This is a genomic window from Rhizobium sp. PAMB 3182 (genome assembly GCF_052908355.1).
Genome location: NZ_CM128607.1, coordinates 3,085,001 through 3,200,343, shown reverse-complemented (window position 1 = coordinate 3,200,343; position 115,343 = coordinate 3,085,001). Strand labels below are relative to the sequence as shown.

At 60.9% G+C, this 115,343-nt stretch carries 93 protein-coding genes, 1 tRNA gene, 2 rRNA genes, 1 pseudogene and 1 riboswitch (1 of these 98 cut by a window edge); of the genes and pseudogenes, 44 read left to right on the top strand and 53 right to left on the bottom strand.

Translation table 11 applies throughout. The annotated features are described in order from the left end of the window. From ACU5AZ_RS15430 to ACU5AZ_RS15395, 8 genes are all read left to right on the top strand, one after another. Positions 1-106, top strand: the end of a protein-coding gene (locus ACU5AZ_RS15430) for a carotenoid oxygenase family protein (protein WP_446823226.1). 1,361 nt of this gene lie to the left of the window's left edge; only the last 106 of its 1,467 coding nucleotides appear in the window; its start codon lies off the left edge, out of view; its stop codon occupies positions 104-106. A 306-nt stretch (positions 107-412) separates the two neighbouring features. After that, on the top strand, positions 413-1,888 hold the full coding sequence (locus ACU5AZ_RS15425) for an aldehyde dehydrogenase family protein (RefSeq protein ID WP_446823225.1): 1,476 nt from the start codon (positions 413-415) through the stop codon (positions 1,886-1,888). A gap of 150 nt (positions 1,889-2,038) precedes the next feature. Beyond that, positions 2,039-3,262, top strand: a complete 1,224-nt coding sequence (locus ACU5AZ_RS15420) for an MFS transporter (protein ID WP_446823224.1) — start codon at positions 2,039-2,041, stop codon at positions 3,260-3,262. A 27-nt stretch (positions 3,263-3,289) separates the two neighbouring features. Next, positions 3,290-4,312: a SphA family protein gene (locus ACU5AZ_RS15415; protein WP_446823223.1), complete on the top strand. Its 1,023-nt coding sequence runs from the start codon at positions 3,290-3,292 to the stop codon at positions 4,310-4,312. Between the two features lie 644 nt (positions 4,313-4,956). After that, complete coding sequence (locus ACU5AZ_RS15410) at positions 4,957-6,390, top strand: TolC family outer membrane protein (protein WP_446823222.1); 1,434 nt, start codon at positions 4,957-4,959, stop codon at positions 6,388-6,390. A 14-nt stretch (positions 6,391-6,404) separates the two neighbouring features. Then, positions 6,405-8,594 (top strand): type I secretion system permease/ATPase, encoded by a 2,190-nt coding sequence (locus ACU5AZ_RS15405; RefSeq protein WP_446823221.1) that lies wholly within the window; start codon positions 6,405-6,407, stop codon positions 8,592-8,594. A 6-nt stretch (positions 8,595-8,600) separates the two neighbouring features. Further along, positions 8,601-9,929 carry an HlyD family type I secretion periplasmic adaptor subunit gene (locus tag ACU5AZ_RS15400; protein WP_446823220.1) on the top strand — a complete coding sequence of 443 codons (1,329 nt, stop codon included), beginning with the start codon at positions 8,601-8,603 and terminating at the stop codon, positions 9,927-9,929. A 44-nt stretch (positions 9,930-9,973) separates the two neighbouring features. Then, a complete protein-coding gene (locus ACU5AZ_RS15395; RefSeq protein WP_446823219.1) occupies positions 9,974-10,519 on the top strand; it encodes a ribbon-helix-helix domain-containing protein in 546 nt (181 codons plus the stop codon). Positions 10,520-10,545: 26 nt separating this feature from the next. On the opposite strand, the gene ACU5AZ_RS15390 is transcribed toward ACU5AZ_RS15395, so the two are convergent. Next, positions 10,546-11,427 carry a transglutaminase-like cysteine peptidase gene (locus ACU5AZ_RS15390; RefSeq protein ID WP_446823218.1) on the bottom strand — a complete coding sequence of 294 codons (882 nt, stop codon included), beginning with the start codon at positions 11,425-11,427 and terminating at the stop codon, positions 10,546-10,548. 442 nt (positions 11,428-11,869) lie between these two features. On the opposite strand from ACU5AZ_RS15390, the gene ACU5AZ_RS15385 reads away from it, so the two are divergent. The 12 genes from ACU5AZ_RS15385 (at position 11,870) to ACU5AZ_RS15330 (ending at position 33,019) form a co-directional block, all read left to right on the top strand. Next, the gene (locus ACU5AZ_RS15385) at positions 11,870-20,734 is read left to right on the top strand and encodes a beta strand repeat-containing protein (protein WP_446823217.1); all 8,865 of its coding nucleotides are present in this window, start codon (positions 11,870-11,872) and stop codon (positions 20,732-20,734) included. 196 nt (positions 20,735-20,930) lie between these two features. Further along, the gene (locus ACU5AZ_RS15380) at positions 20,931-22,061 is read left to right on the top strand and encodes a hypothetical protein (protein WP_446823216.1); all 1,131 of its coding nucleotides are present in this window, start codon (positions 20,931-20,933) and stop codon (positions 22,059-22,061) included. 239 nt (positions 22,062-22,300) lie between these two features. Beyond that, on the top strand, positions 22,301-23,017 hold the full coding sequence (locus ACU5AZ_RS15375) for a GntR family transcriptional regulator (RefSeq protein ID WP_446823215.1): 717 nt from the start codon (positions 22,301-22,303) through the stop codon (positions 23,015-23,017). Positions 23,018-23,019: 2 nt separating this feature from the next. Beyond that, positions 23,020-24,054, top strand: a complete 1,035-nt coding sequence (locus tag ACU5AZ_RS15370) for an ADP-ribosylglycohydrolase family protein (RefSeq protein WP_446823214.1) — start codon at positions 23,020-23,022, stop codon at positions 24,052-24,054. Continuing rightward, on the top strand, positions 24,047-24,988 hold the full coding sequence (locus ACU5AZ_RS15365; protein WP_446823213.1) for a PfkB family carbohydrate kinase: 942 nt from the start codon (positions 24,047-24,049) through the stop codon (positions 24,986-24,988). Before ACU5AZ_RS15370 ends, ACU5AZ_RS15365 begins: the two co-directional genes overlap by 8 nt. Positions 24,989-25,039: 51 nt before the next feature. Further along, entirely contained in the window at positions 25,040-26,092 is a 1,053-nt protein-coding gene (locus tag ACU5AZ_RS15360) for an ABC transporter substrate-binding protein (RefSeq protein WP_446823212.1), read from the top strand. Between the two features lie 24 nt (positions 26,093-26,116). Next, entirely contained in the window at positions 26,117-26,989 is an 873-nt protein-coding gene (locus ACU5AZ_RS15355) for an ABC transporter permease (protein WP_446823211.1), read from the top strand. Continuing rightward, positions 26,986-27,777: an ABC transporter permease gene (locus ACU5AZ_RS15350; RefSeq protein WP_446823210.1), complete on the top strand. Its 792-nt coding sequence runs from the start codon at positions 26,986-26,988 to the stop codon at positions 27,775-27,777. Before ACU5AZ_RS15355 ends, ACU5AZ_RS15350 begins: the two co-directional genes overlap by 4 nt. Beyond that, entirely contained in the window at positions 27,777-28,832 is a 1,056-nt protein-coding gene (locus ACU5AZ_RS15345; RefSeq protein WP_446823209.1) for an ABC transporter ATP-binding protein, read from the top strand. Before ACU5AZ_RS15350 ends, ACU5AZ_RS15345 begins: the two co-directional genes overlap by 1 nt. A gap of 359 nt (positions 28,833-29,191) precedes the next feature. After that, the gene (locus ACU5AZ_RS15340; RefSeq protein ID WP_446823208.1) at positions 29,192-29,899 is read left to right on the top strand and encodes a gluconate 2-dehydrogenase subunit 3 family protein; all 708 of its coding nucleotides are present in this window, start codon (positions 29,192-29,194) and stop codon (positions 29,897-29,899) included. A gap of 3 nt (positions 29,900-29,902) precedes the next feature. After that, positions 29,903-31,675 carry a GMC family oxidoreductase gene (locus tag ACU5AZ_RS15335; RefSeq protein WP_446823207.1) on the top strand — a complete coding sequence of 591 codons (1,773 nt, stop codon included), beginning with the start codon at positions 29,903-29,905 and terminating at the stop codon, positions 31,673-31,675. A gap of 12 nt (positions 31,676-31,687) precedes the next feature. Next, positions 31,688-33,019: a c-type cytochrome gene (locus ACU5AZ_RS15330; protein ID WP_446823206.1), complete on the top strand. Its 1,332-nt coding sequence runs from the start codon at positions 31,688-31,690 to the stop codon at positions 33,017-33,019. A gap of 112 nt (positions 33,020-33,131) precedes the next feature. On the opposite strand, the gene ACU5AZ_RS15325 is transcribed toward ACU5AZ_RS15330, so the two are convergent. From ACU5AZ_RS15325 to ACU5AZ_RS15285, 9 genes are read right to left on the bottom strand one after another with little or no spacing between them, the layout of a single operon-like run. Continuing rightward, the gene (locus ACU5AZ_RS15325; protein ID WP_446823205.1) at positions 33,132-34,025 is read right to left on the bottom strand and encodes an intradiol ring-cleavage dioxygenase; all 894 of its coding nucleotides are present in this window, start codon (positions 34,023-34,025) and stop codon (positions 33,132-33,134) included. A 12-nt stretch (positions 34,026-34,037) separates the two neighbouring features. Then, positions 34,038-35,792 carry an FAD-dependent oxidoreductase gene (locus ACU5AZ_RS15320; protein ID WP_446823204.1) on the bottom strand — a complete coding sequence of 585 codons (1,755 nt, stop codon included), beginning with the start codon at positions 35,790-35,792 and terminating at the stop codon, positions 34,038-34,040. A gap of 10 nt (positions 35,793-35,802) precedes the next feature. Further along, positions 35,803-36,882: a branched-chain amino acid ABC transporter permease gene (locus ACU5AZ_RS15315; RefSeq protein ID WP_446823203.1), complete on the bottom strand. Its 1,080-nt coding sequence runs from the start codon at positions 36,880-36,882 to the stop codon at positions 35,803-35,805. A gap of 9 nt (positions 36,883-36,891) precedes the next feature. Next, a complete protein-coding gene (locus ACU5AZ_RS15310) occupies positions 36,892-37,755 on the bottom strand; it encodes a branched-chain amino acid ABC transporter permease (RefSeq protein ID WP_446823202.1) in 864 nt (287 codons plus the stop codon). Further along, entirely contained in the window at positions 37,742-38,461 is a 720-nt protein-coding gene (locus ACU5AZ_RS15305) for an ABC transporter ATP-binding protein (protein WP_446823201.1), read from the bottom strand. Before ACU5AZ_RS15305 ends, ACU5AZ_RS15310 begins: the two co-directional genes overlap by 14 nt. Next, positions 38,461-39,180, bottom strand: a complete 720-nt coding sequence (locus ACU5AZ_RS15300; protein ID WP_446823200.1) for an ABC transporter ATP-binding protein — start codon at positions 39,178-39,180, stop codon at positions 38,461-38,463. Before ACU5AZ_RS15300 ends, ACU5AZ_RS15305 begins: the two co-directional genes overlap by 1 nt. Before the next feature lie 58 nt (positions 39,181-39,238). Further along, positions 39,239-40,510 carry an ABC transporter substrate-binding protein gene (locus ACU5AZ_RS15295; protein WP_446823199.1) on the bottom strand — a complete coding sequence of 424 codons (1,272 nt, stop codon included), beginning with the start codon at positions 40,508-40,510 and terminating at the stop codon, positions 39,239-39,241. 44 nt (positions 40,511-40,554) lie between these two features. Beyond that, complete coding sequence (locus ACU5AZ_RS15290; protein WP_446823198.1) at positions 40,555-41,616, bottom strand: maleylacetate reductase; 1,062 nt, start codon at positions 41,614-41,616, stop codon at positions 40,555-40,557. Beyond that, positions 41,613-42,476: a dioxygenase family protein gene (locus ACU5AZ_RS15285; protein WP_446823197.1), complete on the bottom strand. Its 864-nt coding sequence runs from the start codon at positions 42,474-42,476 to the stop codon at positions 41,613-41,615. Before ACU5AZ_RS15285 ends, ACU5AZ_RS15290 begins: the two co-directional genes overlap by 4 nt. Before the next feature lie 93 nt (positions 42,477-42,569). On the opposite strand from ACU5AZ_RS15285, the gene ACU5AZ_RS15280 reads away from it, so the two are divergent. Then, positions 42,570-43,520 carry a LysR family transcriptional regulator gene (locus tag ACU5AZ_RS15280; protein WP_446823196.1) on the top strand — a complete coding sequence of 317 codons (951 nt, stop codon included), beginning with the start codon at positions 42,570-42,572 and terminating at the stop codon, positions 43,518-43,520. A gap of 389 nt (positions 43,521-43,909) precedes the next feature. Next, entirely contained in the window at positions 43,910-45,094 is a 1,185-nt protein-coding gene (locus ACU5AZ_RS15275) for a GGDEF domain-containing protein (protein ID WP_446823195.1), read from the top strand. Between the two features lie 35 nt (positions 45,095-45,129). On the opposite strand, the gene atzF is transcribed toward ACU5AZ_RS15275, so the two are convergent. From atzF to ACU5AZ_RS15200, 15 genes are all read right to left on the bottom strand, one after another. Continuing rightward, positions 45,130-46,935: an allophanate hydrolase gene (gene atzF, locus ACU5AZ_RS15270; RefSeq protein ID WP_446823194.1), complete on the bottom strand. Its 1,806-nt coding sequence runs from the start codon at positions 46,933-46,935 to the stop codon at positions 45,130-45,132. Next, on the bottom strand, positions 46,935-50,471 hold the full coding sequence (gene uca, locus ACU5AZ_RS15265; RefSeq protein ID WP_446823193.1) for an urea carboxylase: 3,537 nt from the start codon (positions 50,469-50,471) through the stop codon (positions 46,935-46,937). The genes atzF and uca overlap by 1 nt, the downstream gene beginning before the upstream one ends. 3 nt (positions 50,472-50,474) lie before the next feature. Next, entirely contained in the window at positions 50,475-51,125 is a 651-nt protein-coding gene (locus ACU5AZ_RS15260; RefSeq protein WP_446823192.1) for an urea amidolyase associated protein UAAP2, read from the bottom strand. Positions 51,126-51,137: 12 nt separating this feature from the next. Further along, entirely contained in the window at positions 51,138-51,965 is an 828-nt protein-coding gene (locus ACU5AZ_RS15255) for an urea amidolyase associated protein UAAP1 (RefSeq protein WP_446823191.1), read from the bottom strand. A gap of 41 nt (positions 51,966-52,006) precedes the next feature. Then, positions 52,007-52,792, bottom strand: coding sequence for an ABC transporter ATP-binding protein (locus ACU5AZ_RS15250; protein ID WP_446823190.1), 786 nt, complete (start codon positions 52,790-52,792; stop codon positions 52,007-52,009). After that, entirely contained in the window at positions 52,789-53,607 is an 819-nt protein-coding gene (locus tag ACU5AZ_RS15245; protein WP_446823189.1) for an ABC transporter permease, read from the bottom strand. Before ACU5AZ_RS15245 ends, ACU5AZ_RS15250 begins: the two co-directional genes overlap by 4 nt. 73 nt (positions 53,608-53,680) lie before the next feature. Next, positions 53,681-54,754: a putative urea ABC transporter substrate-binding protein gene (locus ACU5AZ_RS15240; protein ID WP_446823188.1), complete on the bottom strand. Its 1,074-nt coding sequence runs from the start codon at positions 54,752-54,754 to the stop codon at positions 53,681-53,683. Positions 54,755-54,827: 73 nt separating this feature from the next. Beyond that, positions 54,828-54,940: riboswitch (guanidine-I (ykkC/yxkD leader) on the bottom strand. 138 nt (positions 54,941-55,078) lie between these two features. Next, positions 55,079-55,837 (bottom strand): alpha/beta fold hydrolase, encoded by a 759-nt coding sequence (locus ACU5AZ_RS15235; protein WP_446823187.1) that lies wholly within the window; start codon positions 55,835-55,837, stop codon positions 55,079-55,081. Between the two features lie 5 nt (positions 55,838-55,842). Further along, positions 55,843-57,147 (bottom strand): histidinol dehydrogenase, encoded by a 1,305-nt coding sequence (hisD, locus tag ACU5AZ_RS15230; RefSeq protein WP_446823186.1) that lies wholly within the window; start codon positions 57,145-57,147, stop codon positions 55,843-55,845. Positions 57,148-57,204: 57 nt separating this feature from the next. Then, positions 57,205-58,104, bottom strand: coding sequence for an ABC transporter permease subunit (locus tag ACU5AZ_RS15225; RefSeq protein WP_446823185.1), 900 nt, complete (start codon positions 58,102-58,104; stop codon positions 57,205-57,207). Beyond that, entirely contained in the window at positions 58,101-58,889 is a 789-nt protein-coding gene (locus ACU5AZ_RS15220) for a taurine ABC transporter ATP-binding protein (protein WP_446823184.1), read from the bottom strand. Before ACU5AZ_RS15220 ends, ACU5AZ_RS15225 begins: the two co-directional genes overlap by 4 nt. Before the next feature lie 70 nt (positions 58,890-58,959). Next, entirely contained in the window at positions 58,960-59,946 is a 987-nt protein-coding gene (gene tauA / locus ACU5AZ_RS15215; protein WP_446823183.1) for a taurine ABC transporter substrate-binding protein, read from the bottom strand. A 93-nt stretch (positions 59,947-60,039) separates the two neighbouring features. Beyond that, positions 60,040-60,753 carry an aspartate/glutamate racemase family protein gene (locus ACU5AZ_RS15210; protein WP_446823182.1) on the bottom strand — a complete coding sequence of 238 codons (714 nt, stop codon included), beginning with the start codon at positions 60,751-60,753 and terminating at the stop codon, positions 60,040-60,042. Continuing rightward, positions 60,753-61,961 carry a DegT/DnrJ/EryC1/StrS family aminotransferase gene (locus ACU5AZ_RS15205; RefSeq protein WP_446823181.1) on the bottom strand — a complete coding sequence of 403 codons (1,209 nt, stop codon included), beginning with the start codon at positions 61,959-61,961 and terminating at the stop codon, positions 60,753-60,755. The genes ACU5AZ_RS15210 and ACU5AZ_RS15205 overlap by 1 nt, the downstream gene beginning before the upstream one ends. A 12-nt stretch (positions 61,962-61,973) precedes the next feature. Beyond that, a complete protein-coding gene (locus ACU5AZ_RS15200) occupies positions 61,974-62,999 on the bottom strand; it encodes a D-cysteine desulfhydrase (protein ID WP_446823180.1) in 1,026 nt (341 codons plus the stop codon). Positions 63,000-63,111: 112 nt separating this feature from the next. Between ACU5AZ_RS15200 and ACU5AZ_RS15195 the strand changes: the two genes are divergently transcribed. The 3 genes from ACU5AZ_RS15195 to tpa all read left to right on the top strand — a co-directional run bounded on the left by ACU5AZ_RS15195 (position 63,112) and on the right by tpa (position 67,067). Then, positions 63,112-64,011 (top strand): LysR family transcriptional regulator, encoded by a 900-nt coding sequence (locus ACU5AZ_RS15195; protein WP_446823179.1) that lies wholly within the window; start codon positions 63,112-63,114, stop codon positions 64,009-64,011. A 59-nt stretch (positions 64,012-64,070) separates the two neighbouring features. Then, a complete protein-coding gene (locus ACU5AZ_RS15190; protein WP_446823178.1) occupies positions 64,071-65,576 on the top strand; it encodes an aminotransferase-like domain-containing protein in 1,506 nt (501 codons plus the stop codon). 75 nt (positions 65,577-65,651) lie between these two features. After that, a complete protein-coding gene (tpa, locus tag ACU5AZ_RS15185) occupies positions 65,652-67,067 on the top strand; it encodes a hypotaurine--pyruvate aminotransferase Tpa (RefSeq protein ID WP_446823177.1) in 1,416 nt (471 codons plus the stop codon). Between the two features lie 51 nt (positions 67,068-67,118). Here tpa and ACU5AZ_RS15180 read toward each other — a convergent pair whose 3' ends face one another. Further along, the gene (locus ACU5AZ_RS15180; RefSeq protein ID WP_446823176.1) at positions 67,119-67,871 is read right to left on the bottom strand and encodes an SDR family NAD(P)-dependent oxidoreductase; all 753 of its coding nucleotides are present in this window, start codon (positions 67,869-67,871) and stop codon (positions 67,119-67,121) included. Between the two features lie 65 nt (positions 67,872-67,936). Then, entirely contained in the window at positions 67,937-68,692 is a 756-nt protein-coding gene (locus ACU5AZ_RS15175; RefSeq protein ID WP_446823175.1) for a TSUP family transporter, read from the bottom strand. 60 nt (positions 68,693-68,752) lie between these two features. Between ACU5AZ_RS15175 and ACU5AZ_RS15170 the strand changes: the two genes are divergently transcribed. After that, on the top strand, positions 68,753-69,085 hold the full coding sequence (locus ACU5AZ_RS15170; RefSeq protein WP_446823174.1) for a tripartite tricarboxylate transporter permease: 333 nt from the start codon (positions 68,753-68,755) through the stop codon (positions 69,083-69,085). Positions 69,086-69,364: 279 nt separating this feature from the next. Here ACU5AZ_RS15170 and ACU5AZ_RS15165 read toward each other — a convergent pair whose 3' ends face one another. The 10 genes from ACU5AZ_RS15165 to ACU5AZ_RS15120 form a co-directional block, all read right to left on the bottom strand. Further along, complete coding sequence (locus tag ACU5AZ_RS15165; protein WP_446823173.1) at positions 69,365-70,213, bottom strand: fumarylacetoacetate hydrolase family protein; 849 nt, start codon at positions 70,211-70,213, stop codon at positions 69,365-69,367. Positions 70,214-70,226: 13 nt separating this feature from the next. Then, positions 70,227-71,117, bottom strand: coding sequence for an acetoacetate decarboxylase family protein (locus tag ACU5AZ_RS15160; protein ID WP_446823172.1), 891 nt, complete (start codon positions 71,115-71,117; stop codon positions 70,227-70,229). Positions 71,118-71,163: 46 nt separating this feature from the next. Next, the gene (locus ACU5AZ_RS15155) at positions 71,164-71,322 is read right to left on the bottom strand and encodes a hypothetical protein (RefSeq protein WP_446823171.1); all 159 of its coding nucleotides are present in this window, start codon (positions 71,320-71,322) and stop codon (positions 71,164-71,166) included. A 16-nt stretch (positions 71,323-71,338) separates the two neighbouring features. Next, a complete protein-coding gene (locus ACU5AZ_RS15150) occupies positions 71,339-72,154 on the bottom strand; it encodes a VOC family protein (protein WP_446823170.1) in 816 nt (271 codons plus the stop codon). A gap of 299 nt (positions 72,155-72,453) precedes the next feature. Continuing rightward, entirely contained in the window at positions 72,454-73,062 is a 609-nt protein-coding gene (gene gstA / locus ACU5AZ_RS15145) for a glutathione transferase GstA (RefSeq protein WP_446823169.1), read from the bottom strand. Between the two features lie 36 nt (positions 73,063-73,098). Beyond that, positions 73,099-73,506: a nuclear transport factor 2 family protein gene (locus ACU5AZ_RS15140; RefSeq protein ID WP_446823168.1), complete on the bottom strand. Its 408-nt coding sequence runs from the start codon at positions 73,504-73,506 to the stop codon at positions 73,099-73,101. A 30-nt stretch (positions 73,507-73,536) separates the two neighbouring features. After that, entirely contained in the window at positions 73,537-74,931 is a 1,395-nt protein-coding gene (locus tag ACU5AZ_RS15135; RefSeq protein ID WP_446823167.1) for a carbohydrate porin, read from the bottom strand. Positions 74,932-74,960: 29 nt separating this feature from the next. Continuing rightward, on the bottom strand, positions 74,961-76,268 hold the full coding sequence (locus ACU5AZ_RS15130) for an MFS transporter (protein WP_446823166.1): 1,308 nt from the start codon (positions 76,266-76,268) through the stop codon (positions 74,961-74,963). A gap of 72 nt (positions 76,269-76,340) precedes the next feature. Continuing rightward, a complete protein-coding gene (locus ACU5AZ_RS15125) occupies positions 76,341-77,630 on the bottom strand; it encodes an acyl-CoA dehydrogenase family protein (protein ID WP_446823165.1) in 1,290 nt (429 codons plus the stop codon). 59 nt (positions 77,631-77,689) lie between these two features. Then, positions 77,690-78,241 carry a flavin reductase family protein gene (locus ACU5AZ_RS15120; RefSeq protein WP_446823164.1) on the bottom strand — a complete coding sequence of 184 codons (552 nt, stop codon included), beginning with the start codon at positions 78,239-78,241 and terminating at the stop codon, positions 77,690-77,692. A gap of 163 nt (positions 78,242-78,404) precedes the next feature. Between ACU5AZ_RS15120 and ACU5AZ_RS15115 the strand changes: the two genes are divergently transcribed. Further along, a complete protein-coding gene (locus ACU5AZ_RS15115; protein ID WP_446823163.1) occupies positions 78,405-78,932 on the top strand; it encodes a MarR family winged helix-turn-helix transcriptional regulator in 528 nt (175 codons plus the stop codon). A 306-nt stretch (positions 78,933-79,238) separates the two neighbouring features. Here the strand turns inward: ACU5AZ_RS15115 and ACU5AZ_RS15110 are convergent. The 4 genes and pseudogenes from ACU5AZ_RS15110 to ACU5AZ_RS15095 form a co-directional block, all read right to left on the bottom strand. Further along, a pseudogene (locus tag ACU5AZ_RS15110) lies at positions 79,239-79,665 on the bottom strand (IS630 family transposase); the annotation flags it as partial. Between the two features lie 167 nt (positions 79,666-79,832). Next, the gene (locus ACU5AZ_RS15105) at positions 79,833-81,131 is read right to left on the bottom strand and encodes a TRAP transporter large permease (RefSeq protein ID WP_446823162.1); all 1,299 of its coding nucleotides are present in this window, start codon (positions 81,129-81,131) and stop codon (positions 79,833-79,835) included. Positions 81,132-81,133: 2 nt separating this feature from the next. Next, a complete protein-coding gene (locus ACU5AZ_RS15100) occupies positions 81,134-81,694 on the bottom strand; it encodes a TRAP transporter small permease (RefSeq protein WP_446823161.1) in 561 nt (186 codons plus the stop codon). 126 nt (positions 81,695-81,820) lie between these two features. Further along, on the bottom strand, positions 81,821-82,816 hold the full coding sequence (locus ACU5AZ_RS15095) for a TRAP transporter substrate-binding protein (protein ID WP_446823160.1): 996 nt from the start codon (positions 82,814-82,816) through the stop codon (positions 81,821-81,823). Between the two features lie 470 nt (positions 82,817-83,286). Here ACU5AZ_RS15095 and ACU5AZ_RS15090 point away from each other — a divergent pair, with 470 nt between their 5' ends. Then, complete coding sequence (locus tag ACU5AZ_RS15090) at positions 83,287-84,072, top strand: GntR family transcriptional regulator (RefSeq protein ID WP_446823159.1); 786 nt, start codon at positions 83,287-83,289, stop codon at positions 84,070-84,072. A gap of 161 nt (positions 84,073-84,233) precedes the next feature. After that, a complete protein-coding gene (locus tag ACU5AZ_RS15085) occupies positions 84,234-84,899 on the top strand; it encodes a glutathione S-transferase family protein (protein ID WP_446823158.1) in 666 nt (221 codons plus the stop codon). Positions 84,900-84,991: 92 nt separating this feature from the next. Here the strand turns inward: ACU5AZ_RS15085 and ACU5AZ_RS15080 are convergent, their stop codons facing one another. From ACU5AZ_RS15080 to rraA, 3 genes are all read right to left on the bottom strand, one after another. After that, positions 84,992-85,786, bottom strand: coding sequence for a helix-turn-helix domain-containing protein (locus ACU5AZ_RS15080; RefSeq protein ID WP_446823157.1), 795 nt, complete (start codon positions 85,784-85,786; stop codon positions 84,992-84,994). 243 nt (positions 85,787-86,029) lie between these two features. After that, positions 86,030-87,655, bottom strand: coding sequence for an FAD-dependent monooxygenase (locus ACU5AZ_RS15075; protein WP_446823156.1), 1,626 nt, complete (start codon positions 87,653-87,655; stop codon positions 86,030-86,032). A gap of 92 nt (positions 87,656-87,747) precedes the next feature. Beyond that, complete coding sequence (gene rraA / locus ACU5AZ_RS15070) at positions 87,748-88,350, bottom strand: ribonuclease E activity regulator RraA (RefSeq protein WP_446823155.1); 603 nt, start codon at positions 88,348-88,350, stop codon at positions 87,748-87,750. Positions 88,351-88,655: 305 nt separating this feature from the next. On the opposite strand from rraA, the gene ACU5AZ_RS15065 reads away from it, so the two are divergent. Next, positions 88,656-89,522 carry a VOC family protein gene (locus ACU5AZ_RS15065; protein ID WP_446823154.1) on the top strand — a complete coding sequence of 289 codons (867 nt, stop codon included), beginning with the start codon at positions 88,656-88,658 and terminating at the stop codon, positions 89,520-89,522. A 56-nt stretch (positions 89,523-89,578) separates the two neighbouring features. Here ACU5AZ_RS15065 and ACU5AZ_RS15060 read toward each other — a convergent pair whose 3' ends face one another. The 5 genes from ACU5AZ_RS15060 to ACU5AZ_RS15040 all read right to left on the bottom strand — a co-directional run bounded on the left by ACU5AZ_RS15060 (position 89,579) and on the right by ACU5AZ_RS15040 (position 95,195). After that, a complete protein-coding gene (locus ACU5AZ_RS15060) occupies positions 89,579-90,343 on the bottom strand; it encodes an IclR family transcriptional regulator (protein WP_446823153.1) in 765 nt (254 codons plus the stop codon). A 230-nt stretch (positions 90,344-90,573) separates the two neighbouring features. After that, positions 90,574-91,569, bottom strand: coding sequence for a zinc-binding dehydrogenase (locus tag ACU5AZ_RS15055; RefSeq protein WP_446823152.1), 996 nt, complete (start codon positions 91,567-91,569; stop codon positions 90,574-90,576). Then, a complete protein-coding gene (locus ACU5AZ_RS15050) occupies positions 91,556-93,295 on the bottom strand; it encodes an FAD-dependent monooxygenase (protein ID WP_446823151.1) in 1,740 nt (579 codons plus the stop codon). Before ACU5AZ_RS15050 ends, ACU5AZ_RS15055 begins: the two co-directional genes overlap by 14 nt. Positions 93,296-93,329: 34 nt before the next feature. Beyond that, positions 93,330-94,172, bottom strand: coding sequence for a fumarylacetoacetate hydrolase family protein (locus ACU5AZ_RS15045; protein WP_446823150.1), 843 nt, complete (start codon positions 94,170-94,172; stop codon positions 93,330-93,332). A gap of 42 nt (positions 94,173-94,214) precedes the next feature. After that, positions 94,215-95,195, bottom strand: a complete 981-nt coding sequence (locus ACU5AZ_RS15040; RefSeq protein ID WP_446823149.1) for a VOC family protein — start codon at positions 95,193-95,195, stop codon at positions 94,215-94,217. 322 nt (positions 95,196-95,517) lie between these two features. Between ACU5AZ_RS15040 and ACU5AZ_RS15035 the strand changes: the two genes are divergently transcribed. From ACU5AZ_RS15035 to ACU5AZ_RS14995, 9 genes are all read left to right on the top strand, one after another. After that, the gene (locus tag ACU5AZ_RS15035; protein ID WP_446823148.1) at positions 95,518-96,450 is read left to right on the top strand and encodes a DMT family transporter; all 933 of its coding nucleotides are present in this window, start codon (positions 95,518-95,520) and stop codon (positions 96,448-96,450) included. Positions 96,451-96,619: 169 nt separating this feature from the next. After that, positions 96,620-97,669 carry a sensor histidine kinase gene (locus ACU5AZ_RS15030; protein ID WP_446823147.1) on the top strand — a complete coding sequence of 350 codons (1,050 nt, stop codon included), beginning with the start codon at positions 96,620-96,622 and terminating at the stop codon, positions 97,667-97,669. Beyond that, entirely contained in the window at positions 97,663-98,409 is a 747-nt protein-coding gene (locus tag ACU5AZ_RS15025; RefSeq protein WP_446823146.1) for a LytR/AlgR family response regulator transcription factor, read from the top strand. The genes ACU5AZ_RS15030 and ACU5AZ_RS15025 overlap by 7 nt, the downstream gene beginning before the upstream one ends. A 753-nt stretch (positions 98,410-99,162) precedes the next feature. Then, the gene (locus tag ACU5AZ_RS15020) at positions 99,163-100,080 is read left to right on the top strand and encodes a helix-turn-helix domain-containing protein (protein ID WP_446823145.1); all 918 of its coding nucleotides are present in this window, start codon (positions 99,163-99,165) and stop codon (positions 100,078-100,080) included. A gap of 138 nt (positions 100,081-100,218) precedes the next feature. After that, positions 100,219-102,264: a TonB-dependent receptor gene (locus ACU5AZ_RS15015; protein WP_446823144.1), complete on the top strand. Its 2,046-nt coding sequence runs from the start codon at positions 100,219-100,221 to the stop codon at positions 102,262-102,264. Next, positions 102,258-103,262 carry a class I SAM-dependent methyltransferase gene (locus ACU5AZ_RS15010; RefSeq protein ID WP_446823143.1) on the top strand — a complete coding sequence of 335 codons (1,005 nt, stop codon included), beginning with the start codon at positions 102,258-102,260 and terminating at the stop codon, positions 103,260-103,262. Before ACU5AZ_RS15015 ends, ACU5AZ_RS15010 begins: the two co-directional genes overlap by 7 nt. Position 103,263: 1 nt before the next feature. Continuing rightward, a complete protein-coding gene (locus ACU5AZ_RS15005; RefSeq protein ID WP_446823142.1) occupies positions 103,264-104,169 on the top strand; it encodes an ABC transporter substrate-binding protein in 906 nt (301 codons plus the stop codon). Beyond that, positions 104,166-104,900: an ABC transporter permease gene (locus ACU5AZ_RS15000; protein ID WP_446823141.1), complete on the top strand. Its 735-nt coding sequence runs from the start codon at positions 104,166-104,168 to the stop codon at positions 104,898-104,900. Before ACU5AZ_RS15005 ends, ACU5AZ_RS15000 begins: the two co-directional genes overlap by 4 nt. Beyond that, positions 104,897-105,478 (top strand): ATP-binding cassette domain-containing protein, encoded by a 582-nt coding sequence (locus ACU5AZ_RS14995; RefSeq protein ID WP_446823140.1) that lies wholly within the window; start codon positions 104,897-104,899, stop codon positions 105,476-105,478. The genes ACU5AZ_RS15000 and ACU5AZ_RS14995 overlap by 4 nt, the downstream gene beginning before the upstream one ends. A gap of 126 nt (positions 105,479-105,604) precedes the next feature. Here ACU5AZ_RS14995 and ACU5AZ_RS14990 read toward each other — a convergent pair whose 3' ends face one another. Beyond that, positions 105,605-106,453 (bottom strand): MurR/RpiR family transcriptional regulator, encoded by an 849-nt coding sequence (locus tag ACU5AZ_RS14990; RefSeq protein ID WP_446823139.1) that lies wholly within the window; start codon positions 106,451-106,453, stop codon positions 105,605-105,607. A gap of 104 nt (positions 106,454-106,557) precedes the next feature. Here ACU5AZ_RS14990 and ACU5AZ_RS14985 point away from each other — a divergent pair, with 104 nt between their 5' ends. The 5 genes from ACU5AZ_RS14985 to ACU5AZ_RS14965 are packed head-to-tail and all read left to right on the top strand — an operon-like array spanning position 106,558 to position 111,427. After that, positions 106,558-107,295, top strand: coding sequence for a 5-formyltetrahydrofolate cyclo-ligase (locus ACU5AZ_RS14985; RefSeq protein ID WP_446823138.1), 738 nt, complete (start codon positions 106,558-106,560; stop codon positions 107,293-107,295). Between the two features lie 44 nt (positions 107,296-107,339). Next, positions 107,340-108,311: an ABC transporter substrate-binding protein gene (locus ACU5AZ_RS14980; protein ID WP_446823137.1), complete on the top strand. Its 972-nt coding sequence runs from the start codon at positions 107,340-107,342 to the stop codon at positions 108,309-108,311. After that, positions 108,311-109,081, top strand: coding sequence for an ABC transporter ATP-binding protein (locus ACU5AZ_RS14975; RefSeq protein ID WP_446823136.1), 771 nt, complete (start codon positions 108,311-108,313; stop codon positions 109,079-109,081). The genes ACU5AZ_RS14980 and ACU5AZ_RS14975 overlap by 1 nt, the downstream gene beginning before the upstream one ends. After that, a complete protein-coding gene (locus ACU5AZ_RS14970) occupies positions 109,071-110,651 on the top strand; it encodes an ABC transporter permease (protein ID WP_446823135.1) in 1,581 nt (526 codons plus the stop codon). The genes ACU5AZ_RS14975 and ACU5AZ_RS14970 overlap by 11 nt, the downstream gene beginning before the upstream one ends. Before the next feature lie 20 nt (positions 110,652-110,671). Beyond that, complete coding sequence (locus ACU5AZ_RS14965; protein ID WP_446823134.1) at positions 110,672-111,427, top strand: 5-formyltetrahydrofolate cyclo-ligase; 756 nt, start codon at positions 110,672-110,674, stop codon at positions 111,425-111,427. Positions 111,428-111,685: 258 nt separating this feature from the next. Here ACU5AZ_RS14965 and ACU5AZ_RS14960 read toward each other — a convergent pair. The 3 genes from ACU5AZ_RS14960 to ACU5AZ_RS14950 form a co-directional block, all read right to left on the bottom strand. After that, positions 111,686-111,762: transfer RNA gene (locus ACU5AZ_RS14960), tRNA-Met, on the bottom strand. A gap of 152 nt (positions 111,763-111,914) precedes the next feature. Continuing rightward, positions 111,915-112,029: ribosomal RNA gene (gene rrf, locus ACU5AZ_RS14955) — 5S ribosomal RNA — on the bottom strand. Positions 112,030-112,230: 201 nt separating this feature from the next. After that, a 23S ribosomal RNA gene (locus tag ACU5AZ_RS14950) occupies positions 112,231-115,031 on the bottom strand. Positions 115,032-115,343 lie beyond the last annotated feature (312 nt).

The following is a 115,343-nucleotide window of genomic DNA, read 5'->3' as shown; positions in this document are numbered from 1 at the left end:
CCAGCACTTGGACGAAGGGCCGATTGCAACGATCAAGCTGCCGATGCGGCTGCGCATGTCCCTGCACGGCAACTGGGTGCCGGGAAGCGTGCTGCAAGCGAACTGACGCTGGGACGACCGTCCAGCCCTCTGGCTCGGCGGCGAACAGACCCGCGTCGGCCGACACTGAAGCCAAGCAAAAACTCCGAGTATTGCCAATACTCGGAGATAAACTCATTTTCACTTAAGTAAACTATAGCATAAATACGGTTATACATATTTCTTATGCAAGAAAATCACAATTAATATTGATAAATTTCATTTTTGTGGGAGTGTATCTCTAGGGGGCGAATTCTTTACATAACGAGACTCAACACGGCAGCGCTCAGCGCCGTCTGCGACGTCTTGTTGATCGCCAAGAGGAGGATACACTTTGCAGCAGCGCATCGATCAATCCGCGTTATTCCCGTCGTCCTACGATGGATTTTCCGGACAATATATCGCCGGCCGGTGGGTCGCCGGCACCCAGGGCACCACGGCTCTCGACCGCAACCCTTACAATGACGCCGTTCTCGCCGAGATCTCTCAGGCGAGCCTAGTCGATCTGGACCTTGCCTTCCAGGCCGCGAAAGCGGCGCAGCGGCAGTGGGCGCAGACCTTGCCGGCCGAGCGTGCCGCCGTCTTTTTCAAGGCGGTTTCCATTCTCGACATGCGCAAGGAAGAGATCATAGGCTGGCTCGTTCGGGAATCGGGCAGCACGCGCATCAAGGCCGGCATCGAATGGGGCGCCGTGCGCGCCGGCATGCTGGAAGCCGCGACCATGCCCGCCATGGCCCAGGGCCACATCATCCCCGTCGACAAGCCCGGCAAGGAAGCACGCGTCTACAAGAAGCCCGTTGGCGTCGTCGGCGTGATCAGCCCGTGGAACTTTCCGCTCCACCTGTCAAACCGGTCGGTGGCGCCGGCGCTTGCCCTCGGCAACGCGGTCGTGCTGAAGCCATCCAACGACACTCCGGTCACGGGCGGCCTGCTCCTCGCCAAGATTTACGAGGAGGCCGGCTTGCCGGCTGGCGTGCTCAACGTTATCGTCGGCAGCTCGAGCGTGATCGGCGACGCCTTTTCACGCCATCCCGTGCCGCGCGTCCTCACCTTCACCGGCTCCACGCCAGTCGGACGGCATATTGCCCAGGTGGCAGGGGAATCGTCGCTGCTCAAGCGCATCGGCCTCGAACTCGGAGGCAACGCGCCGCTGGTGGTCCTCGATGACGCCGATCTGGAAAAGGCAGTCGGCGCCGCACTGATCGGCCGGTTCATGCATCAGGGACAGATCTGCATGAGCACCAACCGGATCATCATTGACACCGCGATCTACGATCGCTTCGTCGAAGCATTCACCGCCGCCGCCAAGACCGTGAAATACGGCGATCCGAACGAACCGGACACTTTGGTCGGACCGCTGTGCAACGACAGCCAGTTGAAGAGCGTTGCCGCAAGCATTGCCCGCGCCCGAGAGAGCGGCTTCCGGGAATGTGTTTCCGGTACGATCGATGGCCGCGTGGTGTCTCCGCACGTCTTTGCGGACGTGGCAAACGACTCTGACTTCGCGCGCAATGAAATCTTCGGACCCGTTGCGCCGCTGATCCGCGCCGCCAACGAGGCCGAGGCGCTGGCCTTTGCCAACGACACCGAGTTCGGCCTGTCCAGTGCGGTTTTCACCCGGGACGAAGCGCGAGGTCTTGCCTTTGCCCAGCAGATCGAAGCCGGCATGACCCATATCAACGACATAACCATCCACGACTATCCGCACGTGATGTTTGGAGGCGAAAAGAACTCCGGCCTCGGCCGCTTCAACGGCAAGTGGATCGTCGAGGAACTGACCACGGATCACTTTATCTCGATCCAACGATAAGGAGCCGGCATCGCTGGAGGAGAGCGATGCCGCCCCCCAACCGGGGGCATCGGGTCACGCAGCCCGAGACGAATTTCTGAATACGCAATCTGGGAGATGGGCGGCGCGCCTTGCAGTCGTGCGAGGGCGTGTGCCGTAGAGGAGGACGAAATGCAAAATCGTATAGCGGGCGCCCCTCAGGGGCTGTTGCTTGTGGCCGTCGCGTGGCTTGCGCCCATAGGGTCGACCTTGTTCGCCCCGGTATTGCCGCACATGATCCAGTATTTCTCGGCGGTGCCGCATGCCTCGGTGCTGGCGCCAGTCGCACTGGTCACCCCTGCGCTGTTCGTCGCATTGCTTGCGCCGCTGGCGGGGCTTCTCGCCGACCGGCTCGGGCGCAAGCGCCTGCTGATGGCCGCCCTGGCGCTCTACGCATTGGCCGGCATAGCGCCATTCTGGCTGGACAGCCTGCACGCCATCATCCTGACGAGGGCGGTGGTCGGCATCGCCGAGGCGGGCGTCATGACGGCCAGTACGGCGCTGATCTGCGACTACTTCACCGGAGAACGCAGGGCACACTGGCTGTCGGTGCAGTTCGGCTCGGCCTCACTCGTCGCAACCGTCTGTTTCGTCATCGCCGGCTTCCTCGGCGGATATGACTGGCGCGTGCCCTTCCTCATCTATGGCGGGACGGCGCTGTTCATTCCTCTGGTCCTCAAGCTGATTTTCGAGGCCGAGCACGTTGCGCCGCAAAGGACCGCCGAACGGCCGGCGCAGGAGGCTTCGCAGCACCTGTTCACCGTCCGCTTCGCAAGCTGCCTTGCGCTCACCCTGGTCTGCGGCCTGCTCTTCTACGTCACGCCGGTTCACATTTCCCTCGTGTTCAGCGAGCGCGGCTTCTCCGCGGCCGGTGTGCTGGGTCTGGCGAGCGCAATCGGATCGCTCGGCGTGGTCGCCGGCGCCATGCTCTTCCGCTTTCAGTCGAGGGCTCCGATCGGCGTGTTGTTGACGGGCGCCCTGGCGGCACAGGCGATCGGCTACGCCACGCTCTACACCCAGCCTTCGCTTGCCGGCGGCATCATCGGCATGTTCATCAACAATATCGGCTGCGGGGTCTCCCTGCCGCTGGTGCTGGCACTCACCATGAGCAGGTTGCCGGACAGTCATCGTGGCCGCGCCTCGGGCATCTGGACCTCGATGTTCTTCATCGGTCAGTTCGTTTGCCCGCTCACTGTCGGCGCCATCGCCAGCCTGGCCGGTGGCATGGTTGCGACCATGGCCGTGTTCGCGGTCCTGACCGCACTTGCCGCTCTCGCCTTTCTTTTGGGTTCCGCATTCGGACGCTCTTTGCGTGAACCGGTGACCCGCGGAGCGGCCATTACACCTACGCACTGATCAACATCCAAAAAGGGGGGATTTTGAATGGAAAGCCAGCGATCAATCGGCAGACTGACGTCTCTGTCTGCACTCACGCTTCTGCTGCTGGGCGGCGTCTCGAATGCCGCGGAATTTTACCAGACCGTAACGCCTGGCGCGACGACCGACATCAGGGCGGCCGAACTGCCGCCCGAACCCGGCCTCTATGCCATCGGCGGCCTTTGGGGAAGCTGGCGCGACCGGCTGAACAACGGGGATGGCGATGCCATGTACCCCGACACAGAGGAGCGGACGTTCATGGGGCAGCTCGGAGGTCTCTACGTCTATCCGGAAGAGGTGCTCGGCGGCCGGATGGCGTCCTCGCTGATCTTCGCTTATGGCAGGCACGACCTGACGGTGACGAACACGCTGCCGGTCGACCTCAGCGCCAAGCATACCGGCTTCTATGACGCCTACTCGGACGTGTTTTTCTGGTCGAAGAGCTGGTATGAAGGGCCGCCTCCGGGAGCACCCGGACAGCCCGCGCCCACCGAGGATTTCGTGCCGCCCATGCCGGTCGGCTTCACTCTCGGCGTCGGCCTCGGCGTCACGATCCCGATTGGCAGCTTCGAAAACACGTCTGTCGGCTATCCGGGTTTCAACAACTGGGTGCTTTCACCGAATATTGCATTCACCTACCGGACGAAGCCGATCTTCCTCGATGCCACGGAGTTCTCCGCACGCCTGTTCTACAATCACAACTTTGAGCGTGACGATTCAACCGGCGGCTTCACCTACCGGGACGGCGACTATCTGTCGGCGGATTTCGCGGTGACGGAGCGCTACGGCCGCTTCCAGTTCGGCCTCGCCGGCAATATCAAGTGGCAGATCCAGGATGACGAAGGCACACCGGCCACGCCCGCCTCCGACGGGCAGCGGCACAAGTCCATCCGGATCGGTCCGATTCTGTCGGTCGACTTGCCCGAATACCGCTCGACGCTGACGCTCAAATACCTGACGGATGTCTACAGCCGAAACGCGTTCGAGGGCGACTACCTTCAGCTGAGCTTCATCCGCAAGATCTGGTAGTCCGCCCACCCGGCCGACACAGATGAGAGCACCCCGCCGGCATGGAGGAAAGCCTCCATGCCGGCGGTGACACAAGTATCATGGCGTTGAGACGCTACCAGTGGCCCTGACAATCAGGCTTCACCTTTCGATGAACGGCAACCACGCGCGGGTTGACGACGAAGTCGCCGCGTCTCCGGATCATCTCTATCCGCTCAGGGCTCCCAGCCTGCCGATCACAGGCGCATCTGCGCCGACGACGAAGCCGCCGGATCTGCGTGCGCATCGACGCGTTGCCGCTGTCGCCGGCCCTGGCAAAAGCCTCAGTTGGCAAGCTGATCAGGGCTGAATTAATATATACCTATATATACAATCTTGAATATATTAAGGGCAACTTTGCACACTAATAAGTAAATATAAATCTGATTTAAAAAGTCATAATATAACTAAATATAATGAGGCAATGATGCTACACTTGCCACTTAACAATTTAAATACCAAAAATGATCTCCTTGGATAGGTTGCGATATCGTGATACTTCACGTTCAAGAGTTGATTGTGCGAAGATGCAATGCATTACGACCTATGCACGGATTTTATTAGGAATGACTGTAAAATCTACACCGGGTCCAAGTCTAAAGTATTCGCGCTGATTGGGGTGGGATATGAATTCTAAGTTGAAGGCCGTTCTGGGGGCAGTCTTGCTCGTAGGAACGATTCTGTCTGCAAATGGCGCAGGCGCAATGACGCTTCATGAAGCGTTGGCCCTCGCGGTGACGACCAATCCGGAAGTGGGGCAGGCACTCGAAAACCGCGAAGCGGTGGAGTTCGAGCTGCGCCAGGCGCGCGGCCTCTACCTTCCTAGCGTGGATCTGGAGGCCTCCGTGGGCGTCCGTGGTTTTGACAGCCCTAGCCGTCGCAGCATCGGACTCGACGACAATGCCCTCTATCCGTCCGGCGTCGACCTCGTGGTCACGCAGAAGCTGTTTGACGGCGGCAAGCGCCGCGCCGGGCTCGACCTTCAAGCCGCACGCGTCGACAGCGCATCCTTCCGCGTTCTAGAACGCAGCGAGACGATCGGCCTGCAGGTCGTGCGTGAATATCTGGAATACATGCTGCAGACGCAGATCATCGCCGAATCCAAGAAGAACATCGCCTTCCATCAAGGTATCCTGAAGGATATCGGCTCGCTGATCTCAAGCGGTACGCTGACGGTCGCCGATCGCCAGCAGGCCAACGAGCGTCTTCTCGGCGCCCAGGCGCGACTGCAGGAGGCAACCGAGACGCTTGAAACGGTCAAGGCCAGCCTCAACCGCCTGCTCGGCCAGCAGCTCACCAATCCGAGCATGCCGAAGCCGGTCGCGGGCGCGTTACCGAAGAGCCTCGACGCCGCCATCGATCTGGCGCGTCGCGGCAATCCCCGCATCAGCGTGGCCAATGCCGACATCGACGCGGCCGATGCCAACGTGCGCAGCGCACGCAGCAACTACCTGCCGGAGATTTCCGCAGAAGGCCGCCTGCGGACCGGCAACGACATCGACGGCAGCGACGGCCATACCGGCGACGCGCAGGTCCGTCTTGTCGCCCGCTGGAACCTCTATCGCGGCGGCATCGACATCGCCAACGAACAGGAGCAGATCCGTCGGGCAAGCGAGCAGCGCCTCGCACTCACCCAGACGCACCGGGAAGTGGAGGAAGCGGTCCGCGTGTCCTGGGACAGCCGGATGAAGCAGAGGGAGCTGGCCGGCATCCTCAGCCAGCAGGCCTCGTCAAATGCCCAGCTGGTCTCCAGCTACCGCGAACAGATGAGCATCGGGCAGCGTTCGCTCCTGGATGTGCTCGGAGCGCAGAACACCCGCTACAACGTCGACATTCTTTCCAAGACCGCCCAGTACGCGGCGATCTTCGCCGACTATCGTCTGCTCGCCGCCACCGGCAGCCTGCTGCGCACCATGCAGATCACGCCGCCGAACCAGGCCGAGGCCTATGCCCGCGGATCGTTCAAGGTGAGGAGCGTCGACAATCCGCAGTACAACCGGCGTCCGTCCCGCCAGGATCCAGGCATTCCGATGGATCTTCTGCTGCCTTCCGGCAATTGAGTGTGTAAGGGCGAGTGCCATTGACCGTTGCCGGGGAAGTACCTGATCTGCAAGCTTTAAATGGGGCAACGACGTTCAGGGATTCATTTCGCAGTGTCGCCGGCTTTTACAGCAAGCCGACGTCCGATGCTGTGCTTTTCTCCGGCGTTCCCTTTGACGCCGTCCAGCCGACATTCGAAGAGGTAGAGCGGCTGGCGAGCAGGCTCGGGCTCGAGGTCAGGGAAATCAAGCCGGAAGCCTTTGCCCGCCACGCCTTCGATCTGCCCCTGCTCATAATATATCGGGATGGAACTTCCGCCGCCCTTCTGGAAGAACGCCCCAACGGAACAGTTGCTTTCGAATACAGGCCGGTTCCCGGCCCCGATATGCTGTCCGATGCCACAAAGATGCTGAAGCGCGCCCCATTGACAGCTTTTTCCTTCCAGCCGGTCTACAGCAATGCCTCGGAAGACGGCATTTCCGGCGTTGCCGCCGAAGTGGAAAAGCAGCATTGGCTGCGCTCCACGCTGAAACCTTTCATGCGCTCCTATGTGGAAGTCGCGCTGGCAACGCTGTTCATCAATCTCCTGGCGCTCGCCACTCCGCTTTTCGCGATGAACATTTACGACCGCGTACTGCCGAACAAGGCGGCGACGACGCTCTGGGTTCTGGCCATCGGTGTGGCCGGCGCGTCGCTGTTCGATTTCACGCTGCGCACGCTCCGGGCATCGATCATCGACTTTGCCGGACGCAAGGCGGACCTCCGCCTGTCCTACATGCTCTACGAGAAGATCCTGAACACCAGTCTAAAGTCGACGGCGATGTCCACCGGCGAATATGCCAACCGGGTGTCGCAGTATGAATTCGCACGCGAGTTCTTCACGTCCAACACCATCAGCGTCGCCATCGACTGCGTCTTCGTCTTCCTCTTCATTGGCATCATCTATGTCATCACCGGCTGGGTCGCCGTCATTCCGCTGATCGCGTTCGTGCTCGTCGTCATGATCGGCTATTACGCGCAACTGCGGATGAACCGGGTGATCGCCACCTCACTGAACGAGGGCTCCCTCAAGCAGTCCCTGCTGGTCGAGACGATCGCAAGCCTGGAAACGGTCAAGCTGCTGACGGCCGAAGTGCCGCTGCTGCGCCGCTGGAGCCAGTTGTCCAGCAACGCATCGCGCACCGGGGAAAACATCAAGCGGTTGTCCGCCTGGACCGCCAACGTCACCCAGTTCATCCAGCAGGTCGCCTATGTGGCGATCATTGTCGGCGGCTTCTACGAGTTTTCGGCAGGCAACATCACCTCCGGCGCGATCGTGGCCGCCTCCATGCTATCGTCGCGCGCAGTGGCACCCCTGAGCCAGCTGGCTCTGACGATCGCCCGCTTCCGCCAGGCGATGCTCTCATTGCGGATCGTCGACGGCATCATGTCCCAGGAGGAGGACCGGCCGGCCTCCGCGAGCTTTGTGAACCGCGACGTCACCTCGGGCGCCGTCGCCTTCCGCCAGGTCGACTTCACCTACCCCGGCACCGACAACCAGGTTCTCGCCGGCGTCAACATCGAGGTGCGGCCGGGCGAGAAGGTCGGCATCATCGGCCGCATCGGATCCGGCAAGACGACGATGGGCCGCATGGTTTCCGGACTTTATTCGGCAAGCAACGGCCGGGTGCTGATCGACGGCGTCGACATCCGCCAGTATCATCCCGCCGCCGTCCGCACCGCCATCGCCTTCGTTTCCCAGAACTCCGACCTGTTTGCCGGCACGGTGAAGGAAAACCTCTTGATGTCCGCGCCGCAGGCGACCGACGAGGAGATCATCGAGGCCGCCCGCAATGCCGGCGTCGAACGCTTCGTCTCGCGCCACCCCGCCGGTTATGACATGCCGGTCGGTGAGCGCGGCAGCCTGCTGTCCGGCGGCCAGCGGCAGTCGATCGCCATTGCCCGCATTCTCTTACGCAAGCCGAAAATCATATTCCTCGACGAGCCTTCCGGCGCCATGGACCTGGCAAGCGAGAAGGAGCTCATCGATCGTCTGTCGACCTGCTTTCCGCGCGAGACGACCATTCTCATCTCCACCCATCGCTACAGCATGCTGAACCTCGTCGACAGGCTGATCGTCCTCGATCAGGGCCGCGTCATGGCCGACGGCCCGAAGGCCAAGGTCATCGAGTTCCTCAAGGGGGCCACCGCAAACGGCGGCGCGCCCGTTCCGGTTCAGGAGTGACGTGCCATGGCGGGGGCTAAGCGATTTGCGCGACGCAAGAGCAGACCGATCATCGCCAAGGAAAGGCAGGCGCCGGAAATCCGGGCGACGCTTTACCTCATCTGCGGCCTGATTGCCGCCTTCCTGGTATGGGCATCCAGCGCGCAACTGGAAGAGATCGCCCGCGGAACCGGCCGTGTCATTCCCGTTTCCAAGACGCAAATCATCCAGTCCAGCGAACCGGGCATCGTGCAGGACATTCTGGTGCAGGTCGGCCAGACCGTGAAGAAGGGCGATATGCTGCTGCGGCTGGACGACACCATGACGGCCTCCTCGCTGGGTGAGGCCGAAGCCAAGGCCCGCTCGCTCAGCGCCCAGATCGCCAGGCTCGACATAGAGCAGAGCGGCAATTTCGACACCACCTACGCCTGCCCTCAGGACGTTGCCAGCATTGCCCCCGAGGTTTGCCTGAATGAAGCAAGCCTGCTGAAGGCACGGGCTGACAATTTCTACAACCAGATGGACGTGCTGAAGGAGCGCCTGCAACAGCGCGTGAAGGAACTCTCGGAAGCCCGGGAGAACATCTCCCGACTGCAGGAAAGCCTCAAGATCTCTCAGCAGGAGGAAACCCTTCTCGGGCCCCTCGTGCAGCGCAAGCTCGCCGCCCAGACCGACCTCCTGAAGATCCGCAAGGAAATTGCCGACACGCAAGGTCAGATCAAGCAGCTCAAGGAAACGGTCGATCGCGTGCAGGCGGCCGGCAATGAGGCGAAGCTTCAGCTGAACGAACTGAAACTGCAGGCGCAGCAGGAAGCGCTGGCCACGAAGACGGAGGCGCTGTCCCAGCTTTCCGTGCTCAAGCAGACGATCAAGGGCGCCGAAAGCCGGGTGACGAACACCGACATCCGCTCGCCCGTCGACGGCATCATCAACACGTTGGACGTCAACACGGTCGGCGCCTATGTCAACGCCGGCGCGGTCGTCGCGGGCATCGTGCCGACCTCCGACAAGCTCCTGGTGGAAGCCCGCCTCTCGCCTTCGGACGTGGCCTTCGTGCGCCCCGGGCAGTCGGCGACGATCAAGATATCCGCCTATGACTTCACCATCTATGGCGGCCTGCAGGGAACGGTCCAGACCGTTTCGGCCGATAGCATCGTCGATCAGCAGAAGGGCGAAAGCTATTACCTTGTGCGCATCGGCACCGACACCGCCGCCCTGACGAAAGACGGAAAATCCTACCCCATTTCACCTGGCATGATTGCGACCGCTGACATCGTCACCGGCAAGAAAACCGTATTAGCCTATCTGTTGAAGCCCCTTATCAAGGCTCAAAGGGAAGCGATGAGGGAGCGTTGAGACCTTTGACTGTGGAAGACAATACCGACAACCTGAGATTTCGAGTGATATCCCTCGGCGGAACAAGACGCGGCGTGCGCCTTGAGGACGGCTTCTGGAATGCTCTTGCCGAGATCGCCGCGCACGAAGGCAAGCGGGCGAATGCAATCATCGGCGAATACGCAGAGCGCTACGTCAATCTCGGCAACCTGACAGCCGCCATTCGCCTCGGCATCCTCGAGGATATTCGCAAGCACCACAAGCTTAGGCCGGGCGCATCCGACCTGATCATCGGCCTGGTGGCCGCGAGCCCGACAGCATCTTTCGCCATCTCGGGCAACAAGCGGATCATAACCTATAACGCCGCGTTCCTGACATTGCTGCAGGCACGCTTGTCGCACGTCGCATCGGAATCCCTCTCGGCAAGCATGAAGTTGCAGCTCGAAACACCGCTCGAAACGCTGATGACGCAGTTGAAGGCGTCACCGCGAAGCCCGGTATCCACCACCTATGCCATCGCCATGCAGGATCGTGTGGTCAAGGGACGCGTCAACACGGTACTTGCCGACCCTTCGGGTCAGGGCGCCATCATCGGCTTTATTCTGAACTGACGGACGCCAGGGGACTCCCGCCGGGATCAGCCCGGCAGGCTGCCTTCCAGAGCCATGCCCTGTGCGGCCACATTGGCGCTCCCCTTGGCAAAGCCATGGATCCACGACCGGTCGGCGCTCATCGAATAGAGCGGCACATAGTTGGAATAGCTGGTGTCCATGGCGACGTTGGTGCGCAGGTTGTCGAGAATATAGTGACCCTGGCTGGTCGAAACCGCCAGCACGGCATGGAAAATGTTCCGGTTGGTGATCTTCAGGACGACGATGGACATGCTCTTCTCCGGAACGCCCATGGCCTTCAGCGCCGTCATCTTCAACAGGGCGAAATCCTCGCAATCGCCCTTGCCGAGCTGCAGTGTTTCGGACGGCTTCGCCCAATAGTCGCGCTTGCCGTAGAGCGCCTTGTCCGACGTGTATGCGATCATGCCGTTGACCGCGCGGTTGACGGCCGAAAGCCGGTCGGCAAAAGGCATGCTCTTGGCGGTCGAAACGATCCGCTCCAGCTGCTGTTCGCGGCTGGCGCAACCGGACTTCTGCCCGCAGGCGGCAGACGCATGCAGATCAAGATACGGTCTTACCTTCTTCCAGCTGTCGGAAGCCGGCAGACGATTGAAGCTGATCGGAACCGACGCGAACACCGCCGTCGCCTCGGACGTCTGCGGCACTTGCCTCTGGGGCATGGATTTGCCCAGAATATCCGTCGACAACCGACCGGCCATGTTGCTGATCACCGATGCCATGATCGGCAAAGAGCTGATCTGGAACACAAGACTGTTGGCAGCCATGACAAGGCTGGAAGAGGCGTTGAGAACCGGCAGCTCGATTGCCTTGGCGGGACCGGCAAGCGCCATCACCCCGGCCAGAGCGGCTGCTTGAAGAAGGATTGGTTTCTTCTTGTTCTTGATCATCGAATATTTCCCCGTTCTTGCAAATAAGAATAGCAACGGGGGAGAAATACTCGGTGAATATACTTGACTTATATTTGCATAATTTATCAGCTAAAATTTTATGAGAAACCGCAACCTGAGGCGCCCGTCGTTTGAAGGGGCAAACGGCCGCCAAGCTGCCCGTCCCGCCGCGAAACGGGAAACAGCAGCTCGAACCCTATAGGCGCTGGAAATTCGATCGAGCCATGGGGCGACCGAAGCCAAAAGTGAAGAACACGCCCGACGATCGTTAACGTCGGAAATTCCGGGCGTATATATTTAGATATATACAGCAATTAACCATCGGTAAAAATAACATTAAATAGCATAACTGGATATATATACTTAATATGAATAAGTAAAATTCGAATTGATAAGTAAAAACTGGCGTGGTTTACAAATCCCTAACGAACGGGAGAAGACCATGCTGGATCGCGTCAATACGGAAACGTCGGCTCAAAACAACACGGGCAGCGCGGACAGCGCCGCCGAGCATTCGAACCGCACCGTGCGAGTGGCGCAGAATGCCGAGCCGACCTTTGTCGACCCCGCGACCGGAAATGCCGCGCAGCAGCCCCAGCCAGAACAGCCGTTGCTTCCCACGCCCGGCCAGCCGACCACTGTCACCGCCAATGCCGAGAACCAGGTCCAGCTGCCGGCCGGCGTTTCGATCGACAACATCGTGGTCAAGGGCGACAACCTCGTCCTCGTTCAGCCCGACGGTTCCGAGATCATCATCGAGAAGGGTTCGCAAAACATCCCGACCTTCCTCATCGGCAATGTCGAAATCACCCCCCAAACGCTGGTCGCAGCCCTGCAGGCCAACGGCATCAACGTCGCCGCCGGCCCCGACGGCACCGTGGCCGTCGCCAACAACACACAGAGCTCGGGTGGCGACAGCTCGGATGTTTCCGCCGACATCGGCTCCGCCGGCCCCGTCATCGATCTGCTGGGCGCGACCGAACTGCAGTTCGGTGCCCCAACCGAAGACATCATCACCCCGCCGGCGGAACAGCAGTCCACTCCGAACTCGCTGCCGACCATCGACAGCATCCCCCAGGGGAAGGACGACGGCGCCATTGTCTTCGAAGCCGGCCTGCCTGCCCGCAACAGCGAGCCGCAGGGATCCGACGAGCCCTCCAATTCCGAGAAGACGACCGGCGCGATCCAGTTCACCTCCGCCGACGGCGTTTCTGTCGTCTCGCTGGGCGGTCATATTCTGACCACGGCCGACCAAACCTTCTCCGATGCGACCGGCGACCTCGTTGCCCGCTACACCTACGATCCAGCGACTGGCATCGGAACGATCGTCTACACTTTCACGCTGACGGACAACACCTCCGGCGATGACACAACCGTCTCCCTCGACATATCGGTGCTGGATCCCCAGGGCGATACGGCGACCGGCAACCTCGTCATCAACATCGTCGACGATGTGTCCACGGCCAATGCCGATACCGACACCATCGCCTCCGGAACCTTCGGCCCGGCCACCGGCAATGTCCTGACCGGCGTCGACATCGCCTCCGGCAACGACAGCAATACGAGCGACGGCACCGCAGACGTCCAGGGCGCCGACGGCGCAACCGTCGTCGGCGTCGCCAGCACCGACACCGGCAGCAATCGCGACGATGCCACATCCGGGCAGGCCGCAACCGTCGGCGCCGCAATCCAGGGCGACTACGGCAAGCTCACCATCAACGCCGACGGCTCCTACAGCTATGTCCGCGATGCAGGCTCCAAGGGCGGCGTCAGCGACGTCTTCACCTACACCATCAAGGACGGCGACGGCGACTACTCGCACACCACGCTGACCGTCTCCATCGACGACGCCACACCCACAATCAACACCGTCCCGGCCCCGGGCGCAGCTGGCGCCATCGTCTATGAAGCCGCCCTGCCGGCTCGCAGCGGCGAACCCCAGGGCTCAAACGCATCCGCCACCTCCGAGACCACCTCCGGCTCCATCGCCTTCACCTCCAAGGACGGCATCACCGCCGTATCCCTCGGCGGCCACGCCCTGACCACCTCCGACCAGGTCTTCGCCGACGGCTCAACCGGAACCCTCACCGCCCGCTACACCTATGACGCCAACACCGGCGCCGGCTCCATCATCTATTCCTACACCCTTATCGACAACACATCCGGCGACAGCACCAACGCCACATTCGCCATCGACATCGAGGATGCAGACGGTGACCACACCGCAGCAGGCAACCTCGTCATCAACATCGTCGACGATGCGTCCACGGCCAATGCCGATACCGACACCATCGCCTCCGGAACCTTCGGCCCGGCCACCGGCAATGTCCTGACCGGCGTCGACATCGCCTCCGGCAACGACAGCAACACGAGCGACGGCACCGCAGACGTCCAGGGCGCCGATGGCGCAACCGTCGTCGGCGTCGCCAGCACCGACACCGGCAGCAATCTCGACGATGCCACATCCGGGCAGGCCGCAACCGTCGGCGCCGCAATCCAGGGCCTCTACGGCAAGCTCACAATCAACGCCGACGGCTCCTACAGCTATGTCCGCGATGCAGGCTCCAAGGGCGGCGTCAGCGACGTCTTCACCTACACCATCAAGGACGGCGACGGCGACTACTCGCACACCACGCTGACCGTCTCCATCGACGACGCCACACCCACAATCAACACCGTCCCGGCCCCGGGCGCAGCTGGCGCCATCGTCTATGAAGCCGCCCTGCCGGCTCGCAGCGGCGAACCCCAGGGCTCAAACGCATCCGCCACCTCCGAGACCACCTCCGGCTCCATCGCCTTCACCTCCAAGGACGGCATCACCGCCGTATCCCTCGGCGGCCACGCCCTGACCACCTCCGACCAGGTCTTCGCCGACGGCTCAACCGGAACCCTCACCGCCCGCTACACCTATGACGCCAACACCGGCGCCGGCTCCATCATCTATTCCTACACCCTTATCGACAACACATCCGGCGACAGCACCAACGCCACATTCGCCATCGACATCGAGGATGCAGACGGTGACCACACCGCAGCAGGCAACCTCGTCATCAACATCGTCGACGATGTGTCCACGGCCAATGCCGATACCGACACCATCGCCTCCGGAACCTTCGGCCCGGCCACCGGCAATGTCCTGACCGGCGTCGACATCGCCTCCGGCAACGACAGCAACACGAGCGACGGCACCGCAGACGTCCAGGGCGCCGATGGCGCAACCGTCGTCGGCGTCGCCAGCACCGACACCGGCAGCAATCTCGACGATGCCACATCCGGGCAGGCCGCAACCGTCGGCGCCGCAATCCAGGGCGACTACGGCAAGCTCACCATCAACGCCGACGGCTCCTACAGCTATGTCCGCGATGCAGGCTCCAAGGGCGGCGTCAGCGACGTCTTCACCTACACCATCAAGGACGGCGACGGCGACTACTCGCACACCACGCTGACCGTCTCCATCGACGACGCCACACCCACAATCAACACCGTCCCGGCCCCGGGCGCAGCTGGCGCCATCGTCTATGAAGCCGCCCTGCCGGCTCGCAGCGGCGAACCCCAGGGCTCAAACGCATCCGCCACCTCCGAGACCACCTCCGGCTCCATCGCCTTCACCTCCAAGGACGGCATCACCGCCGTATCCCTCGGCGGCCACGCCCTGACCACCTCCGACCAGGTCTTCGCCGACGGCTCAACCGGAACCCTCACCGCCCGCTACACCTATGACGCCAACACCGGCGCCGGCTCCATCATCTATTCCTACACCCTTATCGACAACACATCCGGCGACAGCACCAACGCCACATTCGCCATCGACATCGAGGATGCAGACGGTGACCACACCGCAGCAGGCAACCTCGTCATCAACATCGTCGACGATGCGTCCACGGCCAATGCCGATACCGACACCATCGCCTCCGGAACCTTCGGCCCGGCCACCGGCAATGTCCTGACCGGCGTCGACATCGCCTCCGGCAACGACAGCAACACGAGCGACGGCACCGCAGACGTCCAGGGCGCCGATGGCGCAACCGTCGTCGGCGTCGCCAGCACCGACACCGGCAGCAATCTCGACGATGCCACATCCGGGCAGGCCGCAACCGTCGGCGCCGCAATCCAGGGCCTCTACGGCAAGCTCACAATCAACGCCGACGGCTCCTACAGCTATGTCCGCGATGCAGGCTCCAAGGGCGGCGTCAGCGACGTCTTCACCTACACCATCAAGGACGGCGACGGCGACTACTCGCACACCACGCTGACCGTCTCCATCGACGACGCCACACCCACAATCAACACCGTCCCGGCCCCGGGCGCAGCTGGCGCCATCGTCTATGAAGCCGCCCTGCCGGCTCGCAGCGGCGAACCCCAGGGCTCAAACGCATCCGCCACCTCCGAGACCACCTCCGGCTCCATCGCCTTCACCTCCAAGGACGGCATCACCGCCGTATCCCTCGGCGGCCACGCCCTGACCACCTCCGACCAGGTCTTCGCCGACGGCTCAACCGGAACCCTCACCGCCCGCTACACCTATGACGCCAACACCGGCGCCGGCTCCATCATCTATTCCTACACCCTTATCGACAACACATCCGGCGACAGCACCAACGCCACATTCGCCATCGACATCGAGGATGCAGACGGTGACCACACCGCAGCAGGCAACCTCGTCATCAACATCGTCGACGATGTGTCCACGGCCAATGCCGATACCGACACCATCGCCTCCGGAACCTTCGGCCCGGCCACCGGCAATGTCCTGACCGGCGTCGACATCGCCTCCGGCAACGACAGCAATACGAGCGACGGCACCGCAGACGTCCAGGGCGCCGATGGCGCAACCGTCGTCGGCGTCGCCAGCACCGACACCGGCAGCAATCTCGACGATGCCACATCCGGGCAGGCCGCAACCGTCGGCGCCGCAATCCAGGGCCTCTACGGCAAGCTCACAATCAACGCCGACGGCTCCTACAGCTATGTCCGCGATGCAGGCTCCAAGGGCGGCGTCAGCGACGTCTTCACCTACACCATCAAGGACGGCGACGGCGACTACTCGCACACCACGCTGACCGTCTCCATCGACGACGCCACACCCACAATCAACACCGTCCCGGCCCCGGGCGCAGCTGGCGCCATCGTCTATGAAGCCGCCCTGCCGGCTCGCAGCGGCGAACCCCAGGGCTCAAACGCATCCGCCACCTCCGAGACCACCTCCGGCTCCATCGCCTTCACCTCCAAGGACGGCATCACCGCCGTATCCCTCGGCGGCCACGCCCTGACCACCTCCGACCAGGTCTTCGCCGACGGCTCAACCGGAACCCTCACCGCCCGCTACACCTATGACGCCAACACCGGCGCCGGCTCCATCATCTATTCCTACACCCTTATCGACAACACATCCGGCGACAGCACCAACGCCACATTCGCCATCGACATCGAGGATGCAGACGGTGACCACACCGCAGCAGGCAACCTCGTCATCAACATCGTCGACGATGTGTCCACGGCCAATGCCGATACCGACACCATCGCCTCCGGAACCTTCGGCCCGGCCACCGGCAATGTCCTGACCGGCGTCGACATCGCCTCCGGCAACGACAGCAACACGAGCGACGGCACCGCAGACGTCCAGGGCGCCGATGGCGCAACCGTCGTCGGCGTCGCCAGCACCGACACCGGCAGCAATCTCGACGATGCCACATCCGGGCAGGCCGCAACCGTCGGCGCCGCAATCCAGGGCGACTACGGCAAGCTCACCATCAACGCCGACGGCTCCTACAGCTATGTCCGCGATGCAGGCTCCAAGGGCGGCGTCAGCGACGTCTTCACCTACACCATCAAGGACGGCGACGGCGACTACTCGCACACCACGCTGACCGTCTCCATCGACGACGCCACACCCACAATCAACACCGTCCCGGCCCCGGGCGCGGAGGGCGCCATCGTCTATGAAGCCGCCCTGCCGGCTCGCAGCGGCGAACCCCAGGGCTCAAACGCATCCGCCACCTCCGAGACCACCTCAGGCTCCGTCGCCTTCACCTCCAAGGACGGCATCACCGCCGTATCCCTCGGCGGCCACGCCCTGACCACCTCCGACCAGGTCTTCGCCGACGGCTCAACCGGAACCCTCACCGCCCGCTACACCTATGACGCCAACACCGGCGCCGGTTCCATCATCTATTCCTACACCCTTATCGACAACACATCCGGCGACAGCACCAACGCCACATTCGCCATCGACATCGAGGATGCAGACGGTGACCACACCGCAGCAGGCAACCTCGTCATCAACATCGTCGACGATGCGTCCACGGCCAATGCCGATACCGACACCATCGCCTCCGGAACCTTCGGCCCGGCCACCGGCAATGTCCTGACCGGCGTCGACATCGCCTCCGGCAACGACAGCAATACGAGCGACGGCACCGCAGACGTCCAGGGCGCCGACGGCGCAACCGTCGTCGGCGTCGCCAGCACCGACACCGGCAGCAATCGCGACGATGCCACATCCGGGCAGGCCGCAACCGTCGGCGCCGCAATCCAGGGCGACTACGGCAAGCTCACCATCAACGCCGACGGCTCCTACAGCTATGTCCGCGATGCAGGCTCCAAGGGCGGCGTCAGCGACGTCTTCACCTACACCATCAAGGACGGCGACGGCGACTACTCGCACACCACGCTGACCGTCTCCATCGACGACGCCACACCCACAATCAACACCGTCCCGGCCCCGGGCGCAGCTGGCGCCATCGTCTATGAAGCCGCCCTGCCGGCTCGCAGCGGCGAACCCCAGGGCTCAAACGCATCCGCCACCTCCGAGACCACCTCCGGCTCCATCGCCTTCACCTCCAAGGACGGCATCACCGCCGTATCCCTCGGCGGCCACGCCCTGACCACCTCCGACCAGGTCTTCGCCGACGGCTCAACCGGAACCCTCACCGCCCGCTACACCTATGACGCCAACACCGGCGCCGGCTCCATCATCTATTCCTACACCCTTATCGACAACACATCCGGCGACAGCACCAACGCCACATTCGCCATCGACATCGAGGATGCAGACGGTGACCACACCGCAGCAGGCAACCTCGTCATCAACATCGTCGACGATGTGCCGACGGCCGTTATCGACAGCGGCTCCGTCAATGAAGGTGCGAGCCTCACCGTCAATGCGGCTTCCGGCGTCCTAGCCAATGACATCGCCGGCGCAGACGGTGCGGTCGTGGCCGGCGTGCGCGCAGCCGGCGCCGACACCACATCGGCCGTCACCTCCGGCATCAACACCGTCATCAATGGCCTCTATGGCACGCTGACCCTTCAGGCCGACGGCTCCTATGTCTACCATTCGACCGCAAACGCCATCTCCGGTGCCCAGCAGGATGTCTTCGTCTACACCGTCGTCGACGGTGACGGAGACCTGTCGACCACGACGCTCACCATAAACCTCGCAGACGCAAACCTGGCCGCTCCGGCAGACAGCGACGTCACGGTCTATGAAGCGGCACTCGACACCAGTAAGGACGGCGCGGACCTCGCAGCCGGCACCGTCACAGGCTCCATTCCGGCCGGCACCGGCGAGACCGACGCCTCCAACCAGCTCAATGCCACCGGCGGCTTCGGCACGCTGACCTATGCTCTCGTCGGATCGCCAACCGGTTCGTACGGAACCATCCAGATCAACAGCGACGGCTCATACGTCTACACCCTCACCAAGCCATTCGACACCACGCCGGACGCCAACAACGCCAACAACACGGAAACCGCCGAGAGCTTCACCTATTCCGTCACCGATGCAAACGGCAACACGACGACAGGCACCATAACAGTCAACATCGTCGATGACGTACCGACGCTCGGCGCATTCATGTCAGCTGTGATCCCCAACCAGACGGGAACAGCCAACGGCTTTTTCGATGTCAACTTCGGTGCCGACGGCTACAATCATGGCAATACATTCGACATCCATTATACGGGGCCAACTCTGAATGGAGTAACGTTCACGGAAACGGATCTCGGAGGAGGCGTAACGGAGTTTCTGGCTGAAACATCAACGGGCACCGACATCTTCAAACTCACAGTAAGTGCAGACGGCACCTACACCTTCAATCTGATCACCCCAGAAGCATCGCAGGACCGCACTGTAACTGTTTCTGACCTGGCACCAGGCAATACGCACTTCAGGGAAACCAGTGATGGCCGCATTGAGTTGACTGCGGGACCAAGTGCTGGCGCGACGGTGAATGCGTCCGGACCAGGCTTTGGTGTCAACAACCAGTTTCTTGGTGATGGCGAAACTTTGAACATGGAGTTTCACCATACAGGGAACTTTGGGACCAATGACAGTCCCACATCGGATCCCGAGTATCTCAGCAGTCTGACGTTGACCGTCGGGCAGCTAAATGGCAGCGCAGTTACAATCAACTGGACGGCAACCAACTCGCTTACCGGACAAACCGAATCCGGGTCATTCTCCGTTGGCGCCGCCGGCACCTATACAATTGATCCAAGCATCCTGTCTTCTTTCAACGTCATCCAGCTAAGTGCTTCTGGAGGCAGCGGCAACGGGATACGTATTGATACGATTACAGAACACATCACCATTCTTCCTCAGGATCAGAATTTGACTTTCGATATCGTCGCGAGAGACGGTGACGGCGATTTGAGCTCGACTTCATCTATTGCGGTCCACCAGGTTGCGGCCACATCGACAAGTTACATGCTTAACGGTGGTGCGGATGAAGATGTAATTGCCACGAGCAATTTGGCCGATACGATAACCGGAGGAAGCGGCTATGACATCGTGGACTACCGCGATGACACGACTGGAGTTACCGTGAATCTTCTCACTGGGCACGGTTCCGGAGGAACAGCCGCCGGTGACATCTACTCTGGGATAGAAGGCATACTTGGAGGCCTTGGGGACGATACACTTGTTGGAGATTCTGGGGATAATCTTCTCGACGGTGGCTCAGGTTCTGACCACATGACGGGCGACACCGGCGACGACACGTTCGTCATCAGTGCGGACACGCTCGCCATCGGCATCGACGACATCATCACGGACTATCATGCAAACGAGGATACGGTGGACCTCACGTCGCTCCTGAATGGATTGGCGGGCGTCACGGACCCGCATGCCTCCGGCTATGTGCAGGTGGTGCAGTCCGGTAGCGACGCACTTGTTCAGGTGGATACCAACGGGAACGGCGACAACTATCAGACCGTCGCCATTCTCAACGGTTTCAATTCCGCACTAAACACCGTTCATATCCTCTATGATGACGCAACCAGCACGCCACATCAGGCCAATGTCTGATGTGGCTGCGCTGTCGGTGATAAAGTCTCATTACCGCGCAACGTGCCATTGGCTGGGCAATGCGTAGTTGTGTATGTCGCGATGGAGGAAACCGTCCACATGGCACTGAGGAGCGCCTTCAATCGCGGTCTTGTCGAGTGCGTATGAGGTTAGGATCAACATGGTGATGCCCGTGGAACTCAGGAAGCCATTTTACATGGCCCTGCTCCTTTCCGTTCTCGCCGGCTGCCAGACCGGCGAGCTGGCCGAGGGCATCGATACACCGGCGGGGAAGACGTCGGCGCACGCCGGTGGCCCGCAGCCGAAGAGCGAGACCATCGGCACCGGCGATCCTCTCATCGGATATCTGGGCTTTCAGCCGGCGGACCAACCCGCCAGCCAGGCGGAGCGTGACAGGCGGGCCGGAGCGTCGATGGCCGTCCGCGATCTGGGTGGCGGCGATTTCTCCATGCGGGTGGAGCAAAGCGGCGACAAGCCCGATGAGGTGGAGGCGGCAACCCGCAAGCTCGGCACAGCCGGCATCAAGGTGCTGCTGACGTCCGCGCCACCGTCCTACCTGCCGGACATACGCCGGGCGCTCGCGGGACGCGATGCAGAGATCATCCTGCTTTCAGACAACGGAGCCCTGCCGCCAAAATCCGGTGCGTATCTCTTCAAATCCAACGCCGTCGACGGCATCATCGAGGCCGTTTCCTTCGCCACGGCCGAAGGCGCCCAAAAGGGTGTGCTGCTCGCCCCGGCGGGCTACAGCAAGGCAGAGATCGAGCGCGCGAAGCAGGAGGTTGCCGCATTTGGCGGCTCCATCGCTGCAACCATCCCCGTGGGCGAAGCCCCGCCGAGCGGCAAGCAGGCGGAGGCGATGAAAGCATACGACCTCATCGTCCTGTTTCCCGGCATCAAGAATGCGCCACAGATCGTCAGGAGCATCCAGGAAGGGCGCGCGACCTCCGCCCGTGCGAAGCTCGTCATCGCGGAGACGACCCCAGTCGACGCGCTTCGCGCGCCGGACCTTTCCGGCGCGCTCGTCTGCCGCTTCGGCTACAACATCCAGAATCGTATCGGCGATCGCTATCTCCGCGAGACCGGCTTTCCCGTCAGCCTCGATGCGGCCTATGCATATGACGCCGCCGCCATGTCCCTTGGCATAGCCCGCCGATATGGCCGCCAGGGCCTCGACGAAGCGCATCTGACGACGCCGTCCGGCTTCCGCGGCGCGGCCGGCGTATTCAGGTTGCACGCCGACGGGACGGTTCGCAGGAACTGCGACATGTTCCGAGTTTCCAATGGCCAGTTCGTCTTCTTTCAGCCCGCCCCGACGACCTTTTGACGCGCATTCACGCGATGCATTAAGCCCGCGACACTGGCTCTCGACAGCTCTGCGGCAGGTTCTCAAGATCCAGCTCGCTCCCCCCAGCCATTGGGTTGCCGCCTGCACGGCTTGCCGCGAAGCATAACGCATCGCGGTGCGAGATATTTTCCCAATTGACTAACACGTCGGGCCATGGAACGTATGTAAACAGGTTTGAACAGGTTCAGTGAACAAGTTGACTGGAGAATACAGCCGCAATGAAGGTTAAGCTCGAACCAGGAGTGGCCAAGCCGCAGCAGATCGCCAGCGTGCTGGAGGAGGAAATCCGCTCCGGCAGGCTGGCCTTCGGCGATCGGCTGCAAAGCGAGAACGAGCTTGTCCGGCGGTTTTCGGTGAGCCGCAATACGCTGCGCAAGGGATTGGAAGAACTGAACAGCCGTGGCCTGATCACCACCAAGGTCGGGATCGGCTCTTTTGTGACCTTCAACGGAAAGACCATCGATGATGCGGCCGGCTGGTCGAGAGCCCTTGCCGATGCCGGAGCGCAGACCGAAACGCGCGTCTTGCGAATTGAGATGCTGCGGGATGCCGATCTTGCGGAACAGCTTTCAATCGAAGACGACACCTTCATCGCCGTCGATCGCCTGCGCCGCCTGTCCGAAGGACAGGTCCCAGTGTCGCTGGAACGCAGCCGCCTGCCGATGTCGCCGGAACTGGAGAGCGTACCGCTAAGCGGCCTCAAGTCCGGCTCGCTGCGGGAGACGTTGCGGGTTGCGGGGCTCATTCCGACGAACGGCGAAGAGTGGGCCGATATCGCTCTGTTGTCGGCGGAGGACGCCGCCCTCCTGGAATGCGCCGAAGGTGCCGCATTTCTGCGGACAAGGCGCCTGTCGCGTAGCGCGGACGGTCGCCCGATCGAATATGTCACCAGCCTTTTGAACCCCACATATTTTGCACTTCATCTGGAATTTTGAGCATGACGGTTTCCCGCGAGAAGATGGTCGATAGAGCAGTAGCGGCACTGACAGGCGGCGCAATCGGCGACGCCATGGGAATGCCGACGCAACTTCTCTCGCCGCAGCGGATTGCCGAACTCTACGGGCACGTCGAGAGCTTTGTTGCTCCGACCGAGGATCACCCTGTCTCCCGGGGCCTTGCGGCCGGTACGATCACCGACGACACGGAGCAGACCCTGCTTCTTGGCGACGTCCTTCTGCAATCGCGGGACGGCTTCGATCACAGGCTGTGGATCGACGCGCTGCTGGCCTGGGAAGAGAGCATCCGCGCCCGTGGCGGCTATGATCTCCTCGGCCCTTCGACCAAGCGCGCCATCGACGCGATCAATGCCGGCGTCCCGCCGGAACAGGCCGGTCGATACGGCGACACGAATGGCGCGGCCATGCGCATAGCACCTGCCGGCATCATGCTGCCTGCGTCGCGCCAACTGGTGCAGACCGTCGCCGAGACGTGCCGCTCGACACACAACACATCGATCGCCATTGCCGCCGCGGCGGCCGTTGCCACCGTCGTCAGTTGCGGGCTGGACGGCGCTGTGTGGCGTGAAGCCATACCGGCCGCACTGGAAGCCGCAAAGGTTGCGGAGAGCGAAGGAGCCTGGGTTGCCGGCGGACGCATTTCTGCGCGGATCGCCTGGGCTGTGTCTTTGGCCGAACAGGCCCGAACAACAGCGGATATCCAAGCAATGTTCGATCTCATCGGCACCAGCGTCGCCTCGCAGGAATCTGTTCCGGCCGCCTTTGCGGTCCTGGCCCTGGCTGATGGCAATTGCTGGAGGGCGGCCGTCATTGCCGCCAATCTCGGCGGCGACACCGACACGATCGGCGCCATCGCCTGCTCCATGGCAGGCGCCTGCGGCGGTCTCTCGTCGGTCGCGGACGACATGATCGCCGGCCTCAAGGGGTTCGATCCGGAGAAGGCCCTTTCACTGGTTGAGGCCCTTGTCGATCGTCGCCTGGCACTGGCCGAGAACCAGAAGGGGCGGCATGCCTGAACCCCGGCTCTTTCATATCGGCAGTGCCGTCGTCGATTACGTCTACGAAATCGATCGATTGCCCATGCCCGGCGACGACCTCCTGGCGTCCAGCTTTTCGGCCCTGCCCGGCGGCGGCTTCAACATGCTGGTCGCAGCGCATCGAAGCGGCCTCGATTGCGCCTATGCCGGCAAGATCGGGTCGGGACCCGTCGGCGCCCTCCTCGCGGCGGCATTCCAGGCGGAAGGCATCGATTGCATCCAGACAACGGCAACCGGCGCCGACACCGGCAACTGTATCGTGCTGGTCACCGCAGACGGGGAAAGAACCTTCGTCTCCCGACAGGGGGCGGAGGCACTCATCGAGGCCGACGATCTTCGCTCCATCGCCCCAAAGGCCGGGGACTGGTTCTTCACCTCCGGATACACGCTCGCCTATCCGGAATGTCGCGATATCCTGGCAGATTTCATAGAAGGCCTGCCGGGCAATGTGACCTTCATGTTCGATCCCACCGGCGTAGTCACCCATATCCCGGAGGATATCCTGGCACGGATCATGAAGCGCTCCGACTGGCTGACCTGCAATCGCGCGGAAGCAACAGCGATCGCCGGCAAAGCCGGTCTGGAGGATCTGGCAACAAGGCTGCTTGACCGGTCCTGCCCGCATGCGAAAGGCGTGATCATACGCTGCGGCGGCGATGGCGCGCTGCTGGCCTTGAGAAACGAGCAACCCGCCTTTGTCCCAGCCTTCCGGGTCGACGTGGTGGATACCAATGGCGCCGGTGATGTCCATTCCGGCGCGATGGCCGCGGCGCTTGCCCGCAATGAGCCGCCCCTGAATGCACTGCGCATTGCCAATGCCGCCGCCGCCATTTCGACAACCCGCCGCGGCGGCTCGAATGCCCCATACAGACAAGAAGTCGAAGAATTCCTGAAACGTGCCGGGGAAACATAATCGACTGAAAAAGAAGAAGAACAGGCACATCAAATCTGAGAGGAAGCAGACATGAAATCCTATACGATACTGGCGACCACCGCCATCATGACAGTGCTGATGCAATCCGGCGCAATGGCAGCCGACGTCCATGTTCTCAACTGGAAGGGCTACGGCACCGACGAGCCCTGGGCCGTGGAAGCCTTCGAAAAGGCCACCGGAAACAAGGTCATCAACGATTACTTCAATTCCGAACAGGAAATGCTGACCAAGCTGCGGACCAATCCCGGCCTCTACGACGTCGTGATGATCAACGCGGCCTTCAACGACCAGGCGACGTCGGAAGGGCTCATCCAGCCGATCGACACCAGCAAGATCGCCAATGCGGCGAACATCAGCGAGGAAAAGGCCAAGTCGCCCCTGCTCAACCACGACGGCCAGACCTATGGCGTGCCGTGGGTCTGGGGCCTGACCTCCATCGCCGTCAACGACAAGGCCTTCGACAAGACCCCGACCTCCATTCAGGTGATGTGGGATGAAGCCCACAAGGGACGCGTGGTCTTGCGCGACGACGCCCTCGAAGCCATTCAGTTCGGCGCCATTGCAACCGGGCAGAACATCAACGACATCAAGGACATGGATGCGGTCAAGGCCAAGCTTGCGTCCCTGATGCCCCAGATCCGCACGTTCTGGAGTGCAGAGAACGACTGGAATCAGATGGTTGCCGCCAACCAGATCGACGTCGGCACCTATTGGAGCGGTTCGGCTTCGCGCGCCAAGAAGAACTTCGGCCTTCCGGTGACCTTCGTCGTTCCGGAAGAAGGCGCGGTCGGCTGGCTTGACGCCTTTTCCATCCCCAAGGATTCGAAAAACGTCGAGGGCGCCGAAGCCTTCATCAACTACATGATCGATCCGAAATTCTATGTCGAATGGGACAACAAGGTCGGCGCACCGGTTTCGGCCAACACTGCAGCCGTCGCCGAACTGCCGGAAGACGCATTCAACCGAAAGGTGATGGGCGACCCGCAGGTCGCGTCGCGCATCCAGTTCCAGGCGCCCGTCTCGGATGCCGACCGCGAGAAGTACCTGCAGGTCTGGCAGGAACTGAAGGTCAATGTGAAGTAGTCACGATCAGGGAAGGAGCACGGCATGGGCGCATCACAATCCCGGCTTGGGCATCGTTCGACGGCGAAAGCCGCCGCGCCGCTGCTCCTTCCCGCCTATCTCTGGCTGATGGTGGCAATCTTCCTGCCATTGTCGGCCATGGTCTTCTTCAGCTTTGCCAGCGACATGCCTTTCATGGGCAAGCCCTGGTCGCTGACATTGTCGAACTACGCCGATTTCTTTTCGAGCGATGTCTACGCAAAGCTTCTGTTGTCATCGTTGCGCCTGGCCTTCGAAGTCACGGTATGGTGCATCGTGCTCGGCTTCCCGTCAGCCTATGTGCTGGCCAAGGTATTCAAGGGGAGAACCCGGGAAGCGATCTTCCTGCTTGTCATCCTCCCCTTCTGGAGCAACGGACTCGTCCGCATCTTCTCCTGGGCGATGGTGCTGCGCAGCGGCGGCATACTGGATACGGCGCTGAACGCCATCCTGCCGTTCAAGGTCAATATCGACCTGATGTATTCCTATCCGGCCGTCATCATCGGCCTCGTGCATTCCTATGTGCCCTACATCGTGCTCACCTGCTACCTCAGCATCCAGGCGATCGACGACAGCCTCATCGAGGCGGCGCGGTCGCTCGGCGCATCACGTTTCCGGATTTTGAGGCGCATCATTCTCCCGCTGTCGCTGCCGGGCATCATCGCCGGAGCCGTTCTCGTCTTCGTGCCGGTGATCGGCTCGTTCATGGAGCCCCGCATCCTCGGCGGCCGGACCGGCACCTTCTACGGAACCGTCATCGAGGACCAGTTCGTCGCCGTCTTCAACTGGCCGCTCGGAGCCGCACTCTCCTTCATCCTGCTGGCTCTCGTCCTCGCCATCCTGGCATTGGCCTCCCCCGTCATGAGGAAAGCCGCATGAGCAAGACCACGCGCTTCCTCAACGCCATCGGGCGCCTCTATGTCGGCCTTCTCCTGGCCTTCCTGTATCTGCCGATCGTCATCATGGGACTGATGTCGTTCAACGCATCGCCCTTCTACCAATTGCCGCTGACGTGGTCGACGACGTGGTACCAGGCGCTGTCGCATGACAGCCAGCTGATCGGCGCCGCCCTCAACAGTCTCGAGATCGCCGTCATCACCACGATTGTCGCGACGGTCATCGGCACGGCCGCATCGCTGGCCTTCTTCCGCTACGAGTTCAGGGGCAAGAAGCTGCTTCAGGCGCTGCTGCTGCCGCCGATCGCCATTCCGTGGCTGATCACCGGCACGGCAATGCTCGTCTTCTTCTACGGCATTGGAATAGGCCGCGGCCTGCACGCCATCATACTCGGCCATGTGGCGCTCGCCCTGCCCTATGTCATCATCGTGATCAATGCACGCCTCCAGACCTTCGCGCCGGAGCTTGAGGAGGCGGCCCGCTCGCTGGGCGCCAGCCAGTGGCAGATCACCCGCAGGGTGACACTCCCCTATCTTGCGCCGGGCGTCGTCGCAGGCGGGCTCTTCGCATTCGCCGTTTCCTTCGACCAGTTCGTCGTCTCCTATTTCCTGGCGACCCCGGGGCAGACGACGCTTCCAGTCGAAATCTACGCAGCGATCCGCAAGGGCTTCACGCCCGAGATCAACGCGGTGTCGACGATCATCATCGTCATGTCCATGGTCCTGATGCTGGTGACCGCCCGCTTCTACAAATTCGGAGGAAATAGCTGATGGCCAGCGTCGAGGTGAAAAACCTGTCACGAAGCTTCGGCATCTACAAGGCGCTCGATGACATCTCGGTGCGCTTCGAGGATGGCGGTTTCTACGCACTTCTCGGCCCGTCCGGCAGCGGCAAGACCACGCTGTTGCGAATGATCGCCGGCTTCGACTATCCCGACACCGGCCACATCGAGATGAATGGCGAAAGCGTCGAACGGGTTCCCCTCGAAAAGCGCAACATCGGCATGGTGTTCCAGAACTATGCGCTGTTTCCCAACATGACGGTGTTCGAGAATGTCGCCTTCGGCCTCAGCGTGCGGGGCGTCGCGCGCGAGGAGATGCGAAAGAAGGTCATGAACGCCCTCGACCTCGTGCAACTCGGGAAGCTCGAGGGCCGCAAGCCGCATCAGCTTTCCGGTGGACAGCGCCAGCGTGTGGCGCTCGCGCGCGCGATCGTCATCAATCCTCGCGTACTGCTTCTCGACGAGCCCCTCGGGGCACTGGACAAGGCCCTGCGTCTCGACATGCAGGTCGAACTAAAACGTATTCAACGGGAAATCGGCATTACCACCGTCTTCGTGACCCATGACCAGGAGGAAGCCCTGACGATGGCCGATCGCATCGGCCTTCTCAAGGATGGGAGATTGATCGAAGAAGGACGGCCGGAAGACATTTACAACCGCCCGAAGACCCTGTTTGCCGCGACCTTCCTCGGGGACGCCAATATTTTCGAGGGCGAATGGCAGGACAGTGGCGTGATGCTCACGGACGGCCGCGCAGTTCGCGTCGCCGACAGCAACGACATGCAGTCCGGGGTGATCCGCTGTGCGGTTCGCCCGGAGCGGATCCGGATCGTCTCGGCTGAACAGCCGAGACTGGACAACGTGCTGGAAGGCCGTATCGAGCGCCGGCTCTTCGCCGGCAACAGCACCACGCTGTTCGTCAATCACAATGGTCGCGAAATCCGAGTGGGCCTTCCCAATACTGGATCGGTGAGCCTCGGTGACGGCGAGGCCGTCACGCTGACATGGTCACGCGAAAGCACCATACCGGTTGCCGCGGCTTAGCAACCGTCTGCGGTCAGGGCGCCAAAACTGGTGTCGGATCAGTCCCGCATCGGTGTCGGGCAGGATGCAGGTAAACGTCGTGGCTACTGGTGATCGAGCGCAAAAATTCTCGTCTGCGCTCGAGAAAACCCGATCCCGAAACACGCAGGTACCCTTTGATTGTATCACGATAGGGTGACAACTCTCTGGCGGTAGGGAACGGAATGTGAGACTTTAGCGTTTGTCAGTTTGCCGCTTGCAACTGACATGCGTTTCCGGGCGCGCCGGGAACGACGGAGCGGTTGCCAATTCGGGAAATGTCCCGGAACCAGCACCCGCGGAAAGATCAGTCCGGCATCAGCCGGCGAAAGGAAAACATCATGAGAGATATGCCAGGACGCCCCTCCCGGCGCGGTTTCCTCAAGGGAAGCGCCGCAGGGATGGCGATAGCTTCGCTTGCCGGTACGGCCAGTGCACAAACGCCCGAGAAGGAAGCCCCACCGCCGCTTGATCAATACGAGCGGGTCTATCTCAACGACGCGGAATGGGCCTTCGTGATGGCCGCCTGCGCCCGACTCATTCCCTCGGACGGCGACGGACCCGGCGCGATCGAATGTCGGGTGCCGGTCTTCATCGACCGGCAGCTCGCAGGAGACTTCGGCAAGGCTTCGGACTGGTACATGCAGGGGCCGTTCCACCCTTCGGCGACGCCGACGCTCGGCTTCCAGAGCCCCCTCACCCCGGCGCAAATCTATCGCAAGGCGATCCCGGCGTTTCAGGACTGGTGCAACAAGACCCACGGCGACGGCTTCGAAAATCTGGACTCCGCAAAGCAGGACGCGGCCCTGACCTCGCTGCAAAAGGGTGAAGTGCCGCTCGATCCCGAGCTTCGGGACTTCTTCTCCTTCCTGCTCGCCAACACAAAGGAAGGCTACTTCGCCGATCCGGGTTACGGCGGCAATCACGACATGCAGGCCTGGGTCTATATCGGCTTCCCGGGCGCGCGTGGTGCCTTCACCTCCTGGCCGGGTCGCGAGAATGCGAAGTATCCGCTGGGTCCCGTGGCGATCAACGGGGACAGGGCGTAAACCATGGCAACGAGAACAGACCCCAAGAAAGACGTCGTCATCATCGGGCTCGGCTGGACCGGCGCGATCATGGGCATGGAACTGGCCGGCGAAGGTCTTGAAATCCTCGCGCTCGAGCGGGGTGAGGACCGCAACACCGTTCCCGACTTCCAGTATCCCAACACATTCGACGAACTGAAATACGGCGTGCGTTACGGCCTGATGCAGAAGCCCGCCAACTCCACGTTGACCGTGCGCCACAACACGCAGGAAACGGCACTTCCCTATCGTCAACTCGGCTCGTTCCTGCCGGGAGACGGCGTCGGCGGCGCCGGCGTTCACTGGAACGGCCAGACCTGGCGGCCACAGGCGGTGGAATACCGGCTGCGCTCCTATGTCGAAGAGACCTTCGGCGCCGACATCATTCCGGAAGACATGCAGCTTCAAGACTGGGGCGTGACGGCCGAGGAAATGGAGCCCTTCCTCACCAAGTTCGAGAGCGTCGCCGGCATTGCCGGCAAGGCCGGCAATCTCAACGGCCAGATCCAGGAGGGGGGCAATCCGTTCGAGGCGCCGCGTTCGGCCGACTATCCGATGCCGCCGCTGAAGAATACCTGGGATTCGGAGCTGTTTGCCGATGCTGCCCGCAAGATGGGGTATCACCCCTTCCCGCGCCCTTCGGCCAATGCCTCGGTCCAGTATGTCAACGACTACGGCATGCAGCTCGGCCCTTGCAATTATTGCGGCTTCTGCGAACGCTTCGGCTGCAACAACTATTCGAAGTCGTCACCGCAGGTCTGCATTCTCGATGCGCTGAAACGCAAGCCGAACTTCAGCTACAAGACCAAATGCGAGGTGCTGAAGATCGAAAAGGCCGCCGATGGCAAAACCGCGACTGGCGTTACCTATTTCGATGACAATACCGGCGAGGAGGTCTTCCAGCCGGCCGATCTCGTGCTGGTCTGCGCCTATTCGCTGCACAACGTCCACCTTCTGCTGCTGTCCGAAATCGGCCAGCCCTACAATCCGGATACCGGCGAAGGCGTGGTCGGGCGCAACTATTCCTACCAGATGACCGGCGGGACCGGCCTCTGGTTCAAGGACAAGGTGTTCAACCCGTTCGTGGGCACCGGATCCGGGGGCATGACGATCGACGATTTCTCGATGTCGCAGATCGATTTTGGCAAGGAAGGCTTCATTGGCGGCAGCTATATCACCTGCGGCCACACCGGCGGCCGACCGATCCAGCAGATGTCGCTTCCACCGGGCACGCCCGGCTGGGGCGCCGGCTGGAAAGCGGCTGTGGGAGAATGGTACGGCCACAATCTCTCGATCGGCTCGCACGGATCGAACATGGCCTATCGAGATACCTGTCTCGACCTCGATCCGACCTACAAGGACCGTCACGGCCGTCCGCTGATGCGCATGACCTTCAACTGGAAGGACAACGACATCAAGATGACCCAGTTCATGAAGGCAAGGATCGAGGAAATCGCGAAGAGCATGAACCCGGATGCCATGTCCTCCGGCTACAAGGGCGACGGCGCGCAATACGATGTCCGCCCCTACCAGTCGACCCATAATGTCGGCGGTGCGATCATGGGCATCGACCCGAAGACTTCGGCGATCAACCGCCATCTCCAGAGTTGGGACTGTCATAACGTCTGGGTCATGGGCGCCTCCGCCTTCCCCCAGAACCTGCAGTACAACCCGACAGGCGCGGTCGGGGGGCTCGCCTACTGGGCGCTCGAGGCGTTGCGCAAGGATTACCTGCCCAACCCAAGACCGTTGATGTAAGGAGCGCGGATCATGAAAACCTTTATTCGCATCATCCTTGCGCTCGCCGTCCTCGGCCTCGTGGCGCTGGCGGCGACTATCTTCGTGCCGCCCTTTCTCACCAAGCCGGACGGCACTGTTGCTGCCGACTGGAAGCCGGCGGCGGGCCAAGGCAAATACGCCACGCAGATGGCCGACTGTCAGGCCTGTCACACCGCCGAAGGCGGCAAGCCGTTTGCCGGTGGCCGCGCGATCGAAAGCCCGATGGGCACGATCTGGTCAAGCAACATCACTCCAGATCCAAAGACCGGCATCGGCGACTGGACCTATGAGCAGTTCCATGCCGCCCTCGTCGATGGCATAGCGCCCGGCGGCGTGCACCTTTACCCGGCCATGCCCTATGAGAACTACCGGCATCTGAAGGAAGAGGATATCCGCGCCATCTGGGACTACGTCCATAACGATGTCGCGGCAGTCGACAATCCGGTGAAGGAGACGAAGCTTGCCTTTCCGTTCAACCAGCGCTGGGGCATCCGTGCCTGGAACTGGCTGGCGCTCGACAAGCCCGGCTTCCGTCCGGATGAAAAGGCGGCCGGCAGCGACGAGCTTGCCCGTGGCGCCTATCTCGTGCAGGCGCTCGGTCATTGCGCAGCCTGCCACAGCCCGCGCGATCAGTTCATGGCCGAGGACGGGAAGAAGGCCGACAATCCCTCCTTCCTGACCGGAGGAGAAATCGGCGGCTGGTCGGCGCCCGATCTGCGTACGGCCAATTCGGCCCTCCAGACCTGGTCCGACCAGGACCTGAAGGACTATCTCACCACCGGCCGCAACGCGCATTCCGCGGTCGTTGGCGAGATGCAGCTCGTCATCGCGGACTCGCTTCAGTACATGAAGGACGAGGATGCCGATGCGATGGTTGCCTATCTGCGGGCGATTTCGGACGCAAAACCGAATCCGAAGCCGGTATCTGCGGACAAACGCACCACGGATCGCCTCGATGCCGCCGACGATCCGACGACGGCCAAGCTCAAGGCCGCGACAGGCCTCAGCGATGGAGAACTGCTCTATCTCAACAATTGCAGTGCCTGTCACATGCCGGACGGACAGGGAGCGCCCGGCGTCTTCCCGGCGCTGGCCGGAAACTCGCTGGTGATGGCGGATACGACCAAGGGGCTGACCGAGGTCATTCTCCACGGCGCGGAGATGCCCTCCACCGAAAAGCGGCCCGAGCGGCTGAAGATGCCGGCCTTCGCCGACCGGCTTTCGGATGGCGAGATCGCCACGCTTGAAACCTTCCTGCGCAGCGCATGGGGCAACTCAGCGCCGGCGGTGGCGGAAAATGCAGTAAAGGCCGTGCGTCCCTGACGGCGCACCGCTTTCAATTGCTATGAGGCCTGCCAATGGAAATTGGCAGGCCTCTCATTTGCCGGTGGCAAAGATGGTGCACATTGGCCGCTACGCGATGGAAGAGTGCCCTTTAATGGGCCTTCGTCGCCTTTGACGCGAGTACGAAATCGTGTCTCACATCCCAGAAATCTCCGGCGAAGCCATAGCGTGCCGCGCGCTCCTCGTCGTGGGTCATGACGAACTCAGCAAGCAGGCTTTCCTTCACGCCGAAGACGGCATCCGAATTGATATAGGGATCATCCGGATCGAAGATGTGGGTCGTCAGCGTCTCGTAGCCATCGGCCGTGATGATGTAATGCAGGTGTGCGGGGCGATAGGGATGGCGGCCAAGCGCCTCCAACAGCTGTCCGACGGGGCCGTCATTCGGAATCGGGTAGTATTTCGGCTTGACGGCGCGAAACCAGTAACGGCCATCCGCGCCGGTCTTGAAGATGCCACGCAGGTTGAAGTCCGGCTGCAGGCCCTTCTGCTGGACGTCGTAGAAGCCTTCATCATTGGCCTGCCACACGTCGATCACCGCACCCTCTATCGGTTTGCCGTCGGTATCCAGGATACGCCCTTCAATGAACATGTCCTCCCCCTTCTGGTCGAGGCATATATTGGCGCCCATTTCCAGATGGGGCGCTCCCTCGACATGGAAGGGTCCGAGAACCGTTGATTCCGACGCGCCGGACGGCTTGCGATTGTTGATGGCATCCACGAGCATGGACACCCCGAGGATATCGGAAAGCAGGATGTATTCCTGGCGCCACTCGTTGCATATCTGGCCGGTCCTGGTCAGGAACATGATTGCCTCAAGCCACTCGTCCTGCGTCGGCTCCAGTTCCTTGACGGCTTCGTGCAGCTTGCGGGTGACAACTTCCATCACCTGCACAAGGCGCGGGTTCTCGGCCTTGGCATTGCGCCCTGTGACGACCTCGACGGAATTCTCTTCCGTGAAAAAACCTTTCTCGTGCGCTTCCATGTTTGCCTCCCTCTATCTGTTCAGGATTGCCGCGAGCACGCGGTGCAGTTCGGCGGCCGGATCGGCAACGGCGCCGAAGGAACGCCATGCGACATGATGGTCTGGACGAACGAGCAAGGCGCCGCTGTCGGAGATCTCGTTGATGCGTGCCCAGTCGCCCGTGAAGTCCTGCCAGGGGCGGCGCGGACCGATGATATGGACCGCTACATCAATGCCGAACGTCTTGCTGACCGTCGCAGCAGCCTTCGCCCAATCGGCACCGCCGGGACCAGTCAGAAGGCTGAACATGCCGTGTCCGCAGAGGTCGAGCGTGGAGGTTTTCCCGCCGTCGTCGGAGAACAGCCAGGCATGTGGCAAACGTGCACCGGGCCAGCTCGTCTGCTGGAAGTGCAGATCCGCGTCCTCGGTGAACGCGGGCTCCGTCTGACCATCCGTCACAACGGCATTTGACGTGTAGCGCTGGTTCATCTCCACGCCATGCGCGTCGAATTCGTAGACCTTGTAGGCGATGGCTTCGCGAATGGCCTTGCGCTGTGCCTCGGCCTCCGGTGTCGTGCCACAACGGGCATCCATGTTTTCCTGCATCTTCACCGGATCGACGGAATCGAGCAGCCCGAGAGCCTTGAAGATCGGACCAAATTCCTCGATCGACTTGTTCGCCCGAGTGACGATCTGGCGTGCGACGGGCGCACGCTCGGCGCTGTAGCTGTCCAGAAGCCCCATTCCGGCCTGTCCCTTGGCGACCAGCGCCACCTTCCAGGCCAGGTTGAATGCGTCCTGGATGGATGTGTTGGAGCCCAGACCATTGGACGGCGGATGACGATGGGCGGCGTCGCCCATGATGAAGACGCGCCCCTTCTGCATGTGGGTCGCGAACATGTTGTTCACCGTCCATGTGCTTGTCGAGGTAATCTCGATCGGAATATCGGGATCACCGATCAGGTCGCGTGCCACCTTCTTCGCAAAGGCCTCGTCGACCTGCGGCGCGGGCTGATTGATGTCGTAGCCCCAGTTGATGAGCCATTCATTCCAGGGGCGCACCATGCGAACAAGGCCCATCCCGATGCCGCCGACATCCGCGCCGGGCTGCAGGACCCAGTAGAGAACCGAAGGCCGATGCGCGACATATTTGCTGAGATCGGCCTTGAACACGATATTCATGGAACCCGCCACGCCCATCTTCCCCTCGAAGGGGAGATCGGCATGTTCGGCCACCTTCGAATTGCCGCCATCCGCGCCGATCAGGAATTTCGAGCGAACCGTGAACTCTGCCCCGGTGAGCCGGTCCAGACAGGTGGTCGTCACCCCGTCGGCGTCCTGGACATGGAACAGATATTCCGTGGACATGCGCGGCTGCGTGCCGCGCGAACACGCCGTCTTCAGAAGGATCGGCTCGAAATAGGTCTGCGGAAGGTCGTTCATCAGGCTCGGAGACGACAGAAGATGCTCGGCCTTCGACTTCGGATGGGTTCCCCAGCTGTACATGCGGCCGATCTCTTCGCCGGCAATCGACGCGCAGAAGACGTTGTTCCCAAGGTATTCCTGGGCTGTCGCATAGAGATAGGCCTCCTGCTCGACCTCCAGGCCGAGATCGCGGATGACCTCCATCGTGCGCTGATTGGTGATATGCGCGCGCGGTGTGTTGGCAAGCCAGCGGTAGCGGTTGATCGCCATATTGTCGACGCCGTAGCTCGAGAGCAGCGCCGCCATGGCGCCGCCTGCCGGGCCCATACCGATAATGAGAACGTCAGTTGAAAAGTCTGCCATTTAGTCCTCCCTAACTGGCCTGATTTTGAACGGATGCCGGTTGCGTGAGGACGAGCCTGCGCCTGACCGGAAAGAGTTGAATGCCTGTCTTTTCCGAAAAGAGCCCCCAGAGACCCGTCGGCGCAAGGATCATGGTCGCGATGCCGATGAAGCCGAGGATCAGGAGGTAGATCGATCCGAAATCCGAGAGCGTCTTCTGAAGAATGAAGAAGACGATGATGCCGACGATCGGACCCTCGATCGTACCGATGCCGCCGATGACGACGATGAAGAGCACATAGGCCGTCCAGTCGACGACCGAGAAGGCCGCGTCCGGCGAAATGCGCGCCTTCTGGACGTAGATCAGCGCGCCGGCGATGCCTGTGATGAAGGCCGTGACCAGATAGACGAAAACCTTCATGCGCTGCGCATTGACACCCACGGCGCGGGCCGCCGTCTCGTTGTCGCGCACTGCGGCGAGGCCGAGGCCCTGACGCGTGCGAAGTATGCGGTAGAAGACGAGGATGGTGGCAACGGCGAGAAGAAGTGCGAACCAGTAGGTCAGCACATCGCTCGCCTCGGACGTTTTCATGCCGAAGGCGTCTTTCAGGAAACCGACTCCGAGCATCTCCTTGCGTGCTTCGGTCGGCAAGGAAGTGCCCGTGCCACCGCCAAGTGTCTTCCATTGCGCGACGATCAGTCGGACCACCTCGGCAATGACCCAGGTGCCGACGCCGAAATAGGCCCCCTGAAGACGGAAGGAAAAGAAGCCGGCCGGGATGGCAAGCAGGACCGCAAGGACGCCGGCAAGCAGCGTCGCCAGCAGCGGATCCATTCCAAGGAGGATCACGCAGCCGAACATCGAATAGGCCCCGAACCCGACAAAGGCCTGCTGGCCGATGGAGAGAAGGCCGGCATAGCCCGCCAGGAGGTTCCAGCTTTGCGCCAGAACCAGCATGGTCAGGATGAAAAACAGGTCCTGAAGGACGTCGCGGGGAACCAGGAACGGCGCCGCCGCTCCGACCAGGACGAGCACGGCTGCCGCAACGCCGAAGAGCGAAGATGCGCGCGTGCCAGTCGCCATGGTCCAGCTCGGAGCTTTTGAAGTCATCGTTGCACCTCAATCGAAAGCGCGCGGGAAGAAGCCGCGCGGCTTGAAGGCCAGAACAGCGAGAAAGGCGATGTGGCCAGCCAGGATCTGCCATTCCGGATTGATGCTAGCGCCGACCGTCTGGGCAACCCCGAGGATCACGCCGCCGACGAGTGTCCCCCAAAGGGACCCCAGCCCTCCGATGATGACCGCCTCGAAAGCGTAGATCAGGCGCGACGGGCCGGCCGAGGGATCGAAATTGGCACGCGTTCCGAGATAGAGTGCGGCAACGGTCACGACGACCATGGCGATGCCCGTGGCGGTGGCGAAGATCCGCTTCGGCCTGATCCCCATCAGCCCTGCCGTCACCGGATCATCCGACGTAGCGCGAAATGCCCGACCGATGGGTGCGCGGTAAATCAGCTGGTTCAGCGCGACGATCACGGCGATGGCGGAGAGGAATGTCAGAAGCGGCATGACGCCGATGTTGACGCTGCCGAGCGAGATCGTCGCCGCGTCAAGCGAGCCCATCGCAATGCGCCGGCTGTCGGCGGTGAAGCCCTCCAGCAATCCGTTCTGAATGATGATCGAGAGGCCGAACGTTACGAGCAGCGGCGGAAGGATATCCTTTCCGAGCGTCCGGTTCAGCAGAAAATACTGCAGCATCCAGCCGGCAGCGAACATCAACGGCGCCGCGACAAGGGCGGACAGGAACGGATTGAGCCCGAGGAGCGACGTCAGCGTCAGGATCACAAAGGCAGCAAAGACGATCAGGTCGCCATGCGCGAGATTGACCAGCCGCATGATGCCGAACACGATGCTGAGGCCCGCCGCAAACAGCGCGTAGAGACCGCCGAGCAGGACGCCCTGAACAAGTGTGTCAATGATGTTCATGGGTCGCGGCTCCGAAATAGGCCTTGTGAATGTCCTCGCGCGACACGTCCGTCGAACGGCCCGAGAGCGTGATGCGACCCTCCATCATGCAATAGACGCGATCGGAGACCAGCAGCGCGTGGCCGATATCCTGCTCCACGATCACGATGGAAGCCCCGGTCGCCTTGATCTGCGGAAAGGCGGCATAAATGTCCTTCACGACGACCGGCGCCAGACCGAGACTGATCTCGTCGCACAAGAGCAGCTTGGGGTTCGACATCAGCGCCCGCCCGATCGCCACCATCTGCTGCTGCCCGCCGGAGAGCGCGGTCCCCGGAGACCGGCGGCGCTCCTTGAGAACCGGAAAGAGATCATAGATCCTATGCAGATCCCAGGCGCCGCTTCCCTCTGTTCCATAGGCTCCGATCAGGAGGTTCTCTTCGACCGTGAGGGACGGAAAGAGCTTGCGCCCCTCCGGCACCATGGCGATGCCAAGTCTCACGACATCCGGCGAGGCCAGCGCGCCGATCGGTCGGCCGTTGAAGAGGATCGCATCGGCTTGACTTGCAAGAACCCCCGATATCGCCCGCATGAGCGTCGTCTTGCCCGCGCCATTTGCGCCGATGACGGCGACCGTTTCTCCGGCCTCAAGATGCATGTCAACGCCGAAAAGCGCCTGAAAATCCCCGTAATGGGTGGTCAGGCCGGATGTCTGAAGCAGCGTCATCACACCTCCATCCCCAGATAGATTTCGCGGACTTCCGGCGAGTTCATCATCTCATCCGGTGTGCCGATGCCGATGATGCGGCCGAAATGCAGGACGAGAAGTCGTTCGACGACCGAGTTCAGGGCGTGCAGGACATGCTCGATCCAGATGACGGCCACGCCGCTGCGATGGATCGAACGGATGGTCTCGACCAGCAAGCTGCATTCACCTTCCGTAAGGCCACCGGCGATTTCGTCGAGCAGCAGGAGCTTGGGCCGGGTTGCCAGCGCACGCGCCAGTTCCAGCCGCTTGCGCTGCAGCAATGACAGGCTGCCGGCAGGCGTATTGGCCTCGGCAATAAGGTCGGTTTCGACCAGGATGTCCGCGCAGTCCGAAACGATATCGGCTTCCCGCTTCTGCTGGCCGAAAGTGCCTGCGACCAGGAGGTTTTCAAAGACCGTCAGCTTCTCGAACGGCTGCGGGATCTGAAAGGTCCGACCCATGCCTGACAGGCAGCGCTGCATGGGACTGACCCGGGTCACGTCCTTGCCGAGGAAGCGGATCGTTCCGGCATCCGAGGCCATGGTCCCGGTTATCAGGTTGAAAAGCGTCGACTTTCCCGCGCCGTTGGGCCCGATGATACCCAGCGCTTCGCCCTCCGAAACCGAAAAGGCGATCGCCTCGGCCACCGTCAGTGCGCCAAAGCTTTTCGAAATTCCATCGAGTTGCAGCAATGTCATCGATCGTTCCCGAGCAGGTTTGCGGCCGGCGGACGAGCCGCCGGCCAGTTCTTGCATATCAGCTCAACGCTTCCATCTTGCCGCCCAGCGGCACCTCCGGCACCGTGGAATTCTCGACGACGACGAGCTCGTAGCTGCCCCCGTCCTTCAGACGCCACTGTCCGCCGACAAGCGGTGTCTTGGCGATATTCTTCTGGGCAAAGGGCGGCAGCTTGTCGCTGCCCCAGGCGATGGGCCCGACCAGCGTATCGAGCTTCGTCTTGCCGATTTCGGCGGCCACTGCCTCTCCGTCCGTCGGATCTTCCACCCGCTTCATCACGTCGACGGCAAGCTCGAAAAGCGCATGCGCAAAACCGATCGGCTGAGTCCAGGGACGGCCGGTCACCTTGGTGAACTCCGCCGCGACTTCCGCCGCCGTCTGGCCCGTCAGTGACGATTTGAACGGATGGGTCGGCGTCCACCAGACTTCCGTCGATAGGTTGTGACCGCCCTTGCCGAGCGCTTCGACCGCCTGCGGAAAGAGCATGGCCTTGCCGATCGAGGCAATCTTGGGCTTGAGGCCCTGCTGCTGCGCCTGGTTCCAGAAGGTAGTGAGGTCCGGCGGGATCATCACGCCCGTCAGGATCTCGCAATTCGCCTTCTTGAATGCGGCGATCTGCGCGGAGAAGTCGTCGGTCATGTTCTGATAGCGACCGGGGTCGGTCAGGCCGTAGCCTTGCGCGTTCAGCACAGGCGGGAAGCCGACATTCGGGTCACCCCATGCATTTCCGTCGCCGTCGTTCGGGAAGAGACCGCCGACCTGCTTGTTGGTCTCGATCTGCGACCACATGCCCGTGAAGACGGCAATCACGTCTTCGAGGCCCCAGAAGAAATGATAGGCGAAGTTGAAGGGCTTCCAGCTTTGCGGATCACCGGGATTGCCCTGCTGGCCGATGAACCAGGGCTGCCATGGTGCAACCGTGGAGATGCAGGGAACCTCTTCAGCCTCGCAGGTGGTCGAAACCGGATTGGTCGTCTCCGGGGTGGAGGCCACCAGCATCAGGTCGATCTCGTCGTTGACGATCAACTCCTTGGCGACTTCCGCCGCCCGGTTCGGATTGGACTGGCTGTCCTTGACCACCACGTCGAACTTCTCGCCATTGGCCTTAAGGAAGGCATCGATGACGAACTTGTCCGCTTCCCCGAAGCCGGCGAGCGGACCCGTCTGCGGACTGACATAGCCAAGCTTGATCTTGGAGCCCTTGGCCAGGGCCGGCATGGCCAGTCCGGATGTACCGACCAGAGCGCCGGCGGCGACCGTCGTCTTCATAAAATCGCGTCTCGTAAACATGCATCTTCCTCCCTGTTGCATGATTTGAGTGCATTATCTCGTCTTCAATTCTCCGGCCGGCGCCCCTCATAAGCGGCCTGCAGGAGGTCCCGGATCGAGCGACGATCGATCGGCCGGGGATTCCAGTAGGGGTTTTCCGCAGCCAGATCTGCGGCGCGGTCGAGGTTGGCTTCGTCGAAACCGATATCGCGCAACGACACGGGAGCGCCCAGCGACTTCGAGAAATCAAAGAGGCCGGCCCCCGGGCTGCCGCCCATGATGTCGCCGATCGGCGCCAGGAGCCGAGGAACCGCAACAGCATTGTAGGCGGTGGTGTAAGGCAGCATGACCGCGTGGGTTTCAGCATGCGGCGTATCAAAGCTGCCGCCCAGCGTGTGGCAGATCTTGTGATGCAGCGCCATGCCGACCGTGCCGAGGACTGTACCGGCCAGCCAGCAGGCATATTGCGCTTCCGCACGCAGATCGAGGTCGTCCGGTTTCTCGACGAGACCCGGCAGCGATGACTTGAAGGTGCGGAAAGCCTCGACGGACATCATCGTGGAAATGGGATTGCGGTCACGCGCGTAGAGCCCTTCCATGGAGTGCGCGAGTGCGTTGAGTGCGCTGACAACCGTCATCGGAACCGGCAGGCCGAGCGTGAGCTTCGGATCGTAGATCACCACTTCCGGCAGGATTTTGACATCACGCAATGTGGTCTTGCGGCCCCCTTCGGTCTGGCCCAGGATCGGCGTGACCTCGGACCCGGCGTAAGTGGTCGGAATGGCGATTTGCGCGACGCCGGTTCGATATGCGATCGCCTTTCCGAGACCGGTCGTGGAGCCGCCTCCAAAGGAAATGACACAGTCGGCCCCGGCCGCCTGCAATACGGCGACGGCATGCTCGCTGACATCGACGGGGGTATGCATCACGGCGCCGGCAAAGCAGCCGGCGGAGAGTTCGCCGAGATCGTTCGCCAGCGCTTCCGCCTCCCGCGCCTGATGCGGCGTCGACAGGACGAGCGCCCGAGACTTGCCAAGCTTGCGCACCCATTCGGCCGCTTCACTCAGACGCCCGGCGCCAAAGACAACCGTGGCACGATTGACCTCGTAGACGAAATCACGGCTCATCGCAGTGCCTCCTGGCGTTCGCGCACCATGACGAAGCTCACCTCAAGTTCCCGTCCGGCAGGCGTGCGCCGGAACGACTTGACGAGTTGCGGCCGCACGGCAAACAGGGGATCGGATACAAGGGCCGGATCTTCCGCATCGAAGATGTGCGTCGTGATGGTTTCGAAACCCTCTGCGGCGATCAGGAACTGAAGATGAGCGGGCCGCTGCGGAGGAAATCCGGCGCGGGCCAGAAGTTCTCCTGCGGGACCCACCAGCGGCACCGGGTAACCCGAAGGCATGACCGTCCTGTAGTGGAAGCAGCCTGCCGCCTCGGTCGTGAAGCGGCCGCGCAGATTGAACTCGGGCTGGCGATCCGGCTGCTGGTTTTCGTAGAAGCCTTCGCCATTGGCCTGCCATGTCGTGACGCGCGCACCCGCAATCGGCAGGCCATCGAGGTCGACCACCTTGCCGGAAACGGAAAGCGGCTCGCCCTTGCCATCGAGGCAGATATTCGCGCCGAGCGGCCTGTCGGGCGTATCGGCCCGGTAAAACGGTCCACGCGCTGTATTGGGGATTGCCGCTGCCGGGCGCCGGTCGTTGATTTCCTCCACCAGCGCCGAAATGCCAAAGAGATCCGAAATCAGCACCCATTCGTCACGTCGCGTGTCGCTGTAGTCGCCAATGTCTCTGAGGAGCGAGAGGAAGGCGCGCCATTCCGCGCGTGACGGACGGATCTCGCGTACCAGCGCCTGCAAATGGGAGGCGAATGCGATCAGGGTCGCCGGCAGCTTTTCGCTTCGGCGATCGCCGAAACGTTCGGCAAAGATGTCCGGCGTGATGGACATGCCGGCGCCCGCCTTGTTGCGAGCTGTAACCATGGAATGCTCCTCCCAGAACGTCTCCCATCAGAAAGGTAGCAGAACGAAAAACACGTTTGATGATTTCTTTGTCAAATAATATAAGCATTTGGTATGAAGATCGAAGAGAAGCATCTCGTGCAGCTGGCTGCCGTCGTTAAAGCCGGCGGCGTGGTCGAAGGCGCAACCCTGCTGGGGCTGACCCAACCGGCGGTCTCCCGCACGCTGGCGATCCTCGAAAAGCGGGTCGGCGAACCGCTCTTCGTCAAGGGCCGGCGTCCACTGATGCCCACGCCCCTGGGCCGCGAACTGGCGCAACACGGCATGGCGGTCATTACGGCATCGCGCAAGGCGAGCGAGGCAATCGACAGTTTCCGCCTCGGACGTAGCGGTGTGGTGCGCATCGGGGGAACCCCCTACTTCATGGACGGCCTGATCGCCGGCATGGCCGCCGACTTCCAGACCGGCCATCCAGATGTGCGTATCGAACAGAGCTATGGGTATATTCAGGATCTGAAATCAGGACTGACATCGGGTCAACTGGATCTGGCGATCTGCCCGATAGATCTTCTCGATGAGGGATCAGGCCTGATTGCACAGGAGATACTGCCCGGCCGCAATGTGATAGCCTGTCGGGTGACACATCCGTTGCTGATAAGCCGGAAACTGCGGCCGGCGGCGCTGCTTGACTATCCCTGGATCGCCCCGCCGCCCACCAGCCCCCTTTTGGCCGACCTGCACAGCCTGCTTCTGTCACTTGGAGCAACGGAAGCCAAGATCCGCTACTCCGGCGGCTCGCTGATGAATGTCGTCAACTACCTCAAGGGATCGGATGCCCTGACAATTCTCCCGCATTCGACGGTATTCTCGATGCGAAACGATCGATCCATCACGGCCCTGCCCGTGCAGATCCCCCATCCCGAACGCGCGCTGGTGCTCTTGCGACAGAAGGATGCGGCGCGCATGCCGGCCGTTGAAAATTTCGCAAAGCATATTGCCCACCGCTTCGAAGAGTTGAAACACCTCATCAAGAGACACGAACAGGCGGTTGTCTGGGGCGGATAGGGAGACCGGAACGGCAATGCCTTGAGTGGATAAGGCGACCAGGCCCAATCGCCTGATTTTCGAGACGAGAACCACCCCGCTATCGGTCGGCACTACGGGGCGTGGACCCGCCGTCAGCGATTTGAGAAGGCAACGGTTTCTCACCCCACGCGGCCTTCCGCTTGCTGTCCTCTTCCTGATCTGCTTTTGTAGCGACATCCTGGAGTTCGAAACGTTCTGGAAAGAGTATTCTGTCAGGGTATCGATTGCGCCTGTGCTGAAATCCGGCACGTTATCGTTCGGGTATTTTTTAGCATTTTAATAATTCAGGTAACTGGTTTGATAGAGGCGGTGGCTAATGTGCGCCGCGTGAGAGATGTGGTTATTTCACGCTGAAGAGCGCGCCCGGCATGATGCTTGATTACAATTCCCTTCTCCTCGCCCTGGGCTTCTCGGCGATCTGCCTGATGCTGACTCTTCTCGGAACCTGGGTTTCGCGACGCGCGGATTCCTTCCTCCTGACGCTGGTCGTCGCCCTCTTTTTCATCATCGTCGGCATCTTCATCTTCAGCGACTACACGCTGGAAACCGGCGTTCTCAGGGCATGTCTCGCCTATGCCAGCCTGATGGCGGGCTTCAGCACGATCTATGCCGGATCCGTGCAGTTCAGAACCGGTCGCAGCCCCTGGATGCTATCATCCGCTCTCGCGGTCGCCACGATCGTACCCGGCCTCGCGTTGATCCTGTGGGGTCTGGACGGGGTGGGATTCATCTTGATGAACACCGCCACGGCCGCACTGCTGATCGGCACCGGGTGGCAGTACTGGCGCGCCCGCGCGGAGGCGCCCGGACCGCTGACCGGAATGGTCTTTCTCTACATTCTCAGCGGAATTTCGTTCGCACTTTGCGCTGCCGTCCTCCTCAGTCGGCGCCAGTGGGTTCTCGGCCATGCCCCGGAGAACTGGGCGGAAAATCTCAATCTAGCGATCTGCGTTGCCGGCATGTCCGGTATTGGCGCGTTGTCGCTCGCGCTCCATCAGTGGCGACTCGCGGCAAGGCACCGCCATGAGGCAAACACCGACCTGCTGACCGGCCTGCTCAACCGTCGCGCGCTATTCGAGCATGTTTCCGGCCGACCGATCGACACGAAGACTGCAGTCGTCACTTTTGACATCGACCTGTTCAAGTCGATCAACGACCAGCATGGCCATGCAGCCGGCGACATGGTGATCAGGATATTCGCCGAGGAACTGAACAATGGTGTCGAAGGCCAGGAGATCGTGGCCCGTCTGGGGGGCGAGGAGTTCGCCATTGTCCTCACCAACACGTTGCCGGCCAGGGCAGAGCGGGTCGCGGGCGATATTTTGCGCAGGTTTGCCTCCCGTGAAATTCGGATCGGGGAGACGAGCGTGCGCTGCACGGCCAGCGCCGGCATCGCCTTTGGGACGCCGGAGACCGACAGCTTCGAGATCGTCCTGAACCTCGCCGATGCCGCGCTGTACCGCGCCAAGCGCGATGGCCGAAATCGTGTGCAGATAGCCGACTTTCTGCACCAGGTCGAACGGGTGGAAGCCAAGGGCAGCGCGGCGCCATAAAGGCCCGGTGCCCCCGGCACCGCTATACGGCGCAATTAGCCGCGCAGCTCCTTGATATACGCCCGCCAGCCGCCGAGTTCGGTGATCTCACGAGCGCTCGCGACCGCGTGGACCTCGCACAGGAAGCCCGAGACCTGCGATCCGTCATCGAGCGTGATCTTGCCGATGCCGAGCGGTCCCGGGATATTGGCGACGAACTTGCCGAAGGCGGCCGGCGGCAGCTTCCAGACCTCGACCTCCAGACCCTTGCCGGCGAAGCCCGGTTCGCGGATCAGACCCGGCTTTGGCGGCGTGGTGTTTGGCAGGACAAAGAGCCGGTAGTCGCCCGCCGTTCGGCAGGTCTTGACCAAAACACCGCCCGGACCGGTCAGTTCGTGGTTCAGCGGCATGCCGGTCAGATGGGCGCCAACGACCATGATGGAGATCATGCCGTCATCCGCGGGCAAGACGCGGCTCGCCTCGGGGATTGCAGCCGTCTTGTCCTTGCCCATGCCGGCGGCAAGCGCCCGGTGCATGGCGTCGGCGAAGGGGGCCAGCGCCTCGTCGGAAAAGCCCGGACCGATCAACGTCACGCCGGACGGCAGATGGCCCTCCGCATCGAAGCCGGCGGGAATGGCAATGCCGGCATAGCCGAACAGATTGGCGAAGTTGGTGTAGCGGCCGAAATGACCGTTCTTCGCGATCGGATCGGCCTGCATTTCCTCCACAGTGTAGGTCGTCGGCGACGTCGGCAGCATCAGCACATCGACCCTGGACCACTCGACTTTCGCCTTCTGGCGCAACGCTTCAAGCTTGTACTTGCCCTCGAAGGTCGCAACGGCGTCATAAGCCCTGGCGCCCTCGATGATGGTGCGCACCGTCGGGTCGAAGTCATCGGCATTGGTGGCGATGAAATCCTTCACCGCCGCCAGGCGTTCCGCGACCCAGGGGCCGTTGTAGAGAAGTTCGGCCGCCTCGCGGAACGGCGTATAGTCGAAGGGAACGATGGTGGCACCCAAGGATTTCGCCCGCTCGATTGCGGCATCGTATAGCGCCTCGTAGGCCTTGTTGCCGTAGAACTCGCGCTCTGCGCCGTCGAGGACGCCGATACGGAGGCCAGATGCCGCCAAGCCGACGGGGACGGCCTCAGTCGAGAACGGATCGGCGGCGTCATAGCCCTCCATAACCTTGCGCACGGCAATGCCGTCGCCGACGGTCGCGGCGAAGACGGTCACCACATCGACACTGCGGCAGGCGGGAATGACACCGGTGTTCGGCACCAGTCCCGGCGTCGGCTTGATACCGATCAGATTGTTGAAGGCGGCGGGTACACGGCCCGAACCGGCCGTATCCGTCCCGAGCGAAAAGGCGACCAGGCCGGAGGCCATGGCGATGGCGGAGCCCGAGCTGGAGCCGCCGGAAACATAGGCCTTATCGAAGACGCAACGCGGTGCGCCATAGGGCGAGCGCGTGCCGTTGAGGCCGGTTGCGAACTGGTCGAGATTGGTCTTGCCGACCACCAGCGCGCCGGCGGCCTTCAGGCGGGCGATCAAGGTCGCATCCGTCTCTGGGCTGTATTCGTAGGCCGGGCAAGCCGCCGTCGTCGGCAGTCCCGCGACGTCGATATTGTCCTTTACAGCAAACGGGATGCCCCACAGCGGCAGCGAGTTCGGCTCTGGCGCTCGCGCCATCAGCTCTCGGGCGGCAGAAAGAAGCATATCGTCCGGCGCTCGGGTGATGAAGATCGCCGGGTCGTCGGAGGCGTTGCAGCGGGCGATCACCTCTTCGACGAGGTCGAGCGGCGTCATTCCGTTGGCATAGGCGTCGCGAATGGATGAAAGGTCGAGAATTTCGGGCAGCATCAGATGTCCTCAAGCACGGCCAGCACATCGCCGGCTCTTACGTTTCGCCCTGCACCGGCGCGCAGTTCCTTCACGCGGCCGGCAGCATGGGCAGTGATCGTGATTTCCATTTTCATGGATTCGATGATGGCGAGCGTCTCGCCCGCCGCAACGGTCTGGCCCTCCTCGACGAGAACCTTCCAGACATTGCCCGGCACGGCGCTCTCGACGCCGAAGCAACCCTCCGGAATATCGCCGCCGGCATGGTGGCAAGGGCCTTCGTCGACGGTGAAACTGTCGAGGCCCTGCTCCTTCCAGCGCCGCCGTTCGGCTTCGAAGGCCGCCTGCTGGCTTGCCTTGAAGGTGGCGATAGACGCGGCATTCGCAGCGATCCCCGCCTCGTAATCCGCATAGGAAAACGTTCCGTCGTCTATACGGATCGGGTAGCCGCCATGCGGGAAGGCGGCGCGGGCTTCCGTCAGCTCGGCGTGGCTGACCGGAAAGAAGCGGACCTGATCGAAGAAATCGAGAAGCCAGGGCTTGCCGTGGCCGAAGACCGGCGTCTGCCGCCACGTGTTCCACATCTGGATGGTGCGGCCGAAAAGCTGGTAGCCGCCGGGTCCTTCCATGCCGTAGATGCACATGTAGGCGCCGCCAATGCCGACCGCGTTTTCCGGCGTCCAGGTGCGGGCAGGATTGTACTTGGTCGTCACCAGCCGCTGACGCGGATCGAGCGGTGTCGCCACCGGCGCGCCGAGATAGACGTCGCCGAGCCCCATCACCAGATAGCTGGCATCGAAGATCGTCTGCTTCACGGCCTCTTCGTCCGCAAGCCCGTTGATCCGGCGGATGAATTCGATGTTGGACGGGCACCAGGGCGCGTTCGGACGAACCAGTTCCTGGTACTTGCGCATCGCCAGTTCGGCATCCGGATCGTTCCAGGAGAGCGGCAGCCAGACCGTGCGGCTCGGAACCTTCACGGCGTTGATCGACGGCAGCGAGGCTTCGATTTCTCCAAGCAGTCCGACGAGGCGCGATCGCGTCAACGCCGTGCCGTCATAATGAACCTGCAGCGAGCGGATGCCCGGCGTCAGGTCGACAAGGCCGGGCACTTTCTCTTGCTGAAGAGCCTGCATCAGCAGATGCGCGCGCAACCTGAGCCCGATCGAAAGCTGCATCGATCCGTATTCTATAAGCAGGTTGTCGTCGCCCTGCCGGCGGTAGACGACCGGCACCTCGCTTTCGTCGCTGCCGCCAACGATCGGTGAGCCCGCCTTCTCGCCGATGCCTATAACCGTCGGGCCGACCACCGCATCGTCGGTCCGGGACACCGCATGAAAGCGGATCTTGTCGCCCGGCTTGAACTGGCCCATCTTCCACTGCTCGTCGCGGGCAATGACTGCCGGGCAGACGAAACCGCCGAGACTCGGCCCATCCGGGCCGAGGATGATCGGCATATCGCCGGTGAAGTCGATCGCGCCGATGGCATAGGCATTGTCGTGCAGGTTGGAGGGATGAAGCCCCGCCTCGCCGCCATCCTCGCGCGCCCATTTCGGCGCCGGCCCCATCAGCCTGACGCCCGTACGCGCGGAATTGAAATGCACCTCGTATTCGGTCGCAAACAGCGTCTCGATATCTTCCTCAAGAAAGAAGTCCGGCGCGCCGTGCGGACCGTAGACGACGCCCACCTGCCATTCCCGCGTGAGCGGCGCCGGCTTGCCGGCGGGCACGACACCGGCTTGGGAGGTGCGTGCAAGCCTGAGCACATGGCCGGCCTTCAGCGTGCCAGTGGCGTTGCCACCGAACTGACCAAGGCCGAAGGTTGCACGCGAACCGAGGACCACCGGGGCGGCAAACCCGCCGGCAACGGCCAGATAGGCGCGCTGGCCCGGCCCGTCGATCGCACCGATTGCCAGCGTCTGGCCGGCTTTAACGCCGAAGGCCGCATCATGCGGCACCGGCTCGCCATCGAGCTTCATCGGCATCCGTGCACCGGCAAGGGCAACGGTGACGTCGGAGAAGAATTTCAGCACAGGACCGGAAACCGTCAGCTCCAGCGCAGCCGTCTCGTCATGATTGCCGACGAGACGGTTGGCGTGGCGGAAGGAATAGTCGTCCATAGGACCGGACGGCGGCACGCCGACATGCCAGAGGCCGAGACGGCCGGGCAGTTCCTGAAGGCTCGACTGCGCGCCGGGAGCGATCACCTCGATCACGTCCGGCACGAAGTCGAAATCCTTCAGCGCCGTCGTGGCGACATCGCCTTGGCCGAACAGGTCCGAGGCGGCAATCGCCTTCAGATAGTCGAGATTGGTCTCGATGCCGCAAAGGGACGTGCCGTCGAGCGCCTTTTCCAGTGCAGCGATCGCCGAAGAACGGTCTTCACCCGAAACAATCAGCTTGGCGAGCATCGGGTCGTAATAGGGCGTGACCTCCGTCCCGGTCTCGATCCATCCATCGACGCGCACGTCGGACGGAAAGACGACCTCGGTCAAAAGGCCTGCACTCGGCCGGAAATCCGCATGCGGCATCTCCGCGTAGATGCGCGCCTCTATGGCGGCACCTTGCGGCGTCAGGATCTCGTTTCCGCTCAGCACGTCCTCGCCGGCCGCCTGGCGGATCATCCATTCGACGAGATCGATCCCGAACACGGCTTCGGTGACGGGATGCTCGACCTGCAGGCGCGTATTGACCTCAAGGAAGTAGAATTCCTCGCGGGCCGGATCGTAGATGAACTCCACAGTGCCGGCGGAAGCATAGGCGACCTTTTCGCCGAGCGAGATTGCCGCCGCGTGCAGACGCCTGCGGACCGCGTCGGACAATCCCGGCGCCGGCGTCTCCTCGATCACCTTCTGGTTCCGCCGCTGCAGCGAGCAATCACGCTCGCCGAGCGCGATCACCCTGCCCTTGCCGTCGCCGAAGATCTGCACCTCGACATGGCGGGCCTTGGCGACGAAGCGTTCAAGATAGACGCGGGCATCGCCGAAGCTCGCGCGCGCCGTGCGCTGGACGCTCTCGAAGGCCGATTTCAGGGCGCCCGCATCGGCGCAGAGCTGCATGCCGATGCCGCCGCCGCCGGCGGTCGACTTCAGCATGACCGGATAACCGATCGCCTCGGCGGCTTCGAGGGCCGCATCGGCGCTGTCGAGCAAATCCGAGCCCGGCAGCAAGGGAACGCCGCTCGCCTTGGCAAGTTCGCGCGCCGTGTGCTTCAGCCCGAAGGCCGAGATGTTTTCAGGCTTCGGGCCGATGAAGGCGATACCCTCCGCCTTCAGCCGCTCGGCAAAGCCGATATTCTCCGACAGGAAGCCATAGCCGGGATGGACGGCCTCCGCCCCCGTCGCCTTGCAGACGGCGACGACGGCATCGACGTCGAGATAGCTTTCAGCCGCCGGCGCGGGACCGAGCCGGACGGCTTCGTCGGCCATCAGAACGGCTTTCGAGAAACGATCGGCATCCGAATAGACGGCAACCGAGGCGATGCCGAGTTTCTTCAGCGTACGGATGATCCTGACCGCGATTTCGCCGCGGTTGGCAATGAGCACCTTTTTGAACATGGCTCAGGCCTCATCGTCCCAGACAAGGACGCGGATCGGTGTCGGATCGAAGCCGTTGCAGGGGTTGTTGATCTGCGGGCAGTTGGAGATGACGAGCAGCACGTCCATCTCCGCCTTCATCTCCACGTAGTCGCCGGGCGCCGAAATGCCGTCGACGATCGTCATCTTGCCGTCGGGTTCGATCGGCACGTTCATGAAGAAGTTGATGTTGGGCGCCACGTCCCGCTTGCTCATCCCGTGCTTCGAGACCTCGATGACAAAGTTGTCGCGGCAGGCGTGCAGGTACTTCGTGCCATGGCCGAAACGAACGGTGTTGCTCTCGCAGGAGCAGGCGCCGGCGGACGTGTCGTGCCGACCGCAGCTGTCGGCGGTCATGGTGGCCATGATCCGGCCTTCGCTCGACATGATCTTCGTGCCGGTGGTGACGTAGGCCGCTCCCTGCTCGCGCATGGTCTCCTGGTTGGAATAGCGCTCGGAAAAATCGGTCGCGTTGTAGAACAGGGTGTCGACGGCCTGCTGGCCGTAGCTGTCCTCGATGCGCAGGATCTGCCCCTTCTTCACGAAAGTCGAAAACGGCGCTTCGGCCGGAATGTAATGGTCCTGAACCGCGTTCTCGGGCGTGCGGGCGGGCGATGTTGCAACGAAATCGGTCATGGTGTCCTCCCCTCAGGCTTCCGAAAAGGCGTTGTTCTCGAAGCCGCGAACGGCTTCGGCGGTTGCCGTCCGGCAGAGGTCGTCCGACGCCGGTTCGCTTGCGGCAATGCGGGTGACGGTCACCGCATTCGGGGCATAGGCAGGATTCGGGTCGAGCGGATGCGGGCAGTTGGAAAAAACGACGGTCATGTCCATCTCCGCACGAAGCTCGACATAGTCGGCCCCGTTCAGAAGCTCCGGCTTCCAGACGAAGCGACCTTCGCTGTCCACCCGAACCGGCGCGAAAAGCGCGAGCGCTGCGGGCAGGTCGCGCTTGTCGAGACCGAGCTTGGTCGCCGCGATGATGAAGTTGTCGCGCGTATTGCGCGTCGCCTGGCTGTTGGCGGTCGCATATTTCTTCGCATTCGAGCTAGCCGTAGAGCCGCCCATCAGGCAGTCGTGAGCACCGGACGTGTCCTCGACGATCGAGAACATCACCTTGCCCATGTCGGAGAAGATCACCCTGCCCTTGCCAAGCCCGGTGGTCCATTGCAGCTTCACCGTATCGGGCAGATTCAGCCTTTCGGACGGATCGCTGGCATTCCAGGCAACGAGTGACAGCGTCGAGAACCCGTCGTCGAGGCTGACGCGCAGGACCTCATTCTTCTTCACCTTCGTCGACCAGTACCAGCCGCCGGGAATGACTTCACGGTGAACGATCCTGTCGGCGGCGATGTCCGGTGCCGGCAACGGGCTTGCACCCGGCAGCGCCTTAGGGGCGAATTCGAGCCCCTTCTTCTGATGCTCTTCATAGCGCGCGCGGTTGGCGGCGATTTCTTCCGGAGAACGTCTGATGTGCACGGTTCTTCTCCTTCATCATCAAGTTGGCCGGGCCGTCCCGGCTATTGGCCTTGCAGAACCGGGCCGTCCCGGTCAGGCCGAATGAGAGACGCCTGGCCAGCCTTGCGCGGCGGCCAGATCGCAATGTCGCGGGTAATCGTGGCGCCGTAGCGGAGCTTTTCCTCCGGCCGGTCGCGCAGACGCTCGAAGGCGACGACCCGGGTCGCCAGCGTGAAGGCCTCGCGCATGTCGTGCGTGACCATCACAACCGTCATCGGGTTTTCGTGCCAGAGCCGTTTCATCAGCTGATGGATCTCGGCACGGATGCCGGGATCCAGCGCGCCGAAGGGCTCGTCGAGCAACAGCACCTTCGGCTTCATGATCAGGGCCTGTGCCAGAGCGAGGCGCTGCTGCATGCCGCCGGAAAGCTGCGCCGGATACTTGTCTTGGGCATGCGCAAGCCCGACCTCGGCAATCAGTTCCCGCGCCTCGTCGATTGCCGCCCGGCGCGCGGCGCCAAACAGCCTGGCTGTCACGCCGGCTTTCGTCATTTCCTTGCCGATCAGCACATTGCCGAGGACGGTCAGGTGCGGAAAGACCGAATAGCGTTGGAACACGACGCCTCGGTCGGGTCCCGGTTCCTGCGGCAAGGGCTCGCCGTCCATCAGGATCGTGCCGCGCGTCTGGCGCTCCTGGCCAAGCAGCATGCGCAGGAATGTCGTCTTGCCGCAGCCCGACGGGCCGACAAGCGCGACGAAGGCGCGGGATTCGATCTCGATGGAGACGTTTTCCAGAACGATCTGGTCACCGTATTCCTTCCAGACCTTGTCGATGACCAGCCGGCTCATGCGTTCTTCTCCAGGTCGGACCAGGGGAAGATGGCGATGCGCAGCCGGTCGAGGATCAAGTCGGTCCCGACGGCAAGCAGCGTGATCCAGACGACGTAGGGAAAGATCACATCCATCGCCAGATAGCGGCGGACGAGGAAGATACGGTAGCCGAGGCCGGCATCCGAGGAGATGGCTTCTGCGGCGATAAGGAACAGCCAGGCGGGACCGAGCTGCAGGCGCACGCAGGTGAAGAGCCGCGGCAGGATCTGCGGCAGCACGACGCGTAGTGCAATCTGCCAGGACGAGCCGCCGAGCGTCTCGGCCTTGATGATCTGTTCGCGCGGCAGTTCCAGCGCTTTCAGCGCCAGGTCGCGGATCATGATCGGCGTCACGCCGATGACGATCAGCGTGATCTTGGAGGCCTCGCCGAGACCCATGATGATGAACAGGATCGGCAGGAGCGCAAGCGGCGGCACCATGGAGACGGTGGCGACGAACGGAGCGAGAAAGGCCCGGACATAGGGCAGCATGCCGATCAGCATGCCGACCGCCAGCGCGATGGCCGTCGCGATGCCGATGCCCGAGAAAAGCCGGGTCAGGCTCGCCGCGGTGTCGGCCCACAGCAGATAATCGCCGGTGCGCGCATCCGCCATCAGGGCCATGCGATTGATGGCGTCGGCAAAGCCCGCGAAGCTCGGCAAAAGCTTGTCGTTGGCGTTTTCCGCCAGCCGTGCCGCCGAACCTATCATGTAGGCGATCAGCAGTGCGGCGAAGGGCAGAAGCGCGAGCGCGAGCTTCAGTCCGTTCGACGGGCGCGTATTGATCCAGCGCATGGTCCTCTCCGGTGATCGAGTGGCAACGGGGACCGGCCGGCTATCCGCCCGGCCCTCGTCATCGCTTTTCGACTTAGAGCGCGCCCTTGGCCGCAGCGTCCATGTAGGTGGTCGCGAAGCGGAGCTTCACATTGCCCCTGTCACCGAGCACGGAGCCATCGGGCATCTCGATGCCGATGACGTCCGCGGAGGCAGCACCGCTGCCAAGCAGGCCCTTCTCGAACAGGAAGTTGCGTACGTGGTCCATGGTCTTCGGAAGGTCGGCAGACGTGGTGAAGCTGACCGCGTCTTCCGGCTTGTCGAAGAGCTTGGTGGCGGCGAGCTGCGCGTCAAAACCGGCGAGGTCGGTGCCCGATGCCTTGCCCATTTCCTCGCGCGCGGCCTTGGCCTCGTCGCTGTCGCCAGTCATCGCTTTCATCGTGTCGTACCAGATGCCCGCAAGCGCCTTGCCGAAATCCGGATTGTCCTTCAGCACGTCGGTATTGGCGACCATCAGGTCGATGATTTCGCCGGGGATCTGCGAGCTGTCGAAGACCTTGTGGGCATCAGGCTCTTCCAGAATGGTCGACACCAGCGGGTTCCAGGTAACCACGGCCGTCACGTCCGGCGTCTTGTAGGCGGCGACCATGTCGGCATCCGACGTGTTGACGATCGTCACGTCCTTCTGGCTCATGCCGATGCTTTCAAGACCGCGCGCCAGGAGATATTCCGACACGGAGAATTCGACGAGGTTGACCTTCTGGCCCTTGATATCCTCGAACTTGTCCTTGTCCTTCAGGATGACGGCATCATTGCCGTTCGAGAAATCGCCGACGATGACCGCAGTCGTATCGACGCCGCCGGCAGCCGGGATCGACAGCCCATCCATGTTGGTAAGCGTCACGGCGTCGAACTGGCCGGCCGTATACTGGTTCATGGATTCGACGTAATCGTTGAACTGCGTGACGTCTATGGTGATGCCGTACTTGTCCGCCCACTTCTTGACGATGCCATGGTCGGCTGCATAGCCCCACGGCATCCAGCCGACATAGATCGACCAGGCGACCTTGAACTCCTTCTTGGCTTCCGCATGCGCAGGCGCGAATGCTGCCACAGCGAGCGAAGCCGAAAGAGCGGTGATGGAAAGGATGTGCTTGAAAGTCTGCATTGGTATTCCCCTTTTGTCATTTTCCAAAAAGGGATCGGCAAAGACCAACGCCGCCAATCCCTTGGCTAACGAGGTCTCCCGGGCTTTTGTCCCGCCGTGCACCCGACAGGATGTCTCCCTGCCGGTGGCTGCTCTCGGACCAGTCACGCCCTCAAATGAGGCGCCGGAACCCTAGCGGCCAACTCTGAATTAAACGAAGCAAGTTCGGTGCCAAATCAGAAATTTCAGTAAATTCAAAATGATAACGGTTCGGATTTGTATACGAAAATTGTCTGTCGTCCTCTTTTTAGGCTCGACGCTCAAGTTATGGGCACATGCGATGAACTACTGGTCGAGGAAATCTCTGACGATGGCATTGAAGATGTCGGGCTTTTCGAGGTGCACGATATGTGCGCAACCGGGGACGACGGCCAGCCGGCAGTCGGGGATCGTGCGCCAGAGCTTTTCCGGCTGGCTCCAGCCGTAAGAGCGATCGCCGTCGCCCCAGATCACCAGGGTCGGCATGGGAAAGGCCGCAAGATTGTCCGAGCCGTCCCATGCCTCCCAGGCGGATAGGCTGGCAAGGGCGGCTTGCATCGTGGCCTTTGCCCCCTCGGTCAGGCAGACCGGATAGCGTTCCGCCTGTTCGCCCATTTCGAACCATGTGGCTGCAATGCGAGCGGCGGTCGCCTGCAGCCCTTCAGCCTTCAGCCGCTGGCGCGATACGTCGATCGTTTCGAAACGGTCGGGCAGCATGCCGACCGGACCCGTGCCGTAGAGGACCAGCCGCTTGATCCGTTCCGGCGCCATCGTCGCCATCTGCTGGACGACCATGCCGCCCATGGAATGTCCGAGAAGATGGAAGGTGTCGATGCCCGCCTGCGTCAGCGTGTCGAGCACCAGCCGGGCATGCCCTTCGATCGTGTCCGGCGCGACCAGACCAGCGCTGTCTCCAAAACCAGCGAGATTGGGGGCAATGCAGCGAAAGCTGTCGGAGAAGGCCTGCAACTGGCCGTCCCAGAGGCCGGCGCCGCCGAGATAGCCATGCACGAAGACAAGCGGCGGTCCGCTCTCTCCCGATTGTTTCAGGGTGAGCATGGTCATGCGCTCTATTCGGCCGCCGACAGGTCGAAATTTTCGCCCGGGAAATATTTGCGCAGCCGGATATCCGCGGTGCGGGCATGGCCCTCCATTCCCTCCAGCCGCGAAATGCGGGCCGTCGCCAGCGCCACGGGCTTGGACCCCGCCTGTGTTGCACGTTGCCAGGTCACCACCTTCATGAACTTGTGCACCGACAGGCCGCCCGTGTATCGCGCGGCGCCGGAGGTCGGCAGAACGTGATTGGGGCCGGCCGACTTGTCCCCATAGGCGACCGTCGTCTCCTCGCCGAGGAACATCGATCCGTAGCACTTGAGCCGCGCCAGCCACCAGTCGAGATCGTCCGCCTGCACGCTCAGATGTTCCGGTGCATACTCGTCGGCCGTCGCCGCCACTTCCTCGCGGTCTGAACAGACGATCACTTCTGCATAATCACGCCAAGCAGCAACCGCGCTGGCCCGGTTCGGCTCCGGCAACGTGTCGATGAAAGCGGGCACGATCCTGATGACTGTCTCCGCCAGCTCCAAACTGTCGGTGACCAGCCAGACCGGCGAATTGTAGCCGTGCTCGGCCTGTCCCACCAGATCGGCGGCAACGATCTGAGGGTCCGCGGTGGCATCCGCCACGATCAGGCTGTCGGTCGGCCCGGCCAGCATGTCGATGCCGACGCGGCCGAAGAGCAGGCGCTTGGCTTCGGCGACGAACTGATTGCCGGGGCCGACGAGAATGTCGGATTTTGGCTGGCCAAACAGGCCGAAGGCCATCGCGGCCACGCCCTGCACCCCGCCCATGGCAAGGATGCTGTCTGCACCGCACAGGTCGGCGGTGTAGAGAATGGCCGGGTGAACGCCGTCCGCGCGCGGCGGGGAGCAGACGGTAATGTGGCCGCAGCCGGCGACTTTCGCGGTCGTCACCGTCATGATCGCCGAGGCGACATGGCTGTAGCGCCCGCCCGGCACATAGCAGCCCGCCGCCTGGCATGGAATGACCCGCTGACCGGCCACAAGGCCCGGCACGATCTCGATCTCCGTTTCCGTGAGCGTCGCCTTCTGCGCCTCGGCAAACTTGCGGATATTGTCGTGGGCGAAGTGAATGTCGTCCTTGACCTTCTGCGGCAGGCTGGCGGCTGCCGCTTCGATCGCGGCGCGACCGACCAGTATATCCCCGTCGTAACGGTCGAACTTCGCCGCATAGGCTCTCGCCGCGGCGTCGCCGCCCTTCTCGATCTCCTCAAGGATCGTCCGCACCGTTTCGGTAACGGAGGCTGAATCGCTTTCGGCGGTTTTCTCCGCCTTCTTCAGATAGGTACGCGGCATTGGGCATTCCCTTGAACTGGGCCGGGACGATAGGGGTTGTGAGTATCGGTAAGCCGATCAGGCCTTGCCCTTCCACGGCACCAGCTTGTGCTCGATGAAACGCATCAGCATGTCGAACGCATAGGCAATGGCGGCAATGATGATGATGCCCATGATGACCGTCGGCGTCTGCAGGAACTGCGAGGCCGAGAGCACCATGTAACCGATGCCCTTGGTCGCGGCGACCATTTCGGCGGCCACCAGCGTCGTCCAGCCAAAGCCGATGCCGATGCGCATCGCGGTCAGGATTTCCGGCATGGCAGCGGGCAGGATCACATAGCGCATGACCTTCCAGCGGCTGGCGCCGAAGGAATAGGCCGCATGGATCTGCTCGATCGCCGCCGACTTGACGCCGGAGCGAGCACCGAGCGCCACCGGCGCAAAGACCGACAGGAATATCAGCAGAACCTTGGAGGTTTCGCCAATCCCGAACCAGATGATCATCAGCGGCAGATAGGCCAGCGGCGGGATCGGACGGTAGAACTCGATCGGCGGGTCGAATATGCCGCGAATGAGCGGGCTCATGCCCATGGCCAGACCCAGAGGAATGCCGACGGCGCAGGCGAGAATGAAGGCGCTGAAGACCCGCCCGGTCGAAACCCCGATATGGACGAGAAGCGACGTCCCGGTGAAGCCTGACTCGATCGTAGAGAGAAACTTGGAGACGATGGCGCCGGGCGATGGCACGAAGAGCGGCTTGACCCACCCCATGGCCGTGACCAGCCACCAGACGGCTATCAGTATCAGGATCGTTGCGATGCTCAAAAACAGCGTGTCGCCCTGGCCGGGAACGCCGTAGGTTTCCCCGGGTCTCGTCGCCTTCGCCTTTGAAAGGCGTCCGATAAGGCTGACGGTCGCGGGACGGGATTTGGTTTCGACGGATCCGTTGTCCGCGCTCGGTTCGATGACGTCGCTCATGCTGCATTCTCCTCGTCGGCGAAGATGATGCCGAGCACCTCTTCGCGAAGCTTGATGAAGTCGGCTGACGCCTTGATGTCGCGTGCCTTCGCACCCTCGATGAATCGACGCGAGAACGGCAGATCGAAACGATGCGTGATGCGCCCCGGTCGCGGCGACATCACGATCAGCTTGGTGCCCATGAACAGCGCTTCTTCGACGCTGTGGGTGATGAAGAAGACCGTCTTGCGCGTACTTTCCCAGATTTTCAGGATCAGCTCCTGCGCCTTTTCGCGTGTCAGCGCATCGAGCGCGCCGAGCGGCTCGTCCATCAGAAGGACGCGCGGGTCGCAGGTCAGCGCCCGGGCGATGCCGATCCGCTGCTGCATGCCGCCCGAAAGGGCGTAAATCGGCGATTCCTCGAAGCCGTTGAGCCCGAGGAGCGCGATGAAATCGTCGGCAATCTTGTCACGCTCGGCCTTTGGCCGGTCCTGCAGCTTCAGGCCGAAGGCGACGTTTTCACGCACATTCAGCCAGGGCATCAGCGCGTGCTTCTGGAAGACCACGGAGCGGTCGGCCCCCGGCCCTTCCACCCTGCGACCATCGAGAAGGATTTCGCCGCTGGTGGGTGACAGGAAGCCGGCGATCAGACTGAGAAGGGTCGACTTGCCGCAACCCGAAGCCCCGAGCGCAACGACGAAATCGCCTTCGTCCAGCGTGAGGTCGATCTTTCTCAGCGCTTCCACCGGCGCGCGGCCGCCTGCGAAGGGGTAGATGACGGAGGCATTCTTGATTTCCAGCACCATGGGTCATGCTCCTGTTGTTCCCCGGACCTTGGCAAAAGCCTCGGTCCGGGGATGCGGGACTGCGGTGGGGCTACTTCGCAGCGTCCGCATAGGTGGAATTGACGAACGGCGTATAGTCGTCGGCAACCGCATCGATGCGGCCGGCGGACTTCAGGAAGTCTGCGGTTCCCTTGAGCGTCTTGGCAGCACCACCAAGCCATGTGTCGGACACCTGATCGGCCATCGGCAGGAAGGTGAAGCCCTTCAGAATTTCCGGAACCTGCGCGGGATCAGCACCGGTAGCGGATGCAAGGGTCTTGACCTCTTCGCTGTCGACGGTCCACTTGGCCGGATCCGCCAGATAGGACTTGTTGACGCGATCGACTTCCTTCAGGAACGCGACGATCTTGTCCTTGTTCTCCTCGCCGAACTTGGTGTTGACCACCCAGGCGTCGAAGGTCGGGTAGCCCCATTCGGCGGTCTTGTCTGCGCCGAGCAAAAGCGTTCCAGTCTTCAGGATTTCGGATTGCACCGGCTGCCAGATCCATGCGGCGTCGATGGCGTTCTGCTGCCATGCGGCGGCGATCTGGTCCGGCGGCATGTTCATGATAGTCACTTCGCTTTCGGCGATCCCTTCATGCTTCAACGCACCGATCAGCGAAAAATGCGCGGTCGAGCCGACCGGCACGGCAATGCGCTTGCCCTTGAGGTCGGCGAGCGTCTTGATGCCGGACGAACTGCTGACGATCAGCGATTCCGCGCTGCCGATCACGTCGGAAAAGGCGATCAGCTGAATGTCGACGCCCTGGCTGGTGGCAATCGCCAATGGCGAGGAACCGAGTTCCGAAAGCACGACGTCGCCGGAGGCCATCGCCGCGATGACGTCGGTGCCGGACGCGAACTTGCGCCATTCGACGTCCCAGCCGGTGGCCTTCTGGATGGCATCGGAGCTCGCCAGGAGCTGCATCGGCGTCGGATTGCCGAAGTGGCCGATGATGATCGTTTCCGCCATTGCGGAGCTGGAAATCAGCACGGTCATGACGCCCGCGACTGCACCACTCAATAAAGTCCTAAACATTCCACTCTCCAGATTTTTTGGTTTGATGCGGGCTTTTGGTTGGGACTGCGGCCAGTCCCCGCTGTTTTTCTCTGGCCGCAGGTATGGATCGGATCACCCCTCCTTGCCTGTAGAGAAGGCCACGCAGGCCTCCGCCAGAACGTCCAGGGTATCCAGTGTGAAAGCGTCCGGCGGCACGGCCGCCGAAACCAGCGACAGCTCCGAACACGAGATCAGAAGACTGTCCGCCCCCTGATCCAGAAGGCTTCGCGAGAGCCGCAGCATGGCAGCGTCCGACTCCTGAAGGCTGCCGCCCTTCTTGATATGCCGGATGAGAGACAGAAGCGGCGCGTCGTCATTGAGGTAACAGGGCTGGCAACCCGTGCCGTCAAACGCGCGGTCGAAAACGCCGGTGATCCGCACGGCCGGCGACGCCAGCATGCCGATTTTCGCCCCGGTCCCCATCCGCGAAGCCATCCGGGCAGCGGAAAGCTGCACCATGTCGAGGAACGGGATCGTCACCGCGGCACGAATCCGGTCCGCATAGTGGTGCGCCGTATTGCACGGCATGGCGAGCGCTTCCGCGCCGAAAGCCTCGAGCCGCGATGCCATCCCGGCGATCACCGGCCCCGGATCTTCGCCCTTGCCTTCGATGAGGGCTGCAATGCGCGAGGGAATTTGCGGATTGTTGTCGACGAACATCGGCACATGATCGGCATCGTCCTCGGCCGGGGTGGCAGCGATGATCCGGTTCATCAGCAGCGCTGTCGCCTCGGGGCCCATGCCGCCGATAATGCCGATCCGCCGCCTGAACCTTGCCCCTGCCATCAAGCGGCTCCCTTGAGCGCCAGCGAGCGCCCGCAATGGACGATGATGTCGGCGATATGGGCGCAGTCGTCGAGGCTGAAGGTCAGCGGGATACGCATGTCGAACACGCCGGACAGAACCTCATCCGTCTGCGGCAAATCCTGGTCGTCAAGAAATCGCCAGCTGTGGTGATTGCTGGTGAAAGCGACGGGATTGGCGTCTCCGAACCATTTCAGCTCGACACCCAGCGCCTTCGCATCGCTGACGAACCGCCGCGCATCCGCCTCCGATATGCCCTCGATCAGAAACTGGATCGAACTGCCGACCGGACTTTCCGCTGCGGGACGCTCCGGAAGATGAAACAGGCCGAAACCCTGCAGGATTTCTTCGACCGTCTGATAGCGGTCGTTCCAGCGCGCGATATTGGCTTCCAGCCCCGCAAGCTGCGGTCTGAGGATAGCCGCCCGCAGATTGTCCATCCGGCCCGAGCAGTTGGGCGTTTCAAGCCGCACCTGTTCAAAGTAGCGCATCTCCGGGGCGGCACCATGACGCTCATAGAGCATGTAGGAGCCGGACAGGATGATGGCTCTCGCCATGAACTCCGGATCGTCGGAGGTCAGCAGACCGCCCTCGCCCGAATTCATATGCTTGTAGGTCTGCGTGCTGAAGCAGGCGGCGAGACCGAAATTGCCGCTCTTCCTGCCGCCCCATTGCGCGCCCATGGTGTGTGCGCAGTCTTCTATGACCGAGATGCCGAACTCGTCGGCAATGGCGACAATCCGGTCCATGTCGACGATGTGGCCGCGCATGTGCGAGAGAAGCAGAAAACGGGCGCCGGAAGACACGGCCTTGCGCTCCAGATCTTCCAGGTCGATGACAAGGTCGCGCGTGCATTCAACGAGGAGCGGCTTTCCGCCCGCATTGACGATGGCGCCCGGCACCGGCGAAAGCGTGAAGGCATTGGTGAGCACCGGCTCGTCCGGCCGCAAGCCGGCGGCCAGAAGCGCAACATGCATCGCATAGCCGCCGGAAGCGCATGCCAGGCAATATGGGACGCCCTGCCATGCCGCAAACTCCGCTTCCAGCAGCGCCACTTCCGAGGTCTCGCCCGCAACCGTGTTGTACCGGTGCAGCCGCCCGGTCTTCATGATCCGCACGGCGGCAGCAATCGCGGCATCGTCGAGCTGCTCCTGCTGCGTAAAAGCCCCTGTAAACGGCTGTGGCGCCATGGAAATCTTGTCCTATTCGGCTGCGATCGGCGCAGCGTGATCGAAGGAAAATGCACCGGTGTAGCCGAACAGCGCTGCCGATCCGCCCGTGTGCAGGAACACGACCCGCTCACCCTTCTTGAAGACGCCCTTGCCGATCAGGTCGATCAGCCCCGCGGCGCCCTTGCCGGAATAGACCGGGTCGAGAAGGATGCCTTCGAGCTGGGCGAACATCTCAATCGCCTTGATAGTTTCGGCGGTCGGAATGCCGTAGCCTTGGCCGACATAATCCGTATTCGCGACGACATCCTCGCGCTCCACCACGCCAGGGCACCCGAGCTTTTCCGCCGTAGCGCATGCGAGCTTGTAGACGTTCTCCTCCTGCTTCGGCTTCGGCGCGCGCACGCCGATCCCCATGAGCGGGATCTGCGCATTGATGGCCTTGAGCCCGGCGACCAAGCCGGCCTGAGTGCCGGCGCTGCCCGTCGCATGGACCAGATGATCGATCACCAGCCCGCGCTCATTGGCCTGATAGACCAGTTCGAAGGCGCAGTTGACGTAACCGAGCGCGCCGGTTGCATTGGAGCCGCCCCCAGGGATGGTGTAGACGGTTTTGCCACTGGCGCGGAAGGTGTCGGCCACTGCCTCCATTTCGGCATTCATGTCGAGACCGCCCGGGCGCTTCTCCGCCGTCGCGCCATGGAGATAGTCAAGGAAGACATTGCCGTTGGCATTGTAGTTCGGATCGTTCGAACCGGTCCGGTCCTCAAGCAGGATGTGGCACTGCATGCCGAGCTTGGCCGCCGCCGCCGCGGTCTGGCGCGCATGGTTGGACTGGGTCGCACCCTGCGTCATGACCATGTCGGCGCCCTGCGCCTGCGCTTCCGCCATCAGGAATTCCAGCTTGCGGGTCTTGTTGCCACCGGTCGAAAGACCCGTGCAGTCGTCACGCTTGATCCAGATTTCCGGCCCACCGAGTTCGGCCGAAAGACGCGCCAGCGGCTCCAGCGGGGTCGGCAGATGGGCCAGATGGACACGAGGGAAACGAGACAGATGCATGGGAACCAACCTTCATGAATATTGCATAATTCATAAGAAACCCAATTAATGCCCTTGATCAAATGCCGTTTTTTGCGCCTATTATGCAAAGAATGCATGTTAGGGAAATTCGATGCGGCTGGAATGGCTGGAAGATATCGTTGCTGTCATCGAGACCGGCTCGTTCAACGCGGCCGCCACACGCCGCAACGTCACCCAGCCGGCCTTCTCACGGCGCATCCGTGCGATCGAGGAGTATATCGGGGCGGAACTGTTCGACCGCGACCGCAAGCCGGTCGGCCTGAAGTCTGCAATCTCGGCACAGCAGGAAGACATCAAGCGGCTTGTCACGCAGACGAAGGAACTGGTCTACGAGCTGCGCCGCCACGGACGCGAGACGAATAACCGCATCATCATCGCCAGCCAGCACGCCATCACCGCCACGCGAGCGCCGGCCATTGTCGAGACGCTCTCCAAGCGCATCGATGTCAGTGTCCGGCTGCGCTCCGCGAACCGCGACGAGTGCCTGGCCCTGCTCATGACGAAGCAGGCGGACCTTCTGCTCAACTACGAATCCGCTGCTGAAGCGGACAGCCGCGCGGAAGACTATTTCGAGCGGGCCCAGATCGACACGGAGCGCTTCATTCCGGTCTTCGCGACCAGCAGCCTGAACCTGCTCAATGACTGCTACGCCCGCGGCGAACTCCCGATCGTGGCCTACCCGAGCGATGCCTTCCTCGGCTGGATATTCAACGAGGAACTCCTGCCTCAGATCAGCAGCGGCGAATTCGTCCGGCGCAAGGTGGAGACGGCTCTGACACTTGCCGCGCTGCAGTTTGCAGTCAACGCCGTCGGCATCGCCTGGGTGCCCGAAAGCATTGCGCGCGACAGCATCAAGGCCGGATTGCTTTTCGATCTGAGCGACGTCCTTCCGTCGACCGTGCTGACGGTCTCGGCCCTGAGGCTTGCCGGCAAGCACACGGACATCGAGGAATTCCTCTGGAAGGAAATTTTGAACCATTGCCCCAGCTAGTCCATCCCGCTTAAGTCGAAATACCGTCTGGGCCCTGCCCTGCCGCGCAACCCGAACCGATGAGCTTCCAAATCTCAAAGTCAGCACCGACACATCCGGACATCGTCTGGACCCGTCTCTTCTCAGGGATCGACAGGAACGGCGTCGAGCTGAATGTCCAGATCCGGCGTGCCCTCGTCTACGCCATCCAGACCGGCACGCTGACGACAGGGGCACGGCTGCCTTCGAGCAGAAGACTGGCGGCGTTGCTCAACGTCGCGCGCAACACGGTGACCGGCGCCTACCAGACCCTGGTGGACGAAGGCTTTCTGGTCGCAACCGAAAGGCAGGGCATATATGTCGCGCCTTCGGTTCAGGAACGCGCATCAGACCGGCACCGGGATGAGGCGGGCTCCTTGCGCTGGCAGGCGGGCTTCGCGATCCGCCCCTCGCTCCAGCGGCAGATCGACAAGCCGCGCGACTGGCTCGCCTTCCCCTACCCCTTTGTGTTCGGACAGTTCGACCCATCCCTATTCCCCACCAACAACTGGCGCGAAGCGGTCCGGGTGACCTCGAGCGTCAAGGAAATCTACGGCTGGGCAGGCGATCAGGTGGACGATGACGACCCGGACCTCGTCGAGCAGTTGCGGGTTCAGGTCCTGCCGTCACGCGGCATCTTTGCCGATCCCGGCGAGATCATCGTCACGCTCGGCTCCCAGCAGGCACTGTCGATGCTGGTGCAGCTGATGGTCGGACGCGACACGATTGCCGGCGTCGAGGACCCCGGTTATGCCGACCTGCGCAACATGGTCGACCTCGCCTCCAGCGGCCGGCAGAACCTCAACATGGATGGCGACGGCGTCATTGTCGACGACACCTTCGGCCGTTGCGACATCGCCTTCCTGACGGTCAGCCATCATTGCCCGACCACATCCGCAATGCCGCTTTCACGACGCCAGGCGCTTCTCGAACGCGCCGAGGCGGACGATGTCCTGATTGTCGAAGACGACTATGAAGGCGGGCTTTCCACCGACCCGCTGCAGGACGTCCCGTCCCTGAAGAGCCTCGATCGTACGGGTCGCGTGGTCTATGTGGGCAGCTTTTCCAAGGCGCTCGCGCCGGGCCTGCGCATCGGCTACATCGTCGCACCCCCCTCCGTCGTCCAGGAACTGCGCGTTCTTCGCCGGCTTCTGTTGCGCCATCCGCCGATCAACAATCAGCGCATCCTCGCAACCTTCCTTGCCCTCGGCCATTATCGACAGCATATGGACCGCATGAGCACCGTTCTGAAAAAGCGCGCCCAGCACATGACGGCGATGCTTGGCGAATGCCTGTCCGATTGCAACTGGCAGCGCAGTCCGGGCGCCAAGAATTTCTGGGTCGAGGCTCCGCCAGGGGTGGACTGCGCGGTACTAGCCGGAGTGGCGCGTGAGAAAGGCGTTCTGATCGAACCGGGCGCGGCCTTCTTTGCCGATCCGGCGGCAGGGCGGCGCTTCTTTCGGCTGGGCTTCACCGCGATTGCCGAAAAGCGCATCGGCCCGGGACTTGCGCTGCTCTCCGAGGCCATCTCCGACTGCCGGTCCTAACCCGCCAGCCAGACTCGGCTTTTGAGGGAGCCAGAACGCCGAATGCCGCCCGCAAGGCGACGCCACGTGCTATAGATGCCGCATCAACGAAACGCCAAGGAGCGCAAGATGGGCATCGCTGCCAACCCCAACGATCTGAGCCATGTCATTGAAGCCGACCGCGCGCATGTGTGGCACCATCTCGTCCAGCACAAGCCTTTCGAAACCGTCGACCCGCGCGTGTTCGTCGAGGGCAAGGGCATGCGCCTGTGGGACGCGACCGGTCGCGAGTTCCTCGACGCCGTGTCTGGCGGCGTGTGGACCGTCAATGTCGGCTACGGTCGCACGTCGATTGCCGACGCCGTTCGCGATCAGCTGGTCAAGCTGAACTACTTCGCCGGTGCAGCGGGCTCGGTGCCCAGTGCGCTGTTCGCCGAGAAGCTGATGACCAAGATGCCCGGCATGACCCGGGTCTACTATTCGAACTCCGGCTCGGAGGCCAATGAGAAGGTCTTCAAGATGGTCCGGCAGATTTCCCATCGTCACCACGGCGGCAAGAAGTACAAGATTCTCTACCGCGACCGCGACTATCACGGCACCACGCTTGGGTGCCTCGCCGCCGGCGGACAGGAAGAGCGCAAGGCCCAGTACGGGCCTCTGCCGGAAGGCTTCGTCGAAGTGCCGCACTGCCTCGAATACCGCAGCCAGTGGGGCGACGTCGACAATTACGGCGAACGGGCAGCCAATGCCATCGAAGAGGTTATCCTGCGCGAAGGCCCCGACACGATCGGCCTTCTCTGCCTGGAACCGGTGACGGCGGGCGGTGGCGTGATCGTGCCGCCGAAGGGCTACTGGGAAAGGGTCCAGGAGATCTGCCGGAAATACGATATCCTGCTTCACATCGACGAAGTCGTCTGCGGCGTCGGACGCACCGGCAAATGGTTCGGTTACCAGCACTTCGGCATCGAGCCCGATTTCGTGACCATGGCCAAGGGCGTGGCTTCCGGCTACGCGGCCATTTCCTGCACCGTGACGACGGAAAAGATCTTCGACCTGTTCAAGGACGATCCGACCGACACGCTGTCGCATTTCCGCGATATCTCGACCTTCGGCGGATGCGTCTCCGGCCCGGCAGCGGCGCTTGAGAATATGCGCATCATCGAGGAGGAAAACCTGCTCGAGAATACGACGAACATGGGACACCGGGTGCTGGATAACCTTCGCGCGCTGCAGGAAAAGCATGCCGTGATCGGCGATGTGCGTGGGCTCGGACTGTTCTGCGGCGCGGAACTGGTTGCCGACCGCAAGACCAAGGAACCGCTGGAGGAGAAGAAGGTCCAGGCCGTGGTTGCCGATTGCTTGGCGCAAGGGGTGCTCATCGGCGCGACCAATCGATCCGTACCGGGAATGAACAATACCCTGTGCCTGAGCCCGGCCTTGATCGTCACCGCCGCCGATGTCGACGCCATCACCGGCGCCATCGACAACGCCCTGACAAAGGTTCTCGGATAGGCTCCGCTGGAAGCCGCAGACACGTGAAAGGGAGCAGGCTCTGCCTGCTCCCTATTTTCGTGCAACCTGGAAAGGTGCCCAGGACTGGCTGACCGGCATGATTTCAACGGAGTTGATGTTCACATGTGCCGGCAGTGACGCGACCCAGTAGATCGTCTCGGCGATATCCTCCGGCTGCAGCGGATCGGCACCGGAATAAAGCCGGTCATAGGCCGCCTTGTCGCCGCCCGTGCGCACAAGCGTGAATTCGCTTTCCGACAGTCCCGGCTCGATGGAGGTCACCCGCACACCCTTGCCCGAGAGGTCGGAGCGCAGGCCGAGCGAAAACTGCTGCACGAAGGCCTTCGTGCCACCATAGACATTGCCGCCCGGATACGGCCAGTTCGAGGCGACCGACGCCAGATTGACGATCAGCCCCTTGCGGTCGATCAACGTGTCGATCAGGAGACGGCTGATGGTCACCAGGCCGGTGATGTTGGTATCGATCATCACCTTCCAGTCACCGAGATCGCATTGATCGATCGGCCCGGTGCCGAGCGCAAGTCCGGCATTGTTGATGAGCGCGTCGATGCCTTTGAAGTCGTCTGGAATGTCGGCCAGGGCCGCACGCGTGGCTTCCTCGTCGCGGATATCGAAGACCAGCGGGCACACCCGCTCCGGTCCTCCGAGGGCATCCACCAGGGTCTCCAGCCGATCCTTGCGGCGACCGGTGACGATGATCTTCCAGCCCTCGCGAACAAATCGCCGGGCAATCGCGTCGCCAAAGCCGGAGGTGGCCCCTGTAATCAGTGCGGTTTTCGTCATGTTGCAAACCTTCCGTCGTTCAAATTTGTCAGTAAGGACGACCACCGCCTGGATTGACGGCGTCTTCAGTGGATTGGTCCAAGGCCCAGGTGAAGCATCTGGAGCGCCTTGAAGGCACCGGCAAGCGCAATGAGCACAAGGCCGCCGGCGCCGACCCTTACCCATGCCTTCTGGCTCAGTCGCGGACCGATGAAATGTCCGAGATAATATCCGGCAATCGTCACGGGCAGATAGGCCAGCGCCTGCAACGGCAATTGCGGATCGATTTGCCCGAGGAACAGTCGGCTCAAAATACTGAAGAGATCGACCGCCCCGAAGAAGACGGCAAGCGTTCCGCGCGTCGTCTCCCGCCGCGTGCCGCCGGCCAGGAGCCAGACGGCAATCAGCGGGCCGCCGACGGCAAATGTTGCCAAAAGCAGGCCGACGACGAGACTGGTGACGGCCCCGACAGCCTTTCCCGACAGCCAGCGCGGCGGCTCATGGACCATGGCGACGAGGGCGGCAACGAACACGACCACCGCAATCAGCAGCCGCGTGGTCCCCTCATTCAGGAAGCCCGCCAGGAATCCGCCTGAAACCGCGCCGAAAAAACCGAAGAAGAGCAGGAACAGCGCCACCGGCCAGTCGACGGCACCATGCTTGCGATCAACCAGAATGAGGATGGTCAGGACGAGGTCGTTGATGAGGATCAGGGGTACGAGCAGGTTTGGCGATACGGCGCCGAAAACCCCGATGGCCATGATCAGGGCATAGCCGAAACCGGTAATGCCCCGGTAGCAGGCCGCGCCGAATGACACCATGCTGTTTGGAAGAAACTCCATCCACCGTCCTGTTCCAGCCGCGCACGCTGTCCGAAATTTCAACCGCATTGCACTTCTAGGATGGACGGCCTCTATCGTACAGGACCAGCCATCCGGCTTCATGGGACCAGACTCCGTGGCGGAACAGCCAGGTGTCTGAGAAGAACGCGGCGGATTTCACTGGCGCTCGGCCTGTATGGCGGGGCCATTCCGGCCGTGCTTCTGCGCATTCCCGGAACGCCCGCCGCCGTTGCCACCACCTTTGACGGCTATCCGATGGCGCAAAAGGGCGAAGGCGGCTTTGCGCTGCAGGTCGCCGTGGTGTCCTCCTCGATCGGCGGCATCGCCAGCGCCATCGCACTCATGGTGCTCGCACCGCCGCTGTCGAAGGCTACCTTGCTGTTCGGACCGTAGGAAGTCTTCTGGGTCGCCGTCTTCGGCCTGGCCAGCATCATCTTCCTGCTTGGCGGCCTTCAGCGGGGGCTAGCGACTTTCGTGGGGGACAGTGGCCGACCAGCCGGCCTATAAGCGGCATGTGACGCGGCGACCGCCTTCAATGCGTCCTCGACCGAGACGGCGGCAACGGTCGAGGCAATCTCGTCGTTGCGAGGATTTATGCGGTTGAACGTCCAGCCTGATCGGCGGCCGCTTGACGGCCGCCGATCAAGAGTTCGAAGTTCGTGGCCATTTTGCCTATTCCGCGACGAACCGGTTTTCGATCGCCCCGAGACCTGCCACTTCGACACGAACGACGTCGTTCGGTTTCATGAACGTCTCTGTCGCAATGCCGACGTTCGAGGGCGTCCCGGTCACGATGATGTCGCCCGGTTCCAATGTCATTACCGTCGACAGATAAGCTATCTGGTCCCAGATGTCGTAAATCATGTCGCCGGTCGACGACCGCTGCCGCTCTTCCCCGTTGAGCGAGAGCGTCAGCGTCAGTGCGTGCGGATCGGCAATCTCGTCATCGGTCGTGATCCACGGACCGATCGGCCCATGGGTGTCGAAGCTCTTGCCAAGCGTATAGGTGGGAGAACGGAACTGCCAGTCGCGCGCGGTTACATCGTTGGCGACGAAATATCCGGCAACGACGGAGCGGGCATTGTCCCGGCTGACATGCCGGCATCGCCGCCCGATGACGAATCCCAGTTCCGCCTCGTAGTCCACCTTGTCCGAAACCGCCGGAATCACGATGTCACCATGCGGGTCGTTGATGCAGGAGACCTGCTTGTTGAACCACAGCTGCGACTTCGGCGTCGGAATGCCGGCTGCTGCAGCCTCCTCGGCATGCGCCTTGTAGTTCATGCCGATCGCCAGGAACTTGCGGGGATCATCGATCGGCGCCAGCAGACGGATCTCGGACAGCGCAAAGCTCGGCGTCCCCGTCTTTTCAATGGCCGCGCGAAGTTCGGGCAACCGCTCGATCAGCTGTCGCATGGAACCGCCAAGCTCGGGCGCCACCGCGCTAAGGTCGATGATCCGATCGCCCTCCACCCGGCCGAGCCGTGCCTCTCCTTCAACTTCAAATCTGGCAAGTTTCATGTCTTTCTCCTGTTTATTCGGCGGGTTCGACCGGCCGGATGCTGTTGACCGAGACGCCGATGCCCGGCCCCGAGAAGGCAACCATCTCGGTCTTGACGATTTCGAGGCAGGGAAGGTCGGCGATCGCGTTGACGATATGGAAAGTCGTCGGCAGCTGCTCGAACGTGGCGCGATGCCAGTTGAAGCTGCCCTTCGCCTTCCAACGCTTGAAATCATAGCCTTCGAAACTGATCGCGTCCGGCCGTCCCTCACCCGGCCGCGGCGCCGGTGTGGTGACATAGGCAACATCCGCGCCCGCGCCGTGCCGCGGATTGGTGCGGGGCACGTATTTGTAGTACATGGCCGCCCCGCCGCCGGACCCGGGCAGGCTGGGCGGAGCGTCTTCTTCAACCATGTCTGTGAGGGCGATGTCGAAAAACTTGAAGCCGAACCAGGACGTCTCGCAGGACGCAGTCCCCTTCTGGCGATCCCAGGCGATTTCAGGCATGTCGCAGAAGAGTTTGGGGAAGCCCATCTCGTCCCTGCCGGTGAGGATCGCTTCGGGCTGGCCCTCCCATATCACCGGGCAGAAGGAACCTTCGAGCGTCTCGGTCTTGCCCTTGTAGGTTACCGGAAAGTCGAGCGACAATATGCCGTAGCCGCGCCCAGCAAGCCAGTAGAGGTTCTTGAACCAGGCGCAGGACACGCTGAGCAGCGGCTCTCCGCGCAGGCTCATGCCGGGCGGCAGAAGCGCCTTCAGCCCGTCGGGGTCGGTGCGATAGGTAATCGCCATCCACTCGGCATTCATGGTACCGGTTTCTTCCAGCGACCACATCCCGCCACCCGGCTTTTGACGCGGACCTATCGCAGGGCCGAAAACGACAGGCATCCGGTAGCGATGTTCGGGGTTCGGTTTGAAGCCCATGGTGTATCTCCTTTGGAAGGCTAAAGCGGTGTAGAAAATCGAATGGTCACGTGGCGCCGGGCCGGCGCTCCACCACCGCCACCGTGTGGTCGCAGTCGAGCGACTGCCGGGCCAGCACCTTTCCGGCAGCTTCACAGCCAAAAATCATGGCGTTGCATTCCGTCATGATTTGGCTGCCGTCACCGCACGCGAGGTCGGTATCCATTCAGCATGGTCCGCCATCAGAAGTCCGGGTCAAACGGAATTCCCGGGCGCAGAAAGCCGGGCGTTGGCGGTGTGCCCCACAGGTTGAGCCAACGGCCGGCCAAGCCTTCCGAAATGTCCCAGGTGCGCGGCTCATAGGTCGCATCATTGTCAATGCGGTCGAGCTCGATCGAGTTCTCGACCAGGCAGCCATGCGGGTCGGCGTAGTAGGTGAAGATGTTGCCGCCGGCGCCATGACGGCCGGGCCCCCAGACCAAGGCCCGGTCCTTGAGCGTCAGATTGTCGGCAATGGCGGCCAGATCCTCCAGCGAATGGAGGTCGAATGCATAGTGATGCAGGCCAGGCTCGCCGGGTCCCATGGCGATCGTATGGTGATAGCCGTCCTCGGCGCGATACCAGCGCAGCCCGTCATCGCCGGTCTGGTCCGAGAGTTTCATGCCCAGCACCTTTTCACAGAACTCGCCGAAAGCCAGCGTATCCGGCGCAAAGGAATTGATATGCTCGATGCGACGGGGACGAGCGCCAGGCGTCGAGTAATTGTAGCGGCGCGGCTGGTTGCGGGCGATCGGGGTGTGAACTTCGAAGATCGTGCCGCCAGGAGCCACCAGGCGCACGGCGCGGTCGTAATGCTTGCCGAGCGGCTTGTCGTCGAGCACCGTCAGTCCATCGGACAATGCGCGCCGCTTCACTTCCTCGACCGCCTCCGGCCCGACAGCCTCCAGGCCGCAGGCAACTGCCTTGCCGTCACCCTTGACGTATGTCACTTCGTGATGCCGGTCGTTGCTTGAAAGATAGACCGAATCCCCATCCTGTTCGGTAATGCGCAGACCCACGACCTCGCATAGATCCTCCGCGGCTCCGAGCGGGTCGGGTGAAGAGATGACAACATGTCCCATTTGCCGAATTAGATAAGTCATTCCCGTTCCTTCTCTTGAGTAAGTGCTTCCTCCGGAAAGCCGCGCAGCCTTTTTCAAAGGTCGCAGGCACCCTTGCCGCACAGTTGCCCGTGTGGAGGGAAAACGCTCGCCAGAGATCTTTTCGGATCCTGCGGACCAGGCCCGCAGGGAACCGGACGGTCTGTTATCCAACCGTCCGGAATTGGTTCAGTCCTGGGCCCGAAGGCCACATCCGTTTAATGGACCGGATGTGATGACATGACCTTCCGCACCGAGGGGCGCTCGCCGATCCGCTCGAGATAGGCCCCGATCCGCGGCCAGGCGGAGAGGTCGAGATCGACCCTCTTGGCCCATCCGAGGACGACGAAGGCATAGGCGTCGGCAATCGTGAACGTATCGCCGGCAAGGTACGGGCTCTCGGCCAGACGGGCGTCGAGCACGCTGAAGACGCGCGGCAGGAACATCGATCGCGTCTGTTCGCGATACTCGGCCGGCGTATTCGGCCGGTTCAGCGGCGAAAAGGTCTTGTGCAATTCGGTGGCGATGTAGTTCGTCCATTCCAGCACACGGTACCGCTCGAAGCTGCCGGGCGGCGGCAGCAGGCCGGAATCGGGCACCTGGTCGGCGATGTATTGCATGATCACCGCCCCCTCGGTGAGAATCTGTCCGTCATCGAGCACCAGGGCGGGAACCTGGCCTTTGGGGTTGACCGCCAGATAACTCGTGCCGTCCGCGAGGTTCTTCGTGCGGATATCGACCGTTTCAAGAGCGACGGGGATGCCCCCCTCCTCCAGGACGATACGCGATGCAGTCGAGCAGGCGCCGGGGACCTCATAGAGCTTCATATTCTCATACTCCAATCTTTGTATTATGCATTTCAATCAATGCTTTGGCGGCGCAATCTTGTTGACGCTGCTCCAGTGTTCGGAAAGCTTGTCCCCGCGCACGCGGAAGGCATCGAAGATGTAATAGTCGTAGCTCTCACCGCTGCCGTCCGGCTCCGGTTGGGGGAGATAGGCGGCAAGAACCACCATGTCGCCCTCGGCAATCATGAAGGTCGGAGGGATGCGCATCTCCTCCGGTTCCGGCACTGGTCCGTTCGGGAAGACCGCCCGGACGAAATCCTCGAGACCAGAGAGGCCGCTTGGAATGTGACTGCAGTGCTGGCGATAGTCTTCGGTCACGAAATCCTTGATCGCGTCTGCATTCTGGCCGTCGAAAACACGGCGATAAAAATCTCGAACCAGACGCTTGTTGCGCTCGAGCTGTTCCTTGATGTCCTGTTCCATGTCTTTTCCTTCTGAAGTGCAGCGCCGGGCTTAAGGCCGGCGCAATGGGGACAGCCCGAGGCCGCCGCTGATATCGAAAGCCAGGGTTGCGTAGAAAACGAAGCCGTCTTTCTGCCGTGAGCTGGAGAAGTCCGCGAGGACTGACGTGTTGGGATTGACAATGTAGGCCGCACCGATATCCAGAATGCCCCGCTGGAACACACCAAGGCTGCCGTGCACATCGAACATGAACGTGTCCTGTGGCTGCTTTTCATCAACACCGGAGATGAACAGCCTCGCATTGCGTTCATATTCGGCGCGCTTTTCGCTGAGCCGGATGTAATGAACGGACGCACCGATCGTCGCTACCGGGTTGGCATCCCAGAAACCGGAATACTCGATGCCCGCATAGGCTTCCCACGGATAGGCCTGGCCACTGCCGAACGTATGGAATACCCCGCCGTAAAGCGCGAGATTTTCCGGGATCGGGCCTTCGCCCGGCTCGCTCCAGACAACCTTACGGAACTGACCGTAAAGGCCTACCGTGTTTTTGTGATCGACGATCTTGGTGGAAGGTCCGAATGTCGGATTGCCCCAGCCAGAATTGTAGAGCGCATCCTCATACGAAGTGGAGCGGTAATAGCCGCCGACCTCGTATTTGAGGGGATTGGCATTCTCGAAGAACGATTCCTCATGGCTCACATTGGCAATCGCTATGACGCCGTCCGCATTGCCCTGCGCCCAGTCCCAACCGTTTCCGCTCTGCCAGTTATCGGGATTGTCCTCCACCATGCCCAGGCCGAATGTCGTATTCGGGTTGATGTCGTAAGCCATCCGCGCGCCCCAGACCGAGAGAGCTTCGCCTGGCATGTTGAGCGTGATCGCCAGCGTGGAGTTCACGCAGCCAATGCCACCGCAAAAGCCGCGTTTCATGAAGTCCTGCCCCAGGCCAAGACGGCCCCCCTCGACTTCAAGCCGGTCATCGAGAAAATCGGCCTCGACCGTGAGCCTCGACAGGTCCGTATCGGAATCGACAATCGGGACCGGGAAGAACGAGTTCGAAAGGTCGAACAGGTAGCTGTCGACATTGTAGGATGGGTGGTTGATCGTCTCCACCAACTTGACCCTGAGATCGGGTGTGATGTTGCCGGTCGCACCCAGGACGAACATGCCGTAATTTGCCGACGAACCTTCGGTAAAGCCGAAATTCGGCGCATTCTGGTAGATGTTCACGTAATCAAGATTGATGTCGATGCCGTGGTCGTGAAGCCAGGCACCTGTCTCCGCCAGCGGCCCTACATAAACCGGTTCCGGCTCGATCCCGACCGGGCCAACCCGTGGCACATTGATTTTCACGCCCCCGTCCTGCCCGGATGTTTCCTGTGCGGAAACGGACGTCGCGAGCAATAACAAAGCCGGCACAGCATGCATGAAGCTGATGCGCATAATAATCCTCCCACTCCCCAAAAAATTGCTCAGCGGCCGATGGCGTCGGCGAGCCGTGTCCTCTTGTCGCCGGCATGCCTTGGAGGCGATGCGACGAGAATGGCGAAGGCCGCAACCCCGCAAAGGCAGATGATGATCTCGAACATCAGCCCGTACGATCCGGTCTGGTCGAAGATCGCGCCGGCACCGGCCGCGCCTGCGGCGGCGCAGAGGGTTGACGCAGGCATCATCGATCCAAACATCGCCGAGAAGGATTCCCTGCCGAAGTAGTTGCCCAGCAGCGTCATCAGGCAGACCTGCGAAGCGCCGTAGCCAATGCCCGCCGGCACCGCATACATCCAGATCCCGTCGAACCCATGCGGCTGGATCAGCAGAAAGAAGCCGATGGTGACGAGAACCATACCGGCGGCCGCGATGACCGCGGGCGAAATCCGATCGCCCAGGAAGCCAGCTGTCATGTTGCCAACGAAGGATGCGACGATGGTGATCGCCATGGCCATGGCCGTTTCACTCGATGAGTAGCCAAGGTCCTGAAGGTGAACGACGCCGTGAGCCATCAGGAACACCCATGCGACGCCGGCCACGCTCATATAGGCCAGAATGAGCCAGTAAGCCCTGGTTTTGACCGCCTCCTTCAGGGTCCAGTGAACCCGGCTCTTGAAAACGGTGGACTCGCTTTGCGTCTCCGCGACCGTCGGGTTGTCCAGGACAAGCCGTTCGACATGACGCTCGTTGAGCACCAGCCGCGTGGTCAGGAGCGCCACGGTTGCGAGCCCGGCAATCACCCACCAGCCGAAGCGCCAGTTGTTGTCCGTCACGGCAAGCAGACGGTCGAGCGCCGGCGGCGACAGAAAGCCGCCGAACTCGATTGCCGAAAGCACGACCGATACGGCCAGGGCGCGGCGGACATGGAACCATTTTGCAATGGCGGCCTGAGCGGGCAGCATGCCTGCAACGCAGACGCCGGTGCCGACAATGACCCCGAAACCCATGACATATTGCCAGCCGGTGCTGACGACTGTCGCCATGACGACGGAACCGATGACCAGAATGAAGCAGCCGAACGTGACAGTCCGCTGGTATCCAAACTTCTGCATCAACATCGCCACGATCGGGCCTTGGAAGCCCATCATCATGACGAACATGCCGAAGCCCAGACCGAAGACAGATCTGTCGATATGGAGATCGGCGATCATCCGGGCATTGATGACGGAAATGCCAGCGCTTGGCACCGCCACCACGAGGAGCACAACCAGCCAAAGCGCGCCGAGAACCCTCCAGGCGTCATAGCTGAACTCAAAACCTCGTGCATTCGCCGGCTCTCTGACGGCGTGCACCCTCACTCCCTGTTCCAAAGTCTCTCCTCCCGTTGAGTTGTCTGTGCGGCCTCCTACCGCACAGACTTCGGATTATTTCGCTGGCGCTGGCTGTGACCGGTCGGGCAAGCCGCCGGCGAACATCGGAAACGGCGCGATTCCCATCAGCTGGCGCCCAAAGATTTCTGCCGTCGGATCGAGACGGACTGCCCCATGGAGCAATGCCACGCGGACGTCGCGCGCAAACCGCTGGACCGGGTTGTTGTCGCTGGCCGTTGCCGAGCCGATGCTGAGCTGCAGCATCCCGAGCACCCCATCCAGTGAATTGGTGGCATAGACTGCCTCCATCATCATGGACTGCTCCTGCTCGTGCGAAATCTCGATGCCTTCGATGGCATGGCGATCCAGCGTGTCGGCGGCGCGATAGGCGACGGCTTCCGCCGCCTTGATCATGGCGTAGGCTTTCGCCGCACAGACCTGCGTCGAAGCCATTTCGGCAACCCGCGGGTAAGGCAGGTTGAACGGCTGCTGCTTCTTTGCCATCTCGACGTAGCAATCCAACGCGCCTCGGGCCATGCCCAGCACGATCGCCATATGCGTCAGATTGGTCAGCAGCATCAGGCCGCGCGCATCGAACTTGCTGGCGAGACCGCTGTAACGGCGCCGCGTCTCGTCCATGCGCATCGGAAAGTCGCGCATGTCCATGAAGCGGCGATCGGGCACGAACTGCTCTTCCTTGACTGTGAGACTGTTGGACGAGGTCGCCTTCATCCCCATCACATGCCAATTGTCGATGATGTCGACCTGGTCGGCATCGAGGATCGTCATAGCGCGGCTCATCTCGCCGGGCGCCCGTTCGTAGTCGACGCCGACCGCAATCCACTTGGCGTGCTTGCAGCCGCTTCCGAAATGCCACGAACCGCTGACCATCCAGCCGCCTTCGACCCGTCGCGCCGAACCGACCTTGGTCGCAAAGATCGAGGCACCGGCCGCGAGCGGACCGACCCAGTCCCGCCCGCCGTCGAAAATCTCCTTCACGGCCTCGTCCGGGAAGGTCAGGATATTGCGCAGGCCACCGGCCACGAAGATCATCCAGCCGGCCGCACCGTCACCACGCCCCACCTCGCTGACGATCTCAACGACGTCGCGAGCACCGAGCGCATAGCCGTCGAATTCCGTCGGCAAGGTGAGCCGGAAAGCGCCGATGTCATTCAGCGCCTTGAGGCTTTCATCGGCAAGAGCGCCGCGCTTTTCGCCTTCCAGCGCATTCTTGCGCAGCAATGGCACCAGTTGCGAAGCCTGTTCCCGGATGCTCCGCCCGACTTCGGTTGAATAGGGCGATTCAAGCCCCTTCGGCCCCATCGGCTGTTCAAAGGGTTTCATGGTCATATTCACGATATTGTCCTTATCTTTTCATGGATGCCGGTCGCGGCTTCAGTTAATCAGGAGGCGGCGAGCGGCTGGCACGAATGGAAGCCGCGGCGGAACCAGGCGACCGGCGCGCCGGGTTCCTGATCGACAGAGGCCGAAATGACCCGGCCGGTGAGAAGCTGGTGGTCGCCGGCGGCATGCGTGCTGTCGAGCACGCACTCTATGGACGTGTGGAAACCCGCGAGAAGCGGCACTCCCTTTTCGGAAAGCGTCCAGGCCACTCCATCGAACTTGTTGGCGGCACTTGAGGCGAAACGAAGCGCAACGTCCCGATTGGGTTCGGAAACGAAATGGACGGCAAAATGCCTATGATTGAGAATGGCGGCCAAGGTCTTGGAACTGTCTGCCAGACCCAGAGCCACCAAGGGTGGGGAAAAGGACAGGGAACTGAACGAGCTGACCGTTGCGCCGGTGGGTTCACCGGCAGGGCCGACACTGGTGACGATGACCACACCGGACGGCAGTTGCCCGAAAGCGGCCTTCAGCGTCTCCAGGCTTGGAAATGCATCCGAGCTTCGGACAGCTGGCAGATCGCCGACCATCGCATGACACATTGACCTCATAACCTCCTCCTCATTTAATTTAGTGGTATCTTAGTGCTAAAATGATTTTTGTCAACACAGGCTGTTTCGAAGTTGTGTCTTAGGATCTATAGGCAAAACGGCAATTTGCGCATGGTGCCTGGCTTTGCTAGGCTTCAACGAGCTTCGGAGATTTGGCTGCAAGATGTTTGATACCAAGGACCGCCCTGTTTCTCAGACACAGAAGATCTTCGACGGACTTGTCCGGCAATGGGAGAATGATTTTCCTGGTGAGGACAGTTCCCCGATCGCGATCGCCATGAGAATTCGCCACCTCTACCAACTGGACCAGGAATCCCTGCAGTCAATTCTTGCGCCCTTCGGTATTGGCGTCGGAGAAATCGACGTTCTTACTCATCTCGCCCAATGCCCGCAGGGGCAGTCCCTACGACCGAGCGACCTTGCAAGCCTTTGCATGGTGACGACCGGCGCGATCACCGGCAGGCTGACACGGCTGGAGGAACGGTCCTGCCTCAAGCGGGTACCCCATCCCTCCGACAAGCGGACCATATATATCGAGATCACGGACGCAGGACTGGAGCTGCTCAACAAGACGCGCAAAGCGGTTGCCAGATCGTCCCACCTTCTGGAGGGCATCAGAGGCCTTGAAGAGTCGGAAAGATCCAACCTCATAGAGACATTGACAAAGCTTATTCGGATCATGCCGGGCTGACGGGCATGTGGCAAAGTTGCCCAACGGCCGCGGCTAGGCATCGTGAACTTGATGGCCCTGCTCAAATCACAGCCGGATAAGACTTCAGGGGCAGGTCAAGCCCAAAAAGCAAAAGCTCACCATGGCTTATGCCGAGGGCTTTGACGCAAATTTCCCGAGTGGGAGAATTTGCAGGTTTTGAATAGCCCCGAGTTTCGTAGACACCCTCGGGTTAGATTTTCTGCTGCTTCTCGAACTCGACGAGCGACGGCATCCCAAAATGCATCGACGGTCCGCTCGGCTTTTGCGCGCAAGACCGCCTTCAGTGATGTTGCCCGGTGCCACGGTTGGAACGAGAAACGGCTCAAGATAGGCCAGAAACGCGATCCCGTTCATCGCGCGGTCGAGGGCCATGGGTGCGGTCATGTTCGAAAGTCTGAGTGCTCCGGTGAATGTCGCTTTCCAGTATCCGTGGGGGATATGGGAACGGCACCGCTCTCCGCAAATAGCCTGACCTCGAAGCGGAGACGTGCCGGATCGAGATCGAGCTGCCCGTCGAACCAGTCCCGGCCGCGCTTCAGAAGGTCGGGGCGTTCCTGCTCCAATGCAGGTGCGGGTCCCCTATTGAATGTCCAGACGCGCTTTCGCAGCCAGACATGAAGACCGCTGCAGCCAAGGGAGACTCCCATTCTTCGGTCAGTCGCAGGACCATCTCGTCGAGCGTGATGTTTTTTGCCTCTTCGACCATGCCGACAGCGCGCCGACATGTCATCGCGTGAAGCAGTCAAGACGCGGCTCCGAAGATCATCGCTGAAAGCTCGGGTCATGTTCCATCCGACCAAACCATCATTCGGAGCAAGGGAATCCGAATTTCGGTAGCAAAGGAATCCTCAATCCGATTCTGCGTTCAATGGATGTGCTCTAAACTGCATGCAACAACCACAGCGTCACTTGAGGAAACAGAACGAGGATTAGGATGCGAACGCAATCCGCCAGGAAGTACGGTGTAATTCCCCGATAGATCGTGAAGAGAGGAATGTCCGATCGCATGGAGCTCAAGAGCATAACATTGATGCCGATGGGCGGTGTCAGCATGCCCACGCCAACAAGAGCAACGTTCAATATGCCCCACCACACCGGATCGTAGCCCATCGCAACGATAATCGGCAACACGAACGGCAGCGTCACAACGATGGCGGCCACCTCGTCAAAGATGGACCCAAGGAAGAGATAGACCACCACCAGCACGAAGATAACTCCAAGCGGGGGCAGGTTCAGATTGTTGATACCGACCACAATGTCGGTCGTCACACCCGATATGCTGATGAAGTAGGAGAATATCATTGCCCCAAACACCATGATGTAGATCATCACGGTGGACACACTGGCATCCGACAGCACGACCAGAAACGTCTTGCGGTTGAGACGGCCGCGAAAGATCGCAAACAGGAATGCCAGAACCACGCCGATTGCGGCTGCTTCGTTGACCGTGAAGATCCCCGAGTAAATGCCACCCAGCACGATAATAGCCAGTGTTATGGCGCCCCACGACTTGCCGATGGCTCTGATCCGATCCCTGTAGGGGAGACGCTCTGTTCCAGGCATGGCAGCCGGATTGCGCTTGGCGACGAACCAGATCGCAATCATATAGAGCGTCACTGAAAGAATGGCCGGAATGACGGCTGCCGTGAAGAGCGAAAGAACGGACTGTTCCGTCAGCACGGCGTACAGGATCATGATGCTCGAAGGCGGCACGATGATCCCGAGGGTTCCGCCGGCGGCAACCGCGCCGGCCGCACTGCCGGGGGAATAACCGCGCTGGAGCATCTCCGGCAGGGCCACCCGCCCGAATGTCGCGGTGGTGGCAACGCCCGAGCCGCAAACGGCACCGAAACCGGCACTGGCGACAATGGTCGTGGCGGCAAGGCCACCGGGGCGATGTCCCACAAGCGCTTCCGCCGTCTCGAATATGTCCTTGGCCAGGCCGCCTGCAGTGGCGAGACCACCCATGAGCATGAACAGGGGTATGACGGCCAGATCGAGACTGGCCATTGTCGAGGCGGGTTCCGAAGCGAGAAGCGACAGCGCGGGATCCCAGCCGGCAATCGAGGCAAAGCCGACAATACCGACGACGGCCATGGAAACACCGATCGGCACATGGAGCGCGACCAGCGTGAACATGGCGACGAAGCCGATCAGAGCAATGACAGAAGGCTCCATTTTTACAAACCACTTTCCGAGTTTGCGTCATGCGATTTGGCTGGCTTCGTTTCGATCCCTTGCGGATCGACCCGCCCCCCGGTCAACATAACAATGATATCATTGATTAAATTCAGGAATTGCACGACAGCGGCCAAGAACAGGAACGTCGTTGCCGCGACCCACCAGGGCCAAACCGGCCAAGCCAGTACCCAGGTCTGGCGTCCGGTCGTGTAGATTTCTTCCGTATAAGGCACAAAGTAACAGGCCATCAGCAACATGAAGATGAAGACCACAAGGCTGGAGAAAACCCTGAGCAGACGCTCAAGCCACGGCCCGCCCACGGAGCCGAGAACCTCGACCGTGATATTGCTGCGGTCGTAAAGGCTCGCGGGTATGCATGATGCGATCACGACCGCCATGACGACCGAACTGACGTCGTTGACCCCATGTATCGGAGTGGAAAACAATGACCGGGAGATCACATCCACTGCAGTCATGATCGCAAGGACCAGGAGCCCCCCAAAGCCCAGCAGAGCCAGCCATCGCGTTGCATGGCGCGCAATATTATCTATGAACGGCAAATGTTTTACTCCACTCTGTAAAGGTGAGATCCGGATTCAGCCGACATCAGATTGATGAATATGAAAGGTGAGTATGGGCAACGGCCAAATGATGCTGTCGTTTGGCCGTTACCAAATTCGGATGGACTACTTGCTCGCCTTGGCGATTGCGTCGCTGTAAGCATCGAAGATTTGCTGGCCATTTGGAGTTTTTTTGATCCAGCCGTCGACAACGGTTTGCAGGCGCGCGTCCCACTTGGCCTTTTCTTCGGGCGCAAGGTTCACCATCTGCTGGGAAGGATCTCCCAGAGCCTTGGCGCGGAGCTTATCGTTGTTCGCATCGAACTGCTCACCCCAGAGCCGGGAAAAAGCCTCCCCCGAATTGCTGTCGATCGCTGCCTTCTGTTCGTCCGAAAGGGATTCGTATTTCGCCTTGTTCATCACGACCATGATTGGCGAGGTTCCCATGTTGACATCGACGTGAAACTTCGCGGACTCAATGACGCCGAAAATCGTCGCCGCAACCCATTCGTTCACCGAGCCGCCGACGAGCCCGCGTGACAAAGCCTCGCTGAGGTTGGAACTTGTGATCCCGCCAACAGGTGTCGCCCCGAGAGCCTCGATCGAGGCCAGCAACTGCGGACCCGCTCCGCGAAGCCGCACGCCCTTGAGCTCATCCAGATTTCCGATCTTGGAGGTGGTGTGAAGAATGGTCGGCGCGGTCGAGAACATGCCCAGTATCATCACACCGTCCATGCCCACGCCCTTGAACATTCCCTGCTTCACCATCTTGGCACCGGCGAGCGAACCGATCGTCGCAGAGGGAATTACGCCAGGCAATTCCATCACTGTTGTTTCGGGGAAAGCGCCCGGCGTGTAGCCGGCAACAACATAGCCGATGTCGGCGATGCCGTGAGAGACCATGTCGAGGTGCGACGCGGGATCCCGGCCCAAAGCCCCGGACGGAAACACTTCCACATCAAGCGTGCCGTTGGACGCGTCCGTGACATTTTTTGCCCAGACCGCAATAATGTCCTTGTACAGGAAAGAAGGCGCTGGAAGACTGGTCACCAGTCTCAGTTTTTCTGCCGCATAAGCGCTGGCAGATACAAATAGAAGCGTGGAACAGGCGACGCTGACCACCGATACTATTTTCGTAAAAGCTCTAAAGTTTGACAATCTTTCCTCCCAAAGAAAGTTATACTACGTCTAATTCCATTCTCTTTCACAGGAAATCGAATCCTAAAGAGAGAAGAAGCCCAGCTGTTCAGAGATGGCGATCCCGGAGAACTCCTCAGCTGCCATGAGCGGCCGCACTCCAAAAACATGCCGTCCCCTCCACTCATTCTGCCGCCGCTTTCGAGGCAACGTCGCCTTTTGAGCAACGCCTGCTCGCTCCTCCAAACTCGCCTTCAATTCCCTTATGGCATGCCAAACTAATTGATCGATGGCAAAACGCAAAGAGATTTATTGATTTTTTGCAAAATGGCATGCTATTTGGCATACACATACGATTTACACCAAGCTGGCTAGCTCTTAACGCGGCCGGTCAGCTCCCCACAAAAGGTCGGTTTGGTGTAGAAGGTGAAGTCTGAAGCGCTGGAGAGTGATAGGTGGCACATTCGAACGGAGAGTCGCAGAGCAAACTCCAGATGCGGGCTGGAACGCTCACCAACACCGAAATCGTGGCGCAGAAGCTCCGCGAAATGATACTGGGTGGAGAACTGCCGGCAGGCAAACGCGTGCAAGAGCGGGACATTGCCGAGACGTTCGGCGTTTCTCGTACGCCGGTTCGCGTCGCTCTGGGCATGCTGGAGGCCGACGGCCTTGTTGAAGGGCACCCGAACAGAGGCTTCACCGTCTGCGAATTTACGGTTGACGATATCCTGTCCGCATATGACGTACGCAGCGCCCTCGAAGGTCTCGCCATCCGCACTGCAATGGAGGAGGGGCATCTGAACGGGAGGGCCCTGGAAGTCTTCGAAGAGTGCATTGCCGAGTGCGATGACCTGTTGTCAGGTGCGGGAACGTCGGCCGAGAAGCTGTCGCGATGGACACGTGCGAATGAGAAGTTCCACCTCAACATCATCCAGGCAGCCAATCGCTCCACGCTCAACAAGGTCTATGCGAACCTCAGCCGTATGCCTCTCGTTTCACCGTCTACCTTTCTTTTCACGTTGAAGAAGGATGAGGACGGGTTGGCCCGCATGGAAGAGGCGCACGGAGAGCACAAAGCGATCTTCGGAGCGGTTCGAAGAGGACAATCGTCGCGCGCGGAAAACCTCGTCGTGGAACATGGCCACACGGTCAGGGAACGCCTGCGGGAGATATTCGAGTGCGATCTCCAGGTGCGCGAAATGTTACCGCCGGCGGCCAATGTCCGTACTCTCAGGCGGTGAACCGGGCATCTTCGCCCGCGTCTGAAGGCCACCGGGAACACGGCACACTTTGCCGAACAACCAACCAGGACCGGGCCAGATTCAAAACGAACGGAATGTCCGAAAGGATGTCCGCCGATCTCGTCGCCCTCGCGATATTTACACCGCCATAGGAGGAACACATGAGCGAAACCGTCATATATGCCTATCCGGGCGCCTGCTCACGGGTGACGTTGTCAGCACTCGAAGAGGCCGGCGCTCCGTATGTCGACCAATGGGTCGACATTCGCGGAAACCAGCAATACAGCCCCGAATATATTGCACAGAACCGGAAGGCGAAGGTCCCCACGCTCTCGGTTGACGGCAAGATACTGACCGAAAATCCGGCCATTCTGTCTTACCTGCACCAGATTTACCCCGATGCCGGCTTACTACCCCGTAGTGGCGATCCGTATGATGATGCCCGGGGGCTGAGCGACCTTGTCTGGTGCAGCAGCATGCTGCATCCCATGGTACGCCAAATCAGGAATCCCCAGAAATGGAGAAAGGGCGACGTCAGCGGGATTGCGGAGGACGGACTGGAGAAGCTGAACAAGGAAGCCAAGTTCGCCGAAGAAACGCTGTCGATTTCTACATGGTGGTACGGCGAGCATTGGTCGATTGTTGATGTCTACGTGTACTGGGTGTTCAGCACAGCGGCGAAGGGCGCATTTAACCTGGAAGATTATCCCTCTCTCACAGCCCATGCCGAACGGGTTCGCGCACGCCCTTCATTCCAGCGGGCGCTGGCGCGAGAGCAGGCGGCGGTTGCGAAACACAAGCTGAATATGGACGCATCAAAACTCTGACGCATCCAGGCGCTGGATCCCGTTGATGCGGACCAGCGCCATGCCCCCAATTTCGCTTCAGAAAAACACTTTCAAGTCTGCGGTACGGGAAATCAATCGTTCGCCTGTTCGATTTCGATGTCCAGCTTTTCGACCTGACTGGCGATGCTGCCGGCGGTTTGAACGAGCAGATCACGATAGTTTGCCACGGCCGTTTCGAAGCTCAGCGCCGACTTGATCCAGACCATCGTCAAGCATGCAATTACGCGCTTCTTGAAAACGACCGGAGCCGAAATGCTCATGGTTTCACGTCGAAAGCCCTCACGACGAAATCCGACGCCCAACTCCCTGCATTGCCCCAGTATCCTTTCCAATGGACCATCCATGGTCACGAAAGGCGGTTCTACGCCGAGCTCGACGCTCAGGGCGGCCAGGACGTGTTCCCGCTCATCATCGGGAGAAAAGGCCAGATAGGCTCGCCCGCTTGATGAATTGAGAATGGGCAGACCCAAACCGACCATCCCATGATCGAGAGAATACGGACTGAGATTATGTGTGGATTCCCGGATCTCCATGACCGAATTGCGGAATGTAACCAGATCAAGTGGCCAGAGAACCTGACGACCCAGCCGCACCATTTCGGGAACAGCCGTTTGAATGACCCAATCTTCATCGCGAAAGCCGGAACTGAGCGACTTCGCATGAACGGCAACGCGCCAGCTGTCACTGGTCTGGTCTCTTACGATCAAACGCATCTGCTCCAGAGTTTCCAGCAGCCGGTAGACGGAGGACCGGGGGATCTTCGCAATGGCCGCGATCTGTGCAGCCTTCAGACCGTTCTTCTGGTTTATGATCTGTAGTATTTCGATACCGCGCTGCAGCGATCGCACGTAATTGTCTTGCGTCATGTTAGCTACAGACCCGCGCGTTCCGGAGAAAGTCCGCCTTCAGGCAAAATATCGCATGCGGCATGGCAACGGTAAAGTTTGGGCGCATCGATACATCGATCATGACCGTATTGCGGGGACAGCGCGATGGCATGCCGCCGAAGGCGGCCTCCGGGCAACCGGTCGGCAAAAGACGCGCCTGAACCCGACAAGGCCCGTGATCGCCTCGATCTGCGGCGGACGCCCGCAGCACCATCACACCACTCATGGTCCATCCGCACTCTGCCGGCCCGCAACCGTGCTCCACAATTGCGTTGATGATTGGGGAAGCTGGTCACCACGCCAGCAGACATGGCCATCCGGCCGCACGAGCACCAGCGGTTTCTCATAAAGCACACCGATTTGCTCTTCTTCGATCAGATGCATTTCGGCAGGTATGCCCATGCGTTCGGCCTCGGCAAGGAACGCATCGGTTCCTGCTGTTTTGCCGAAAGCCAGAAGGACATACCCCTTGCCAAACAGATCCAGCGTTGAACGGCCAGCATGCATCCAGGCATGCGGCGCCCGGCCGCCGGGATATGTTGACGGGCGATAAAGCATGTGATCGTCCGGCGGCTCCAGACTGTGATCCGGAATGCAGATCGGCGATTGACGATAGCGATGTCCCAGTTGAATTCCGGCCGTTGTAAACTCCCGGTAACGCAGGGCGAACAGGAGGTCCCTCATCCGCTGGCGCGCTTCCTCTCCCTTCTTGTCATCGTCCTCCAAGTGCGGCTCCGGAACGATCATGCCGTCGAACACCCGGTTATTTGCCGCTTCGTTGGTATTGCGTGTTGCTATCGGTCTGCGTTCGATTTCGTAGCTGTCGAGCAAAGCCTCTCCACCCCAGCCTTGCAATCGCGCGGCAAGTTTCCAACCGAGATCTACCGCATCACCGATACCAGTATTGGCGCCGAATCCACCCTTTGGCCAACGGAGATGATTTGAATCGCCAAGCAGAAACGCACGGTTGTCCCTATAGCGCTCTGCGACGACGCGGTGACCTGTCCACGGCTGCGCCTGCATCACCTCGAACGCGAGTCCCTGGCCGATGGCCGCTGCGACCACTTCTTTCGGGTCAAAATCCCGTTTTTCTTCCGTGTACATGGAGAAACGCCATTCGTCACGGCCGTCGACTGCCGTGAGATAGGCACGATTGTCATGGCAAACCGTATGTACTTGTGCCATGTCCTGCCCGAACAGGCTTTTGAGCTTATCTCCGAGGCCGGGGCAGCGGAAGTATACCGCAAAATTGAACCCCTCGCCGAAGTTTCCAATGTAATTGATGCCCAGTTGTTTGCGAACGGTGCTGCGCGCGCCGTCGCATGCCCCGAGATATCGGCTGCGTATCCGAAACGTTTCTCCGGTCTTCAGACGTTCAACCGTGGACGTCACATATTCGGAATCCTGTTCGAACGAAATCAGCCTATGACCGTATCGCAGATCGCCGCCGTTCTCCTCCGCGGCCTGCCGCAATGCAGAATCGAACCCTTTTTTGGGATAGAACAATCCGCCTTCCGGCGAATACGGATCCTTCACGGGCGCTTGTGCATTGGACACGCCCGGAAACAGTGCCAACGGCCAGCCGTCTACGGTGGTGCAGAATCCCATGTTCCGCGGATAGTCGGGCGATATCGCGTCACCGAAGCGCACCCGCTCGGCGATGCCCCAGCGGCGCAGATGTTCCATCGTGCGCGAAAAGATATTTTCGCCTGCCGGGAAGAAGATCTTGCCCTCCCCCTCGTCGACAAGGACATAGTCGATATCGTGATAGCCAAGCTCGTTTGCAAATGACAACCCTACCGGGCCTGCTCCGACGATCAGCACGTCGGTCTCAATAACTTCTGTCATGTTCCTACCCATCGTCATGTGGCATGCATGTCGTCGCTTCACGTATGCCGGTTTTGGTCAGCATATCGCGGCGACCCGATTTTCCCGGACGATCAGGACGCGCCTTCAAGTCCGGTCGTCCCGGTTTCCCTCCCGTTGTCTTCAGATATCAAAGCGCCCTTGACGGAGGCCAACTCCAACTCCGATCTGCTGACCAAGACCGCGTCCCGATCGGCATAGATCCAGTCGCCGCGATTGATGGTGACGCCACCGAAACGCAGTTGTTCTCCAAGCTTGCCCGAGGTCGCATGCCATCCCCGCCTTGCGGTCGTGCCAAGCGCCTTCACGCCAAACTCCATGGCATCGATTGCCAAGCTGTCGCGAACCGCCCCATTGATGACAACACCGGCCCAGCCGTTAAGTCTGGCGATGTCCGCAAGACGATCCCCCATCAAGCCGGTCGTCAGTGACCCCTCGCCGTCCACGACAAGGACACGTCCGTTGCCGGCAGTAGAAACCGCAGCGAGAACCGGCGAGTGATCCTCGAACGTCGAAACCGTCTCCGCCGGCCCGAAGAAAGACCTCCATTTTCCAAGGCTTCTGAACTGCAGAAAACAGACGTCCACCTCGGCATGGAAGGTATCGTAAATATCGGCGCAAGAGATCGGCGATATGAAGCTTGATGCGTGAAGGTCACGCCCGGTCGGCTCTGTCATCAAATCAGCCCCTCTTCGTAATGGCGGCTGGATGCTTTGACGATCGGTCGTCTGCTGCAACGAAACAACGCAACATCGTCGCGGTCGATTGCCCCGCGACATGCCGATGTCTGCGCCAGACATTTCCCTTTGGAATCTTCCAACTTCTGCTCCTCCTGCTTGCCGGATTGCGATGCTTGCCCCCTCAATCCCGATCCTCATCAAAAATGCGCGGATCGGGAGATTGCTTTTTTGCAATTCTATTTCGTTGCAGTATTCTCTTTTTTAGATAATATTGCAACGTGAAAACTTGGAGGAGAATGCAAATGTCCGATACCGTCGCCCAAGCTGGCGCCTACCTTCACCACGTTGCCTTCGAAAGCGCCAACCCGGAGAGGCTTGCGGCATTTTACGGCAGCGCCATGCAGATGGAGGTGGAACAGATCTCCGATACGGAATGGCGGTGCGAAGGACCGGCCCGCCGCATGATCGTCTTGAAGGGGGAAGACCGGAAGCTCGGGTTTTCCGGACTTGCGGTGCGAGACGCCGACGGTCTGGAAATGATCCGCGAGCGGGCACGGTCGCAGGGCGTTGAAATGTTCGAAAGCCCGTCGCCCTATTTCAGGGACGGCGCGTTCGCCGTGCGCGATTACGACGGCAATGTGGTTGTGTTCGGACTATCGAAAGCCGCTTATGTGAAAGCAATGGGCTGGCCCCGGGCAAACAGCGGAAAACCTATCTGGGGCCCGGTTCAGCACATGACCTATCGAACGCAGAATATCACCGGATTCTATGAATTCTATCACGAGAAACTCGGGTTCCGTATGGTTGACCGCGTGGTGCGCGAGGACGGATCGATCGCTACGATTTTCGTGACGTCCAATCACGAGCACCACACCATTGCCGCGTTTGATGGCGACCGCACGGGCATGGATCACCATTCCTATGAAGCCGGGGAATGGAATTATCTTCGCGACTGGTGCGAGCATTTCGCCAGCAAGAATATTCAGTTGATATGGGGCCCAGGTCGGCATGGACCTGGTCATAATCTCTTTGCTTTTGTCGCCGATCCGGACGGCAACTGGATCGAAATTTCGGCTGAGCTTGAAGTCATTCACGACCGCCCGTGCGAAGACTGGCCGCACGAGGCGCGGTCCCTCAACACATGGGGCAAGGCCATTCTGCGATCATAGGACGCTTACGTCTGCTTCAGGGGTGCGGGTGCTCGACACTGCGTGCCCCTGAAGTCTTATCCGGCTTCAGGCGCCTTATGCCATGCCGCCAGAAACGACCTTATGCTTTCAACCGTCTGCGCAAGCAGAGCAATCACTCCGCCAAGTTCTTCCTCGGTGACATCATCAGTTCTCACAACGAGACTGAGCGAAGCCTCGAGCCCGAGTTGCCGGTCGAAAAGCGGAACGGCAATGCCCATTGCACCCGGATCGACCTCGCCATGCGATATCCAGTATCCCTGCTTTCTCGTTGTAAAAACATCCTCCAGAAATCGGCTCAATGATTGCCCCGTCAACTCGGTTTCACGCTGGAGGAAGCGCTTCAGACGGCGTGATTCGATAACGGACAGGATGGCGCGCGATGTCGCGCTTTTCGTCAAAGGCATGGGCAGCCCTCTTTCGAAGCTGCTGGTCAACTGCATGCCTGCGCTATGCGCATCGGCGACGCACATGACCTTGTTTCCATAAAGCCGTGCCAGAATCGCCGTGCACTCAAACCCTGCCTTCTCGACAAGGTCTGCGAGAAACACATCACCCGCGCGCAACAGGGGATCAGTTCGCCTCAAACGGCGTTCGAACTCCAAAAACGCCGGACCCAGTCGATATTGGGCGTCGAGGGTGGCCTCAAGAAAGCCAAGCGCCACGAGTTCCCGGACCCATTTGTATAAAGTGCTGCTGGCGATATCGAGCTGGCTCGCCAAATCGGCCACGGTCCAGGCCGGCTTGTCTTCCGTAAACTGATCGAGCATCCTTGTGTAGCGTGATCCGCCCTTGGTGGCCATTCTCGAACTGCTCTCCGGGTGCATAAGCGCAAGGCTTTGCCAATGCCATGTTTCGCGTTTTCAAGTCCGCGGTCACCCCCTATTAGTCGAAAATCAGCCGTGATGCCAAGGCAAGTGACCCACCCGGATGCCAGTTCGGCAGCGTACTGAAATTGAGCGGAAAACGTTCCGCGACGCATTGCAACTGGACAAGCCTACCTTTCGCTGCCCGAAGACCGCTTGCTGGCCATTCAATCGTGGCGGACTTCAAGGATTATCTTACCGATATGGCTGTTGTTTTCCATCATGCGATGCGCATCGGCCGCTTTGGTGAAGTCGAACTTGCCGTCGATCTGAGGCCGCACCTCGCGTCCGAAAAGCGGCCAGACATCCTTGCGGATCATATTGGCGACGGCAATCTTGCGCGCCATCGGCAGCGGGCGCAGCAGCGAACCGGTGATGCGAATGCGCTTGGCCATGATCTCCCGCAATGGAATGCTGAGATCGGCTCCGCCACCGCCGGACAGATGCGCCATTATACCATCCGGGGCCATCATCTTCAGATCCTGAACTATATGCGCGCCGGCGGAAACATCCAGGAGTGCGGATATGCCCATGTCGCCGGTGGCCGCCAGAACCTTGTCCGCAAGCTCTGGGTCATCGTAACGAAAGGCGGCTCTGGCACCGAAATTCAGAGCTGCCGACACTTTCTTGTCGCTGCCGCAGGTTGCCAGAACATTATACCCCAGGGCCGACATTGCCTGCAGTGCGATGTGACCAACACCGCTTGTGCCGCCGTGAAACAACGCAAACTGATCTTTCTCAAGCGCCATCAGATTGAAGAAGTTCCACCATGTCGTGAACACGGCTTCCGGAATGCCAGCGGCCTCGGCATCGGACAGCGAAACAGGGGCCGGCATCACCAGGCCGGCATTTGCGACGACATACTGGCCATATCCGCCACCCTGGACAAGTGCCATGACACGCTCGCCTTTGGCGACGCCGCCCACGCCTTCGCCTACGGCAACGACGGTGCCGCAAACCTCGAGCCCGGGAACAGCCTGGCCATCGCTGTGCTTTCCCGCCGCACGCTGATGCACATCATGCCGGTTCACGCCTGCCGCCGAAACCCGGATCAGCACCTCGCCGGGGCCGGGATTTTGAACAGGCACCCGCTCGGCGACGAGGACTTCGGGACCACCAGCTCCTTTGATGATGACTGCTGTCTGGTATTCAGGATGCGGCATTCAACACGGTCTTTCTCGCAACGATTTCGTCTCCAGACTTGGAATTCTGGCCAATCGACCTGCGAAGCGCGGCAATCAGGGCCTCCGTATCGCCGCCTTGGGAACAACGCCACGCCACATGACCGTCGGGACGAATGAGAACCGCCCCCTCATCCGAGACGCCATACAGTTCTTTCCAGGCGTCCAGGTCGAGTTCAACATCGAGGTCGTTTCCAAGCTGATAGGCATTGACCTTGGGCAGTGTCTTGCCGTCCACGTCTTCGAGCGCCGCCTTCCAGGCTTGCCCCTTCGGGCCCGCGAGAAGTGTGAAGGAGCCGAGGTCGAAAAGGTCGATGATCGAAATGTCCCGGCCGTCGAAATGTGCCGGAATATGCGGAGCGCGGTGACCCGGACGCGCCGTTGGCGTGTAGGTCTCAACCTCGACAGGCGGCGCGGGCGTTCCATCTCCAGTGACGAGGCTGGACTCATAGCGAAAGCCGAAAGTCTGGCCCGGATAGTCGAAATGCGCGCGCTGTTCCGGAATGCCCTCGGCAAGCTTCGCCCGGTTTGCCGCACCCGCGGGTCCCTCAAGTTTGGACAGGAGCTTGTTGTCATTGAACAGCATTCCCGACAGGCCCTTCTTTTCCATGGCCCGGGCATTGCGCGCGCTCTGCTCGACATTGAATTTGGCGACCGGTCGGCGCTCCGTGTCATAGGTCTCCAGCAAACTTTCAGGCGCCAACCCCTTGAGCACGAGAGCCAGTTTCCATGCCAGGTTATGAACATCGGCAACGCCGGTGTTTACCCCCTGACCGCCGGTCGGTGGCAGCGGGTGCGCGGCATCGCCGGCGAAGAAGACCCGCCCCGACGACATGGCGTCGACAATACGGGCCTGCATTCGCCACGGCATGATATTCTTGATCTCGATTTCGATATCGTCTGTGCCGATGACCGCATGGAGGATGTCCAGGCAGCGCTCTTCGGAAAAGTCATGCCGCGTCTCGTTATCCGCATAGCCGAAATTGTAGGTCCAGCGATGGCGACCATCCAGAGAAATGAGGACGCCTGACGTCTTGGAATTGTATATCCAATTGAGCAGGTAAGGCCGGTCTTTCACATATTCCCAAAGATCGGCGTGGAAATAGATCCCGATTTGCTGACCCATCGATTCGCCGCTTATGCCGACACCGACGGCATCGCGCGCTTCACTGCGCGTACCGTCCGCGGCAATCACGTATTTTGCCTGCGTGCTGCCGGACCTGCCGCCGGCGTCCTCCCATCTCAGCGTGACGGCTTCATCCTGCTGTTCGATGCCGATGACATTGCAGCCGAAGTTCAGCGATACGCATTCGAAGCCTTCCGCATGCTTCCGGATCACCGGCTCCAGCCTGTCCTGCGGGCAGGAGCGCTTCAGCATGGGACTCTGAGAGCGCTCGACGCGGGCCCATTCAGGATCGCTACGCGTCTTGATCGCGCCGATCTCATCGCCAAGAAGGCTGGTGACAAACCCGATGCCGGCGTGTCGTTCAAGTGGAAGAGCCTCTGCGTCGACACCATCGGCCATACCCATCATTCGGAAAATTTCCATGGTCCGGGTGTTCACCACGTGACCCTTTGGATGAAAGGCCGTTGTCTGGTTGCGCTCGAACAAAACACAATTGATGCCAAGTCGGCCCAGCAGGCTTGCTGCAGTCAGGCCGACGGGGCCGCCACCTATCACGGCGACTTCTGCGCGCGTCGGTATCATCGTTGTCCTCCCAGCTTCCTGGCGATTGTTCTGGTTATTCGTCGGCAATGACGTTTCGGAGCGTTCCGATACCGGAAATCTCGACCTCGACCTGATCGCCCGCTTTCATGAACACCTTTGGGTCCCTGAAGAATCCGACCCCGCTCGGTGTCCCCGTTGCGATAATGTCGCCCGGCAACAACTCCGTGATCGTGGAAAGATAGGCGAGCAGATCCGGCACCTTGAATGCCAGGTCGCCAACTGAGGTCTGCTGCATGACTTCACCGTTGAGCCGCGTGACCAGAGTTTGCTTGTCGACGTCACCCAACTCGTCGGCCGTGACGATCCACGGTCCCATGGAGCCCGACCGGTCAAAGTTCTTGCCCCCCCAGAACTGGGTCGTATGCCGTTGATAGTCGCGGATGGATCCATCGTTGAAGCAGGTGTATCCGGCCACGTGATCGAAGGCCTTGTCCTTCTCAATGGCGCGTCCGGCCTTGCCGATGACAACCGCAAGCTCGCCCTCGTAGTCAAACATGCCCGAAGCCTTTGGCCGGATCATGGGCTGGTCATGTCCGACCAGTGTCGAAGGATAGCGGGTAAAAATCGATGGATACTCAGGCCTGTCCCGGCCGGTCTCCTTGATGTGGCCCAGATAATTGAGCCCGATGCAAATGATCTTGTCCGGGTTCGGAATAGTCGGGACCAGCTTGACACTGCTGAGGGCCAAGCTTTCACCATCGGCAGAGGTCAGCTCCTGAAGATCATTTGCCCCGATCAGCGCCTTCAGATCGGGATGTTTTCCACGCAGCGTGGCACCCGCGTCTCTGATCGTGTCGCCTTCGATCACCCCATAAGATGCAGTGCCGTCCGGTAAAATGAATGATGCAACTCGCAATGTCGTCTCCTCTTCGTTTTTTACTGATCTGAAATAAGCTTCCTATTCGGCACGCACGACGCTATCGAGCCATGCACAATTCGGTTTCGGATCGGGAGCGCGGAAACCATCACGGGCGGTCTTGTGCCGCATCTCGCGCATCCGAATTCTGACCGCATCGTCTTCGGGAAGATAAACGCGCTCATGCCCCCAGGTTGAAGGCCCTTCATGCGTTTCGAACGGCTTCCAGGTTTCGGGATCCACCACCTGAGCACCCCAGCCATATTCCACGAAGAACTTGGACGGCGTGTTGGTGTAGAAGCTCATCATATGGTCGTTTGAGTGACGGCCGAGCGTGTAGGCGATCCCCTCGTCACGCTGCTGGGCTATGTCGTAGCCTTGGCCCACATCGTCGAGCGACAGCAGTTCGACCATGAAATGATGGATGCCCTTGCGGCCGGAACCGACCATCGCAAAACTGTGATGGCGTCCATTCACGTGGAAAAAGTAGAGTGGGTAGGGCGTCAGTCCGTAATCGGTCACCTTGAACCCGAGTATGTCCCTGTAGAAATGCAGTATGCCCTCGACGTTAGCCACATGCAGTACGGCATGACCCATTCCGAGAGACCCTGTCTTGAAACCGCTGATCGGCCGTCCCGACAGGAAGGGATCGCTGGCAATCTCGGGTCCGCAGAATGCTTCCAGACGGTTGCCGTCCGGATCATGGAAGGAAATCAGCCGGGCAACGTGACGCTGGTCCGCCAGCGACGCTCCATGCAAGGTCACAGGGAACCCCGCATTCTCGAGCCTTGCCGCCAGAGCTTCAAGATCTTCGGATGAGGCGACTTCCCAACCCATGAAGGCGAGGTCCTCCTCGCCTTCGCCGGTCACGATCAGGCGCTGCTTGCGATCATCCATCCTGAACATCCGCATGGGACCGCCCTGATCCACCTTCTGCATGCCAAGCAGATCCGTCGCGAAGCCCTCCCAATCACCGAGCTTCTTGGAATTAATCCCCATATAGCCAAGTGAAATAATCGACATGCGTCCACTCCTCCCACCCGGCATTTACTGCAGCACTGCGGTAGCAAGCCGTGCATTTCAGGCAGAAGCCGGGACCTATTTCCTTCTCACATGAGGCACAGTACGGACGCCATCCGATTGAAATCCAGTTGAAATTCAAACTTGTCCGACTGCCGGACAATGAATAGCCCCGAGTTTCGTAGACACCCTCGAGTGCTCGTTCATCGACGCTTTTGCCGCTTGGTCGGATATCGATTGAGGTCGGCAACTCACGGCATTTATTCCAGCAGACATTTCAAAGTCTGGAGGAGCCATGCACCAGCAGCCGGGAAGGAGGGCCGCCGTGTCCGGGTCGTCTGTTGCACGGGGACTGCGCCCGGAAATTCTGGCGCTCCTGGCAGCCATGGCGAACGGCACGATCGGACCGTTCAGCCGTATAGCCTTCGAGGCAGGCGCCGGCCATGCCGAGATCGCCTTCTTCAAGTGTTTCGGCGCCTTCGTTATCGTCGCGTCGATCTGTCTTCCGTTTGCCAGGTACCGCCGGGGCCTGATCGAGCTCCGCCACAAGGCGCTTCCTCTCTGCGTGCTCTCGGCAACCGGGATTGCCGGCGTCTATTTTCTGGAGACCTGGGCCTATCGTTCGGTCTCGATCCCGCTGGTCTCGCTGCTGATCTATGCGGCCGGGGGCCTGGTGTTGCCGATCTCCGCTCTCTTCCTCGGCGAACGTTTCGGCATGCGCCAAGTCGTGATCTTTGCGTTGATACTTCTCGGAGCCGTCCTGCTCTATGCGGCCGCCGACCTGACCGCAAACGCTCTGTCCGGTGTGCTGCTGGCGCTACTCGGCGGGCTTGCCTATGCCGTCTTCATCGTCGGCGCCAAGGCCTGGAAGGTCGGCAGCGGCCTCGCCCAACTCGTCTGGATGTTCGGCTTCTCCAGCCTCATTCTCTTCGTACCTTGGTGGATCGAGGGAGCCGCGCTGCCTGGCCCGGTCGCGACCCTGGCAATTCTAGGGCAGATCCTCGTCCCGGCGATTGGCGGATATTGGCTGACGATGGCGGCCGTGCACAAGGGAAGCAGCACCAGCTCGGTTCAGGTCATCGAGACCAGCGAGCCGGCTTTCGCCTGCCTCTATGCCTTCCTGATGTTCGGTGACCGGCTCACCTCGCTTGGCATTCTTGGCGCTGCACTTGTCCTACTGGGGCTCATACTGTCGGTTGTCAGACGCAAACAAGCCATCGCAACAGCACCATCGCTGGTCTCCGAAGGCTCCTGGTGAGGCAATTGGCAAGCCGGGATGAAACAACACGCGGGACAATGCGGTCGGCCCTTCCGCCGAAGACAACTCGCCATCGAGGCGAGATCGCGCGCACACCGCGCGATTGGCGGCGGCATGACGACATGCTAGCGATGTCCTCACCCAGAGCGGACCATCGCAGGAGCACAGCGTGAGCGAAGCATCAGACGACCTGGCGACAGCCAAGCGAACCTACTCCCGTGTCGCCTTGTACCTGTTCATTTGTCTGCTTGGCCTGATGATCAGGCTTCCTCTCTATGCCGACAAGACACAAGGGGCGATCTTCTCGATCGGCATAGACACACTGCTCTTCATGAGCTTCCTGCCTTTCGGCCGCTTTATCGAACGGTCACGATGGTCGCGCATAACCTTGGCCAATGGCACAGCTCTGGTGCTCGTATCGATGGCGATGGGACTTGGCGTGAGCCTGTGCTCGATAGCCATCGTCCATGTCGAACCAGTTTTCAGGAACAAGTTTCACGACCATCCATTCGCCGCCTATCCCTATTTCGTTCTCCTCTACATCCTTCTCGGCCTTGCCGCATTCTGGGAGAAGAACTGGCAGACGGCGGTCAGTTCTACCCGCAGGGCGGCACAGGCGGAGCAACGGCTGATGGAAGCCGAGCTGAAGCGTCTGCGCAGCCAGATCGATCCCCATTTCATGTTCAACACGCTGAACATGGCGCTGATAGAGATCAACAAGCACCCGAAGCGCGCCGCCTCACTGATCGGCGAACTCAGCGCCTATCTGCGCCATTCCCTGGACAGGGCTCACATCGCCTTCGTGCCTCTTTCGGCCGAACTGGCCATGGTCCGCTCGTATCTGCGCATCCAGTCCATGCGGTTCGGGGCGCGGCTTGTCTGTCAGATGGATGTCGCCACGCCGGCACGCAAAATGATGGTCCCGGCATTCCTGCTCCAGCCACTCGTTGAGAATGCGATCAAATATGGCATTCCGGACGACAATCAGGTGCAGAGGATTGCCATCAGCATCAATCGGGACGGCGACAGCCTGCTGATCACCATCCGCAACCGCGCCGACTTGCGCATGGTCCCGGAGAGCGACAAGGGGCCGGGCATCGGATTGGCAAACCTCAGAGCCCGCCTCGACATCCATTACCCGCGAAAGAACGAGGTGAGTCTTCGCCAGGAAGACGAAGAAGTGGTCGTTGTCGTTCGGATTGAGGGTGAGCCATGCTGAAGGTTGTCGCCGTCGATGACGAGCCGAGCGCGCTCTCCGACATTGCCGATCGTATTCGTGGCGACGAGCGGTTGCGGCTGGTCGGAACGGCGCTAAGCGCCGTCGAGGCCCTTGAGATCATCGCCCTGCGTAAGCCCCAGGCATTGTTTCTTGACGTGCAGATGGCCGGGATGAGCGGCCTGGAACTGGCCGAGGCGGTCAAGGATCTGAAGGTGGTGATCGTTTCCGCCTATTCCAGCCATGCGCTTGATGCCTTCGAGGTTGACGCGATCGATTATCTATTGAAACCGATCAATCAGTCGCGGTTCCAGGAGGCCGTCAATCGCCTCGTCAAGGCCGTCGACCTGGAGGCGGCCCTGATCAAGGCTCGCCCGTCCAGGGCGGACAGCGCCACCACGCTTGTGACGGCCGGACGGGACCGAAAATTAATTCCGGCGCAGGATATCATCGCCGTTCTCGCCGACGGTGACTACGCGCAGATCGTCCCCGCCAATGGCCGATCGATGCTGTCTGGCCTGTCGCTCAAGCAGATAGAAGCGAGCCTGCTCGATGAACCGTTTCTCAGGCTCGACCGCTCGACACTCATCAATTTAAGCCGACTGAAGTCCTTTCGCACCGTCGATCGGGTCAAGATGCGTCTGTTCTGCGATGGGCTCGACGGCTCGATGCTGATCGGTCGCAAGGCGGCAACCACCTTGCGTAACCATCTCGCCGCTGGCCTCAAGGGAAAAATACCATAACGAAGCCACTCGGAATCCAAGAACAATCTATAAACGCAAATCCTGCGAGACCATCTGCTTAGATTGCATCCCATTCGGATTGACCTGCCCCCTTCATGTCATCGCTTATAAATTAGCTCTGCTCGGACTGTGAGGTGCACCCCGGATTTGGGCCAGCGGGAGCTGGAATTTTCCGGGGTTAAGGCTCATTTCGGCGGGGATGCCGGCGAGCTGTCGGGGCGATGTCCTTAGAATGGCAAAAGCCCGCCGGAATTGGCCGCCGGGCTTAGATAAGTTGGTTGCGGGGGGGCCTGATTGCACCGAGACATGCATTACCAATACTCAGAGAGACTGGAAGCCCGGCCCTCCTGAGATGTAGCGACCACCATTGCTCGCCCATGTGCCTGGTATATGGGCTAAGATTTCCCCTGCACATCGCACGTGATTTCCAAGCGGAACTGCGCCGCCGGACCTCTGGACCGCCGCGGCCGTCTCCTCAGGTCGCCAAGGATTTGAGGACCTGGATAACTCTCATCACTATAAAATCTACCATGCAGAGACACCAATAACATGATGTTTTCACTCAAGTAAAATCATCCTATGACGGAGAGAGGCTGCCAGCCTTCGCTCTCGCGACACAAACACAGCCCGAACCGGCAAGCCACGTGGAATTGGAGAAGAGATGCTTGACCATCACAGTTGCAGCGGCCATGGGCAATTTCCTCCTGGTCATATTCCCGGCGCATATGGTCAAGTCCTTGGATACCGACCGGCATGAACCTGATCGAACCGCATCGTTTCACCCCCTATGAGCCGGGGCACACGACCTCGGTCACACTGCCCGGACTTCGCGACACCCATGTCGAGGTGCTGCGGATCAATCCGGAACTCGTGCTGGCACACAGCCATTTCTCCCCATCCATCCGGCATGACGACGACATCCGCCGCCCGGAGGATCAATTGATTCTCGCTTTCAACCTTTCGGGCCGGATGCTGCTGATCGATCCGCAGGCAGCAGCGCATGAGATCACCGGCGGACAGGGCTGGATCATCCGCTCCGGCGGCAGAAGATTACGGCGGATCGTCGAGCAGGGCGACGGTTGCTCGAACCTCGTCATCGCCCTGGCCATCTCCCGGATTTCGCCGGCGCTTGCCAGCGTTCTGGAACACTCACTGCCGCAAGCCGCTCCGTTTCGGCGCCTGCGCCTACCAGTGCCCGGCAAGACCACGCTCGAAACCCTGCTCGACGGGCGCACCGATCCGGCAGCGGTGCTGCGCAAGGAAGGGCAGTGCCTGGCCCTGATTGGCCATGCGCTGGAAGAACTCGCCGCCACGCCGAACCTCGGCAATGCAATGGGTGACAATACCCTGTTCGTTGCGCGTGTGACGGCATTTCTGTCCGAGCGCCTGGACCAGACGATTACGATGGCAGAGGTCGCGCGCGAAGCGGGCCTGAGCCATGTAACGCTCAATCAGGTCTTCCGGTCGGAAACCGGCATGACGGTCTTCGAACATCTACGAAACCTGCGGCTGGAAGCGGCCGAACGCCTGATCCGCCTCACGGACCGCAGCTTCACTGAGATCGCGGCAGAATGCGGCTTTTCCGATGCAAGCCATCTGTCGAACGCCTTTCGCAAACGCTATGGCGTCACTGCCAGTGATTGGCGACGTGTGGGCACGAGAAAATCCTGACCGCTTTCGTCATATTCAAGAGTAATTTCGTCAACTTCAAGATTCGCACGATCAGCCATGGCACGAACCTCCACGAAAAGGAGGCCGTGCATGTCCCAATATCACTTGTCCCGATTGTTTTTGAGCAGCAGCGCGTTCTTGAGCCTATCCACCCTGCTGGCTGGAGGTCTTGTGGCGAATACGGCGCTCGCAGAAGAAGACACGGTCTATCTCGATGAGATCACCGTTTTCGCCGATGGCAGGCAGGAACTCGCGCACAAGGTCGCGGTGACGGCAACGGCGCTCAGCCATGACGAACTGAAGCAGCCGGTCTCACCCGATCTAAGCGCCATGGCGACCCGTTCCGCCAACACTGTCTTCCAGCGCGCCAATTCCCAGGAGCGTCTGGTGGTTCGCGGTATGACGTCCTTTGACAACGCGCTCGCCGATCCGGTCGGCTATCTGGTGAACGGCGTGGCGCTGCCGATGGGCACGATCCAGTTGCCGCACTTCTTTGGCGCGGAGAATGTGACGCTGTTGAAGGGGCCGCAGGGCACGACCTTCGGGCGCAACTCGGAAGCCGGGCTTGTGACCTTCGAAACGATCAAGCCTGGCAGCAGCGAGGGCGGCGAAATCAATCTCGGCTTCGCGGGCTCCGATGCGGGGGCGTCTCCGATTGGCGGCAACGGCTCGGTCCTCTGGTCGGGTCGCGCTGCGGATGGCCCCGCGCTGGTCTTCGGGGTGGAACATGCCCGCGATCCAGGCGTGATCTCGAACCCCGTCACGGGGGCCGATGACGGCGGCAAAAACCAGCGCACCACCGGCTTCGCCGGAGTGGAATGGGATTCGCTGGATGGAAGCTATCTGCGACTGACGACGCTGGTCGAGGACCAGAAATTCAACAAGGAACAGTTCCGCTATGTCTCCGGCCCGCTTGCGACCGACCGCTATGAAAGCGTCTATTCCGACCCTTCATGGGAGCAACGCCGCACATCCGTCACCGCGCTGGAATTTGGCACCAGCTTTGAAGGGTTCGATCTGACCGCGATTACCGGCCTCACCACGTTCGACCGCGATTTCGTACTGGATTTCGACGGCTCTCCTCTACTGCTCGGCGTCACCGAGATGGATCTCAGCGATCGCACGATATCCCAGGAGGTCCGCCTGACCTCGACCAGTGAGGGACCTGTGAAGTGGGTGGTGGGCCTGAACGCCTTCAGTCAAGATACGGATGCCGATTTCAATCTCGGCTCCATGTCGACCGACCGCCATACCGAGATCGACCAGATTGGCGCGGCGGCTTACGGCTTCGCCGAATACGCGCTTGCTGACCGTCTCCGCGTCGGAGCCGGGCTGCGGGTCGACCACATCTCGTCCGATGCCTGGCAGAGCTTCACGTCACCCTTGGCGAAGCTGCGCTATGAGGGCAGCGACAGTTCGACCACGGTTCTGCCCAAGCTGACGTTGGCCTATGACCTCTCTGACTCGACCCTGCTCCATGCAAGCTATGCCCGCGGCTATATGCCGGCGGGTTACAATTACGGCTTCGCCAACAGTGCCGACAGCCTGACCTATGCCGCGGAGTACAGCTGGAGCGCCGAGATCGGGGTGAAGCAGGAGTTCGCCAATGGCGCTACGCTGAACCTCGCCGCGTTCCACACCACCGTGAAGGACAAGCAGATCACCGAAACCATCCCCGGTGCCGCGCAATACATTTCAAACGCCGGCGAGACTGAAAGCTATGGCATCGAGGCGGAACTCACGGCCCCCTTGGGCGCGGGCTGGGAGATTGCCGTCAATGCAGGCTGGCAGCGAGCCCGGGCGACCTCTTTCCGCACGACCTCCATGGATCTGACCACTGGAACACTGGTTCCTGTCGACTGGTCCGGCAATGCCCTGCCCATGGCGCCGGAGACCACCTGGGGCCTGGCGGTCACACATCGGGGAGAGGTCTGGCGCGCGCAGGTCAGCTTGAACGGATCGGGCAGCTATTGGTTCGATCCGGGCAACACCGTGAAACAGGATGGCCTTGTCACGGTCGATGCCGAAATCTCGCGCAAGCTGGGCAGAGGTGAACTGACGCTTTGGGCGAAGAATCTTTTCGACGAGGAATACTACAGCACCGCCGCCTCCACGATCCGCGGCGTGATGGTCGAGGATGGCAGCCCGCGCACATTTGGCATGAACTGGAAAATGACATGGTGAGCTCCGGACGTCAGGCCGGCATCGGCCTTTTGCTGCAAACACTGGAAGGCCCGATCCGCTACGCGCTTCTGGACTGGGCGCTGGAAAGCAAAGTGTTCGACGTTTGCCAAAGCTCCCTGACGCCGGATCAGCTGGCAAAGCGCATGGATCTGCCCGAAGGGCCACTTACCCTTGCTTTGCGCGCCATGGTCGCGGCCGGGTTCATGGAGGTCAGCGACGCGGGTTATCGCACTGCGCCGGGGATTCTGCCTTTCGTGGCAACGGACAGCCCGCGCAGCATGGTCGAGACACTGCGCATGATGGCGAAGACGCGGCATGCCGGCATCGATCAATTCAGCGCCCTGATGGCGGGGGCGACCTTCGCCTCCGAAACGAAGCTGTTCGACGATGCGCATTGGGATGCCCATTACCGCTCCCTGGCAGAATTTCACCGGGCGATCGCCGCAGATGCGATGGGCCCCTGCCTGACCGGCCTTCCCGAATGGCCGAGTGCCCGGACCCTGCTTGAGATCGGGCCGGGGTCATCTGCGCTCGCCGTGGGCCTGCTCAAGCAGCGTCCGGACCTGCGGATCACCTTGTTCGATCTGGCCCCGGTGGCGGAGCGGATCAGGGCGGAGACCCCTGACCTGCCGATCACTGTGTTGCCCGGAAACTACAATCATTCCCTGCCCGACGGGCCTTTCGACATCGTCTGGTGTTCGATGACGCTTTACTTCCACGACAGTGGCGTGCCCGCACTGATCTCCAGGCTGGCCGAGCGACTGGCACCGGGTGGCGTACTGGTCAGCTTTCACGAGGCGCTCACGGATCATCGCACGGCACCGCCCGAGCATGTTCTGGGGCGTCTGATGCCGGCACTGCGACAGGGTGATGTGTCCTTCACCGATGGCGAAATCGCCGATGCCATGGCCGGGGCCGGCCTCGTCCGCCCGACTTCACAGCTCCTTTCCATCCCCTTCGGCCGCTTCCGTCTGGATGCCGCCCGCAAAGAGGCCTGACATGCGCCGCCTGCTCCTCATCCTCATCTCCATGCTGCCGCTGCCAGCGCAGGCCGAAGACATCCTGCTCTCCGGCCCGCCGACATGGGAAAGCGCGCCGCTGATCGCGCTGACCGAGAGCCAGCCTGTCGAGGGGGTTACCTTTACCTTCCGCCCCTGGGCCAGTCCCGAAGAGCTACGCAAGCGAGTGATGGCGGAAACGCCTTTGATGGCGGTCGCCCCTTCACCAACGGCGGCGATCTTCGACGCGAACGGCCTGGATCTGCGCGTGGCCTCGGCCACGATCACAGAGGGCAGCATCTCGATCATCGGACTGGGCGGCAAGGTCATGGATCTGCGCGATCTGGCCGGTGTGAGCCTCGCGCTGCCCTTCAAGGGCTATCTTCCCGACCTGATGATGCGCCGCATTGCCGAACCCGGTCCGGCCAGCTGGCAACCGTATTACACCGGCAGTCTGGTGGCCGGCATGCAGCTCCTGCTGGCCGGCAAGGTCGAGAACGCCATGCTGCCAGAGCCCTTAGCAACACTGGCACTGGCTCGGGACGAGACCCTGAGCCGACGCGCCGACCTATGCGCGCTGTGGCGGGACGCGACGGCACTGGCCGATTGCCCGCCGGCCGGAGTGATCGTGGTCAACCCTGCCTTCCGAGACAGGCCGAACGTGCTTTCTGCCTATCACGAGGCTTTTTCCGACCTTTCCGCCAATCCGTCCAGCGCCGCCAGACTGCTGGCAAAGCATTTCCCGGAGATGGGTGGGGCCAGTGAGGGCTTTGCCCGCATCCAACCGGCGGACCTGCCGATGCCAGAAAAGGCGGATGTGCTGGCCGACTTCTATACCGCGATCATGGAACTGGAGCCCGCCGCCATCGGAGGAAGACTGCCGGGGCAGGACTTTTACGGCAAATGACACAGCGTCTGGCTTTCTTGACCGGCCTTGCGACCTTGTTATTGCTCTGGTCGCTTGCCGCGAGCAACAGCCTGCCCGCAATCCTGCCAGGCCCACTGACGGTCGCAACGGCCTTTGTTCAGATCATCACTGACCCAGCCTTCTGGACCGGCACCCTCGTTCCCAGCATTGGCCGAGCCGTCGCGGGGCTGGTATTGGCCTTCACCGTCGGTGCGTCGCTCGGCCTGGCGGGCTGGCGTTGGCCGGTTGTCTCGGCACTGCTCGGACCCCTGCGGTTGGTATTGATGGGCCTGCCCGCGCCGATTCTTGCCATCCTTTGCATACTTTGGTTCGACGGTGGCACCACGACCACCGTCCTGACTGTTGCGGCGCTGCTCCTGCCGGTCTTCCAAATCGCCATTGCCGAGGGCATGAACGCGATGGACCCGCAACTGCGCGAGATGGCGCATCTGTTTCGCGTACCTCTGATCCGTCGCCTGCACCGGATCGCACTGCCGGCGCTATGGACCGCTCTTGCTCCGGCCCTGCGCGTCGCGGTGGCCAATTCGATCCGCGTCACATTGCTCACGGAGCTTCTGTCAGGCACGGAGGGCCTCGGCGCCGCGGTCCAACGCGCGCACAGCTGGCTGCAAACCGACCGGCTGTTCGCGCTGGTGATTGTGATCCTTGCCCTGATCGGTCTTTCCGAGGCAGCCCTCGCGGCGCTGACCCCTACGAGAAACCGGTCATGACCCTTTTCTCCGCCGAAGCCGCCAGCCTGCATTATCCCGGCCGTCCTGCCCCGGTCTTTCAAGACCTGTCGCTGACAATCCGCAGGGGCGAAAACCTGCACCTGACCGGCCCGAGCGGTGCGGGCAAGACCAGCCTGATGCGCGTGATCGCTGGGCTGGAGCGCCCGACATCGGGTCACGTCACCGCCCTGCCCCGCAGGATCGGCATGGCCTTTGCCGAGCCGCGCCTGCTGCCACGGCTGTCGGTCATGGACAATCTCATGTTTGTCGCCCCGCAATCGCCCACGGATGCTGCGGCGAAGCTTGAAGCACTCGAGATGGAAGGATTGCAGAACGTCCCTTGCAGCGCGCTCTCGAAAGGACAGGCGCAACGTGTGGCGCTAATCCGCGCCCTACTGGTCCGCCCCGACATCCTGCTACTCGACGAGGCCTTCGGCGGGCTTGACATGTCGACCTGGCATCGCGCCTGCGATCTGATCCGGGCGCAACGCGCCCTGGACGGCTTTTCCCTGGTCGAGATCAGCCACGACCCGGCACGGCTAGTCGCCCGAGATGCTGCAAGATTTTCGCTGCCCTGAAGGATGGACCGTCTACGCCCGCAAGAAAGACTGTGAGGTGCTACCCAACTTGCCCCCGACGCCACGACATGGATGCGTCAATGCCGACTTGGCACGACGCTCTAAGGAAACCCAAGTGGATGAGCGCTATCCATGATCCCCGATTTCTTCGTGAATGGCGACGATGATTTCGGCGCGCCGCTGCGCTGAGCGGCCGGCATGTGCTGCGAATGTCAACGCCAGCAACCGCACTGTACTCAAAATCGTCGTGTGCGAAGGACCGAGCGCGAAGCTCGCCACGTGGCAAGGCAGGACGACGCTTGAATAACGCTGCGCTTCCAGCATGGACGTCCGGTCGGTGATGGTGATGACATTGAGGCGGCTTGTCGCTGCGTGGCTGAGGATGGGTTTCAGGATCGGTTGTTGCGGCGGCAGCGTGATGAGGATCAGCACGTCCTTCGGACCCGTCATCGCAAGGTCTTCCGCCCATGACCCCTGATTTATGCCGAGGATCATCACATCATGCCGGAGCCTGGAGAAGAGAAGCCGCGCATAACGCGCCACGCCTTCCTCCGTTCCAAGGCCCAAAATCCAGACCTTTGGTGCTGCGCTGATCAGTTCGGCTGCCTCGCGCACCTTGTCCGAGCGCATTTCCTCGAAGGTCTTCGTGAGGTTTTTCAGCTCGAGTTCCAGATGCGCGCCAATCGTGCGGCCAAGTGCTACCTGCTCCGAATTGGTGACGGAATAGCCATAGGGCTCCGTGCGGTTACGCTCCTCACGCGCCTGCAGTTTCACCTCATTGAAGTCTGCATAGCCTAGATGCTGAAAGAAGCGCGCTGCGGTCGCCTTCGACACGCCGGCCATTTCGGCGATCTCGGTCGCCGAATGGGTGAGGATATCATCCTGCCGATCGAGGATAAGCTGCGCAAGCTTCTGCTCGCCCGCGGTCAGCTGGGCGTAGCGTTCCTGAATGCGCAAGACGAGACGTGAGGCCAAGGTTCTCTCCGGGTTTCCGTCGCTCTGAATAAAAAGATTATCACCCCTCTTGCAATAATGAAACTGATGTTTCACAGTTATGAAACAATGAAACGGAGGCCACCATGGCGCAACCGCGCGTTTTTCGGCAGAAAGTCTGGGAAAGCTTGAAGGCGGTTGCCCGTCCCGACACGCGGTTTCATCTGAGTTTCAGCGAGTTCATTCCCGACTTCGATGGCGTTGAGCAGGCGGTTGACAGGCTGGCTGGGCTGGACGTGTGGAAACGAAGCAGGCTCGCTTTTGTCACGCCGGACAATTCGATGACTGAAGTGCGGCGGCGACTGATTGCCGAAGGCAAGGCCTTCGTGATGTCGACCTACAACATGCAGCGCGGCTTCCTCTATATGGAACCCGGCAAGGTGAAGCCGGAGCAAGCGATTTTCGCCGCCTGGCTCGACGGCATGGAGCATTTCGCGCGGCCGGTCAATCTGGCGGAATTGACGCATATCGGCCGCTTCGATTTTCTGGCGACCGGCGCATCTGCCGTCACGAGGGACGGCATCCGTTTCGGCAAGGGGCACACCTATTTCGATCTCGAATGGGGCATGTTCACCGATCTCGGCCTTGTGGATGAGGCGACGCCGGTTGGCACTGTCGTGCACGACGTGCAGGTGATCGACGAGCAGATGAATGTCAGCGATACCGATATCCAGGCCGATTACATCGCCACGCCGTCAAGACTTTCGACCATCGAGCGCAGTGGCCGCAGGCCGCGCGGCATTAAATTGGAACGGCTGACGCGCGAGGAAATCCTGGCCACGCCGCCGCTGAAGGAACTCGCGCATATGCGCGGCGTCATTTGACTTTAATAACAATAACTTCACTTCAGAGCAGGAGCAGTTTGACAATGCGTATGACACTCAACCGCAGGCATTTCATGGGACTGATGGGCGCGGCCGCCGCAACGCCGCTGGTTGCGCGCCGGGCTGCCGCCGCGACGCCCTTCAACTTTCAGGCGTCGTGGATCAACGATGCGGAATTCTCCGGCTATTTCGTTGCCGCCGACAAGGGCTACTACAAGGAGGCCGGACTTGATCTGAACTACATGTCCGGTGGTCCGGATGTCATTCCCGAAAGTGCGATCATCGCCGGCAAGGCCGATCTGACGCTCACCACGCCGGATACGACGATCAAGGCGATCGTGGAGCAGGCAGCACCCTTCAAGATTATCGGCGCGCAATATCAGAAGAACCCGATCGGCATCGTTTCGCTCGCCAAGAACCCGATCCGGGAGCCGAAGGACCTGATCGGGAAGACGCTGGCCGTCCCGCCTGTCAATGTCGTGTCCGTCGAGGCCATGCTGAAGATATCCGGCATCGACCGCTCCAAGGTCAATATCGTCCCTTACGCTTACGATCCAACCCCGCTCATCAAGGGCGAGATCGATGCGTCGCTGGACTTCACGACCAACGTCCCCTTCACCATCAAACAGGCGGGTGAGGAGGCTACCTCCTTCCTCCTCTACGATTTCGGCTTCACAATCTTCAACGACACAGTCGTTGTCACCGAAGAGACCCTGAAGACCAAGCGCAAGGAGATCGTCGCCTTTCTCAAAGCCAGCCGCAAGGGCTGGGACGAGAACCTGAAGGATCCAACCGTCTATCCGAAGCAGTTCGCCGACACCTGGTATAAGGGCACCGGCCGTTCCGTTGAAAACGAGGTCTACTTCAACACAGCGCAGAAGCCGCTGATCGAGAGCTCCAAGGGCATATTCTCGATGAGCGAAGAGTCGATCGCCGCCAACATCGAAGCGCTGGCCGCCGTTGGCATAAAGGCCAAGCGTACGCATTTCGACACCACCGTTCTCGAAGAAGTATGATGACGACGGGCGTCGGCATCACACTGAAGGAAGTCTCGCGCGCCTTTGCCGCGCGCGAGACCGTCGTACAGGCGCTCGACCGTGTTTCGCTGGACTGCCCGGCCGGCTCGTTCACGGCGCTGATCGGACCGTCGGGCTGCGGCAAATCCACCATGCTGCGCCTGGCGCTCGGCCTTGATGTTCCGTCAAGCGGTACGATCTCGATTTCGGGACAGTCGCCACAGGCCGCGGCCAAGGCCGGACTGACCGGTGTCGCCTTTCAGGATGCCGCGCTCATGCCCTGGCGCAGCGTTGAGGACAATATTGCCTTGCCGCTCGATGTGCTTGGCCGCAAGCGGTACGATTATGTCGGCAAGATTGCGGGATTGATCGACCTTGTGGGCCTCAAGGGGTTTGAAAGGGCGCTGCCGGGCGAGCTTTCCGGCGGGATGCGCCAGCGTGTGGCAATTGCCCGCGCGCTCGTCACCGAACCGCAGGTTCTGTTTCTGGATGAGCCTTTCGGCGCGCTCGACCAGATCCTGCGCCGGCAGATGAATGTCGAACTGCAGCGAATCTGGATGGAAAGCCGGGCCACCACACTTCTCGTAACGCACGGCATCGATGAGGCGGTGTTTCTTGCCGACCGCGTTGTCGTCATGCAGAGCCGGCCGGGCCGGATCGGCAGAATTGTCGATATCCATCTGCCACGCCCGCGCCTGCCGGATATCTTCACGACGGAGGCGTTTCACGCCCTTGAGGATGAGATCACGGAGGCGTTGGATGGCCATTGACGCCGCTGGCCGGAGGGGGAAGCGTCTGGCCGGCCTTCTCAACCTCCTCGTCCTGCTGTCCGTCTGGGAGATCCTGGGCCGGTTCAAGCTGGTTGCGGGTGGCGCGCTGCCAGCCCCGAGCGCCGTGCTCATCCGATTCTGGCAGGATCGCGGCGACTATCCGTTGCATCTCCTGGCGACTTTCGAAGGCGCAGCACTCGGATTCCTGGTTGGCAACTTCGTGGCGGTTGCCGCCGGCATTCTCTTCGCCGCCTCACCTGTTGCGGCTCGGCTCGGACGTGGACTGAATGTTGCGATCTTCGCGCTTCCGCCGATTGCCATTTCGCCGATCCTGGTACTCACGTTTTCCGGCATGACGCCGCGCGTCGTGCTGGCCGCGCTCGGCTGTTATTTTGTCACCATGAGCGCCACGGTGACGGGAATCACCCAGACGGATCGACGCATGCTGGATGTCGTGCGCGCCTATGGCGGCGGGCGTTTGGCGCTGCTTCGTCTTGTGGAAATCCGGTCCGCCTTGCCGGCAATCCTGGCGGGACTGCGGGTGGCCGCACCTGCTGCAGTTCTCGGCTCGGTTCTGGCCGAGTTCGGCGGCGGCGGACGCTACGGGCTCGGCGTCTATCTCATCGGCTCGCTTGGACGGGCTGAACCTGCACGGCTTTGGGGCATCGGCCTTGCTGCCACCGGCATGGCGCTGGTCGCATATGCGATCTTCGCCCTGATCGAAGTGCGGATCACCCATGCGACGCGCGCCGTCACCGTTGCCGCGACACCGCCGGGCACGCCGCTCGCCATCGGCTGGCTTTCGGGGGCGGCGTTCGCCTTCGCTTCGGCAATGCTTCCTCTGGTCGTATGGTGGGGCCTCCTGAAGCTTCTCGGCACTCCGTCGATGATCGCCAAGACGCCGCTCGGCGTGATCGACTACCTCTTCTTCGCTCCATCTGCCGAGACTGCGCAACTCCGGCTCCTGTCCGCGCTGACACAGACGCTGCCACTGACGCTTCTCGGCATGGCCGCAGGCCTTGCCTTTGCATTCGCGCTGGCGCTCGCCTCCGTCGTGCGGCCCGGTATCGTGCGTTCCTTCATGCCGGTGGCGCTGGTCACGCAGACCATGCCGCTCGTTGCGCTGACGCCACTCCTCGTTCTCCTGCTTGGGCGCGGGCCTTCCGTCATCCTGTGGATCACGGTTTCGGTGACGTTCTTTCCGGCCTTTGTGACGTTGGCGCAGGGGCTGGCCATGGTGTCGCGCGGCGCGCTCGACGTGGTGAGGGCCTATGGCGCGAACCCGCTCACGCAATTGCGCCTCGTGTCCGTCCCGGCATCGCTGCCCTACCTCTTTGCCGCCATGCGGCTCGCCGTGCCGCGCGCGCTTTTGGGCGTCATGATTGCGGAGTGGCTGGCGACGGGAACCGGGCTCGGCAATCTGCTGAACCAGTCCCGCGGCTATCTCGACTACGGAATGATCTGGACCGTCGCAGTCGTCTCGGTCCTCATCTCCGTCCTTTTCTATCAGATCGTCATCATCATTGAACGGCGCGTGCTGCAAAGGCGCGGCATGCAGCCGGCGAACTAAAATCCATCAGAGGAGCAAACATGTCTACAGCCGCTGAAATCGCCGATCATAAATCCTCAGTGCGCGAGCGCGTCTGGAGCGAATTGCGCAAGGTCGCTGTCGCCGACAGCCGATTTCATTTCGATTTCGGCGAGTTCATCGCCGACTTCGAGGGCGGCGAGGAGGCGGTGCAGCGACTGACCGACAACGCATATTACCGCAACGCAAGGCTCATTTTCATTACGCCCGACAATTGCCTCGACCGGCTGCGCCTGCAGGCGCTGAAGGACGGCAAGGTCGTGCTGATGACCACCTATTCCATCAAACGCGGCTTCTGGCTGCTCGATCCGGCGCAGATCGCGCCGGATCTCTATCTCTACGCTTCGACGCTCGACGGCATGGAGCGGGTCGGGCAACACCTGACGCTGGCCGGAATACAGACCACCCTGCCGAAGGTTGATTACATGGTGACAGGCACAGGTGCGATCAACCATGAGGGCGTGCGCTTCGGAAAGGGCCACGGTTTCTTCGATTCCGAATGGGGCATGCTCTATCAGATCGGTCGGATTTCCGTCGAAACTCCTTGCGCCGCCGTGGTGCACGACTGCCAGGTCCTCACGGAAAAGCTAACGCCCGATGAGTACGACACGGTCGTTGACGTGATCTTCACGCCGACACGAACGATCGAGGTCGACAATCCGCACAAGCCCACCTGCGGGATCATCTGGAACCGGCTGGACCAGCACATGTTCGATACGATCCCGCCCCTGCAGGAACTGAAGGCCATGGGCCTGTGAACCTGGCGCGGGGGTAACCTGAGACTCGAGTTTCCTCTGGGGTTCGCAGAGTCCAGAGCATCAATGCAGTGAGCCCTGAGCAAAAAGGCGGGCTTCGTGTCCGGACCGTGTGATGGCTTTTACCTGCATTGGGCGAACCGGGTCCAGAACCGCCATAGGCCCTACGATGGCTTTGCCTTCTTGCGAGGGCTGTGATGAGGGGTTCAATTCTGGACGCGTTGACAATAAAAAACCCGCCTTTGGGGCGGGTGTTTTTATTGGTTGCGGGGGCAGGATTTGAACCTGCGGCCTTCAGGTTATGAGCCTGACGAGCTACCGGGCTGCTCCACCCCGCGTTATATGTTTCCGGGTTTTGTCCCGGGAGCGATTTCAGGCTTAGCCTGATGAGTGTCTGCCTCAAAAGCAAAAGGCCGCTTTGGATGCGGCCTCGTCTTGGGCATGAGGCCCTTGGGTTTGTGAATGAGAAGATTTGTTTTGCCTTTTGCAGACCTGGCAGCGACCTACTCTCCCGCGTCTTGAGACGAAGTACCATTGGCGCTGGGGCGTTTCACGGCCGTGTTCGGAATGGGAACGGGTGCGGCCGCCCCGCCATAACCACCAGGTCGGCAAAGGGCAAAACATGAGAAGCTGGATTTTTGATCGCGTTTGGGCCTGTCCGTCTGGCACTTGACGAAGCGAAGCTTCGCAAGGCCGAACGGCCGTCGCGCCTTTTGGCGCGGCCCGTCCGGAGCGTAGCGGCGAAAGCCGCGACAGCGTCAGGACAAGATGATCATCTTTTTTTCGATGATCATTGATCAATGAGAACGATCAAGCCGATCGAGCTATTAGTACCGGTAAGCTTCATGCATTGCTGCACGTCCACACCCGGCCTATCAACGTGGTCGTCTTCCACGGCTCTGATAGGGAACACTCGTTTTCAGGTGGGTTTCCCGCTTAGATGCCTTCAGCGGTTATCCCTTCCATATATAGCTACCCTGCTATGCCGCTGGCGCGACAACAGGTCCACCAGAGATATGTCCATCCCGGTCCTCTCGTACTAGGGACAGATCCTGTCAATATTCCTACACCCACGGCAGATAGGGACCGAACTGTCTCACGACGTTCTGAACCCAGCTCACGTACCGCTTTAATTGGCGAACAGCCAAACCCTTGGGACCTGCTCCAGCCCCAGGATGCGATGAGCCGACATCGAGGTGCCAAACAACCCCGTCGATATGGACTCTTGGGGGTCATCAGCCTGTTATCCCCGGCGTACCTTTTATCCGTTGAGCGATGGCCCTTCCACGCGGGACCACCGGATCACTATGACCGACTTTCGTCTCTGCTCGACTTGTCAGTCTCGCAGTCAGGCGGGCTTATGCCATTGCACTCGACGACCGATTTCCGACCGGTCTGAGCCCACCATCGCGCGCCTCCGTTACTCTTTAGGAGGCGACCGCCCCAGTCAAACTACCCACCATACACTGTCCCGGATCCGGATGACGGACCGCGGTTAGACATCCACGAAGATAAGGGTGGTATTTCAAGGATGGCTCCACAAGAACTGGCGTCCCTGCTTCAAAGCCTACCACCTATCCTACACATGCCTTGGCGAATGCCAGTGTAAAGCTATAGTAAAGGTGCACGGGGTCTTTCCGTCTGACCGCAGGAACCCCGCATCTTCACGGGGAATTCAATTTCACTGAGTCTGCGTTGGAGACAGCGGGGAAGTCGTTACGCCATTCGTGCAGGTCGGAACTTACCCGACAAGGAATTTCGCTACCTTAGGACCGTTATAGTTACGGCCGCCGTTTACTGGGGCTTCGATTCAGAGCTTGCACCCCTCCTCTTAACCTTCCAGCACCGGGCAGGCGTCAGACCCTATACGTCGTCTTGCGACTTCGCAGAGCCCTGTGTTTTTGATAAACAGTCGCTACCCCCTGGTCTGTGCCACCCTCATCTACTTGCGTAAATAAGGGTCACGCTTCTTCCGAAGTTACGCGTGCAATTTGCCGAGTTCCTTCAACGCAGTTCTCTCAAGCGCCTTGGTATACTCTACCTGACCACCTGTGTCGGTTTCGGGTACGGTCTATACGGTGGAGCTATTTCCTGGAACCGCTAAGCAGCACTGACAATCCAATAAGTCAGTACAACAGTCGCAATCCGTCACTACCACCAGGCCCACGAATATTAACGTGGTTCCCATCGACTACGCGTTTCCGCCTCGTCTTAGGGGCCGGCTAACCCTGCTCAGATTAACTTTAAGCAGGAACCCTTGGTCTTTCGGCGAGGGGGTCTCTCACCCCCTTTATCGTTACTCATGTCAACATTCGCACTTCCGATATCTCCAGGACCCCTCACAGGTATCCCTTCACAGACTTACGGAACGCTCCGCTACCACGTGCAGTAAACTGCACATCCTCAGCTTCGGTGCATGGCTTTAGCCCCGTTACATTTTCGGCGCAAAGACCCTTATTTAGACCAGTGAGCTGTTACGCTTTCTTTAAATGATGGCTGCTTCTAAGCCAACATCCTGGTTGTTTTGGGATCCTCACATCCTTTCCCACTTAGCCATGACTTGGGGACCTTAGCTGGAGGTCAGGGTTGTTGCCCTCTTCACGACGGACGTTAGCACCCGCCGTGTGTCTGCCGAGTAGTACTCCCCGGTATTCGCAGTTTGGTTAGGATCAGTAAGACGGTGAGTCCCCATAGCCCATCCAGTGCTCTACCCCCGGGGGTATTCGCTCGACGCTCTACCTAAATAGATTTCGCGGAGAACCAGCTATCTCCGAGTTTGATTGGCCTTTCACCCCTAGCCACAAGTCATCCCAATCTATTGCAACAGATGCGGGTTCGGTCCTCCAGTTGGTGTTACCCAACCTTCAACCTGCTCATGGCTAGATCACTCGGTTTCGGGTCTAATGCAACATACTATGGTCGCCCTATTCAGACTCGCTTTCGCTACGCCTACACCTACCGGCTTAAGCTTGCATGTTACACTAAGTCGTTGACCCATTATACAAAAGGTACGCTGTCAGGGTTGCCCCCTCCAACTGTTTGTAGGCATCCGGTTTCAGGTTCTATTTCACTCCCCTTGTCGGGGTGCTTTTCACCTTTCCCTCACGGTACTTGTTCGCTATCGGTCATGCACGAGTACTTAGGCTTGGAGAGTGGTCTCCCCATGTTCGAACAGGATTTCACGTGTCCCGCCCTACTCTAGGACAATGAAGCATTCTACGCGTACGGGGCTATCACCCGCTACGGCCAAACTTTCCAGAATGTTCCGCTTTATTCTTCATTGCCACTGGCCTGGTCCGCGTTCGCTCGCCACTACTTGCGGAGTCTCGGTTGATGTCCTTTCCTACAGGTACTTAGATGTTTCAGTTCCCTGCGTTCGCTTCTTTCACCCTATTTTATTCAGATGAAGATACCTTATTTCAATACTTGGAACATTGCCGCGCCAAAGACACAGCAACATTCCCAAGTATTTAAGGTGGGTTCCCCCATTCGGAGATCCATGGATCAAAGCTTATTCGCAGCTCCCCACGGCTTATCGCAGCGTATCACGTCCTTCATCGCCTGTGCATGCCAAGGCATCCACCAAATGCCCTTAAGACACTTGATCGTTCTCATTGCCAATGATCATCTTTGTTTTGGTGGGTTTGGAATTCCTAACCTTCTCGCTTGCGCTCGAAGGGGTTCCAAACCGCGCCTACGGATACCTTTTACATCCGTAATAATCATCGACGCGATCAAAAACACGAAGCAGCGTCACCGCTTCGTGCCTTATAATTTAGACCAGCTTCTCGAGATAATGTCCGGTGACGCGCGGTCAGGCAACGCCAATAAGATTGTCATCAGATGCAACCGAAGTCACAAACAACGACAATCCTTGAGTAACAGAACTTCCTACCTCAACCGGACCCTCGCTCCGTCA

Excerpts from the sequence above, each read along its gene's own strand:
- ACU5AZ_RS15420 (WP_446823224.1), top strand. The coding sequence starts at position 2,039 with ATGCAAAATCGTATAGCGGGCGCCCCTCAGGGGCTGTTGCTTGTGGCC.
- ACU5AZ_RS15415 (WP_446823223.1), top strand. The coding sequence starts at position 3,290 with ATGGAAAGCCAGCGATCAATCGGCAGACTGACGTCTCTGTCTGCACTC.
- ACU5AZ_RS15410 (WP_446823222.1), top strand. The coding sequence starts at position 4,957 with ATGAATTCTAAGTTGAAGGCCGTTCTGGGGGCAGTCTTGCTCGTAGGA.
- ACU5AZ_RS15400 (WP_446823220.1), top strand. The coding sequence starts at position 8,601 with ATGGCGGGGGCTAAGCGATTTGCGCGACGCAAGAGCAGACCGATCATC.
- ACU5AZ_RS15390 (WP_446823218.1), bottom strand. The coding sequence starts at position 11,427 with ATGATCAAGAACAAGAAGAAACCAATCCTTCTTCAAGCAGCCGCTCTG.
- ACU5AZ_RS15385 (WP_446823217.1), top strand. The coding sequence starts at position 11,870 with ATGCTGGATCGCGTCAATACGGAAACGTCGGCTCAAAACAACACGGGC.
- ACU5AZ_RS15380 (WP_446823216.1), top strand. The coding sequence starts at position 20,931 with ATGGCCCTGCTCCTTTCCGTTCTCGCCGGCTGCCAGACCGGCGAGCTG.
- ACU5AZ_RS15375 (WP_446823215.1), top strand. The coding sequence starts at position 22,301 with ATGAAGGTTAAGCTCGAACCAGGAGTGGCCAAGCCGCAGCAGATCGCC.
- ACU5AZ_RS15370 (WP_446823214.1), top strand. The coding sequence starts at position 23,020 with ATGACGGTTTCCCGCGAGAAGATGGTCGATAGAGCAGTAGCGGCACTG.
- ACU5AZ_RS15365 (WP_446823213.1), top strand. The coding sequence starts at position 24,047 with ATGCCTGAACCCCGGCTCTTTCATATCGGCAGTGCCGTCGTCGATTAC.
- ACU5AZ_RS15360 (WP_446823212.1), top strand. The coding sequence starts at position 25,040 with ATGAAATCCTATACGATACTGGCGACCACCGCCATCATGACAGTGCTG.
- ACU5AZ_RS15355 (WP_446823211.1), top strand. The coding sequence starts at position 26,117 with ATGGGCGCATCACAATCCCGGCTTGGGCATCGTTCGACGGCGAAAGCC.
- ACU5AZ_RS15350 (WP_446823210.1), top strand. The coding sequence starts at position 26,986 with ATGAGCAAGACCACGCGCTTCCTCAACGCCATCGGGCGCCTCTATGTC.
- ACU5AZ_RS15345 (WP_446823209.1), top strand. The coding sequence starts at position 27,777 with ATGGCCAGCGTCGAGGTGAAAAACCTGTCACGAAGCTTCGGCATCTAC.
- ACU5AZ_RS15340 (WP_446823208.1), top strand. The coding sequence starts at position 29,192 with ATGAGAGATATGCCAGGACGCCCCTCCCGGCGCGGTTTCCTCAAGGGA.
- ACU5AZ_RS15335 (WP_446823207.1), top strand. The coding sequence starts at position 29,903 with ATGGCAACGAGAACAGACCCCAAGAAAGACGTCGTCATCATCGGGCTC.
- ACU5AZ_RS15330 (WP_446823206.1), top strand. The coding sequence starts at position 31,688 with ATGAAAACCTTTATTCGCATCATCCTTGCGCTCGCCGTCCTCGGCCTC.
- ACU5AZ_RS15325 (WP_446823205.1), bottom strand. The coding sequence starts at position 34,025 with ATGGAAGCGCACGAGAAAGGTTTTTTCACGGAAGAGAATTCCGTCGAG.
- ACU5AZ_RS15320 (WP_446823204.1), bottom strand. The coding sequence starts at position 35,792 with ATGGCAGACTTTTCAACTGACGTTCTCATTATCGGTATGGGCCCGGCA.
- ACU5AZ_RS15315 (WP_446823203.1), bottom strand. The coding sequence starts at position 36,882 with ATGACTTCAAAAGCTCCGAGCTGGACCATGGCGACTGGCACGCGCGCA.
- ACU5AZ_RS15310 (WP_446823202.1), bottom strand. The coding sequence starts at position 37,755 with ATGAACATCATTGACACACTTGTTCAGGGCGTCCTGCTCGGCGGTCTC.
- ACU5AZ_RS15305 (WP_446823201.1), bottom strand. The coding sequence starts at position 38,461 with ATGACGCTGCTTCAGACATCCGGCCTGACCACCCATTACGGGGATTTT.
- ACU5AZ_RS15300 (WP_446823200.1), bottom strand. The coding sequence starts at position 39,180 with ATGACATTGCTGCAACTCGATGGAATTTCGAAAAGCTTTGGCGCACTG.
- ACU5AZ_RS15295 (WP_446823199.1), bottom strand. The coding sequence starts at position 40,510 with ATGTTTACGAGACGCGATTTTATGAAGACGACGGTCGCCGCCGGCGCT.
- ACU5AZ_RS15290 (WP_446823198.1), bottom strand. The coding sequence starts at position 41,616 with ATGAGCCGTGATTTCGTCTACGAGGTCAATCGTGCCACGGTTGTCTTT.
- ACU5AZ_RS15285 (WP_446823197.1), bottom strand. The coding sequence starts at position 42,476 with ATGGTTACAGCTCGCAACAAGGCGGGCGCCGGCATGTCCATCACGCCG.
- ACU5AZ_RS15280 (WP_446823196.1), top strand. The coding sequence starts at position 42,570 with ATGAAGATCGAAGAGAAGCATCTCGTGCAGCTGGCTGCCGTCGTTAAA.
- ACU5AZ_RS15275 (WP_446823195.1), top strand. The coding sequence starts at position 43,910 with ATGATGCTTGATTACAATTCCCTTCTCCTCGCCCTGGGCTTCTCGGCG.
- atzF (WP_446823194.1), bottom strand. The coding sequence starts at position 46,935 with ATGCTGCCCGAAATTCTCGACCTTTCATCCATTCGCGACGCCTATGCC.
- uca (WP_446823193.1), bottom strand. The coding sequence starts at position 50,471 with ATGTTCAAAAAGGTGCTCATTGCCAACCGCGGCGAAATCGCGGTCAGG.
- ACU5AZ_RS15260 (WP_446823192.1), bottom strand. The coding sequence starts at position 51,125 with ATGACCGATTTCGTTGCAACATCGCCCGCCCGCACGCCCGAGAACGCG.
- ACU5AZ_RS15250 (WP_446823190.1), bottom strand. The coding sequence starts at position 52,792 with ATGAGCCGGCTGGTCATCGACAAGGTCTGGAAGGAATACGGTGACCAG.
- ACU5AZ_RS15245 (WP_446823189.1), bottom strand. The coding sequence starts at position 53,607 with ATGCGCTGGATCAATACGCGCCCGTCGAACGGACTGAAGCTCGCGCTC.
- ACU5AZ_RS15240 (WP_446823188.1), bottom strand. The coding sequence starts at position 54,754 with ATGCAGACTTTCAAGCACATCCTTTCCATCACCGCTCTTTCGGCTTCG.
- ACU5AZ_RS15235 (WP_446823187.1), bottom strand. The coding sequence starts at position 55,837 with ATGACCATGCTCACCCTGAAACAATCGGGAGAGAGCGGACCGCCGCTT.
- hisD (WP_446823186.1), bottom strand. The coding sequence starts at position 57,147 with ATGCCGCGTACCTATCTGAAGAAGGCGGAGAAAACCGCCGAAAGCGAT.
- ACU5AZ_RS15225 (WP_446823185.1), bottom strand. The coding sequence starts at position 58,104 with ATGAGCGACGTCATCGAACCGAGCGCGGACAACGGATCCGTCGAAACC.
- ACU5AZ_RS15220 (WP_446823184.1), bottom strand. The coding sequence starts at position 58,889 with ATGGTGCTGGAAATCAAGAATGCCTCCGTCATCTACCCCTTCGCAGGC.
- tauA (WP_446823183.1), bottom strand. The coding sequence starts at position 59,946 with ATGTTTAGGACTTTATTGAGTGGTGCAGTCGCGGGCGTCATGACCGTG.
- ACU5AZ_RS15210 (WP_446823182.1), bottom strand. The coding sequence starts at position 60,753 with ATGGCAGGGGCAAGGTTCAGGCGGCGGATCGGCATTATCGGCGGCATG.
- ACU5AZ_RS15205 (WP_446823181.1), bottom strand. The coding sequence starts at position 61,961 with ATGGCGCCACAGCCGTTTACAGGGGCTTTTACGCAGCAGGAGCAGCTC.
- ACU5AZ_RS15200 (WP_446823180.1), bottom strand. The coding sequence starts at position 62,999 with ATGCATCTGTCTCGTTTCCCTCGTGTCCATCTGGCCCATCTGCCGACC.
- ACU5AZ_RS15195 (WP_446823179.1), top strand. The coding sequence starts at position 63,112 with ATGCGGCTGGAATGGCTGGAAGATATCGTTGCTGTCATCGAGACCGGC.
- ACU5AZ_RS15190 (WP_446823178.1), top strand. The coding sequence starts at position 64,071 with ATGAGCTTCCAAATCTCAAAGTCAGCACCGACACATCCGGACATCGTC.
- tpa (WP_446823177.1), top strand. The coding sequence starts at position 65,652 with ATGCCGCATCAACGAAACGCCAAGGAGCGCAAGATGGGCATCGCTGCC.
- ACU5AZ_RS15180 (WP_446823176.1), bottom strand. The coding sequence starts at position 67,871 with ATGACGAAAACCGCACTGATTACAGGGGCCACCTCCGGCTTTGGCGAC.
- ACU5AZ_RS15175 (WP_446823175.1), bottom strand. The coding sequence starts at position 68,692 with ATGGAGTTTCTTCCAAACAGCATGGTGTCATTCGGCGCGGCCTGCTAC.
- ACU5AZ_RS15170 (WP_446823174.1), top strand. The coding sequence starts at position 68,753 with ATGGACGGCCTCTATCGTACAGGACCAGCCATCCGGCTTCATGGGACC.
- ACU5AZ_RS15165 (WP_446823173.1), bottom strand. The coding sequence starts at position 70,213 with ATGAAACTTGCCAGATTTGAAGTTGAAGGAGAGGCACGGCTCGGCCGG.
- ACU5AZ_RS15160 (WP_446823172.1), bottom strand. The coding sequence starts at position 71,117 with ATGGGCTTCAAACCGAACCCCGAACATCGCTACCGGATGCCTGTCGTT.
- ACU5AZ_RS15155 (WP_446823171.1), bottom strand. The coding sequence starts at position 71,322 with ATGGATACCGACCTCGCGTGCGGTGACGGCAGCCAAATCATGACGGAA.
- gstA (WP_446823169.1), bottom strand. The coding sequence starts at position 73,062 with ATGAAGCTCTATGAGGTCCCCGGCGCCTGCTCGACTGCATCGCGTATC.
- ACU5AZ_RS15140 (WP_446823168.1), bottom strand. The coding sequence starts at position 73,506 with ATGGAACAGGACATCAAGGAACAGCTCGAGCGCAACAAGCGTCTGGTT.
- ACU5AZ_RS15135 (WP_446823167.1), bottom strand. The coding sequence starts at position 74,931 with ATGCGCATCAGCTTCATGCATGCTGTGCCGGCTTTGTTATTGCTCGCG.
- ACU5AZ_RS15125 (WP_446823165.1), bottom strand. The coding sequence starts at position 77,630 with ATGAAACCCTTTGAACAGCCGATGGGGCCGAAGGGGCTTGAATCGCCC.
- ACU5AZ_RS15120 (WP_446823164.1), bottom strand. The coding sequence starts at position 78,241 with ATGAGGTCAATGTGTCATGCGATGGTCGGCGATCTGCCAGCTGTCCGA.
- ACU5AZ_RS15115 (WP_446823163.1), top strand. The coding sequence starts at position 78,405 with ATGTTTGATACCAAGGACCGCCCTGTTTCTCAGACACAGAAGATCTTC.
- ACU5AZ_RS15105 (WP_446823162.1), bottom strand. The coding sequence starts at position 81,131 with ATGGAGCCTTCTGTCATTGCTCTGATCGGCTTCGTCGCCATGTTCACG.
- ACU5AZ_RS15085 (WP_446823158.1), top strand. The coding sequence starts at position 84,234 with ATGAGCGAAACCGTCATATATGCCTATCCGGGCGCCTGCTCACGGGTG.
- ACU5AZ_RS15080 (WP_446823157.1), bottom strand. The coding sequence starts at position 85,786 with ATGACGCAAGACAATTACGTGCGATCGCTGCAGCGCGGTATCGAAATA.
- ACU5AZ_RS15075 (WP_446823156.1), bottom strand. The coding sequence starts at position 87,655 with ATGACAGAAGTTATTGAGACCGACGTGCTGATCGTCGGAGCAGGCCCG.
- rraA (WP_446823155.1), bottom strand. The coding sequence starts at position 88,350 with ATGACAGAGCCGACCGGGCGTGACCTTCACGCATCAAGCTTCATATCG.
- ACU5AZ_RS15065 (WP_446823154.1), top strand. The coding sequence starts at position 88,656 with ATGTCCGATACCGTCGCCCAAGCTGGCGCCTACCTTCACCACGTTGCC.
- ACU5AZ_RS15060 (WP_446823153.1), bottom strand. The coding sequence starts at position 90,343 with ATGGCCACCAAGGGCGGATCACGCTACACAAGGATGCTCGATCAGTTT.
- ACU5AZ_RS15055 (WP_446823152.1), bottom strand. The coding sequence starts at position 91,569 with ATGCCGCATCCTGAATACCAGACAGCAGTCATCATCAAAGGAGCTGGT.
- ACU5AZ_RS15050 (WP_446823151.1), bottom strand. The coding sequence starts at position 93,295 with ATGATACCGACGCGCGCAGAAGTCGCCGTGATAGGTGGCGGCCCCGTC.
- ACU5AZ_RS15040 (WP_446823149.1), bottom strand. The coding sequence starts at position 95,195 with ATGTCGATTATTTCACTTGGCTATATGGGGATTAATTCCAAGAAGCTC.
- ACU5AZ_RS15025 (WP_446823146.1), top strand. The coding sequence starts at position 97,663 with ATGCTGAAGGTTGTCGCCGTCGATGACGAGCCGAGCGCGCTCTCCGAC.
- ACU5AZ_RS15020 (WP_446823145.1), top strand. The coding sequence starts at position 99,163 with ATGAACCTGATCGAACCGCATCGTTTCACCCCCTATGAGCCGGGGCAC.
- ACU5AZ_RS15010 (WP_446823143.1), top strand. The coding sequence starts at position 102,258 with ATGGTGAGCTCCGGACGTCAGGCCGGCATCGGCCTTTTGCTGCAAACA.
- ACU5AZ_RS15005 (WP_446823142.1), top strand. The coding sequence starts at position 103,264 with ATGCGCCGCCTGCTCCTCATCCTCATCTCCATGCTGCCGCTGCCAGCG.
- ACU5AZ_RS15000 (WP_446823141.1), top strand. The coding sequence starts at position 104,166 with ATGACACAGCGTCTGGCTTTCTTGACCGGCCTTGCGACCTTGTTATTG.
- ACU5AZ_RS14995 (WP_446823140.1), top strand. The coding sequence starts at position 104,897 with ATGACCCTTTTCTCCGCCGAAGCCGCCAGCCTGCATTATCCCGGCCGT.
- ACU5AZ_RS14985 (WP_446823138.1), top strand. The coding sequence starts at position 106,558 with ATGGCGCAACCGCGCGTTTTTCGGCAGAAAGTCTGGGAAAGCTTGAAG.
- ACU5AZ_RS14980 (WP_446823137.1), top strand. The coding sequence starts at position 107,340 with ATGCGTATGACACTCAACCGCAGGCATTTCATGGGACTGATGGGCGCG.
- ACU5AZ_RS14975 (WP_446823136.1), top strand. The coding sequence starts at position 108,311 with ATGACGACGGGCGTCGGCATCACACTGAAGGAAGTCTCGCGCGCCTTT.
- ACU5AZ_RS14970 (WP_446823135.1), top strand. The coding sequence starts at position 109,071 with ATGGCCATTGACGCCGCTGGCCGGAGGGGGAAGCGTCTGGCCGGCCTT.
- ACU5AZ_RS14965 (WP_446823134.1), top strand. The coding sequence starts at position 110,672 with ATGTCTACAGCCGCTGAAATCGCCGATCATAAATCCTCAGTGCGCGAG.